The organism is Aporhodopirellula sallentina SM41, from assembly GCF_000346505.1.
Taxonomy (GTDB): Bacteria; Planctomycetota; Planctomycetia; order Pirellulales; family Pirellulaceae; genus Rhodopirellula; species Rhodopirellula sallentina.
In genome coordinates, this window is record NZ_ANOH01000113.1 from 1 (window position 1) to 81,203 (window position 81,203).

46 protein-coding genes and 3 pseudogenes are annotated in these 81,203 nt (G+C 54.0%); 33 read left to right on the forward strand and 16 right to left on the reverse strand.

Annotated features, from left to right (window positions below; all coding sequences use genetic code 11):
* Positions 1 to 115 precede the first annotated feature (115 nt).
* From RSSM_RS32325 to RSSM_RS35410, 8 genes are all read right to left on the reverse strand, one after another.
* Positions 116 to 304: a hypothetical protein gene (locus tag RSSM_RS32325; RefSeq protein ID WP_008675849.1), complete on the reverse strand. Its 189-nt coding sequence runs from the start codon at positions 302 to 304 to the stop codon at positions 116 to 118.
* 300 nt (positions 305 to 604) lie between these two features.
* A complete protein-coding gene (locus tag RSSM_RS06605) occupies positions 605 to 2,107 on the reverse strand; it encodes an AAA family ATPase (RefSeq protein ID WP_008675850.1) in 1,503 nt (500 codons plus the stop codon).
* A 52-nt stretch (positions 2,108 to 2,159) separates the two neighbouring features.
* The gene (locus RSSM_RS06610) at positions 2,160 to 2,354 is read right to left on the reverse strand and encodes a DUF2997 domain-containing protein (RefSeq protein ID WP_008675851.1); all 195 of its coding nucleotides are present in this window, start codon (positions 2,352 to 2,354) and stop codon (positions 2,160 to 2,162) included.
* Complete coding sequence (locus RSSM_RS06615) at positions 2,351 to 2,749, reverse strand: hypothetical protein (RefSeq protein ID WP_008675853.1); 399 nt, start codon at positions 2,747 to 2,749, stop codon at positions 2,351 to 2,353. Before RSSM_RS06615 ends, RSSM_RS06610 begins: the two co-directional genes overlap by 4 nt.
* 431 nt (positions 2,750 to 3,180) lie before the next feature.
* A complete protein-coding gene (locus RSSM_RS06620) occupies positions 3,181 to 5,013 on the reverse strand; it encodes a hypothetical protein (RefSeq protein ID WP_144059614.1) in 1,833 nt (610 codons plus the stop codon).
* Between the two features lie 58 nt (positions 5,014 to 5,071).
* Positions 5,072 to 5,485 (reverse strand): hypothetical protein, encoded by a 414-nt coding sequence (locus RSSM_RS06625; RefSeq protein ID WP_008675856.1) that lies wholly within the window; start codon positions 5,483 to 5,485, stop codon positions 5,072 to 5,074.
* Between the two features lie 29 nt (positions 5,486 to 5,514).
* Positions 5,515 to 5,799 carry a hypothetical protein gene (locus RSSM_RS06630; RefSeq protein ID WP_008675857.1) on the reverse strand — a complete coding sequence of 95 codons (285 nt, stop codon included), beginning with the start codon at positions 5,797 to 5,799 and terminating at the stop codon, positions 5,515 to 5,517.
* A gap of 495 nt (positions 5,800 to 6,294) precedes the next feature.
* Entirely contained in the window at positions 6,295 to 7,890 is a 1,596-nt protein-coding gene (locus tag RSSM_RS35410) for an IS110 family transposase (RefSeq protein ID WP_008675859.1), read from the reverse strand.
* Between the two features lie 314 nt (positions 7,891 to 8,204).
* Here RSSM_RS35410 and RSSM_RS35570 point away from each other — a divergent pair, with 314 nt between their 5' ends.
* A complete protein-coding gene (locus RSSM_RS35570; RefSeq protein ID WP_236620992.1) occupies positions 8,205 to 8,720 on the forward strand; it encodes a hypothetical protein in 516 nt (171 codons plus the stop codon).
* A 450-nt stretch (positions 8,721 to 9,170) separates the two neighbouring features.
* Here the strand turns inward: RSSM_RS35570 and RSSM_RS06655 are convergent, their stop codons facing one another.
* From RSSM_RS06655 to RSSM_RS06695, 8 genes are all read right to left on the reverse strand, one after another.
* Complete coding sequence (locus RSSM_RS06655) at positions 9,171 to 10,535, reverse strand: FecR protein (protein WP_008675861.1); 1,365 nt, start codon at positions 10,533 to 10,535, stop codon at positions 9,171 to 9,173.
* Positions 10,532 to 11,050 (reverse strand): RNA polymerase sigma factor, encoded by a 519-nt coding sequence (locus tag RSSM_RS06660; RefSeq protein WP_008675862.1) that lies wholly within the window; start codon positions 11,048 to 11,050, stop codon positions 10,532 to 10,534. The genes RSSM_RS06655 and RSSM_RS06660 overlap by 4 nt, the downstream gene beginning before the upstream one ends.
* Positions 11,051 to 11,219: 169 nt before the next feature.
* The gene (locus tag RSSM_RS06665; protein WP_160168095.1) at positions 11,220 to 12,569 is read right to left on the reverse strand and encodes a hypothetical protein; all 1,350 of its coding nucleotides are present in this window, start codon (positions 12,567 to 12,569) and stop codon (positions 11,220 to 11,222) included.
* A gap of 363 nt (positions 12,570 to 12,932) precedes the next feature.
* Positions 12,933 to 13,310: a hypothetical protein gene (locus tag RSSM_RS06675; protein ID WP_144059616.1), complete on the reverse strand. Its 378-nt coding sequence runs from the start codon at positions 13,308 to 13,310 to the stop codon at positions 12,933 to 12,935.
* A 71-nt stretch (positions 13,311 to 13,381) separates the two neighbouring features.
* Positions 13,382 to 16,054: a sulfatase-like hydrolase/transferase gene (locus RSSM_RS31520; protein WP_160168096.1), complete on the reverse strand. Its 2,673-nt coding sequence runs from the start codon at positions 16,052 to 16,054 to the stop codon at positions 13,382 to 13,384.
* Positions 16,055 to 16,117: 63 nt separating this feature from the next.
* Positions 16,118 to 17,566, reverse strand: a complete 1,449-nt coding sequence (locus tag RSSM_RS06685) for an arylsulfatase (RefSeq protein WP_008675867.1) — start codon at positions 17,564 to 17,566, stop codon at positions 16,118 to 16,120.
* A gap of 51 nt (positions 17,567 to 17,617) precedes the next feature.
* Entirely contained in the window at positions 17,618 to 19,003 is a 1,386-nt protein-coding gene (locus RSSM_RS06690; RefSeq protein ID WP_144059617.1) for a Gfo/Idh/MocA family protein, read from the reverse strand.
* 165 nt (positions 19,004 to 19,168) lie between these two features.
* Positions 19,169 to 20,011 carry a hydroxypyruvate isomerase family protein gene (locus RSSM_RS06695; protein WP_315850006.1) on the reverse strand — a complete coding sequence of 281 codons (843 nt, stop codon included), beginning with the start codon at positions 20,009 to 20,011 and terminating at the stop codon, positions 19,169 to 19,171.
* 627 nt (positions 20,012 to 20,638) lie between these two features.
* Here RSSM_RS06695 and RSSM_RS06700 point away from each other — a divergent pair.
* The 32 genes and pseudogenes from RSSM_RS06700 (at position 20,639) to RSSM_RS06870 (ending at position 80,901) form a co-directional block, all read left to right on the forward strand.
* Positions 20,639 to 21,925 (forward strand): DUF1559 domain-containing protein, encoded by a 1,287-nt coding sequence (locus RSSM_RS06700; RefSeq protein WP_315850004.1) that lies wholly within the window; start codon positions 20,639 to 20,641, stop codon positions 21,923 to 21,925.
* A 799-nt stretch (positions 21,926 to 22,724) separates the two neighbouring features.
* A complete protein-coding gene (locus RSSM_RS31525) occupies positions 22,725 to 24,857 on the forward strand; it encodes an endo-1,4-beta-xylanase (protein WP_160168097.1) in 2,133 nt (710 codons plus the stop codon).
* A gap of 242 nt (positions 24,858 to 25,099) precedes the next feature.
* Entirely contained in the window at positions 25,100 to 26,194 is a 1,095-nt protein-coding gene (locus tag RSSM_RS06710) for an aldose epimerase family protein (protein ID WP_044301469.1), read from the forward strand.
* Positions 26,191 to 27,816, forward strand: coding sequence for an arylsulfatase (locus RSSM_RS06715; protein ID WP_008675874.1), 1,626 nt, complete (start codon positions 26,191 to 26,193; stop codon positions 27,814 to 27,816). The genes RSSM_RS06710 and RSSM_RS06715 overlap by 4 nt, the downstream gene beginning before the upstream one ends.
* A 187-nt stretch (positions 27,817 to 28,003) precedes the next feature.
* Entirely contained in the window at positions 28,004 to 33,493 is a 5,490-nt protein-coding gene (locus tag RSSM_RS32335) for a beta-L-arabinofuranosidase domain-containing protein (protein ID WP_008675875.1), read from the forward strand.
* A 54-nt stretch (positions 33,494 to 33,547) separates the two neighbouring features.
* A complete protein-coding gene (locus RSSM_RS35320) occupies positions 33,548 to 38,158 on the forward strand; it encodes a glycoside hydrolase family 2 (RefSeq protein WP_008675877.1) in 4,611 nt (1,536 codons plus the stop codon).
* Positions 38,159 to 38,164: 6 nt separating this feature from the next.
* Positions 38,165 to 39,364, forward strand: coding sequence for an enolase C-terminal domain-like protein (locus RSSM_RS06735; RefSeq protein ID WP_052336000.1), 1,200 nt, complete (start codon positions 38,165 to 38,167; stop codon positions 39,362 to 39,364).
* Positions 39,365 to 39,518: 154 nt separating this feature from the next.
* Positions 39,519 to 41,771, forward strand: coding sequence for a glycoside hydrolase family 2 protein (locus RSSM_RS06740; RefSeq protein ID WP_008675879.1), 2,253 nt, complete (start codon positions 39,519 to 39,521; stop codon positions 41,769 to 41,771).
* A gap of 124 nt (positions 41,772 to 41,895) precedes the next feature.
* The gene (locus tag RSSM_RS06745; RefSeq protein ID WP_008675880.1) at positions 41,896 to 43,341 is read left to right on the forward strand and encodes a sulfatase family protein; all 1,446 of its coding nucleotides are present in this window, start codon (positions 41,896 to 41,898) and stop codon (positions 43,339 to 43,341) included.
* A gap of 18 nt (positions 43,342 to 43,359) precedes the next feature.
* On the forward strand, positions 43,360 to 44,517 hold the full coding sequence (locus RSSM_RS06750; protein ID WP_044301473.1) for a hypothetical protein: 1,158 nt from the start codon (positions 43,360 to 43,362) through the stop codon (positions 44,515 to 44,517).
* Between the two features lie 65 nt (positions 44,518 to 44,582).
* Entirely contained in the window at positions 44,583 to 45,956 is a 1,374-nt protein-coding gene (locus RSSM_RS06755) for a sulfatase-like hydrolase/transferase (RefSeq protein WP_008675882.1), read from the forward strand.
* 24 nt (positions 45,957 to 45,980) lie between these two features.
* Positions 45,981 to 47,402 (forward strand): arylsulfatase B, encoded by a 1,422-nt coding sequence (locus tag RSSM_RS06760; RefSeq protein ID WP_008675883.1) that lies wholly within the window; start codon positions 45,981 to 45,983, stop codon positions 47,400 to 47,402.
* Positions 47,399 to 48,829, forward strand: a pseudogene (locus RSSM_RS06770) (sulfatase family protein). The gene RSSM_RS06760 and the pseudogene RSSM_RS06770 overlap by 4 nt, the downstream one beginning before the upstream one ends.
* 193 nt (positions 48,830 to 49,022) lie before the next feature.
* Entirely contained in the window at positions 49,023 to 50,279 is a 1,257-nt protein-coding gene (locus tag RSSM_RS06775; protein WP_008675886.1) for a sulfatase family protein, read from the forward strand.
* 221 nt (positions 50,280 to 50,500) lie between these two features.
* Complete coding sequence (locus RSSM_RS06780) at positions 50,501 to 52,477, forward strand: sulfatase-like hydrolase/transferase (protein ID WP_236620994.1); 1,977 nt, start codon at positions 50,501 to 50,503, stop codon at positions 52,475 to 52,477.
* Between the two features lie 922 nt (positions 52,478 to 53,399).
* Positions 53,400 to 54,653 (forward strand): DUF1559 domain-containing protein, encoded by a 1,254-nt coding sequence (locus RSSM_RS06785; protein ID WP_008675890.1) that lies wholly within the window; start codon positions 53,400 to 53,402, stop codon positions 54,651 to 54,653.
* A 96-nt stretch (positions 54,654 to 54,749) separates the two neighbouring features.
* A complete protein-coding gene (locus RSSM_RS06790) occupies positions 54,750 to 54,929 on the forward strand; it encodes a hypothetical protein (protein ID WP_008675892.1) in 180 nt (59 codons plus the stop codon).
* Between the two features lie 661 nt (positions 54,930 to 55,590).
* Positions 55,591 to 57,000, forward strand: a complete 1,410-nt coding sequence (locus tag RSSM_RS06795; RefSeq protein WP_160168099.1) for a sulfatase-like hydrolase/transferase — start codon at positions 55,591 to 55,593, stop codon at positions 56,998 to 57,000.
* A gap of 182 nt (positions 57,001 to 57,182) precedes the next feature.
* Positions 57,183 to 61,187 carry a PVC-type heme-binding CxxCH protein gene (locus tag RSSM_RS06800; RefSeq protein WP_236620995.1) on the forward strand — a complete coding sequence of 1,335 codons (4,005 nt, stop codon included), beginning with the start codon at positions 57,183 to 57,185 and terminating at the stop codon, positions 61,185 to 61,187.
* Between the two features lie 196 nt (positions 61,188 to 61,383).
* Positions 61,384 to 62,864: pseudogene (locus RSSM_RS06805) on the forward strand (arylsulfatase).
* Complete coding sequence (locus tag RSSM_RS06810; protein WP_008675905.1) at positions 62,861 to 66,556, forward strand: family 43 glycosylhydrolase; 3,696 nt, start codon at positions 62,861 to 62,863, stop codon at positions 66,554 to 66,556. The pseudogene RSSM_RS06805 and the gene RSSM_RS06810 overlap by 4 nt, the downstream one beginning before the upstream one ends.
* 317 nt (positions 66,557 to 66,873) lie before the next feature.
* On the forward strand, positions 66,874 to 67,407 hold the full coding sequence (locus tag RSSM_RS06815; protein ID WP_044301485.1) for a sigma-70 family RNA polymerase sigma factor: 534 nt from the start codon (positions 66,874 to 66,876) through the stop codon (positions 67,405 to 67,407).
* An 11-nt stretch (positions 67,408 to 67,418) separates the two neighbouring features.
* The gene (locus tag RSSM_RS06820) at positions 67,419 to 68,936 is read left to right on the forward strand and encodes a FecR domain-containing protein (protein ID WP_160168100.1); all 1,518 of its coding nucleotides are present in this window, start codon (positions 67,419 to 67,421) and stop codon (positions 68,934 to 68,936) included.
* Positions 68,937 to 69,271: 335 nt separating this feature from the next.
* The gene (locus RSSM_RS06825) at positions 69,272 to 70,486 is read left to right on the forward strand and encodes a DUF1559 domain-containing protein (protein WP_008675909.1); all 1,215 of its coding nucleotides are present in this window, start codon (positions 69,272 to 69,274) and stop codon (positions 70,484 to 70,486) included.
* A 315-nt stretch (positions 70,487 to 70,801) separates the two neighbouring features.
* A pseudogene (locus RSSM_RS34595) lies at positions 70,802 to 71,163 on the forward strand (IS256 family transposase); the annotation flags it as partial.
* Positions 71,164 to 71,302: 139 nt separating this feature from the next.
* On the forward strand, positions 71,303 to 72,790 hold the full coding sequence (locus RSSM_RS06840; protein ID WP_144059618.1) for a sulfatase-like hydrolase/transferase: 1,488 nt from the start codon (positions 71,303 to 71,305) through the stop codon (positions 72,788 to 72,790).
* A gap of 1,043 nt (positions 72,791 to 73,833) precedes the next feature.
* Positions 73,834 to 75,003 carry a DUF1559 domain-containing protein gene (locus tag RSSM_RS06845; protein WP_008675912.1) on the forward strand — a complete coding sequence of 390 codons (1,170 nt, stop codon included), beginning with the start codon at positions 73,834 to 73,836 and terminating at the stop codon, positions 75,001 to 75,003.
* A 438-nt stretch (positions 75,004 to 75,441) separates the two neighbouring features.
* A complete protein-coding gene (locus tag RSSM_RS06850; protein WP_008675916.1) occupies positions 75,442 to 76,590 on the forward strand; it encodes an IS5 family transposase in 1,149 nt (382 codons plus the stop codon).
* A 185-nt stretch (positions 76,591 to 76,775) separates the two neighbouring features.
* Entirely contained in the window at positions 76,776 to 77,072 is a 297-nt protein-coding gene (locus RSSM_RS06855) for a transposase (RefSeq protein WP_081613712.1), read from the forward strand.
* A gap of 284 nt (positions 77,073 to 77,356) precedes the next feature.
* Positions 77,357 to 79,003 carry an arylsulfatase gene (locus RSSM_RS06860; RefSeq protein WP_008675921.1) on the forward strand — a complete coding sequence of 549 codons (1,647 nt, stop codon included), beginning with the start codon at positions 77,357 to 77,359 and terminating at the stop codon, positions 79,001 to 79,003.
* Positions 79,004 to 79,475: 472 nt separating this feature from the next.
* Positions 79,476 to 80,654: a DUF1559 domain-containing protein gene (locus RSSM_RS06865; protein ID WP_044301494.1), complete on the forward strand. Its 1,179-nt coding sequence runs from the start codon at positions 79,476 to 79,478 to the stop codon at positions 80,652 to 80,654.
* A 67-nt stretch (positions 80,655 to 80,721) separates the two neighbouring features.
* Positions 80,722 to 80,901: a hypothetical protein gene (locus RSSM_RS06870; protein ID WP_144059619.1), complete on the forward strand. Its 180-nt coding sequence runs from the start codon at positions 80,722 to 80,724 to the stop codon at positions 80,899 to 80,901.
* Positions 80,902 to 81,203 lie beyond the last annotated feature (302 nt).

Below are 81,203 nucleotides of genomic sequence, written 5' to 3' on the forward strand. Positions count from 1 at the left end.
CAGCTAGGTGTTGAGTTCCAGTAGTCCAGCGGCCTGCTTGCGGACGGTGGTCGCCGCCCGGAAAGCGGGATGGCTCGTATCGAACAGCTTCTTCGATGCTGATACCGATTTGGTGTCAGCGTCGAATGTTCCCGCAGCGATCCGAGTTTTGATCGTTGCTGAGCGTCTTGCGAACGCTCGGCCAGTGGATCTTCAAACGCACCGCAGTGGTTTCTGTCTGTAATCGTTCGCCGACACTGGCTAGCGGATTTTCGATTTCCAACGTCGGTTCGGGCTGACTTGCGTTGTTGAGTGTAGTGCTCATGGTATTCCTCGAGACAAAGAAAGAGATTCCACTAAAAAAGCCCCTCCGACTACGACGTCGGCGGGGCTTCTGTGGAGAAAGACTTGAAATTTCAAATTGAGAACACGCGGGGCCTCCGCATGTCAAGGTTTCTGAACTGAGACCTCCTGTGTTGCGTGATGTGAAAATGGTGACGAGCTGAGAGAACCACAAAGGATCTCTCGATGTTTCCGCAGAGGCATTGCGTCAAGGTTTGCCTGTGAAGCGATTGCGTCTATTGCAATTTTCGGGGATTGGTCCCGCTAGGGTGACTTGCCGGCGTCAATTGATCGAAGGCTGCGAATTGACGCTTCGTCGTTTTGGAGAAGCCGTTTCTTCATGTCGAAACACGCCAACATGATCGGACGACAAACACCGACCGTTTGCCCATCGCCGCAACCGTGCCACAGACTCCGCGGACGTTGTTGCGATCGGCACGACGTTTTCCGCCGCTTGAATCAGCGGGACGTCCAGCAACGCCGCTAGGCGACAACATGACTTGATCTCCGCACCGGTCCACTGCTCGTCAACGGGCTGGGACTCATCGTCATTGATTCCGAATGCCGCGCGATACAGTCGCCAGATCTCATCCTTCTGCTCGCGGCCGGGCAGATCGACAAAGAACACGCCGTCGAACCGTTCGGCCCGGCTGAACTCCGGCGGCAGACGCTGAACATCGTTCGCGGTACAGACGACGAAGACGTCCGACTCATGATCGTTGAGCCATGTCAGGAACGTGCCCATCATCCTTGAGGACACGCCACTGTCATTGATGCCTCCCGAAGCGGCACCGGCGAACGCCTTCTCCACTTCGTCGATCATCAACACGCAGGGAGCCATTGCGTCGATCGTCTGCAGGGCTTGCCGAGTCCGCTGTTCGGATTGACCAACCAACGAGCCCATCAAACTCCCCACGTCTAAGCTCAAGACCGGACGCCCGACCTCGTTGCCGAGGCATTTGCAGAACTCGCTCTTGCCGCACCCCGGCGGCGACAACAGCATGACGCCGCGTGCTTTGACAACACGAGCCTGCGAGGTGACCTGCCTCCGTCCTCGCATCAACGCTCGACGGGTGAACGCCTTCAGGGCCGACAGGCCACCGAGGCTGGCAAAATCGCTTCCGCCACGATGCAGTGTCAACAGCCCCGAGTCCTTGAGCGTTTGCGTCTTGAGTTCCCAGATTGCGTCGGGCTGCAGTCGCCCGTGACGCACCAGGGAAAGCGAGAATGCGTTCTCGGATTCCAAGCGTGTCAGCCCGGTCGCGGCGTCGAGCACCGCATCGAGTTTACCGCCGGCGGGTAACTCACCGTCCGCGGTCGCGACTCCCCGAGCGATCTCGGTGAGTTGCTCGCGGTCGGCGCGAGCGTGCTCCACGGTGACGAAGAGTGTTTCCAACTCCGCCGGCAACTGGACTACCGGCGCCAGCACGACGACGAACGAGCGGCTGACTTTGCCGTCAATCACACGCCGCGTCACCGCCTGGATCACCTCGGGTGATTGCAGGAATCGATGAAAGTTCGTCAGGACCAAGATGGTCGTCTCGGACGCATTGGCATGACCGTCCAGTGACGACAGTGCCGCCAGAGGATCCTGGCTATTGCCTGCCTCGGCGGCATCGTCTGCGGGAATCACCCCGCGTTCAATGTCCCAGGTCATCAAACGCCATTGCTCGTGCCCACAGAGTGCGAGTAGTTCGGCCAAAGCGTCTTGGTGTTCGTGCGATCGAATCCAGATGCCCGTGAAGCAGGCATCGATCAACTCACGCACCGATTCGGTGAGTGTCATGGTAAGACCTTTTGATGTTGGTGATATAGAAATGAAAAAAGCCCGGCGGGTCCTAGGACTGCCGGGCTTGCTGTGATTGTTGATTGGCGACCGGTTGGTAGTACTCCGGTTTGAGCCGATGGCTCTGCCGCTCGCCGAGAGCCTCTTCGAGGAACTCACTGGCTTGCTGGCACTGGGCACCGGTGAAGCCGGTTGTTTCGATGGTCGAGGAACCGTCGGCGGCGACGAGGATGGTGATCTGCTTCACGACGCACCTCCGATCTGCCCCTGACCGTTTTGCCCTTGGCCCACCTGGATCGTGAGCTGGATCGAGCCATCCTCACGAAGCCGCTCGGTCACGCCGTAACCCTTTCGCCGAGCCTCCTGGGTGGCCTTCTCGACGGCGTAGGCCTGCAAGAACTCGTCGAGACGTTCTCGCTTGCCCCAGTGGCCTTGATAGTTGTCAAACTTGGTTTCACCGGTGTCGAGATCAAAGACAACCGGGTACCGCCAATCACGAAGCTGCACTGCCAGTCCGGACACGGTCTCGCTGAACAGCCTCACCTCTCCTTCGACCGGCTCGTCGAGCCCGAGTCGACTGCACCCAGCCCGAACCGCCGTAGCGTCCCGGACTTGGGTCTCAATCTGCACCACATGCGACATGGTTGCACTTCCAAAAGGTGAATAGGTAAACGTCGGTAGCTACGCCGCCACCGTCACCTATATGTAGCGCGAAACGGAGGGATATTTAGCTTGTCGCTCTCAATGTCTGCTTACCTTCGCCCGTTAAGGAAAACTAGCTGAAGTGAACTTTGTGTTTGACGTCCTTGTAAGATCATGCTGAATCGTCTATTTGCTCGAGCTGCAGTTGCTGCTCATCTATCAGGGTGTGATTCAGGCTTCCTGATCAAGTCGATCTGATGAGCAAAGAGGTTCTGTCTGAACACCGTGTCCAGCTATGTAGCGATTTTCTACAAGCTAGTCTTAGTGGCAACGTCGGAAACCCACAGCACGTTGTGACAGCCGCAAGTCATTCGCAATGACTTTCAAGACTCACGTCTTATGCGAGGAATCGAGAGTTTTGTTTTCGGTGTTCATAGGTGTGGGACTTTGCGAAACAGGCGTTCGATAGACGCCCAGTCTTGATCGTTCTCAAGCTGCGCAATCTCCCTTTCGTACCAATCGCGGATGCCTCTGAAAGCATTGCTAGCCGTCAAGTTGTGATACTCATCTAATTCCGAACGTAGAGCTGACCGGTCATGGGATAAAATGGCGATCGCCAGTGAGCAGAAGATATGCAAAACGCGTTTGATGTTAGTTTTGTCTCGCTCCATTCCATATGAGAAAGCTCGACTTGCGTGACCAAAATATTTCAATCGGGAGTGAGCGTCGCGGCCTTCTTGCCGGGCGATTGCTTGACACGCGAAACCACGAACGTGAAAGGTTGGGGCGATTGCGATGGCTGCTTCGCATTGCTGTTCGGTCCATTTTTTTCCCGCTTGTCGAGAACATTCAGCTGATAGCCAGATCTGAAATGCATTTGCCTTGTCTATGTTCTTTTCAAGTACCGTCCTGGCCCGCTCGAATTTCTGTGCCTTCAAATATCCGTGCACGAGGAAATTTTGAGTAACTGGCAAATTGCACGGATCGCATACGGATTGGATCTGTATCGAAAGTTCAAATAGCGATTCCCAGGTAACATCTTCCACGATCACCAAGCAGCGAGCGAGTGTGTTTAGGAGCTTTGCGCGGGTCTCAGGCAAACAGATTTTGGGGTCCTGTTCAATACGTTTGTGCCAATGTTTCAAACATTCGATGGCAGTTGGAAACCGGTGGGCGTCGTATAAAGCGGCAGCGTGTCGATTGTCTGAGTCCGCCTCTCGCTCGTAGCTCGATACGAAAGGTTGTTCTGTCAATTTGACCCGCTCTTCTCGAAGTGCTATTGCAGCATCAAAGTTGCCGCGATGGCGGTGCAGATCTTCCTCGGCCGACAGTACTTCGAGGCAGATCTTGATGGGCGTTTCGTTGTCAATCCTACGTCTAACTCGGTTGAGAAAAACCTCTGCTCGATCGTACTGGGATTCGTCCGAAAGCCAGCACTCAAGTTGACTGGCTATGGCGTTGCCATGACCGCTTCTAAGCGTGGTTTTACCCAGAAACGATCGCAGTAAATCAGCTTCGGCTAGGCAATCTGCCAGATCTGACAACGTTCTTACTGGCCAGACTTGATCAAAGTGGGCGTCGAACGTGGCCGCGGCTTCGTCGTCAGCGTGCCGAACCAGTAGCGAACCTGAGCCAAACTCTCTTAAGAACGCATCCAATTTTGACGACACGGATTTAGATGCCTCCAACAGGCCGTAGTGCTCTTCATCATTCACTGGAGATACGACCGCTGCTACGGCACGCAGCAGGATGTCTTCGTGGTTCGTGCTTGCATTGAAGATGGCGAGCAGACACGCGATGTCCATCGAATCACCCTCACAACGCTCCGCTAGTGAGTCGGTGATCTTGTAGGCGAACAGCTCTGGCAAGCTGTCATCAAGATCCGATCCACTGAGAACCCGAAGCAACAAGTTCTGGATGTGAACGGGACGAAACGGAAGATCTACTGAAATGTCCCAGGTTGGATTGGGGACAACCTTTAGCTTGGTGACGTAACCTTGCCCCTGGTTGTCGACGACTAAACCGACGACGCCGATGTTGCTGCGGGTCGTTTTCAACATCGAGGAATCAACTCGAATCATTGTCGGAATTCGATGGAGAACGACGCCTTCGTCTTGCAACTGCAATAACTTCGCGAGTTGCCGCTGTTCTTGGTCTCGCCTACCTCTGCCCCGGTTGTATTCTCGGATGCTGGCCAGAACAGGGTTCGATCGAATCTGATTCTGGCTCAACCGAATCGGTGTCGCCTTTGCTTGTCCAGGCATGCTCGCTCTCCGATTTGTTTTTGCGATCCAAGTCACCCGAGGCTTCACAGCCAACGGCTCACTCGTCTCCAACTTGGATGTCGAATGCGGATCCGCCAATAATGAAACTCACGTGACCCTTTTCGCTCGACAGCGGCTGGGACCAAGTGCGAACACCGTCAGCACCCACGTCCCAGTACCCATCTTTCACTTTCAGCCCCGCTGCACTCACCAATTTCGGCGCCTGCTCGTCCGCCGAAGCTGGGTAATAGACGAGGTCGAACTCCTCACCGTCTCGCTGAAGCAAAAGTTGTCCTGGCAAGGAGCTCTTGAGCGGAAGCGATGGTGGTGCTTCTGAATCAGACGCCCCAGGGCCACTCGCATCGGCAGCAAGCCCCGTGCTGTAGTCCATCCGGTGCTCGGCAACGATCGCCAGATCGGTGTACGAGGTATCGAAGTTTGGTTTCAGCAGTACCACCAGTTCGGCTTGCAAGCGAGTCTCGATCTGATCACAAGCGACGCTCAGCAGGTCCCCGTCTTTTCGACTTGCTCGGTCAACCTTGGAAGCCGTTTCAGGATACAGACCAGGTAGGCGTCTTGTACCAAGTCATCCATCGCCCCCGACTGCTCCCAGGACTCTCCATCATAACCGAGATACTTGGGCGGCAAATTCCATTGACCGATTGCCTTGAGTCTTCGCCGCACCACAGCGTGCAGGTGTTTTAGGATTGCTTGCTCATTCTCGAACGTGCCTTCGTGAAGTTCTCGCACGTGGTCGGAAAAGACCGTCTCGTCCTTGATGCTCATTCGTCTTCTCCGAAAAGTCGAATCAACTCCGATTGCATACCGAGCAAATCCGCAGAGTCGAGTCTACCGATTAGTTGATCCTTTATTTTGACCATGTCTCTGATACGGAAATAGCGAGGCTTTAGCGCAAAGGCGGTTTTCTTTCTCAAGCCATTTGAAGGGCTTGGTTCAACGTAGAAGTTTGTTTCGTGACGATCAGCAGAGCGGATACCTGACTGCCATGGGGATTTCAAGTCCTACGCGAAAATTTTCTGTGATTGCGTACATTCCTCGTGCCACCGGTTGGTGGATTTTTGAAGGGCGCTGATTGAACTGCTCCGATCCCATTTGAGGATCCTCTCTGACGTCAATGATCACGTTCTCGCCATACAGGTGATACATAAGAGGAACGACCCCAAACTGCCATATCAGGCGGTGGTGATCCGTCAGAGCGTCATGCACCGGAAAGACAGGAATGCCACGGCCGACGAAGACGGTGTGGATCCTCACTTGGGTTCAGGGCCGATCCTCAGGTTCTAGTGAATTGGTTTTGCTTACGTCATTTGGACTTACTCCGAGCCTAGCAAGAACGGCTGTCAGAAGCTTTCCAATGCCAACGGGAGCTCGTTTGCGTTTCGCGTGTTCACGAAGCACCTTTGACACCACCGTTGCTTCGTGACCTTGGGTGTGACCTGGTAGTTGTTCCACAGCTCTTGTCAGGTCAGTCAAGACTTGCTGCATTGGTGTTTGATGTAGTCGATGAAACTCGCGAAGTTTTTCCAAAATCGAATCGGGCGAGCGAAAGGCTGGATGTTTCAACGGTTGATCCCCAGCCAAACACGCGAAGGCTAACCTGGAAATCTTCTTCGCCGTCTTTACACGACTCGCTCGAATATCAACTCCGCGTGCGAAGTCCTGTTCTGCAAGTCCACGATAGTACGCGCAATGGGCAGCGAGGTTGTCCGCGATTCGCATCAACGCGCACCGCAAGCGTCGGTTCGCCTTTCGGATGATTGGTCCGCTAGAGTCTGTTTGATCGCTTTGGTGCCGCGATGGAAACAAACCGCATCTTCCAGTGATTGCGTTGGCGTTCGCATATCCATCAATAGGACCCATCTCGGCAGCGAGATCTGCTGCTGAAACGACATTGATTCCAGGGATCGCCATCAATCGTACATACGGTGTTTGAACAAGCACGCTCGCCAGATCCCTCTCAATCGCCGTAATTTGCCGGTTCAAATGCTGATTCAATTCGTCCAAGTCTTTAAATATCGCGTGGTGCAATGCTCCATCTTGAATCGGAGCATCAGCGGATTGCGATGCCCAACTGAGAATCTTGTCAATGGCGCGCTGGTTGCATCGTATTGACTCGTTACGTAACCGCTTACAGATGCCATCGCGACCGAGCTTGAGCACCTTGGCAGGTGACTCGCAGCAACGGCCGACCGACATCGCGGTGTGATTTTCGAGCAGTCGATCAAACAAGGCGGCATACCCTGGCATCGACAAGTGCAGGTTATCACGTATTTGACACGCAAGGCTCGACGATTTCTCTACGAGGTTACGCCGATGGCGCGATCGAAGTTGCAATTCACGATAGGTGATTGGGAGCTCTCGCTCGCAGAGACCGAATCCAGCAACTGCTGCACGATGTTGCGCGTGTAAATCAGTCTCATCGGTCTTGTTGCCTGGATCAGCTGGCATCCGATACTGTTTGGTTGCAAAAGGATGCACCACGCGTGTCTCGAAACCGGCACTGGCGAAGGCACGTTTCGGTGCGAGGTGGTAGTTCCCGGTTCGTTCAACGACGACAATCGTGTCCTTGATTTGATGCTCTTGCTGAGCTTGGCGAACGAGTACGATGGCAGCCTTGAAATGTCCAGACTGATGTTCAAGCGTTTGCGGTTCGATGAGCAGCTTCCCGAAGTAATCGGCCATCATCCATTCCGAGCGATTCTTAGCTGGATCGATAGAAACGATTGCAAATCGGTCACCACCGACCTTGGTAACGCGATTCGTGATGGCACCACTTGGCTTCTGCAAATGCTGTCGGTTCTTGGCACGCGACTTTGTGTAGGAACGACGTCGACTACCGCTGAGTTTACCGGCCATGACACTCTCCAGATTGAGGAATAGAAGCGAACTCCCAATTTTCCCCAAGACAATCCAGGTTGCCTATTTTGTTCCAGGAAAGAGTTTTTTCTTTCTCTCTAGTGTCATACCTGGCCGACACCCGCAGCACCTAGCAATTCAAGATTGGGTCTTTCGACCGCGGTTGTTCGGTGCCTGTATGGGATACAGGTTTGTTAGCCCGGCAGCGTCCTGGTAGCCCCAGAGCGCGGGAGTTTCTGAGAGATGGGTCGGCAGGATTGGCTGGCCGAGGGCGCGACGAATTGCGTCAGTAGGCCGGCAACCGGGGCCGTCCCTTGGCATCTTTCCGGCACGATTTTGCCTGCTGCATCGCCGCGATTAACGCAAACTTCGCAGTCCTTCGCCAATTATTATCGCAGTTCGCAGACCGACGTTCGCTATTCTCTGTTGCGTCGTCAAGTAGCCACACAGCAAAGGGTAATCGTCATGCTGCGGGTCAGCTGCAGAGCGTATCTGGCCCAGCCCTTGGTGTAGCTTCGGCGGGTGTCGGCAAAATTAATTTTGATTTGGCGAATGGTCCGGCAGTCATGACACTGCACACGAGGCAAGGCGGCGACGACGACGGTCTGTTTCAGGCCGATCGGAGAAGCCCGAAATTCTCGTTGCTTGAACCCTCGACGGATCACGTTTCGACTGCCGCACATTGGACAGCAAACCGCCTTTTCACTTGGCTCGACATGAAATCGCGTGACACCTCCGGTAAACTCGATCCGGGTCTGCCGGTAGCCACGGATGCCAAAGAACTGATACAACTAGGTGGTGGACATGTGCGTTTTTCAAAGAAGACTTGAGAAATCTCCTTGGAAGATGGCATGTCCACACTATTACTTCCATATGCCGAACTTTCAATCGCACTCAGCCTTGCGCACCCGTCAGTCGGATGAGCCTAAAAAACTTGCAACGTGTGCTACTCGAAACGTGCCTTGACCCTGCGTTGGCGACGATGCCCGCAAGCATGATGGGTTGTCGGAAAAACAACGAGACAAAATCATTCGGGATTTTTGCGAATGCGTCGGCACACGTTGGCCAACAGTTTGTGGCACATTTCGATATCAAGGATTTCTTTCCCTCAATTCAATTGTCCGACATCGTCGAAACGCTGCAGCGGTTGAAAACGCCAATGCTTTCCCACCTTGATCCGCAGCAAGCAGGATGGACCAAGGTTCCTTGGACGCACGACACGGCCGTGTTGGTTTCGCGTTTGGCGACAAGAGCAGGTCTACTTGACTTCGCGGGGGGGCTCAAAGTTGAGGAAGCACAAAGATCCGCAGGTGATCGCGGCCAGCGCCGACATGGAAGGTGAAGTTGATCGTTCGCCCGTCCTCGCTGATGACAATCGTATCGCCAGACAGTAGACCTTCTTCTGTAGCTTTGTCCTCAAGGTGACGAAACTCGATCGCGGAGTAGTCTACATCGGGGAGTCCAAAGACTTTGTCGGTGCGTTTGAGTTGATTCCTCCAGATGGATACACCTCGAATCGGGTTTTCGAAAGTAATACTTCCGCTGCGAGAGATGCGCCGCTCGATGGTTGGATCGGTTGGTGCTAAGGGCTGATAAACTAGCAGATAGCTACTTAGGGTTTCGCCCGGTTCGATTGAACGTCGAGGCCCCTTCACTTTGGGCCAATCCAAGCCTGGCTCGAGAACGGCAAACGGAATCTCCTGCTCCACTTGGCGATCAAGTTGCTCAGCGATTAGGAACAACTTATGGTCATCCTGTAATGAGGTTATGTCAAGGCTAGCGGCAGGGGGCACGAACTCGATAAGGTCGGAGACTTCATCAACACCTGCCGCCAGCGGCCAAATCTCCTCGTATTTTGTCGCATCAAAGGGAACTTCGGAAACCCTCTTGCTCCGTCCAGAGTACTCGATGCTCATTCCTCGTTCATAAGTTATTCTTCGGCTGTCGATTTGATTGAACGGTCGGATCTCAACGCCGCCGTCCAGTGCGGTAACGTCGATGGTTCCGTTGCGGTTTGCTTCCATTCCGAATGCCTTACCCCTATCGCGAACAAGCAGGTCACCTGCTTTGACTTCAAGTGTCGACTCCTCCCTCAGCATGCGGGCGACGAGCTTGCCCGATTCAAGATCGATGGAAGAGCCATCAATAACTTGGAAGGATGCAGGGGCGGCCACCGAGACAATGCTGCCGCCGCCCATCTCTAGGCGGACTACGCCGTGCGTCAAGTCGTACGGAGTATGGTAAAGCAAGTAGTTTCCACGCGCAGGAACGTGCCCTCCGCCCCAGCTACAGCTATTGGCATAGGTCAGTGTTGCATGACCGGAGGGGCCGCTTTTCATAGTCCGGAACGGAAGCACGAAACCGGCAATCAAGCACGTCGCCATAGCTAAGAAGCCATACAGGATGCGGTGGCTAGGTCTCAGGCTCCTAGAAACAGCTCCATTCACTTGATTTGCAGTGATCGCGTCTTGGGCGAAAAGTTCCGCAATCGTGAAAGAATGCGATTGCATTTGCATGAACAGTTTTGCTTTTTCGAGATCCTCCTGCAGAGACTTCTCAAACTCATGGAAGTCGTCGGATGACATCGTTCCGTCTTGATAAGTTGCTATCTGTATCCGAAACAGTTCTCGCTGTTGCTCGTTCATGATTGTGTCAGTTCCGCTTTCCGATCGATACACTTTTGAAGTGACTTGTGGATTCGTGAAATCGATTGGTAGACAGACCCTACCTTATTTCCCATTTGACGGGCGATTTCCGCGCCGGGGACATTGTCGAAATATCGCATCTGTAGAATAGTTTTACTGCGGGGAGTGAGCTCTTCGATGCAGGCGACAAGCAAATCGAGCAAATCGCTTTTATCCGTGCTACAGTCGGTGTCCCACGTTTTTTCCAACGACTCCATGGTCTCTTCTGAAAACACCAATTGCTGGCTCTCGCGATTTCGGAGAATGTCGATCGCTCGATTCCGTGAACACAAGCGAAACCAATTCAGCAAATGCTTGGGAGTCTCGAATTCGCTGGCCCGGTCGAGCGCTTTCATGCAAATCTCTTGAAATACGTCCTCGGCGATATGATAGTGGTTGGTTACACAAAAAATATGCGTGGTTAAAGAGAGTCGCTCTCGCAAAATCGTCTCGGTCGCTTCTTTGGTTGTCAGCATTGAATCTTCCCTCCTACGCTTACGGATGAGGGCTCATTTTCTCGACATGTGTTTGTTGTGGAAAACGCGACGAAGACCGGCAAAAGCTCCAGCGTGAGATACGGTTCCATTGCGTGTAAACGCGGGGGTTTTACACCACAACAAGCTGTTTTCTTTTGGGAAAGCTTCATCATTGCAGCTGAATCATTGATGCGTCGGACTGTGGAAAACCGAGCTGTTTTGGCGTATTGACCTTGCGTCCTGCAACAGTCGCGTTGTCGAACCGTAGTGTGATGTCGCCATGCATCTCGTTCTGATGCAGTGGCGGTCCGGCAAGCCGTAGGTTTCGAAACAACGTTTTCGAGACTTTCGCATCACCTGACATGTTGAAAGCAAAGAGCCGCCAAAGTTGAGGCTCTTCGATGGTGATGTTTTCAAAGAGAAAATCGCGGTGGTGTCCGCCCTGCTTTTTGGCCGCGTTGAATACGGCACGGTTGTTTGCATCGTGATCGTATTCGATATGAACGACGTCGCAGTCGCGAACTTGCACATCACGTGGTGACATGCTGTGCCAGTTCCACTGAAATGGTGCACCATTTTTGTATTGCCAAATCGTGACGTCGTTGATCCGCACGTGATCCCAATAGAGTTTCAGTGCGTCGTCGTTGACCTTCAGGAAGCAGTCGCTCACAAGCCCGTGTTCGGAAATGGCGATGCCGTCGCAGTTGTGATACCAGCCGATTGTTTTGATGTTAGAAATCACGCTGTGTTTGCCTGCGATCATGGCAAACGATGGGAAGTCAACAATCGTGATCCCTTCGTAGGTGCAGTCATTTGCACTGCGGCCATAGATCATCTTAAAGTCGTGAAGCCTCCCCGAGCCTGGATCTCCCTTGGTAACGTACTTCCGCCACTTGCCGGCCGAAAGGACTCCACGTCCTCGGACGGTGACTTCGTCGCCAAGAACACGAAAGCTACCCCAAACATAGGCGCCGCCGGCGATGTAGACGTTTTGGTTGTGGTGCAACTCTCGCCCGATACCGATGTCGTGTTGCCCCGGACCGAAGTATAGTACGTTTGGGTCGGCTGGGTCGGGGCAATCTTCCTCTATCGGGTCTGCGAAAAGTAGCATGCTGTGCGTGATATCGTTGTCGAACTCGATCGACAGTTTTTGAGGCTTATCAATGATAAAGGTCGCCGTGTTGTCGCGAACCCTTGCCTGGATGCTTTGACGACTGGGGCGAATGACACACGACTTGGCACGACCTTTGAGTTTCGTCACTTCCACCTGAATTGGCTTGGAAAACGAAAAAGTGGTCCACGACGTGGTGCGGTCTCGTTTATCGCGATGAAAGGTTGTTGTGGACTTGTAAACAAACGCCGGGTAACGTTGGCCATCCTGAAGTACCGTCACCGAGTATTGGTCCGATGCGTCAATTCCATCGGGGCCGGGATAGGTTTCGACCTCGGCAGAGCAGTTAATATGCAAGGCAGCGACAAGCAGGAGACAGTGAACGGGACGAGCAACGTGGGTGAGCATAGCAGCCGAGTGGCGAGAAAACTTGGGGGAGAGAGGCATCAAGTAGGGGGGGAAGTGGTGTTTGTTGTCGCTATCTCGGTGGAAATGGTTGTTCGGCAGCAACTCAACATAAACAAGTCTTTCGACTGACTTGGTAAAACGCTTTTCTACTGTTGAGTTTGATTAGTGTGCCGCTGCGCCTTCGCGACAAATTGCTGTATAAAGGGGCCTTCTGGGTGACCTTGACGCAGCGACGAATTGGTCCAGTGGGCGATAAGGCGTACGTGTTCGAGCAGGTTGCTTTGCCCCGGTAATAGTCAGTGGGCAACTAAGATTGCCGGTTCCGCTAATGATCTCCAGAAAGACATGTTGATTTGCTTGCGTTCATCGAGTGCTTTCGCTTTTAATCAATAGCTGTTCGACGGTGGGATGCTTGTCCGCAGACGCGTATTCTTTCACCGGACTGAATCTTTCAACTGCCCTCTTGATACATGACTCCGTGATCGAAATACGCAGGCGTCGGTCATCGATTTCCGCTTTCAATCGCGAAGCGTCGGCGAAATAGGCATTGGCATTATATTGATTCGCCCACGCGTACGGGGCTGGGGAGTGGCGTTGTTCTGGACGATGGGTACTGGCGACCACGATACCAAGCGTTTTGAGTTCATTCGGCATCAACACATAGCTAGCCATGGCCGGAACGCCACCTGGGGAGTTAAGGCCTTGGTCGAAATATGCTCGCTGTAAACTCGGGTCGCTCATACCGCTGTAAATTCAAACCTTGTTTTCTTGAGGGCACAGACGCTTGTGCCAAAACGTATGTTCCTGGATCGCTACATCGATGCTGTGTCGTTCCGTGGGGCTGGGGAAAACGATTGAACCTCTTCAGGGCCCGGCGATGCATAGGGATCTGGAATCGCTCGTACCGAAATGTCGCCATTGTTCGTTTGCGAAACCTCCAGGGGGACAAGAGTCATTCCTTGAGCGTTGTAGGTCCATGCTTTGCCATTGTCGCAAAGGGACTGACCACGTTGGATATCTTTCTCTAGCTTGCCATTGCGAAATGCGGTCGTCCACCATTGTCCTGTTTTGTCTTGGAACGGCGTGCCGTGCCCACAAAATCGTCCGGCAAATCGACGTGGCCCATACGGCCCTGTCACACGATCGGCGGTGCAGTAGTAGAGGTTGTAAGTTCCCTGCCGTAGCTCGTCCTTGCTCCATGCAGTTCCAAACAATACGTACTTCTTGCCGATTTTGCGGATGGAACAACCCTCGTGTCCAAGCTTGCGATCCGATGGCCCTATCGTGAATTCATCGCCGTCGAATCCACTGAAGTCAGCCTCAAGTTTGACAACCTTGGCGCACGCCCAGACAAGCCAATTGCTGCCATCGTCGTCGGCAAAAAGAAACGGATCGTGTCGGTGGCCGAAGGAAACTTCCATGGGCTCGCGAAAGCCGGATTCCAATGCCTGCCCCTTAGCCTTAGACACTAGCAGGTTGGAGACTCTTCGATTGGTCGTGTGAATCGCGACCCATCGATTGCCCGTGAAATGTAACTCGGGCGCCCACAACCAAAAGTCTTTTTGGGAATCAATTACGGGAGCCAGCGTGTTGATCCAGCTCGACTCGTCAAACGTCCACGGCACCCCGAGACGTTTCCAGTTGGATAGATCGCTGCTCTTCCATACTTCGATACCTTGAACACCACCGGTCGTGTGACCTAGGCGTGTACTTGTCATGTAGTAGTGGCCGTCGGGGTGCAGGACGACGTAGGGATCACGCATCCATTCGCTACCGAGCAGGTGGATGGCTTGGCGATCGTTGTTTTCCGTTTCCGTCCTGTTGTTTTGCGAGAGAGTGTCGTCCGCAGGATGTGATGAGCGTTGCTCTTGTGGGCTTTGCTTCGGGCGGGTGGCGATAGCCTCGTTGAGTCTATTTTGCAGCTCCTGCTGTAACGCTCGTGTTTGTTCTTTGCCGGCAAGGTTCGTGACCTGAAAGGGGTCGTTTACCATGTTGTAAAGTTCAATGCTGTTGTCGTTGTATCGATTCAATTTATGGGTCGACGTGCGAAGGCTGTGATTACCTTCCATATAGGTCATCAAGAGGTGTGGGTGAACGGGCGGGGCATCGGCATTTTCAATGAGAGATGCAATATCTTTTCCTGCTTCGAGTGTCGGGGGCACACCCGTGTCGGCCATCACGCATATGGTTGGATAGAGATCATTCAGGCTGACCAATTGGCGACGGGGCTTTCCATCGCGTGAACCCGGCGAACGAGGATCATGAACGATGAACTGTACTCGGTTCGCTTCCTCCCAAAGGGCCTGTTTGGCAACATGGTATTTTGTTCCCAAGTGGTATCCGTGATCGCTCCAAAGAAATACGACGGTGTTGTCGTGATAGGGCGACCGTTCATAGCCTTCGAGCAATCGTCCCAGACAGGCATCAGCGAACGCCACACACGCAAGATATGATTGCACCATTTCTCGCCAGGCGGGAACTTCCGCTTTCACGCCACCAACTGACCGAGCGTGTTCCATCACGACTTTCATTTTCCCGCTGCCAAAATCGCTAAACCGTTGAGCGCCGCTAGGCAGGTCATCCAGATCGGCAACAATCGCGTCAAGTGATGATCGATTGAGCCCTGTCATTTCGTCCGTTGGGAACAGGTCGAAGAATTTTTGCGGGGCAAAGAAAGGCAAGTGTGGGCGAAAGAGTCCGCAACCAAGAAAGAACGGCTGGTCATTCGGCAAGGTTACCGAATCGGGGCCGACCTTACCGCGTTTCTTATCGTTTCGAATTTCCGCCGTCCCCGTTTCCAACAGTCTGGCCGCAAAGTCGGCGGTCATCCAATCGCCTGATTCCTGCGTTGTTAGACGCGAGGGGCCGAAGACCATATTGCCACCGTTAATTGGCGAGTACTTACTCGGTCGACCGCCGTTACAGCCGCTGGCGTGGTTGATCCAGCTCGACCAGGAATATCTAGCGTCGGCCCAGTCGTTTTTGATCGGTCCATTGGCGTCGCCGACCGATTTGTGGAACAGTTTTCCTAAACCGGTCGTGTAGTAACCATTCTGTTTTAAACGTTGTGGCAGCGTGACGGCGTCTTTGAGGGTTTCGTACGTTCGGAAATGGCGGGTGTGAGTGTAGTATCCCGAACGGCAAGGCGGCACGCCGGTCATCAGTGACGTGCGCGAGGGACCGCATAGAGCGCTCGGACAATACGCGCGTAGAAACGGAGCGCTTTGTTTGGCGAAGCGGTCGAGGTTGGGTGTCAAACGCTGGCAGACTTTCGCACGAACGCGTGCGTCTGGATAGATTGTCTGCAGGAAGTTGCCCGGTTCGTCCGCCATGTATCCGGAGAAATCGTTCAGGTCATCAATCGCGATGAAGAGAAAGTTTGGACGCTTTGTGTGCGTCGGCTCATCGGCGGCAGTGTCGTGGGTGAGGCAAAGAAGCAGAGTAAGCATCGCTGCAAAGCGTGTGGCGTTGAATGCGCGGATCATCGGGAGTTTCGTTGCAAAAGTCATGAGGTTGAATTTGACGGAGTTTTGTTGGACGCTCGATTGCTACTTGCTAGCTCGTCCCCGCGCCTGCCAATCGGGATGTTCGACGTGGGCTTCTTTCATCATCTTTTCGAGACGTTCGACGACTTCGGGGTTGGAGGATGCAACGTCGTGTATTTCGCCGATGTCGTTGGAGAGGTCGTACAGTTCAGTAGTGCCGGTCATCCAGGGTTGGCGAACTGCTTTCCATCTGCCTGCACGAACGGCCTGACGCCCGCCTTGCTCGTAAAATTCCCAATACAGATATTCATGCGTTTTTTGACATTCGAAATCGCCCGTCAAAGTTGGGACCAGGCTTACTGAGTCAAGGTCGGAGGGCGGATCCACGCTCGCGAGTTCAGCAAACGTCGCCATCATGTCTCCGAAGTAGCCAACGTGGTTAGTCGTTTGGCCCGCAGGGATCACGCCGGGCCAGCGAGCGATCATTGGGACGCGCACACCACCTTCGTACAACGCTCTTTTCATCCCACGTAGCGGCCCGGCCGGATCGAATGTTTCTGGATGATGCCCGCCCTCGTCGTGCGGACCATTGTCGCTGGTGAAGATGACAAGTGTTTCTTCGGCGATGTTCAGCTCATCGAGTAGGTCGAGGACTCGCCCGATGTCACCGTCCATTCGAGAAATCATCGCCGCCTGGCCCTTGTCCGGATCGCTCCAGTTTTTACCAGAGTATTGGCCGTAATCTGGAACTTCTTGGCCGTCGCCGAGTTCTTTGCCGGATTCGTTATTGGCGTGCGGAATGGTCATCGACAGATACAAAAAGAACGGGGCTTCCGCATCCGGTTTTACGTTCCGTTTGATGAACTGCAGTGCTTCGGTTGCAATTAGGTCATGGCTATAGTCGCCCCTCTTCGTCGCCCACCCACCGGTGAAACCTCCGTAAGATCGATTCGCCCGTTGAACAATATTCCGCAACGGTACTTTCGTGTCACGTTTCCATAGGAACTCAGGGTAATAGTTGTGCGCGTGAACTTGGTTCATGTAGCCATATGAAAAGTCGAATCCTTGATTCATAGGGAGGCCAGCTTCGCCGCCCAGGGCAAAATCGCCGAGCCCCCACTTGCCGACCAGGCCTGTCCGATAGCCTGCCAATTTGAGAACTTCGGCGAGTGTCACGTCTTCGTCTCGCAAAGACTGCTTCGACATGTCCGGTCCGCCCGCGTTACCGCGAACATGAACGTGTCCCATGTGCTTTCCCGTCATCAACACTGCTCTGGATGGAGCACAGACGGTGTTGCCGGCGTAGAAGTCAGTAAAACGCAAACCCTCCGATGCCATCTGATCTAGACGAGGTGTTTGGATTTGCTGCTGCCCGTAGCAGCCGAGTTCTCCGTAGCCTAGATCGTCCGACATCATGAAAATGATGTTGGGCTTCGTGCGGTCGGAGTGCGATTCGCCTGCAAAACCAGAAGAAGTGATTGAAGCGATCAGCAGGAGCAAGATCAGACGCATGGGGAAAATCAAACTGAATTAGGGGGCAGATTGTCAACGAAGCAGGGATGGCTAAGCCGGCAACTCCCAGCCCTTGCGACGTTCACGCTGAAGCATTGCGTTGCCTTCGTCGCAATTGGTGAATCGTTCGGTCTTTGGATCCCATTGCAACGGTTCGCCCACCTTGCCGACTGCACGAGCGATATTCAACAGGTAGCAAATCGTAGTGCTTCGCTGGCCGATTTCGATGCCTGCGTTGGCCTTGGCTCGGCTTTTAACGCAGTCGGCAAAGTTCTGGATGTGAGGTACGTTTTGCGAACCCTTCAGTTGTCCGGGGTTGCCAGCGTTCTGTGTGAGTTCTTTCGGATTCGAAGCAACCTTGTTACGGTTGATTTCGATCTTTCCCCGCGTTCCTTCGAAGACCGCGCCAAAAGACGGTCCTTGGTCGTTTGTCAGAGAGAAGTCAATTTCAGTGCCGTTTTCATACCGCATAATGCAATGCCCGACCGGCCCGGTGATCTCCTTAGGTTCATCCGCCAACGCGGCAGCGGGCTCGTCATCGGTCGGCCGGTGAAAGTCACTCATGCCGGTTTCGTACGTTCGAACGTTTTCCATCAACGTGATACTGGTGGGGCCGGTCTCGTCGGTGCCAAGTGCGTTTTGAATTTGGTCATACGCGTGGGCTCCCCATCCGGTGACCCCGAAACTGCGTCCACCGCCGTCATAGTCCACATAGTTGATCCAGTTATAGAATAAGTTCGCGTTGTAATCATGGAACTCAGCTTGGTTGGTCCAGGTGTCCCACCACTTGGTATCGCTCCCCGCATCCTTGGGCATGGGATGTTTGGCGGTGACATTGATCGGCACCGGTCCGACGAAGTTCATCGTTTTGACGCGTTTGATGTGTCCGATTTTGCCGTCGCGAATTAGCCCACAGGCCCAGTTCGTCATCGGGTTGGATCGCTGCTGCGTTCCGACTTGCGTAACTCGATTGTGTTTTCGAGCACAGTTGGCCATCTCGCGTCCCTCTGCGATCGTCAGAGCCATCGGTTTTTCGATATACGCATCCAAACCCGCCGCCATCGTGTGACATGCGACCCAGGCCCGTTGGTGTGTCGCCGTCTCAATCATCACCGCGTCGAGATTTTCCTTTTCGATCATCTCACGGAACTCGGTGTAACGGCTCCAGGTCGCATTCGGATTGATCGCCGCAGTGTAGGTATCCAGCCGCGAAGGCAAGCAATCGCTGACCGCGACGATGTTCATTGAGGGGACCTTCTTCAGGACATCGGCACCGACGCGGCGGCACCGCGCCCCGAGTCCTATCAGCCCAACATTGATGCGTTCACTGGGCGGAACGGCTCCGTCTTTTCCTAAAACGTGACCGGGAATATACAGTGGCGCAGCGACAGCGGCAGAACATTTCAGTACGGTTCGTCGAGAGAATTTTGAAGTCATAGGAGGTGTTAACTCGAGCTGGAAACGAAGATTCTTGTGAAAAGCATGAACGGACTAAGCGATTGAAGTGGCGGAACTCTGGCCGAGTGACTTGCGTCGCTATCAATAGAAGCCACGAGATTTCGAGGATGGGGCGTCGCGAGGCCGACTCAATGCAGTGCCGGCTCAGTTCGAAGCCGGGTCAATGGCTCGGTAGGCATCGATTACCGCTTGCTCGCCCGCCTTTCCGCGTAGCGAGTTGCCGTGTTCCATTCCGAATACAAAAGACTTTTTCTCTTTTACACATCGTTTATGAACGTGTTCTAGCACGTTGGCGTAGTGGATCTCGCCTGTGCCTGGTTCTTTACGACCTGGGGTATCCCCGGTCTGGAAGTACCCGATCTCCTCCCAGCACTGATTAATGTTTGGAATCAAGTTCCCTTCGGTAATCTGCTGGTGGTAGATGTCAAACAAAATCTTGCATGCCGGGCTATTCACCGCACGGCAGATCGCAAATGCTTGGTCGGATCGTTGAAGTAAGACGCCGCCATGGTTGGCATGCCAATTCAAAGGTTCCAGAACAATGGTCAAATTATGTGGCTCGAGTAGCGTGACACACTCTCGAAGCAGGCCGATGGTGTTTGCCAGCTGGTAACCCTGCGACAAACGCGGGCCGCCGTACTTATTCCACGTCTTGTCATGAATCGACTGCTGATCGATGGTGCCGGGGACGACGGTAAAGTGAGTTGCCCCGCAACGTTTGGCCACTTTGATGGACTGCTTGATTTGCCGAAGCACCTCTTCGCGGTACTCCGGCTTGTTAACCGCGAATGTTGGCCGTTCAAAATCGCTGTACCCGACGAACACCCCCATTTGCATATTTAACGTTTGCAGGAGTTTGCCAACCTCTTCCTGCATCCGTGGCGTTTCACCGGCCATCGGATTGTGCTCCCATGCTGTGAACCCTTGGTCGTGGGCGAATCGAATCTGATCCAGGACGTTGTCTCCCGCGAGCGATTTGAACATCATGGGATGCGGCGCAAAGGCTAGCGTGAAGTGCTCGGCCGATGGAGGCTTTGCGAACACGCGAGAGGTCAAGCTGGAACTAGCTAGCGTTGCTGCGGCGGTCGATAGAGAACGACAGAGTAAGTCACGCCGGTTAACAGGAGGGTAGGGCATTTCAAATGCTATCGGGTGGATGGCGGGTGGCGATTTCTGCGAACTGAAATGGGGGGGCGAACTGCAAACCAAGCTGAGCTTGTCGCTATTGACCTTTCGTCGTTGCAATTGCCGGGGCTTGGAGGCGGGACCGGGGAAAGCGGGCAATAGCTGCCGCCGGTGGGCCACGGCATCACCTTCGGAACGCTACCCCGAACCCGAGACAGTCCCAATACGTTTGGGCCGTTCAATTCTCGACACGGAAGCATCACGAAATGACGGGGGTGAGCAAAGAGCCGTCTCCTTTGGCGAGGGCTTGCCTCTCCCGTCTATTTAGGCATGCCGGGCAGGAAACTGGGCAATGAGGTGATGCGAAAGTGCCGTCATGAAAGCCAGGTGAAGATAGAGGCCTCAGAAAAAAGCCGTCGAGATGTAATGCAGCAGTTCGTAGTAGTTCTGTCAGCTCAAGACTGCCGCCCGTGCGCAGTGAATTGGGCTTTGCTGACGTGGTCTTTTGATCTAGTTGAGGATTATCGAATGAATAAGAATTTGGGGAGTCGCAGCGGTTTTACGTTGGTGGAGCTGCTTGTGGTAATCGCGATTATCGGTGTGCTCGTCGGCCTGTTGCTGCCAGCTGTCCAGGCGGCGCGCGAAGCAGCGCGGCGGATGAGCTGCAGCAATAATGTGAAGCAGTTGGGGCTCGCGTTGCACAATTATCACTCTGCGTACAGGCAGTTGCCGCGGCAGATGGGCGGGACTCGTACGCCCAACAACGCTTTGAATAGTGGTGTGGCTGGCGGGGGGGCAGGCTCGAGTTCGCTCCGCCTAAGCTTTCTTGTTGGTCTGACGCCTTTCTTTGAGCAGCAGGCGTTGTGGGAGCAGATTTCTAATCCAAACAACGAGAACTCGGACGGCACCACTCCGGCAGTGCCGTGGTCGGCGATGGGTCCGATCCCGTTTACGTCGCTTTACTCTCCCTGGGTGACCGAAGTTCAGACGCTGCGCTGCCCTAGTGATCCAGGCACTGGCTTACCAGCCATGGGCCGAACTAACTATGCCGCGTGCATCGGCGACGCTTTCACAAACAACAATGGTCGCTGCATCTACTACAAGAGCGGCACGAGCACTTGGATGGACGAGAGGAACTCGGATCGGGTCGAGTCAGGGCGAGCTAGCTTGCGTGGGATGTTCCGGCCGGCGTTCGTGACGCGGTTCCGGGATGTGCTGGACGGGCTTGCGAATACGATGATGGCTGGTGAGATCAGTACGGACATAGGGGATAGGGACATCACGACCATGCCGCTGAATAACCCTGGTAAATGGGTTGATTTGAATGACAACCCTAGGAACTGTGCAACATCGATTAGCAGTGATCGCCCTCGGTTCTGGGGCAGCGGAGTGGTTCAGGCATCGACTGCGGCGACAACCGACAATCAGCTGGAGTGGGCTAGTCGGGGACGGGGCTACCGCTGGGCTGATGGTTTGACCATCATGACTGGGTTTACCTCGATTCTGCCGCCCAATAGCGAGCTCTGTACAGTAAGCGGGGCTGATGCTGAAGCGGTTGCCTCGGTGAGTAGCCGTCATCAGGGCGGTGCTCACGTGTTAATGGGCGATGGTGCGGTAAAATTCATTACGGATTCCATTGAAGCTGGTGTCAGCACGTCTGGCCAAGTCTATCTTGCCGGTACCGACGATCGCGCGCCAGGCTCGCGGAGCCCCTTTGGGCTTTGGGGCTCGTTGGGGACGATGGCCGCCAAGGAAGTAATTGGCGAAGAGTTTTAGTCTTGCCACGTGCTCACTGGCGATTTCGATTCGGAACTACGGGTGAGCCTGCAGGGGTTTTCGGCGCGACTGCCAGGGCATGTCGCAGCAATTGTTCGCTGTGCTGCCGGGTGTCGCCGAGTGCGGCATCGCATTCTGTGGTGCCGCTTCGTATGTCGCCAGCGACTTGGTCGCTGGGTGGTGTTTTGCCAGTTTTCTTTTGGAAAGTTTAGGATTGAAATATGCTTGCTCGTGTTGCAATGGTCGCTTTGGTTTTTTGTCTCCTATTGACGTCGCTTCCGGGCTGCGGCAGCGGCGACGGAGCCTCTGTGATAGTTCCAGAGAATCAGGATCTTGTTCAGATGGAGATTGAAAGCGGGGACGCGCGGAGCAGTTCTGGCGAGGATCGCTGATAGGTGTCGGCCGTCCCCGACTCCCCCCTCATTTCTTCCTGCCCCAATCGCGGTTCGCACCGGAAGGTGCAAAGGCGGCGATTGTCGCCTGCATCTATTGGCGACACTTCGTGTAACGACGGCCGATGGCTGGCGTCCCTGCCAGGATGCGAGGCGTGCATCGTCGGATCAAAAGAGAGCTTGCAGGAACTCCTCTAAAGCCAAGTTTGGGCGGTTCAGGCGATCACTGGCCCGCTGGCATGCTCCGCTACTGCTAGTAGTTTTTCAGGCGGACCTCTCTGGGAGACTTGCGTGCGTATGAGGTTGCCCTCTGGGGTTGGCTAAGGATGGCTCGTCTTTTCCAAGTCCATTTTTTTACTGCCGTCCCGATGCGAAAATTGTTTACCCCATGTTTACTGGCAACTGCCTTGCTTGCTTTTTCCCCGCCGCAGACTTTGCAAGGCGAGCAGCCTCGCGAATCGCCCCAGGCCGACAAGTATCGTTCGATGCGAGTTCCAGTCCGGCTGCATGAGCTTGCGGATACGCCAGGCGCCATCGCCAAGCCGTTTTTTACCGACCCATACTACAACGGATCCTGTGACCCCGAGGCCGTTTGGAATCCCGTGTTAAACCAGTGGTTTGTCTATTACACCGCACGGCGTGCAACTCGCAAGAAGGCAACCTACGTTGGAACGGCCATCGGTGTCGTCAGCTCGCCAAACCTGTTGAAGTGGACGTTCCGGGGATACTGCGGTTTTGATGGCAAGCTAGGCAAGCCTGACAATGAGAATACTCACTGGGCGCCGGGCGTGATCGTTGCAGGTAATCGCCTGCACATGTTTGCCACTTACAAAGACTCAGCCAAGCCGCCTTGGGGTGGCGCTGGGGTCATTCGGCACTATAGCACGTCGCTGGATGACCCGGTGTCTGGGTGGAAGCTTGAGGGCGTGCCGGATTTCAGGCAGCCGGATCCGATCGACGTCTCGCTATTGCAGTACGAGGGCCGTTACCACGCCTACTATCGCGTTGGCAAAGGCGGAGGCATTCAATGGGCCACGTCGATCGACTTGGTGCATTGGGAGAATCAGGGTCCGTGTCTTGGGGATGTCAATTCCGAAACGCGTGGCTTCGGCTACCAGGAAGCGCCCTACGTGTTTAGGTTTAGCAATGCATATTGGATGTTGACCGATCCGCACGAAGGGCTGGCAGTGTTCCGTAGCGACGATGCGGTTCATTGGACGCAGGCAGGCCGGATTCTAAAGGAAGACGGCAACGGCCCGCGGGACACCAGTCGGGCGCGACACCCTTCCGTCTGCGTGACTGGTGGCAAGGCCTATATCTTCTATCACGTCGAACCAAATCGCCCGTACCCGAATCCGCCCGCTGAGAAGCGAACGGTTGACCAAAAACTTTCTTATCTTCAAATCGCCGAATTGACGGTTAGACAGGGCAGACTCGTTTGTGAGCGTGACCGCCCTGTGGTGCGTGATTCCGGTGCGATCGGTCGCTGGTCGAAAGAACGTGCAAATCGATGGTACGCTGGAATCGATTGGCCTGTGGGAGCCAACTTTGTTCCTTCTACCGCGGTTAATCAACTGGAGATGTGGCAGGCTGAATCCTATGATCCGGAAACGATCGATCGTGAACTCGGTTGGGCGGCATCGATTGGTATGAATACCATGCGCGTCTTCCTGCACGACCTGGCGTGGAATCGAGATCCAGACGGGTTCCTAAACCGGATGGACGAATACCTGGCAATCGCGGACAGGCACGGCATCCGTACCATGTTTGTATTCTTTGACGGAGTTTGGGATCCTTATCCTCAAGCAGGCCGACAAACGGCGCCGGCCCCGCGGATTCACAACTCGGGCTGGGTTCAATCACCAGGCCGCAAGATATTGGAGTCTCCTGATCAGCATGCTTCTTTGGAGGCTTACGTAACTGCGGTGGTCGAGCGATTCCGTGACGATGATCGTGTGCTGGCATGGGATCTGTTCAACGAGCCTGACAATTCAAACCAAGGTAACTATGGTGGTGATAGCCGCAAGCCTGACATTTCCCCTGGGCTCAAGAGCCAGCGTGCGCTGGAGTTGATGTCCGAGGCGTTTAGATGGGCGCGAGACGCTCGGCCATCGCAACCGCTAACGGCCGGAGTGTGGGGCAAGCCGGATTGGTTAACCGATCCGGACCTGATCGAGACATTCTCGCTTCTTCACAGCGATGTGATCACGTTTCACACCTACGATGGGCCCCTGGCAACTCGCGAGCTTATCGGGGACCTGCAGAAGTACGGCCGCCCTATTTTGTGCACAGAGTACCCGGCGAGAGCCGGCGGTTCGACGTTTGAAGCAATCCTGCCGCTTTTTCATCGTCATCGTGTGGGGGCATGCAATTGGGGTCTAGTCAATGGAAAGACCAACACAATTTATCCATGGGACTCTTGGAGAAAGAGCTATTCAGACGAGCCAGCGCTGTGGCACCACGACGTGCTTCGTCAAGACGGCACGCCCTATCGGACAACCGAAGTAGAGCTCATTAAAGAGCTTTCCCAAACGCCTTGAATTATGAACGTTTTCGATGTCGATCTCGGCAGCCTGAATACGTAACAGTTGGTGAATACTGGGTGCATCGCCACTGCATTTGCCACTATACCTTCCTCTTCTCTATGAGGCGAGGTTTTACAGGACAGCCCGTAAAGCGTTTCAGAAGGCAGCACAACTTTGACTCGCTTTGTTTGCTACAGGCGTTTCTTGTTGTTCGCCCCGACCTGCATTCGCTCGCCACACTTTTTTGACTAGTAAATATGAAGTTGCACCTTGGTCTTCTTGCTGGGCTATTCGTGGTCACGTCAGTGAACGCTCAAGTACGAGACTTCGATTCAATCAAGTTATATGAATTGAAGAATGCGTCTGGGATGACGGTTAAAGTGACAAACTACGGCGCTATCATCGCGTCGATTATTGTGCCGGATCGCGATGGAGAAATGGTCGACATCGCACTCGGATACGACAGGGTGGAAGACTATATCAATGCCGTCGACAAGCCTTATTTCGGTGCGGTTGTTGGTCGCTACGGGAACCGGATCGCAGACGGAGAGTTCACGCTGAACGGTGAAACCTATTCGCTGCTAAAGAACAACGGAGAGAATCACCTTCACGGTGGGGCAATTGGATTCGACAAGGTTGTTTGGACGGTCGACAGCTACGTCGAAGGCAAATCGCTGGCGCTGTCGTATCTCGCAAAAGACAAGGAAGAAGGTTATCCGGGCAACCTCAAGCTCAAAGTGACCTACACGCTGAAGTCGGACAATTGTCTGGTCGTGGACTACCACGCAACAACCGACAAGGCCACGCCGGTAAACGTCACGCAGCACACCTACTTCAATCTTAAGGGTGAAGGCGAAGGCACAATTCTTGGTCACGAACTAATGTTGAACGCGAAGAAGTTCACGCCCGTTGGCGAAACCCTGATTCCGACTGGCCAGATGCCATCAGTCGCCGGAACACCCTTCGATTTCACGACTGCCAAACCCATTGGTCGCGACATCGAGCAAGATCACGAACAACTCAAGTTTGGGCTAGGTTACGACCACAACTGGGTACTCGACAAAGGCGATAAGACGGGTGAGCTGACGATGGCCGCAAAGGTTTGCGAACCGACCAGCGGACGCGTGATGGAGATTTACACGACAGAACCCGGAATCCAGTTTTACTGCGGCAACTTCCTTGACGGTCGTCTAACGGGAAAGTCAGGGAAGTCCTACGTCCATCGCGGCGGATTCTGTCTGGAGACACAGCACTATCCCGATAGCCCCAACCAAACAACTTTTCCATCCACGATTTTGAATCCGGGTGAAGAGCACACGTCACAAACTATCTTCAAGTTTTCGGTGCAATGATGAAACAACTGTTGCTGCTGAAGCACCTGCTTGTCGTCCTTAATATGCTCGCATGCGCGGGCATGTGCAGTGCGGACGAACGCCCGAACATCGTGCTGATCATGGCCGATGATATGGGGTATTCCGATATCAACTGCTACGGCGGTGCGATCAACACGCCCAACATTGACAAGCTTGCTGAGGGTGGGTTGAGGTTTACGCAGTTCTACAACGCTGGGCGATGTTGCCCGACTCGTGCGTCGTTTCTGACCGGGCTTTACCCGCACGAAGCCGGTTTGGGGCACATGGTCTATGGCGACAAGGGCCCCGGCTATCATCCGTATCTGAACAAGCAGTGCGTCACGATTGCGGAAGTGCTTCGCGATGCGGGCTATCGAACCATGATGGCCGGCAAGTGGCACGTCGGTCACAAGCAGGGACAGTGGCCGACTGATCGCGGCTTCGAGCATTTTTACGGCATCCACCTTCAAGTTGACAGTTACTTCAAGGTGCTGCCGGGATGTCCGGTCTATCACAACGAAAAGATGGTGGTCCCACCGACGACTTCTCCAGAAAACACGCTGCATCCGGATCAGGAGTGGTACACAACGGCTGTGTTCGCTGATTGGTCGTTGAAGTTTCTAGACGAAGCGGCCGAAGATGAACGACCGTTCTTTCTCTACACGGCGTTTAACTCGCCTCATTGGCCGTTGGAAGCACCGGACGAAAACATTGCCAACTACGAAGGCAAGTACAACGAGGGATGGGACGTTCTGCGGGAACAGAAATTGGCACGGATGAAGGCCATGGGAATCGTATCTGCAGAGACCGAGCTTTCTCCATCCAACTGTCCCGAATGGAAATCGCTTCCTGAACCCGATCAAAAAGAACTCGCCTTTCGCCGCCAAATCTACGCCGCTCAGATTGAACGCATGGACCAAAGCATCGGTCGCATCGTCGCGAAACTTCGTGAACTCGGAACGCTAGACAACACACTGCTGCTGTTTCTGTCAGACAACGGCTGCTGTGCCGAAGGCGGGATGTTCGGCTATCAGTGGAAGAAGAACACAAAGGCGAACTTCGCAGATTGGCGGAAGCAATCCGGACGATCCAGCAGCACGGGCGAAGCATGGTCCAGCGCATCCAATACACCGTTTCGACTGCACAAACGCTGGGTTCACGAAGGCGGAATCGCGACGCCGCTAATCGCACATTGGCCCAAGGTCATCACCGAGGGTGGAAAGTTATCCCAGCAAGTCGGCCATGTGGTGGATGTCATGGCAACCTGTGTCGACGTTGCTGAGGCAGATTACCCCGAGGAGATCGATAACAGAGCGATCAAACCACTTGCCGGATCTTCGCTGTTGCCGAACCTGCGAGACCGATCGATCGAGGCCGACCGAACTCTGTTCTGGGAACACGAAAAGCACGCCGCGATTCGCGTGGGTGATTGGAAGCTGGTGACGCTGAACGGAACCGACGAGGCCAAGTGGGAACTCTACGACATGAATCATGTCCGAACGGAATCCAACAATGTGGCCGGCGAACAAGCGGAAAGAGTCAAACGATTAGCGAACCAGTGGACGACATGGGCTCAGCAAGCAAACGTACTTCCGTGGCCTCAAGATCGAACAACCAAGTAAGACGAAAATGAATTCAAATATAGAAAACTCAGCAAGCAGTAATGATGGCAGAGGTAACTTGACGCCATCAGATTTCTCGACACTTTTTGGTAAGCCGAAGCGTAAGCGTAAGCGAGGGGCCAGTTCTTCGTTGGAGGCTATTGCTCGCAAAGGCTTCAGGTTTCCGATTCGGGCTCTTGCTTTATCAATGCTCGTCTTGCTGGCCGCAGCCTTCCCTGCCTTCGCAGCCGAACGTCCAAACGTGCTGTTGATTTTGGTCGATGATCTGAAGCCTGCAATCGGAGCCTACGGCGACACATTGGCAAAGACGCCGAATATCGATCGGCTGGCAGCGAGCGGGATGCGATTTGACATGGCGTACTGCAATCAAGCCGTCTGCGCTCCCTCGCGGTTCACATTGATGCTCGGATCTCATTCAACCTCGACAGGACTGTACGGACTCGGAAGTCCATTGCGGCAGCTTGTCCCGAATGCGGTCACGATGCCGCAGTACTTTGCGAAACATGGTTATCGCACCGAGTCGCTCGGTAAAGTATTTCACATTGGCCATGGTAATCACGGTGACCCCGATTCATTCTCCGTTCCTCACTTCAAAGAAAAAGTGATTGAGTACGCTGACCCCGCTTCAACTCCCGGAGGCAAGCTGACTCGTGAAGAAGCGATGTTTCAGAACGTGGAAGCACCGAAGGGCGGGATGAATTCGTTGCCTCGAGGAGCAGCTTTTGAGAGTCCTGACGTTGCCGACGAAGCTTATGCGGATGGTCGGGTTGCGGCGGAAGCCATTCGGCGTTTGCAAGCAGCCAAAGAACGCGACCGGCCATTCTTTATCGTCGCTGGATTCGCTCGGCCTCATTTGCCGTTCTCGGCTCCGAAAAAGTACTGGGACTTGTACAATACGGACGCGTTGAAGCTGGCCGCGAATCCCGACCTTCCAATCGATTCACCCAAGGTGGCTCACAAGCGTGGCGGCGAAATTCGTAATTACTTCCCAGTTCCGGATAAAAATGACCCCGCCGCGATCGACGAAACAACTGCACGCAAACTCATCCATGGATACTACGCCAGCACAAGCTTTGTGGATGCTCAGATTGGCAAGATCCTTGACGAATTGGAGTCCTCTGGCCAGAGCGACAACACGATTGTCGTGCTTTGGGGCGACCATGGATTTCATCTCGGCGATCTGGGCATCTGGACCAAACACACAAACTACGAACAAGCCAATCGCATTCCGATTCTGATCTCAGCGCCCGGCGTCACGAAGCCCGGTTCTTCGACGAAGCAACTCACTGAAAGCGTCGACATCTTCCCAACGCTTGCGGAACTCGCAGGTCTTGACACCCCGATTGGTCCGCAACCGATCGACGGTTTGAGTCTTGTTCCGGTTTTGAAAGATCCGTCCGCTCGTGTTCGTGATCATGCTTATCATGCCTATCCAAATCAAAAACTCGGTCGCGCGATCCGGACCGAGCGATATCGAATGGTCGAGTGGCGAGCTTTTGGAGCGGCGGAAGATACAGCGGAATACGAACTCTATGACTACCAGAAAGATCCGTTAGAGCGACTGAATCTGGCCGCGACTCGGCCTGAAGTCGTCTCAAGGCTAAAAGAAATGCTGGCCAAATACCCGAATCCAGTCCCACGTGGAAAAAGAAGGAAGCCGGCAAAGAAAACGGTCGAGAAGCAGCTGACAATCCAAAAGTCGAACAACGCCCCAAACTTCGTGTTCATCCTCACTGACGATCAAGGCTGGACCGGTTTGAGCGTTCCGATGGACAAGTCGCGTACAAACTCGCAAAGCGACTACTACCAAACTCCCAACATTGCTCGACTGGCAAAGTCCGGGATGCGATTCTCGCGAGGCTATTCACCGGCACCGAATTGTTCGCCATCACGGTACGCCAACCTCACTGGCAAGACCTGTGCACGGTTGTCGTTCACCGACATCGTTGGTCGCGGGCATGTCATAGATCTTAAGGGGAAACAGAAGCTGCGTCCCGGCGGCAAAGGAACGCGGGAGATTCTGGCAGCGGACATCACCATACCGGAATTGCTGAAGACACTTCCCGTCGGTTACCGGACGGCTCATTTGGGAAAATGGCATTTGAAAGGAGGCGGGCCGGAAGCACATGGTTTCGACGTTTCTGATGGTGCAACAGGCAACAAAGAAGGCAGCAAAGGTCCCGCCGTAAAGAGCGATCCCAAACTAGCTTTCTCGATCACGTCACGAGCCAACGCGTTCATGGAGGCGTCCGTTGCCGACGGCAAACCATTCTATTGCCAAGTCTCTCACTATGCGGTGCACCAGAAGATTCAGCATCGCGCGGAGACACTGAAGAAGACTCAGGGATGGAAGTCAGGCAAAGCCCATAGCGATCCGGCTTACGCCGCGATGGTAGCCGATCTTGATGAGGCGGTCGGTCAGTTGCTGAATAAGATCGAAGACCTTGGCATCGGAGACAATACCTACATCATCTACCAAGCCGACAACGGCAGCCCCAAATTTCTTTCCGAGAGCCCACCATTACGGAGGTATAAACCCGAAATCTGGGATGGCGGCGTTCGTGTGCCGACCTTCCTGAGCGGTCCCGGTATCGCAGCCGATTCCCAGTGTGATCATCCGGTCATGGGAATCGACATCCTGCCGACGATCTGGGAACTTGCCGGCGGCGATGCCGAACAATTGCCTGAAGACATTGACGGGGGCTCCATCGTTCGGACGGTCAAAGCAATCAGTGAGAAGGCAGTTGCAAGTCCCAACATTGAGAGAACCGGTGAACTGGTTGTCCATTCGCCGCACTACGTCCTCACGAAGGACCTCGCCAAGAACCAACGCCCATCCTCGGCAATCTTCGACGGCAAGTGGAAGCTTGTGGCGTGGTACGAGACAGGTGAAGTTCAACTATTCGACCTCGATGCAGACATCTCCGAATCGACCGATGTCAGCAAACAGCATCCCGAGGTGAAACATGATCTCTGGACACGGCTTCGCGACTACTTGGCAAACACGAACGCGAGGCTACCGACGCTGGATCCGTTACACGAAAGTAATCCGGGCAAAGATGGTGACGCGGACAACGATGGTCTTCCCGATGAATGGGAGTTCCGCCAACTGCTGACGCATGTTCTCGGTCCAGAGGACGATTCAGATCAGGACGACAAGAGCAACCTTGCCGAGTTCAAAGCTAAGTCGGATCCGCTGGTGGCCAAACAACAACTGCAAACTGGATCCGCCGCATCGGCTCAAAAATCGAAGTCGTTTTCGCAACTTTCGGCTCGGTCGAGTGCAGAGATTCCTTACCCCATCCAGCTCGTCCACGAAGTGGAGTTAGCCCCCAAAGACTTCTGGCATCGACGTGTTGAGACCAATCACCAAGTGACCGTTTGGCATAACTTCCAGCAATGCGAAATCACCGGTCGGCTTAACAACTTTCGCAAAGCAGCGGGTGAGAAGCCCGGCTTCTACGAGGGGCTGCGATTCAACGACTCAGACGTTCACAAGATCGTTGAAGGGGCAGCTCGCATTCTGGCGGTGAATGACGATCCAAAGCTCGATGAGTATCTGGACAAGCTGATCGCGACGATGGCGAAGGCTCAGGAGGACAACGGCTACCTCTACACCGTGATGCAAGTTCCTCACAATCCAAATCAGAGGCCAGTCAAAGGCGTGGTCTTCGGCGAACGCTGGCTGCACGAACAGGAGAGTCATGAAACCTATGCGATGGGACACCTCATCGAGGCTGGTGCAGTTCATTACGAAGCCACCGGAAAGCGCAACCTGCTCGACATTGCTATTAAGGCAGCAGACTGTCTGGACAAAGCGTTTGGGCCCGGCAAACTGGAGTTGCCTCCCGGTCACCAGCAGATTGAAATCGGCCTGGCAAAACTCGCAGCCGTCACAGGAGAAGAACGCTACACCCGCCTTGCGAAGTTTTTTCTGGAACAACGGGGGCGGCGATCGGATGACCGCCGTCAAACTTGGGGCGTGTATTTCCAAGACCATCTTCCTGTCACCCAGCAGGCTGAAGCCGTTGGGCACTCCGTTCGCGCGGCATATCAATACATGGCGATGGCCGATCTGGCGGTACTCACGGACGATGACGACTATCGCGACGCGCTTCACGATCTCTGGGAGAACGTAGCAAAGAGGAAACTGTATTTGACAGGCGGCATTGGCGGTGGCTCAGGCGAAGGATTCTCCGGGGAGTATCAGCTTCCCAACTTTCGCGCTTACAACGAAACCTGCTCGTCCATCGCCAACATACTTTGGCACCGTCGCATGTTTCAGTTGGAAGGCGATGCGAAGTATATCGATATCCTAGAACGCTGTCTTTACAACTCGTTCCTGTCTGGAGTAGGGATGGACGGCGACACGTTCTTCTATCCCAACAAGCTCACTTCGGTCACCGGTCACCGGCGTTCTGCATGGTTCAATTGTGCCTGTTGTCCGCCGAACGTGACTCGATTTCTTCCCCAGATCCCTTCGCTTATGTACGCGAAGAGTGACGACACTCTGTTCGTCAATCTGTTTGGATCAAACAACGCTTATTTCGCACTCGCCAACCAGACAGTCAAAGTTGAGCAATATTCCAATTACCCCTGGGACGGGAACATTCAGCTCACGGTGCGACCTGCTGAACAGTCCGCGTTCAAATTGGCGTTGCGCATTCCAGGTTGGCTGAAGGTGCCATTTCCATCGGATCTTTACCGCTACGCCAATGACACCAAAACTGCTCCCCAGATTCAGGTTAATGGCGATCCGGTCGAGTTCTCAGAGAACAACGGTTATGCGGTTATCACGCGCATCTGGCAGCCCGGAGACAAGATTGAACTCTCGCTTCCGATGACGGTTCGTCGCGTACTCGCTCATCCGAACGTCGCGGCAACTCGAGATCGTGTGGCTCTGATGCGAGGTCCAATCGTGTATGCGGCAGAGGGCCCTGACAATGATGGCAAGGTTCACTCGTTGACCGTCCCCGACGAAGCGGCATTCACTGCAGAGTTCAGGGACAACCTGCTTGGTGGCGTCAATACGCTCATCGGGACGGTCAAAACTGTTGCGCGTTCTGGAAGCGAACTAAAGCAATCGGACCACCAGCTTACCGCGATCCCTTACTACGCATGGGCACATCGCGGCGCTGCTCCAATGCGAGTCTGGCTGGCCGCCGAACCAAAGTCCGCATGGCCGTGTCAATCAGAGATGGCATATAGCCGAGCCAATGTCACTTCGTCGGGCAAGAATCCTTGGACTTCAGCTTCCTCTGCCAATGACCAGATTTTTGCCCCGGTATCTGGCGACAATGAAACGCCACGGTTCCTGTGGGACAAAACCTCCACGGCGCCAATCGGTGCGGAAGAGTTGGCAGGAACCGCAAAAGCCGACAGTCAGACCGGCGGCGTCCGTTGGATTCAGTACGACTTTGACGAGCCGGTTGAGATTTCTTCAACGGCTGTCTACTGGGTGACCGGTGGAAACGGGAACTGGGCGTTGCCACAGCAGTGTCGTCTGCTCTGCAAAAGAGATGGCGAGTGGCAGCAGGTAGACGCTGAACTGCCTCAGCCTAAAGCAGACATGTTGCAAAAAGCCGAATTTACTCGCCTCACTACGACATCTGTTCGTTTAGAGGTCGTTCCTCAGATAGGCAAGACTGCCGGCATCATGGAATGGGTCGTTGACTGACCCAATCGAACCAGTAACACAACTTGAAAGACAATCAACATCCTGAGATCAAACATGCGAACATTACCTTCTATCATCGCGGCATTCGTCTGCTTAGGGCTGTCCACATCTGGCTGGACACAAGAAATCGTCGACGACTGGCGATACACTCTTCGACGTCCTGCGAACGAGTGGCGTCAAGTCAATTTTGACGACTCGGAGTGGACGAAGGGCACTGGCGGTTTTGGAACATACGGAACTCCCGGCGCGCGAGTTGGTACGACTTGGGCGACGAACAGTATCTGGCTGCGTAAATCGTTTGAATTGACTTCAATTCCTGCGAACCCCGCTCTGCTGATGCACCATGATGAAGACGCCGACATCTATATCAACGGAAAGCAGGTCGGCAATGTCGCAGGGTATACGTCAAAGTATGTCGTCATTCCGATCGACAATGAAGAGCGCGGCGTCTTGAAGACCGGCAATAACACCATGGCCGTCCACTGCAAGCAAACCACTGGCGGGCAATTCATTGATGTGCACTTGATCGACGCAGGCAGTGTGCCTGAGCTTCCCAAGCCAAAACGCAGCACGAAGCCATTTTTGTCGGAGTTGATTACCAAATGGGGAGCCGAAGTGACTCCTGAAAACGCGTGGACCGAGTACCCACGTCCCCTCATGCGGCGAGACAACTGGACGAACCTCAATGGCAACTGGGATTACGCCGTCACTCCGATCGATGTCCAAGAAAAGCCTACGGATTGGTCGGGCAAGATCCTTGTTCCTTATAGCCTTGAATCTAAACTCGGCGGTGTGCAGCGACTGCTGGATGCAAGTGAAGCGCTTTGGTACCATAGGTCGTTCCGTCTCGAAGAGAAATCGGCAGGCAGAAGTTGGTTACTGAACTTTGAGGCCGTGGACTACCGATGCGAAGTCATCGTCAACGGCAAGTCGGTTGGCACACACACCGGTGGCAATACACCCTTCTCGCTCGATATTTCCGACGCGATCAGCGAAGGCGACAATGAACTGGTCGTTCGCGTCGAAGATGCAACCGAAGCATTTCAGCTTCGCGGCAAACAGGTCATCAACGCACGTGGCATCTGGTACACTCAGGTGTCCGGTATTTGGCAGACGGTGTGGCTGGAAGAAGCCGCTGGCGATCACATCGATGATTTGAAGATCAGCACTTCAGCCAAAGAAGGTTCGATTACCGTTGAAACGAAAACGGTTTCCAACAAAACCGTCGAGGTCGTTGTCAAAGATGGTGAAACCACGGTCGCAACGGTCAAGGGTGGAACGACAACGACGCTCAAGCTAGATGGTGCCAAGCTTTGGACGCCGGCGAATCCTCATCTATATGACATCACCGTCAATTTGCTCGACGAAAGCGGACAGGTGGTTGATTCAGTCGACTCATACGCAGGCATTCGTGATGTCGGCAAAGTCAAAGATGCCGATGGTCATTGGCGATTCACACTCAACGGCGAAGTCGTCTTTCACTGGGGACCGCTCGATCAAGGCTGGTGGCCGGATGGATTGCTGACGCCGCCATCGGACGAAGCGATGCTGTTCGACATTGAATGGCTAAAGTCGGCTGGATTCAACATGATTCGCAAGCACATCAAGGTCGAGCCGCGACGGTACTACTACCACTGCGATCGCTTGGGCATGATGGTTTGGCAGGATCAGGTCAGCGGAGGAATTGGACGCAACAATGGCTGGCCGGCTTGGACACGACTGATGCCCAATCCTGTTGACGCGATGTGGCCGCCCAAGCAGCACAAACAGTTCATGGCGGAGCTGGAAGAAATGATTGGCTCGCTGGAAAGTCATCCGTCGATCGTTTGCTGGGTACCATTCAACGAAGCATGGGGTCAGCATCAGACGGTGAAAGTTGGCAAGTGGACTTCGCGGCGCGATCCCTCACGACTGGTCAACGTCGCCAGCGGAGGCAACTTCTGGCCGGCTGGCGATATCGTCGACGAACATCGTTACCCGCATCCGGGATTCCCGTTCGATCTGAACACCAACGGTCGCTTCGACGACTACATCAAGGTCATGGGCGAATTTGGTGGGCATGGCTACCCGGTGAAGGGGCATCTATGGGACGCCAACCGACGCAACTGGGGTTACGGTGGACTCCCGCAAAACGAGGAAGAATACAAAGAACGATATGCAACATCGCTCAGGATGCTGAATGAACTTCGCGGCAAAGGTATTGCAGCCGGCGTTTACACTCAGACGACCGATGTCGAAGGAGAGATTAACGGCTTGATGACCTATGACCGCAAGGTGATCAAGATTCCGGCGAAGGACTTGGCCGTGCTTCATCAGGTGCTATTTACAGAAACTCCGCAGCAAGCCGCGAAGGCTGACCAGTTTCCTAGAGAGGCCTTGCGCGAAGTTCCCACGAATCGCAAACCTGCGCCTGTGATGAGCGCGGAGACAATCCTAGCTGGCTTAGAATCACACGACAAAGCTCTGTACATCAAAGCGGGTTGGATTCGCGATCCCTACATCACGACAGGGCCAGACGATTTCTATTACCTCACTGGCACTCAGCCCAAAGAAGGCGATCCTCGCGAAGCGAAGAATCCGTACAACATTGGACTTGGCGATGCGAGCATCGTTGGCGATCAGGTTCGACTTTGGCGCAGCAAGGATTTGATCAACTGGGAATCGCTCGGTCCGATCTTCACGGTTGACGATACGATGAAGGCGAAAAGCGGAAAGAAGATTCCAAAACGATTGATCTGGGCACCGGAAGTCCACTGGCTTGCTGACAAAGGTCGGTGGGCGTTGGTGCATTGCCCGGGGATGCACTCTAGCCTCGCGTTTACTGAAGGCAAGGAATTGCGTGCACCGTGGACGCATCCCATGAACGGCGCGATGGGTAAGCGGCACGATCCCTCTATCTTTACCGACGACGATGGCAAGCGTTACCTGCTATGGGCCAATACGTCGATCGCGCCGCTTAGCGATGACCTGACCGGCTACACCGCCAAACCGGTTCGCATCGATCCTGCCGGATCGCGACCCGGCCCTGATGGAGAACCGATCAGTCGCATCGGTCACGAAGGTGCAACGATGATCAAAGTAGGCGACAAGTACGTTCATCTGGGCACAGCTTGGTCAACCGATCAAGGCCGCAAGGGTTCTTACAACCTCTACTACTGCGTGGCTGACAAAATTACCGGCCCCTATGGTCCTCGAAAGTTTGCCGGTCGCTTCCTTGGGCACGGAACGCCATTCAAAGACAAACAAGGCAAATGGTGGTGCACGGCGTTCTTCAACGGCAACGTCCCACCGGTCACGCGTGCAGGCATCCAGACAAGAGACATTGGCGATAACGCCAAAACGATCAACGAACAGGGCGTCACGATTGTCCCGCTGGATGTTCGAATGCTGGACAACGGCGAAGTCTACATCCGAGCCAAAGACCCGGACTACGCCAATCCCGGCCCGGACGAAGCTCAAAAGTTCGATGACGTAGGACAGGCTGCCAACCTGTCAACGAGCCTCAAAACACGAAAGCAGGCGGGCAGCCTGCACTACGATGACTTAGCGGTTTCCGGTCGTTGGTCCGCTGACCGAATCAATGCGTGGTACGACGCACATCCCTGGTTGGTCGGATGCAACTACTATCCCGCCACGGCGATCAACCAAATCGACATGTGGCAGGCAAGCACTTGGGACCCTAAGCAAATCGACAAAGAACTCGGTTGGGCCGAATCGATCGGCATGAACACGCTGCGAGTTTATCTGCACGACCTGGTGTGGGCCGATGACGAAGAAGGACTCTACAAACGGATGGATGAGTTCCTGGAGATCTGCGAGAATCACGGCATCCGCCCTTTCTTTGTGTTCTTTGACGACTGTCACTACCCGAAACCAAAACTCGGTGAGCAGCCCTTGCCGGTGAGAGCGTGGCATAACTCTGGTTGGCTCAATTGCCCAGCTCGCGATGTCGCTCTGCGATACGCCCACGGCACAGCAACTCAAACCGAGGTCGCTCAACTGAAGGGCTACGTGCAACGGACGATGCAGCGGTTTGCGAATGATGAGCGGGTGCTGGCTTGGGAACTCTACAACGAACCAGGACGTGGTGCTGGCAACTTGGATGGACAAGCCAAACGCGGCGCGATCGGTGATTTGTCGCGAAAGCTCGTACACGACTCTTGGGTCTGGGCCCGCGAAGTTAATCCTTCCCAGCCGATCACTTCCTGCACGGCCGGAAGCGTTGGCGAAATGAACAAAGCGATAAATTATGCAAATGCTGACATGCACTCGATCCATTGCTACTCGCCGCCGGAAGAGCTCGAGAAACTCATTGAAGAATACCAGGCCGATGGTCGTCCGATCTTGATGACAGAATGGTTGGCCCGATCCGCGGGAAGTACCGTTCAAGATTGCCTGCCGGTCCTGAAGAGACACAACGTCGCCGCGATCAATTGGGGTTTGGTTGTTGGTAAGTCGCAAACGCATTACCCATGGAGCAGTCGCAAAGGCCCGAATGGAAAGCGTTTGGACGTAAACGAAACGCGAGCGAGCGGCCACATCATACGCCCGGGAGAACCATTCCCTGAACCAAAGGTTTGGTTCCACGATTTGTTCCGCATGGACGGCACACCCTTTGATCAAGCCGAGATCGATACTTTCCGTGAACTGATAGGAATAGAATAACTCATCATGACAAGGCGAAAATTCTTGAAGCAATCGGGAGTTCTGGCGGCTACATCTGCACTTGGCTCGAATCGGATTTTGCGTGGTACGGAGCCTGCGACGGACGACCTTTCAGGTCACATCGTTGAACACGCCGAATTCAAAAATGTGCGATTCAGCTATCCACGCTCGGTTGGAAAGAACGGTCGGATAGGTCACCACGGACAGCATAAGTCAGTGCCCATTGCCAAGATACATACAAACCAGGGTGCAATGGGATGGGGGATCGCACCGGGCAACGCCCAGCAAAACCAACGACTGATCGACGCCGTTGTTGGTAAACCTCTAAACGAGTTGTTCAATGTCGGTGTCGGCATTCTGGATGGGGTTCCACAACGATTCGATTTTGCGTTGCACGATCTTGCTGGAATCAGTCTTGACCAACCGGTCTACAAGCTGCTCGGCACCAAAGGCAAGAAAGCAAATACCGTCTACAGTGGCATGATCTATCTCGACGAATTGGAGCCGGTGGATAACCCTGCCGGATTCGACAAAGTCATCGAGAATTGCCAGTGGGACATCGACTACGGATACCGGCAACTCAAGGTGAAGATCGGTCGAAGCGGCCGATGGTATCCGCACGACGAAGGCCTGCGTGCAGACATCGCCATCGTAAACCGCATTCATGAGATGTTCGCCGACCAGGGCGTTGTGATTCTGGTCGATGCGAACGATGTGTACAGCTTTCAGGACACCATCGACTTCTTACATGGAATCAAAGATGTGCCCTTGTATTGGTTGGAAGAGCCGTTCGTAGAAGAACGAAAAAAGTGCAAGCAGTTGCGGCAGTGGATGGATTCCAACGGGTTTGAAAAGACGCTTTACGCAGATGGAGAACGGGAGCCTAATCTCAAGCTTTGTTCGGAGCTCTACAAGCAGGGATCCCTCGATGTCTGCCTGCACGACATCAACAGCTATGGCTTCACCAAATGGCGAAAGCTTATGCCAAAGCTGATCGAAACCAAGACGGTGGTAAGTCCTCACGCATGGGGATCGCGATTCAAGACTCAATACTGTGCTCATCTGGCAGCTGGTCTGGGCAATTTTTGCACCATCGAAGGTGTCACATGCGAATCAGAAGACGTCGACTTCGGCGACTACTCGATCAAGGATGGAAAATTGCATGTTTCTGACAAACCCGGCTTCGGAATGAAACTGCTGGTTTAGACAATTCGGCCACATCAACATTTACGTTGGGCTCGGCGCACGACAAAATACGAAGTGAAACTGAATAATGAATGCTCTCAGAACCAGTTGTGCAATCGCCGCCACTTTCATGGCTACAGTTGCGACGGCCCAGTGGAAGCCAGCTGATGGACCAATGAAAACACGTTGGACCGATCAAGTCACACCGGAGAATGTGTTGCCGGAGCACCCGCAACCGCTTTTTCGGCGGGACGCTTGGATGTCGCTCAACGGGCTTTGGAATTTCAAACTTGAAAAGACGGAGTTCAAGGCAATTCAAGGCTTCATCGAGATGGCCAGCATGACCGAAGGAGCCTCTCCTCAGGAGTGGGACGGCGAATTGCTGGTCCCATTCACGGTGGATGCCCCGCTTTCTGGAGTGATGCATATACTGCGTCCACAAGAACGTCTGTGGTATCAGCGCGAATTCAACTTGCCAGAAGGCATGCAAGGCAAACGGATATTACTCCACATTGAAGCGAGTGATTGGGAAACCTCGGTCTACGTCAATGGCAAGAAGGTGGGGCAGCATCGCGGAGCCTACGATCCGTTCTCGTTCGAGATCACAGACGCATTGGTCTCCGGATCCAACAAGTTGTCGGTGTGCGTTTGGGACGCAACCGAGCAACAGGCTCAGCCACTTGGCAAACAGATCATGCCGGAAAACCGAATGGGATTCCGCTATCAGCCGACCGGTGGGATTTGGCAACCGGTGTGGATCGAAGCGGTATCGAAGAGCTACCTCGCATCGGCCAAATTGCGTTCGGACGTGACCGGATTGACCGTGACACCTGACGTTGTCGGTTCTGGAACAGTAAAGGTTCGTGTGCTGGACGGCGAACAGGTCGTCGGTGAAGCAGTAGGCGAGGGGGAGATTCGGGTTGACGTGCCGTCTCCGAAGCTGTGGTCGCCGGAAACGCCCAACCTCTATGCAGTCGAACTGCTGCTTGAAGAAGATGGCAAGGTGGTCGATCGTGTGTCCAGCCACACGGGTTTGCGAACCATCTCCAAAAACGACGCCGGCGAAATACTACTCAACGGCAAGCCCATCGTGATGTACGGGCCTCTAGATCAAGGCTATTGGCCCGATGGAATTCTTACCCCACCGTCCGACGAAGCGATCATCTACGACCTGCAGTACCTGAAAGACATCGGTTGTAACATGGTGCGTGTCCACATTAAGACGCATCCGGCGCGTTGGTACCATCACGCCGATCGGCTCGGTCTGCTGGTGATCCAAGACATGATTTGCATGCCAAAGTACGGACAGACGGTGACTGCTGAGGCCTCGGCCAATTGGACGCGTGAGTTTGCTGAGATGATCGCCGATTTCGGAAACCATCCATCAATCATTTCGTGGTGCGTCTTTAACGAAGCGTGGGGACAACACGAAACCATTCAACAGACAGCGTGGGCGAAAGAAACGGATCCCAGTCGATTAACGCTCAGTGCCAGCGGTTGGACCGACCGTGGCGTGGGCGACATCCTGGATGTTCATCAATACGCCACCTATCCCACGATGCCGATTGAGGACAAATCCGGTCGATGCATCACGATTGGTGAGGCGGGCGGCCACAACTTGATCGTCGACGACCACCATTGGCATGGCAAAAAAAACGCTCGACGTTCTTCGCCACCGATGTCAGTGTCCGGCAAACGAATGACCTTTGCCGGCATTGAAGATATGGATCGTAAGTACGACTTCTATTTTCGCAACCTTCGGCACTTCGTTACCCGCGGCGGATGCCGAAGCATTGTCTACACGCAAATCGCTGATGTCGAGCACGAGTGCAATGGCTACATGACCTACGACCGCGAGGTCTCCAAGTTGCCGAAGAAGCGATTTGCAGACATCCACGAGTGGCTCTTCAAGCCGGTGGAGTACTCGGTGGTGAACGGTGGTCGCTGGCAACGCATGTCTCTGGTAACTCCGAAAGGCAAGAAACCGAAACTTGATTGGGAAAAAGCGACCGGAGAATGGACCACCACGGAACTTCCCATGGAATCGGCCCAAGGGCTAGGTACCGATGAAGAACGTTCCATGCTGGCACTCAAGCAGCAATTTGAGATCAGCGAGTCACCGCAGAGAGCCGTGCTGGAGATTCGCTTCAAGAATGGTTCGTTCAACCGAGAGCCGAAGCCCGAGAGACTTGATGGCCATCAACCTCGCCCTGCAGTGACGACGCGGGTCGCAATCACGCTTGACGGCAAGCCTTTTCGCGACCACCTGATGAGCGTTCACACAGGCCACGGCCTGTCCGTGAGCTATTTGGAATTGACCAATGAAGAAGTCGCCGCCTTAAGCACCGGGGCACACGAAATCGGCTTGATGTTTCCAGCGGCGAATGAACTCTATTCGTTGGATGTTCAATTGCTGAGTTACCGGTGAGCCTACCAAACAAACGTATGGAAAGAGTTTCCATAGCCGTAGTGGATCTTGCCAACGATCCCATCGCGGCACGATTTTTAGCAAGATCCACTACCCGCATACCATAATAACAAGACCAGCTGACATGAAACTTGCCGCATTGTTTTTTTCTGTGATCGTTGCCTCGACGAACATCTGCTTCGCCGAACAACCGAACATCGTTGTCTATTTGTCCGACGACCACTCTCAATTTGACTCCAGCCTCTATGGCAACGACAACATTCCCACGCCTCAGATGGAAGCGTTGGCGGCCGATGGAATGACGTTCACTCACGCCTTTGTAGCGTCACCATCGTGTGCGCCAAGTCGTGCGGCAATGCTGACCGGGTTGATGCCAGCTCGCAATGGCGCAGAGGCCAATCACACGTTTCCCAAGCCTGGAACGCATTGTTTGATTCAGGACTTGCAAGCCGCAGGATACGAAGTGGTCTCGTTTGGCAAAGTCGCTCATGGCAGCCCCAAGCAAGTCGAACGGTACGGTTTTGACTTCGTCGGTAACGGCAAACCGATCGATCAAGTCCGAACGCAGGTTCTTCAGTTCCTCAAGCAACGAGAACGCGCAGATCGGACGGACAAACCGCTTTGCCTGTTCGTCGGCACCACCAACCCGCACGTGGCCTGGGAAAGTCCCGCGACTTTTGATCCAGCGAAGGTTGAGTTCCCACCGCATCATCTCAACACACCGGACACCCGATCGCACCGGGCGGCTTACTACCAGGAAATCAAGGAACTCGATGCGTTTCTTGGTGAGCTTCGAGGCATCGCGGACAAACAGCTTGGCGACGACACGCTTTTCATTCACACCAGCGATCACGGTTCGCAGTGGCCGTTCGGCAAATGGACGCTCTACGACTACGGGATTCGCGTTCCGTTCATTGCCGCGTGGAACGGCAAGATTGCGGCGGGATCAAAATCCGAGGCAATGATTAGTTGGGTGGACTTGCTGCCAACTTTACTGGACATCGGCGGTGCGAAGACTTCCGAGGAACTCGACGGTCGCTCTTTCGCGGGAGTATTGCGGGGTGAAACGGAGCAGCATCGCGACGTGATTTTTACGACGAACACGGGCGACGGGATTAAGAACATCTTTCCCATCCGCAGCATTCGTACCCGACAGTGGAAACTGATCCATAACCTGCATCCCGAGTTTGCATTCACCAATCACACGGACCTGGATCGCAAACCGATGGCGGGAGCGTACTGGACCGAGTGGGCCGAGCTTGCCAAGACGGATGATCGAGCAAAAGAGATTGTCGATCGCTACTACCAGCGACCTGAGTGGGAGCTATTCGACGTCAGCCAGGATGAATGGGAGCAAACCAATCTAATCGATGAACCTGCGCAATCAGAACGCATTGCCGAGATGAAAGAACAACTCGCAGCTTGGATGGAATCACAAGGCGACCAGCATATCGTCAACAGCGAACCGCGACTGCTGGAGGACAAAGAACGCTGGCATCCTGACTTCTATGAACTTCAACGACAAGTAAACGAGGCGACTCTGCAGCGTTCACGGGGGCAGGCAAAGTAGATCGGTTGCCATTGAACCATGTCTCCATTTCAACTCTATCAAAGTACGCCTCGGACCAAGTGCCCTCCGTATCGAAAGGTTGGGTGGAGTGTGCGCCGATGGCTGGGACGGTTGGTCGCGATCGTTTTCGTGGCGTTGTTGTACTTCCCGTGTTCGGCAGATACGCCGTCGGGTGATGCGGCGACCGCTGGTGCGATCTTCAAACATCATCGCAGGCTACAAGACACAGAAAATATTGTTCACTGGGCCGAGGATCTACTGCCCAATCACATTGTTTCTGCTGCCAGCGGCTGGGACGACGTCGACGATCTCGGCGAAATTCGCGATCTTCATGACTACGAACGATTCCCGTCAGTGACGTACCCGGACCGCGAAACAGAACGCGCCATTGTCTTGGGCGAGACTGGCGGATTTGGTGTTCCGATCAATGGGAATAACTGGTTGTCGATGCCCAAACCACGTGATCCAGGAACGCCAGACGGTCGAGTTCCTGAAAGAGCTCGACAAGGTGCGATGGCGCCAAGGAATGCTCGAGCGGACGAAGATTTTTTCAGTGATATCAAACGTCCTGTCTACAGCACCTCGGCGTTGGCCCAACACTACGAACACTACATCGACACGATGTGGTTGGGGCAAAGCTACGGGCTGTCTGGCGGTGTCTACACGCAGTTCACGGATATGCGCCACGAACAGAACGGCTGGCTCACGTTTGACAGGAAAGTCAGCAAGATTCCCGTCGACAAGCTGCGTCAGATTCACGAACGACTCTTCCAGCCTGTCCCCAAACGAGTGCCGCTGATCGATCGCCGATCGCACTGGAATGCCGCAAACGGAAGACCACAGAGTGCACCGTTTGACTTCTCAGACTCGCAACCGGCAACGTTCACGACGCAATTTGTTGTCGCATCGAAGGTGCGGGCGGCGACGCTCAATATCGAAATCACAACGAGCCAAGCAAACGTGCAGGCATTCGGATACCTACTGGTGTATCTGGATGGAAAACTGATCTTTGATGACAAGACGCGTCATCGAAAACCCGAGCATCGAATTTCCTGTATCCCGCTCACTGCCAACCAACTCGAGCTGCTCAAACCGGGGACGCATGAACTCAAGCTAGAAGTGAAGCCCAAGTTTCCCATCACGGCGTTGGACGTGCATCTGGATGCGGTTGAATGAGTCACAAGGTGTTTGAACGAAATGGCATTAGCAGGACTATAAAAGGACGAACCTCAATGATGAGAATGATTCTGTTTGCTGCGTTGATCGGTATGACCGCAACGTCAAATGCAGGTCAACCACCGAACGTTGTCCTGGTGTTCATCGACGACATGGGGTGGGAAGACTTTTCGTGCTTCGGCAACGACGACGCTGATACGCCGCATATCGACCGGCTGGCCAACGAAGGCATTCGCTTTGAACAGTTCTACGTGAACTCGCCAATCTGCTCGCCGTCGCGCACCGCGATTTCGACCGGCCAGTACCCGCAGCGATGGCGGATCACTTCGTTCTTAAACAACCGCAAGGACAACAGTCGCCGCGGCATGGCGCAGTGGCTTGATCCCAAAGCACCGATGCTGGCCCGATCGCTGCAACAAGCCGGCTACGCGACCGGGCATTTCGGCAAGTGGCACATGGGCGGCCAACGCGATGTCAATGAAGCGCCCGCGATCACCGAGTATGGTTTCGACGAATCGTTGACCAATTTTGAAGGCATGGGCCCCAAGCTTCTGCCGCTGACGCTGAAGCCGGGGCAAAAGAAGCCCGGCAAAATTTGGGGTAAGGCCGAAAATTTGGGCGAGGGCTATCAGTGGATGCTTCGCAGTGAGATCACGACTGGCTTTGTCGACGCAGCATTGCCGTTCATCGACAAAGCTGCGGAAGCTAGCAAGCCGTTCTACATCAATCTCTGGCCCGATGATGTTCACGCACCATTTTGGCCTCCCGTGGAAACTTGGGGTGATGGTTCAAAACGACGGCTTTACTTGTCGGTGCTGGAGTCGATGGACAAGCAGTTCGGCAAACTGTTTGATCGCATTCGAGACGACGACGCACTTCGTGAAAATACGTTGATATTGGTTTGCTCTGACAACGGTCCGGAACCAGAGGCTGGCAAAGCGGGACCGTTTCGCGGCTTCAAAACGCAGCTCTACGAAGGCGGCGTCCGTTCGCCGCTCGTGGTATGGGGGCCAGGAATAGTGAAGAAGCAAAACCATGTGGACAAGCAGTCTGTGTTCTCGGCCATCGACCTTGTCCCGACTCTATTAGAACTGACGAACACGCCGTTTCCCAAAGACGCAACATTCGATGGTGAGCCTCTGGTCAACACGCTGCTTGGCGAAGGTGGCTCACGCGACGCACCCATCTTCTTCCGCCGCCCACCCGATCGAAATTCCGTCTACGGGGTCGAAGACCTTCCTGATCTGGCGGTCCGATCCGGCAAGTGGAAGTTGCTTTGCGAGTACGACGGTAGCGAAGTCGAGCTGTACGACCTGAGCACTGACCCATCGGAGTCAATGAACCTAGCCGACCAGCATCTGGAACTTGCAAGCGAACTAACGAAGTCGCTGCTGAGTTGGCATCAGTCGATGCCGCCAGACAATGTTCCCATCCTTTAGCGAATCCATGCAAGCGAAAACCCAATGAAACTTCAACTCTTCTATTACATTTTCGTTGTCGCGGCACTGATCTGTGTCGTTCCAGCCAATGCTGATGCGCCGAACATCGTGCACATCATTGCCGACGATCTGGGCTGGAATGATGTTGGCTATCACGGTAGCGAAATTAAAACGCCGCATTTGGATGCGTTGGCTTCAGAGTCCGTGATCCTCGATCGGTTCTACGTGACTCCGATTTGTTCGCCGACGCGAGCGGGAGTGCTGACCGGTCGATACCCATTCCGATTCGGAATCTGGGGCAGCGTCTGCAACCCGCTCGCCCGCCATGGATTGCCGCCCACGGAGCAAACAACATCCGAACTGCTGAAGTTAGCCGGATATCAACACCGCGCAGTCTTCGGCAAGTGGCACTTGGGTCTCGCGTCGACCAAGTTCCATCCTTTGCGACATGGTTTCACGGATTTCTACGGTCACTACAACGGTGCGATCGACTACTTCAGCCGAAAGCGATTTGGTCAGTTGGACTGGCATCGGAACTACGAAAGCGTTCAGGAGGAAGGATACTCGACCGACTTACTCGGCGCGGCAGCCGTCAACTTCATTAGCGAGCGCAGTGCAGAGTCGCCTTTCTATCTGCTCGTCACCTTCAACGCACCCCACTCGCCCGTTCAAGCCAAGCCCGAAGACTTAAAGGCGTACGGTTTTGATCCAAACGGTGATCGCGCGCCAAACACCGATGCGGGAATCGCCCGGCGCGAGAAGTTTGCGGCTTACGGCGAAGGAGCCAAGGGGAACACCGTACGTCAGACATTCGCCGCCATGACGACGGCGATGGACCGCAACATCGGAACGATTCTCGATGCGCTGGACGAAAATGGTTTTCGCGAAAATACGCTGGTGATCTTCCACAGCGACAACGGTGGTGACCCCAAGCATGGGGGCAACAACCAACCGCTACGAGGCAAGAAGTTCACCACATGGGAAGGCGGTGTCCGTGTTCCAGCGATCATGCGTTGGCCTGCAAGGCTTAAAGGAGGAACGAAGTACGGCTCCGTCACCTCCTATATTGACATCCTGCCAACCCTGGCCGGAGCGGCTGGAATAGCAAATCCAACCGGAATTGATGGTTCCAATCTCCTACCGTATTTGGAAGGCAGACAACCTCCGCCTGAGCGAGTGTTGTTACTCAGCGAAGACACTGTAGTCACCGATCAATGGAAGCTGATAGGCGGCGAGATATTTGACTTGAAGAACAATCCAGCGGAAACCGGTCCGCTCTCGGACCCACCGGCAGATGTGTTGACGCAACTACACGGTGAGCTGGCGCGTTTTGCCGAACTTGAAGGACCGCCAACCGTTTCAACTGCGCCAAACCCCACAAACTGGCCGCCGAAGGATTGGAAGCTGCCCGAAGAAAAAGAACAACCAATGGAGCCTTCAGAATGAAAGTACATAGTTCAAACCGCCAACCTGTCAGTTGTTTTCGTGCGACGATTTGCTGGCTGGCAACCTGCACGCCGTTGTTGGTGTGGGGAGCACCTGCGGTCGCCTCACGCCCTAACATCATCGTGATCTTCACGGATGATCAAGGCTACTCGGATCTTGGCTGCCAAAATATTCGCGATGCCATCAGTACTCTGCACATTGATGGACTGGCTGAGCGGGGGGCGCGAATAACCCACGGGTTCGTTGCCTCTCCTCAGTGCATGCCTTCGCGTATCGGATTACGGACGGGATGCTACCAGCAACATTCGGGTGTAGAGACCAATGTTTCTGCAACGGAGCCGAACAGAGTCGCTGCGATGATTGCAGAAGTGGAAACGATTGCGAATCATATGAAACGGGCTAGCTGTACGACCGGAATGTCGGGCAAATAGGGCGTCGGTGGCGGTCCGTCACGTGTTGAACAGAAACGGGGAAGCTTGACTCTACGAAAGAGTGACCTTGCATTGCTGCGGTCCGCACGTGGCTTCGAGGAGTATTTTTCCGGCGTCAGCAATGTCTATACGGCATCGCACGGGCTCGATGGGACTCCGACTCCCGACGTACCACAGTTAATCAAGGAAAGTCGGTACCGAGTCGAAGTTCAAGCCGAAGCGGCCTTGAGTTTTGCTGAGCGTCTTGCCGACGATGACGAGCCTTTAATTCTCTATCACGCCCCATATTCCCCGCTCGCACCGTATGAAGCTCCACACAACTATCTCGATCAATTTGCTCACGTCGAAAACAGCGCCCGCCATATTTGCTTGGCCATGATGGCCCGTGTCGACGATTCTGTTGGCCGTCTTGTTGGGGAGCTCCGGCATCATGAGATCGAAGTACAGACGCTGATCTGGTACATCAGCGACAACGGTGCTCCGAAAAATAGTGGCGGTTTCAATCAATCGTTCGCCGGTGCCAAGGGAAGTCTGCTCGACGGCGGCGTCCTAGTGCCGTCTATCGTTTCGTGGCCTGGGCAGTTGCCTGAGGGGGGCGAGTATTTACTAATGGTCAGCTCGCTGGATGTTCTACCGACGTGTCTCGCTGTCGCTGGTGTGACCGAGATACCGCAGGATCTCACAAGGATTGATTTGATGCCTTTCCTGAAGGGTAGCCGAAACGATGCTCCTCACGAGCGCCTTTTCTTTCGTTGGACGTTCCGAGGAATCGAGCAGGCGGCCATCCGATCGGACCTGTGGAAATTACTTCGCACAGGAAAACTACAAAGTCTCTTCGATTTGGTAGCTGTCCCTGGTGAAACTCAAGACGCGACGTCCCAGAATCCAGTAGTGGCGAATGAGCAACAACAACTTGATGGTTGGATCGCGACACTTCCAGCAGTGGCCGAATCTCCGAAACACAAGCCACGGCGATTTCAAGAGCGAACATCATAGAAACCTCCGATAGCAACATCGCGATGCGCATGAGACGCTTCCGTTACACAGGTTGACAGCCTATGAAATACTTGGCTGACGCCATTGTCGACTGAGTTGGCAGAGGGAAGTTTGACTAGAATCCTATATTTAGCATCGAGTTACAACGTTGACAAACTACATAACTCACTTACTGCGACTCTTGCTACTCATCGTGTGTTTGTTTACAAGGAATAGGTTTGGCCAAACGAAGCCAAACATCGTTTTCATCATTGCGAACGATTTGGGAGTTCGCGATACCGGCTTCATGGGTAAGGCCGATGTACGGACTCCGGCATTGGACGAACTCGCATTACGCAGTGTTTTGTTCGATCGCGTTTTCGTCGCGTCGCCTAGCTGTGCTCCGTCACGCGGCGCGTTGCTGTCGGGACTCATGCCGTTTCGCAACGGTGCTGAACCTAACCACACGTTGGTTGGCGACGATGTGACCGAGCTTCCCAGCTACATGCACGACATTGGCTACGAAGTCGCAAGTATCGGAAAGATCACTCACGGCACTGACAAACGGGCTGGCTTCGATTTTGACAATCGAATACTTTCACTGGAAAATATCGACATCGTTCGTAAGTATTTAAACAATCGCGAGTACGATAAACCGCTACTTTTGATGGTGGGCATCAAAGATCCGCATGTCCCGTGGCCCAGAAAGCACTTTGGTCACTACGATCCGCTGCGGCTTTCGCTGCCCGCGCGTTTGGTCGATACGCCTGAGACTCGGATCGAGCTGGCTAGGTACTACAGTGCGGTCGAGCGAATGGATTTGCAGGTCGCTGCCACGCTGAAGGCGGTCGACCAGCATTTTGGACCCGGGACCATCATTCTCTTCACAAGTAACCACGGCGCGCAGTTACCATACGGAAAATGGAACACCTACGACGGTCGCTTGCGTGTCCCGTTGTTGGTTTCTTGGCCAACAGTCCCGACCTTGGGAACGCGAAACTCGTCGCTCCTTTCGTTTGTGGATCTGCTGCCAACCTTGATTGAAATGTCAGGTGGCGACCCACCTAGGGCTGGGTACCGTGAAAACGAAATCAACGGACGATCCTTCCTGCCTTTGTTGCGGGGAAAATCAGACCACTATCGCGATCATGTCTCCTCGACTAATTCATCAGCGGCTCATCATACTTTTCCGCTTCGCAGCGTTCGCGCTGAACAGTTTCCGTACATCAAGAATGTTTATCCGGAACTGAACTTCACCGTCCAAACGGATCACAACCCGAGAGCGGAAAGCCATGGGATGTGGAAATCTTGGGTTCGCCAAGCCGAGTCGGACGTTGACGTTGCTAAAAAGTTGAGACGCTATCACTGCCGATCACCGGACGAACTCTACGACGTCGAGAATAATCTGTACGAACAGAACAATCTCGTCAACGACCCAGACTCTATGACAACGCTCGAATCTCATCGTTAATTGGTGGGTCATTGGATCAAACAGAGCCGCGACACGCTTCAAAAGCACGGCAAGCCAATGGACTTGCTGCTGCCGATCAAGACGAGTACACGATAAGAAGATATTCATCCTATCAAATAGAAAATATGACACACCTTCAAAACAAACTCCTTTGTCTCTGCGCAACATTTTGTAGCGTGGTTTTGCTTTGTCCTGCAGCCTACTCATCACAACCGAACATCTTGTTTGTATTCACCGATGATCTGGGCTGGGGCGATTTGGGCGTCTTTTATCAGAACGAATCAAAAAACGACAAAAAGCATCGAACACCTCACCTGGATCGTTTGGCTGGTGGCGGGTTGCAGATGCGAGCCCACTATTGCCCCGCACCGGTTTGTGCCCCCAGTCGCTCGTCGCTTCTTACAGGCGTCCATCAAGGCAACGCCGTTATCCGAAATAACCAATTCGACAAGGGACTCGAGGACAACCACACGCTTGGATCAGTGCTACGTGAAGCCGGGTATCGAACCTGCATGATTGGCAAGTACGGATTGCAGGGTGGTCCGAAGGGAAAGCAACAAACCGGAACACCGTCCGATTGGCCGTCGTATCCGACCAAACGTGGGTTCGATGAGTTCTTTGGTTATGTCAGCCACTATGCGGGCCACCTGCACTATCCAAACGATCCTTGGAAATTGGCCAACAAAGGCCATCAGGGTGTGCCCAATCTGTGGCACTCAGATGAATCCGGCGACTATGAAATCAGTGAGTCGTTGTCGAAGTGCTATACGACGGATTTGTTTACCGCTCGTGCAAAACACTTCTTGAAAACGCATGTTCAATCCAACGGCGATCAACCGTTCTTTTTGATGTTGAACTACGACACGCCGCACGCGGCATTGCAAATCCCAACGATTCCTTACCCCAGCGGTGGTGGCGTGGGTGGCGGCTTGCAGTGGACGGGCGGAACAAAGCCGGATGCGATTTCGCAACCCGCAATCAACACTGCAACTGGCGAAGTCGACTCCTTCATCCACCCAGACTACGCGGCAGAGGACTGGTCGGATGTCGAAAAGCGGTTCGCCACCATGGTTCGCCGGATCGACAACGCCGTCGGTGACTTGAACGAGACACTGGAAGATCTTGGTCTGGCCGAGGACACCTTGGTTATCTTCACCAGCGACAACGGTCCCCATCACGAAGCCTATTTCAAAGGCGAATCTTGGGGGGCGTCTAGCTACAGCCCGCAAGCGTTCCAGTCCTACGGTCCTTACGATGGGACGAAACGAGATTGCTGGGAAGGCGGCATTCGCATGCCAACGCTGGCTTGGTGGAAAGGCACGGTCGCTGCGAACAGAATCGACAGCACGCCCTCTCAGTTTCATGACTGGATGGCGACGCTCTGCGATGTCGCGGGCGTGCCAGCACCCGCCCGATGCGACGGAGTTTCGCTACTACCCACGTTAACGGGTGAGGGCGAACAAGCAGAAAGCCTCGTCTACATTGAGTATCAAAACGGAAGCAAGACGGCGGACTACAAAGACTTTCTCGCTTCGAGACGAGACCGACCGCGCAAGGAGATGCAGGTCATCCGCATGGATGGTTCGGATGGCAAATCGTACAAAGGCGTTCGCTACAACATCAAGTCCGCCGATGACGATTTTGAAATCTACGATGTTGAGTCGGACGTCGATGAAGCCAGCAACCTAGCGGGAACATCGGAGGCGGTGAAGCAACTGCAGTCGCGAATGAAGGCGAAGGTCTTGCAAGTCCACAGCCCGAATGAATCGGCGATAAGACCCTACGACAAGGCCGCTATCCCGGCGTCGGAACAAGCGCCGGCGGGTTATCAGGTGCATCGCTTTGCGCTTCCGGGCAACGTTTCCTACGTTCCCACTGCGACTGGTGAATCGGATCCTGTTTCGTCAGACGTCATCGAAGACGCACAAGGAAAGCAAACGTTCACGGCACCGGGCCCCGGCATCTACGAAATTCGTGGGGCGATGGCATTGGACGAAGTCGGCACATACGCGATCCACGTCGAATCCGAATCAGCGTGTTTTATGCGTCTGCATGAGAGCCACGCGATCGACCTGCAAGAAAGTGGCCAAGCGACCAGTGCAAAACGCATTCTCGCAGCGGGCAAACATCCGATCGTGCTTACCATTCGAGTCGAGAAGCAAGGCGCCAAAACGACCTGGACTATCAACCACCCTTAGTGGACCTTGCCAAACCGCTTGAGGTGGTGCGACGCGACGGAGAGGCTGATCTTAAATTGACACCGCGATTTCGCTTCGGGCTACCCGTGACATTCACGCGAACACCAAGAATCGGACCAGCTGAGGTTTGCGTCGATGCAGGTTACGACAGCGAAACCGCACGAGATGTCTTGCGATGTTTGGGTATGAAGCGGTTTACCCGCATACGAGGTGCACCGCACGGCAGCCAGGCGTGGCGAGTCTGTGGGGGCGTCGCGCGTTCGAGCGATTAGCTCAAGGGGGATTCGTCGTTTACGACTGCGTTATGAATGTCGCGAAGCGGTGATTCACGGATGGGCAACGCTTTGAATCAGGCATAATGCCGTTCAGCTTGCCAATTGATTTCAAGGCCGAGCCATTGCAATCTGTCATCAAAACAATGGTTTTCTGTCCGGCTGTATGGGTTAGAACACATCAATTGATTGCCAACGAAAAAGCGGCAAGGATCCACTAGGGAAATATATCGTTGGGCAACAGTCAACAGAGGGCTTCTCGCAAGTAGGCGACATGATGCGCAATCAATCAGGGCCTTACCAATTGTAGCCACTTCGCATGACGAAATTTCTTGCCGATATCCTGGATTGTTTGTCGAGACTATTTCGTGTCAATCGTATATGACATGTATTGAACACATGCTTTAAGTGTGTTTGTGCGTGTGGAGGAATCGTCCTGGCGTGAAATTGCCGGCAAAGTCTCTGCTGTCAGGGTGAAGAATGAGCGTGCTCGCTGCTGTAAATGTGGTGGAGTTTTCTGTTTGTTTTTCTCCGGTCATCACGCGTGGATTATTTGCTGGCCGAAGTAGGGTGCGTCGCATTCAAGTCGGCTTGGTCTCCTTTTCGTGCCAGGTGTTGGTCTGGTTTTTGCTCTTTTTGTGGAGAAGGTTATGTCAACGAAGCGTTTTTCCCGACCAGCGTTTACGCTGGTCGAGTTGTTGGTGGTGATCGCCATCATCGGTGTTTTAGTCGGGTTGCTCTTGCCGGCGGTTCAAGCGGCTCGGGAGGCTGCACGTCGAATGAGCTGCAGTAACAACTTCAAGCAGATTGGCTTGGCGATTCACAATTACCATAGTGCGTACAAGCAACTCCCTGTGCACGGCGCGGGGACAAGGGTAGTTGGTAATCAGGGCAACGGTACTCCGGCTACATCAAACAATGGGTTGCGATTGAGTTTTCTTGTCGGGATCACTCCGTTTATCGAACAGCAGGCGATTTGGGAGCAAATCTCGAATCCACTTGACCTAGACGGGGATCCTTTAACTACAGGAGACGTCTACAATGCGATGGGGCCAACGCCTTGGACCGCACAGTACACTCCTTGGCTGACGGATCTTCCGACGTTTCGTTGCCCTAGTGATCCGGGGGTCGGGTTGCCGTCGCTCGGTCGCACCAACTACGCCGCGTGTATCGGAGACGGGATTTGGTACAACAGTATTGGTGGCTATCAATGGCGGTCGGGTGCTTGGGCCGATTGGAATAACGCAACCCATGAAGAGGAGCGAGCTCTGCACACGCGGGCAGCCTGCCGAGGCTTCTTTGTCACTCGCCAGGCGATGAAGTTCCGGGACATTTTAGATGGGCTCTCTAACACAATTGCCGCTGGGGAGATTGCAACGGACTTGGGTGACCGGTCGATAAAAACTCAGCATATGAATAATCCCGGCGGAGGCTCAGTGTTGCGTGATAACCCAACTCATTGTCGCACGGCCTCGCCGGGAATTGATCCCGCTCGCCCGCAGTTTTGGGACGGCGGTGTTGTTGAGGTAGCGTCAGGTCAGCCAGGCGCCGGTCAATTAGCCAAAACAGTTGACCGTCGTGGTTACCGTTGGGCCGACGCTCGGCCACTGTTTGGCTGCGTGACAACGATCCTTCCGCCAAACACAGAGCTTTGCCTCACATCAAACGATGGCTCGGACGGCACGCTTGCACCAAGCAGTCAACATCAAGGCGGTTGCCACGTGTTGATGGGCGATGGAGCGGTCAAGTTCGTCACTGACTCCATCGAAGCTGGGTCGTCTACTAATGGTACCGTGCATCTCAATGGTGGTGGCGGGCAGGCTCCAGGCGCCATGAGTCCGTACGGCCTGTGGGGTGCCTTGGGTACGCGAGCCGCTAAGGAAACAATTGAAGAGGATTTCTAGGAAGAGTCAGCTTTTTGATCGTTGAGGTGTCGCGGCAATTGTTTCTGGTTGTTGCGGCACGTCTTTCCAGGTGTCGACTAAAACGATAGATCATCCATGAACAACTCAAATCACAGTCAATTTCTTTTGCTGCTCTTTTGCCTTCTTCCGATAGTTGTTGCGTGCTCCTCGAATGAACCAAAGGTCGTGGAGATGACGGACGAATACGCGAAAATGTATGATGAGTACGACCAGGAGTATCAAGCCTCCGAAGGCAACCAAGAGTACGGTGAGTGAAGGAAGCTACGTCAGTGGCTCTCGCTCGCGCCTTAGTGCAGGTTGCTTGTTTCAGTTCGCAGCGCAGCTTGGGGCAGGTCGGAAGTTTGCTTGCTTCCGATGAGTGTTCTGGGCTGCGAAAAAACTTGTGTGAAGCCACAGCGATCGAGTTGCTTCATCCCTGAAATGCTGGTGAATCTGATGACGAGCTCAATGTTCATCTGTCATCGCGAGAGTCGCTCGGTCCGCTTAATTGGCCGGTGGTGTGTTCATCCCTGGCGGGCTCGCTATTGGCGCGTCAAGTAGGTGGTGGGCGCACGGTTGTTTTGGACGCCAACGTAGTGAAAGCATTAAGCGGCGGTGATCTGTCTTGTGCAGTCGGGGTTAGGCCGTCACGGTCGCCCCGCCTGGATAGCCAGTGAAGGCTATCGAGACATTCTGGCTGTCGAGTCGAAAGGGTGCGGCAAGATTCACGGTGGCGGTCGAATGCTCTCTGCGGGCATTCGTCCGTTTGCCAACCAAGTCGACAAAGAAGCCGTTTGGGCGGTGTGGTCGATTTCAGCTATTGTCTCGCTCCGCTTGCCAGCAAGTTGGATTTGGGCCAAAGCGGGAGTAAGTCCGTGCTGCGTTGCTGATTGATAGTAAGGAAAAGACATAAATGTTCGGTTTCAATCGAGATTCAATGAAGATGCATCCGTTGCTGCTTGTCGTGTTCGTCTATCTGGCGTTTGAGGAGACTGCGCAGGCGGGCGACGCGCCAGGACCAAACAAGCCAAACATCGTGTTTCTGTTTGCCGATGACCAGCGATCGGGGACGCTGAATCTCGGTGGTGAGGGCAATCCGGAAACAATTACTCCGAACCTGGATAAGCTCGCTCGACGCGGCGTGCATTTTCGAAACGCATATGTTTTTGGCGCCGATCGCGGGTCGGTTTGCTATCCATCGCGTGCTCAATTGCTGAGTGGTAAGTCGCTGTTTCAATCCGAAATGATAGACACACCCAGCAGTGGAATCGACGATCTGAATTTGCCGGCGGCCCTGCGACTCGCAGGCTATCAAACGATGCGGAGCGGAAAAGCGAACAATGTTCCTTACGGCATCAACATGGAATTTGATGTCAACGTCGAACGGGCGAATCGCGGTTCGGTCGCGGGAAACGTTGGCTATTTCCAGGACGCATCTGACTTCCTCGACCAAAAGCAACTCGATGGACTCGGCGACGTGTCGTTCACTTGGGATGGCGAGAGTCCGTTTTTCATCTATCTCGCCGTCGGTACGCCGCACGAACCGTACCCGCGAGACGAAGCCGCTGTGGAACTTTACAAAGGCAAAACGGTGACGGCTCCGAAAGACGCTTTGGTTCTGCATGACGTTTATGCCGAACTGCTGGACCAGTTTCTTGATCGCGACTCAACGCTTGAGGATGTGGCTTCGGAGACACGCAATTACTACGCGTCCATTTCTTTCATGGACCGTCTGTTCGGCGAACTGGTCGAACAGCTACGTGCCAAAGGACTGTACGAAAACACGATCTTCGTGTTTGCCGGTGACAACGGCCTGTCGATCGGCAGCCACGGATTGCATGGCAAATCCAACTTAATGGAATTCGGCGGTATGCATGTGCCTCTGATCTTTGCGGGACCGGGGGTCACGTCCGCTCGCAGCGATGCTCTGGTCTATTTGTTGGACGTTTTTCCAACGTTGTCCGACTTGGCAGGTGCCGCCAAGCCGGCTTCTCTCGACGGCAAAAGCCTCTGCAAACTGCTGCGTGGCGAGGAAAAGAAGGTTCGAGATTCGCTGCTGACAGTTTACACCAACGACGCGGAACTTCGTGCGGTACGCGATGACCGTTGGAAGCTGCACTACTTCCCATCAAAAGAACGGTATGAGCTTTACGACTTGGCGAGCGATCCACGGGAACTAAAAAACCTTGCTAGCGACCCGGCTCACGGTCAAACGCTCGCACGCATGAAGGGATTGATGGAAAGAGATCGCAAGCACTGGAAGGACCCGTACCCTAAAGCCGCAACTGTTAAGCGCGTCTTCAAGAAGTCCAAACTTCCTGAAGGCCAGATTCTTCCCGTTCTATGAAAACTTCATGGACGTTTGTTGACACGAAACCAACACGAATACTTTAGGCTTATATTTTGCTCCACAGATTGCCCCCGGTTCGATCACGACCGCATCGATCTATTCATCCCGCAATCATCCTCATTGGGTTGATCTTGGCGCTCGCATCGTCAACCGTGGCGGGCCAGCCAGAACGAGACCAAGTGGTCGTCGAAGCGCTGCTGCGTTTGCAAGACCAAGGACCAGAACTGGCACGCAGCCAAGCCAGTGTCCGGGAATCGGTCGAGCGATACCTTCTGTCGCACGCCGGACAGCAACAGTATCTCGACGCCGTGTCTTCTTTGGAACTGAAACAACATGCCGACGGCTTAACGTCGTTTCTGAAACCCGACGTCGACGCGAGCTTGCAAGTCGACTCGATTCGCTTGCTGGTCGAGTACGGCGAATTCGATCGGCTCAAAACACTACTGGAACAGAACGACGATTCGGCGGTCGTCGTCGCTAACGGGTTGGGTCTGGTCGGCGGTGACCAAGCACGCGAACTGCTCCAGGACGTCGTCACTTCCCCGACCGCGAAAGCCTCGCTAAGAATCGCTGCGACCAGCGCGTTGGGACGTGGCACGTCCGGGCAACGTTTTCTGCTGGAGCTGATTCAAGCGGGAATTCTTCCGAGTGAATGTTACTTTGCCGCGACCGATGCACTGCTGGCATCGTCGAACCAAACGCTCCGAAAGGCGGTTACGGAATACTTGAAACCCACAGGCACCAAGTCCGGTAAAATTTTTCCGCCAATCTCGCGTTTAATCAGACGACGTGGTGACGGCAAGGCGGGAAAGTTGATTTTTCGCGGCAAGGGGACGTGCTCAAAGTGCCATAAAGTTCACGGCGACGGCCAAGAAGTGGGGCCGGATTTGTCGGAAATTGGCAGCAAGCTTTCTCGTGAGGCGACGTATGTCGCGATTCTAAATCCGAACGCAGGCATCAGCCACAACTACGAACAGTACACTGCCGTGACCATTGACGGCTTCGTCCTCACGGGGCTGCTGGTCAACCAAAACGATGACGCGGTCACATTGAAGACAGCCGAAGGAGTCGTCCGAACGATCGCTCGGGACGACATCGAAGAGCTGAAACAAAACTCGACGTCGCTGATGCCCGAAAACTTGCACCAACTGATGTCGGTGCAGGAACTACTGGACTTGGTCGACTATTTGATGCTGCTGAAGAACAAGAAGCAGGCGGGCTTCCATGTGCACGGCGACAAGGGTACCGAAGCGGCCACGGCGATCAACAAACGAGATCCTGAAAACGCTGTCGAAGGCATCGACATTGCCGAAGGCTTAGCAGCGACGCTGTTTTCCGCTGAACCCGATTTGTACAGCCCCAGCAACATCGACGTCGACCATCTGGGACGCGTTTGGGTTTGTGAAGTCGTCAACTACCGGCACTTCCGCAATCCATACAACCGGGTTCGTAAAGACGGCGATCGGATTCTGGTTTTGGAAGACACCGATGGCAACGGTCGAGCTGACAAGAAAACCTTGTTCTATCAAGGTACCGACATCAACTCGCCGCACGGCGTGTGTGTGCTTGGCGACCGAGTCATTGTCTCGGCTGGTAATCGAGTTACCTCATTTCGTGATCTCAACGGCGACTTAAAGCCGGACGAAAAGACTCTGCTGTTCACGGGCATCGGCGGTGTTGAACACGACCACGGAATCCACGCGTTCACTCCCGGACCGGACGGCAAGCTGTATTTCAACTTTGGCAATGAAGGCCACCAGTTGAAGGACGCGAATGGAAACATTGTGGTGGACAAATTTGGGCGAGAAGTTCGCGACCATGGCGAGCCCTATCAACAGGGCATGGTTTTCCGCTGTGATGTCGATGGTACAAACGTGGAAACGCTGGCTTGGAACTTCCGAAACAACTGGGAAGTCTGCGTTGATTCCTTCGGTACGATGTGGCAATCCGACAATGATGATGACGGCAACCGCGCGACGCGTATCAACTACGTGATGCCGTACGGTAACTATGGCTATCGAGGCGAACTCGACAAATCGACGTGGTCGGTTCCGCGCACGGGCATGCATTCAGATGTCTCGCTGCGGCATTGGCACTTGAACGATCCGGGAGTCGTGCCCAACGTGGTCCAAACGGGCGCGGGTTCGCCGACGGGCATCATGGCTTACGAGGGCGATCTGCTGCCAAAGCGTTTTCATGGCCAGCTGATTCACTGCGATCCCGGTCCGAACTCCGTGCGATCCTACGTGCTGCAAGACGACGCTGCGGGCTATGCCGGAAAGATCAGTCCGCTGATGACCGGAAGTCGTGACCGGTGGTTTCGTCCGGTTGATGCTTGTGCGGCTCCGGATGGTTCACTATTTGTCGCCGACTGGTACGACCCCGGCGTGGGCGGTCACCGCATGGGTGACACGGAGCGAGGACGCGTTTTTCGCCTAGCGCCTGCCGATCATGCAGCATCCTACGCGATTTCAACACCGGATTTGTCAACCGTCAGTGGCGCGATTGAAGCGTTGCAGAGCCCCAATGTGTCGATGCGATTCCTTGCGGCTGAACGTCTGCGAAAGATGGGTGATGGCGTCATCCCACAGTTGATCCAATTCATCGAAGGCTCGGAATCTCCGTTGCATCGTGCAAGAGCGTTGTGGGTTTTGGGAAGCCTTTCACCGAAACAAGCGATCGAGTTGGCAAGTGAAGACGGCGACCACCGGGTTCGATGTGTGGCTCTGCGAATTGTCCGACAGTCTGCAGCCGACGCTGTCGAAGTGGCATCGAACTTCGCGAGCGATTCCTCACCGCAAGTTCGGCGTGAAGCGGCGATTCTTTTGCGTGGCGAACACTCCAATGCCGCGGCCAAAGTCTGGTCGCAACTTGCGCAGCAACACGATGGCAAGGACCGTTGGTACCTCGAAGCTTTGGGGATCGCCGCCTCGGGAAATTGGGACCAGTGTTTGGAAAAATGGTTATCGGTCGTAGGCGATGGCTGGAAGACTTCGGTGACGGGCCGGGACATTGTTTGGCGAAGTCGAAGCAAATTAACGCCCAACTTGCTCGCGGGAATACTTACAGGGCCATCATTGCCGCAAGGAGACAGCGAGTTGCGTTACTTGCGTGCTTTTGATTTTCAGGCAGCATCTCCCGAAAAGGATGCCGCGCTTGTAAACATCGCCACGAGTACCAATAGGACAACGGACTTGCGGGCGAATCAGTGGCGTCCCAAGGTTTGGATCATCACGGATATGAGCGACAAGCGAGTCAAGCGTGCCAACGATGGGCACAGCGTCAACGACCCGGACGACATCTCTGCGATGGCCGGGTATCTGTTGATGGCCAACGAATTTGAAACACTGGGCATTGTTGTCACGAGTACCCATCGTGACGTCCATCAAACGTCTTCCAACCAGGCCGCTTGGGCGAACGAATACTTCGGTGAAGCGTATCGTTCGGAGGTCTCGGCTTTGAACAAAGCGATTGGCGGCTATCCCGACGACATTCAGTTCACTCAGTCGTGCATCAAAGAGACGGCCGAGCGATACAACCCGAAACGAATCTATCGCTCCCTCGCGAAGTACGACACCATCGCGCAGTTGCTTGCCACCGCCGACACGATCGAAGAAGGCGAAACGCTGAACGTCTTGTGCTGGGGTTCGCTCACCGAACCGGCGATCCTCGTGAACCATTGCCTGGCAACTGGAAAACACGAGTCACTCAAGCGGCTTCGTTTCATTACTCATTGGACCAACTCACCGCTTCACCAGGGATCGCCAGAACATCCTGAACGGGTTGCCAATTGCCGCGAAGATGCCGCCGCATGCAGCTACATCAAACAGGTCGCTGCGGACAAGAAGATTGCCTATTACGAATGTGGGGCGATCGGACAGCACGGCATCGTCAATGGAGCCCCCAAAGGTCACGAATACTACGATCAGTTTCGCACAAGCAAGCTCGGCAACATCTTTGTTGAAGGCAAGTTCGCCCACAATGGCATCGATCATTCCGACTCGGCAACCTATTGGACGTTGCTGGGCAAATGGGGCGTGCGTCTTAAAGACATTCCCAGCGACGGAACCAACAGCGCAACCATCGAAAAGAAAAACGAAACCGCCTTCCGCCGGAACTCAAGACGCATTCACGAAGAACTGCTGAAGCGATCCCGCGCCGCCGCAGGTAATCCGAAGCAATAGCGAGGAAAAGAAATCAAGCCAGGATCCCTCGCTGACGCTTCGGAATACCTATGAACACTGAACACAACAGCTTGAATTGCTGAAATTGATACCTATGCAACACCTCCGACTGCTTACAACCGTCGCCATTCTTGGCGTCACTTCATTCGTATCCGCCGAACAGCGGCCCAACGTCATCATCATCATGGCGGACGACATGGGTTATTCCGACATCGGATGCTACGGCGGCGAGATTCAAACTCCCAACCTTGACGCACTTGCCAAGAATGGTCTGCGGTTCAGCCAATTTTACAACACTGCACGCTGTTGCCCGACGCGAGCCGCTTTGCTGACGGGGCTTCACCAGCATCAAACCGGTATCGGGCAAATGACCGAGACCCCAAAAGGCCTGCACGGTGATAAGCGACCGGCGTATCAGGGCTATCTCAATCGCAAGTGTGTGACTATTGCCGAGACCTTGAAGCCGACTGGTTACCACACTTATATGACAGGCAAGTGGCACCTGGGTTACCACGGAAAAGAAAATGGCCCCGGCAACGAGGCTTTGATCGGTTCTATGGTTCAATCGCTGGCGCAACCAGCTACTTCAAACCGCAAGGGAGCCGAGGCATAACGCTAGGGAACGAGAATCTCGATCCCCCCAAGGATCCGGATTACTACACGACCGATGCGTTCACGGACTACGCGATTCAGTTCCTCGATGAGCAGACAGACAACGCTCCGTTCTTCCTATACCTCGCCTACACCGCTCCCCACTGGCCTTTACATGCTCGCGAAGAAGACATCGCCAAGTACGTCGGAAAGTACCGTGACATCGGATGGGACAAACTACGCGAACAGCGTTTGACTCGGCAAAAGGAAATCGGGCTGTTTGATGATTCCATTCAGCTACCGGCACGCGACGAAGGAGCACGGCCGTGGTCGAAGTTGAATGAAAAGCAACGCGACGAACTCGACTACCGCATGGCTGTTTATGCCGCGATGGTCGATCGGATGGACCAAAACATTGGCCGCGTGGTGACGTGGCTGAAAGAACACGGCCAACTCGACAATACGCTGTTACTGTTCCTGAGCGACAACGGCGGATGTGCTGAGCCATACAAAGATCTCGGCGGTGGAAGATTCAAAGATATCAACAATCCGAATCTTTCCGGAGCAATCAGTTACGGGCAAGGCTGGGCCAATGCCAGCAACACACCGTTTCGCAAGTTCAAAGTATTCAGTCACGAGGGTGGCATCTCGACGCCGCTTATCGTTCATTGGCCCAAGGGCCTTAAGTCCAAGTCCGGCTCGATCACCAACACTCCGGCTCAATTGATTGACTTGATGCCAACGATACTCGATGCGACCGGAGCGACTTACCCGAAAGAGTTTGCCAAACAAATGATACAACCGCTCGAAGGCGTCAGTTTGATGCCAACGATCGCTGGTAAGCAGAGACAGCCCGCGGAATGGATGTACTGGGAACACGCCGGGCACAAAGCGGTTCGCAACGGCAACTACAAAGCTCTGTTGCCAAAAGGTACGAAGTCGTGGGAACTGTACGACCTCGCCAAAGACCGCCAAGAGACACGCGATCTGTCACAGGAACTGCCAGAGCGGGTAGAGCGGATGGCAGCCAAATGGAAAGAGTGGGCGATCAGTCACGACGTCATCACACCTGAGGTGAACAGATGATCGTTTCTCTTCGTCAATACCGCGACGCGGTTGCCGAACGTCGATCGCCGCTTCGTCATCTTTATCCTTGTTGTATGCGGCACATCGCATTGCTTTTCCTATTGCTGTTGGTTTCATCATTCGCGATGGCCTATGACTCCCCAGGCGGGACCTCACCAAACCAAGAATCGCCGCGCCCGAACTTTCTGTTCATCGCAATTGACGATCTGAATGACTTTGCTGGGTACGCGGCGGAGGAACCTGGAAATTTTTTGCAAGTCATCTACCCAGATGACGAAGTCCGCGCGGAGGTCTGCAAACGGTTGACACCCAACCTGGATCGGCTGGCTCGCACCAGTGCTCCGTTCACGCGAGCCTATTGCCCGAGTGCTCTTTGCGGGCCTTCGCGAACCTCGTTAATGACGGGTGTTTCACCAGTTCGATCAGGTTACTACAGCCACAAAACGCACTTTCGCCCGTATGACACGCTCAAAGATGCGATCACTTTACCGCAACAACTCAAGAACAACGGCTACTTCACAACCGGCCTCGGCAAGCTCTTTCATAAGCCTGTTGGAACAGTTGATGGTCCCCTGAAGGATGACTGGGCCGATGCAAAGCACTCGTGGTCGCAATGGGTCAACCATGTCAGTGGCTGCAACGCTGCTCGTCCGAGCCGGTTTTCGCCTCCCAACGGTGGCAACATGGTGTTCGGGCCTTCGCGGCTGAACCTCATGCAGTCCGGCGACTGGATGACGGCCGACTTTGCGGGCCGGTTGTTAGAACACGGGACGGCGAAAATCAAGGAAGGCGGAAAACGTGGCAAAGATGGCCCCGATTCGGCGACGTTGCCTGCGGATCAACCATTCTTTCTCGGTTGCGGCATCTTCCGTCCTCACCTTCCTTTCCACGCACCGCAAGCGTTCTTCGATCTCTTCCCGGTCCAGCAGATGACCGGGCTGAATCGTGCGTCGCTCGACGCGATCATTTCGGATCTCGACGACCTGCCCAGCGGCGCCGAGCGATTCACCGACTTCACCAGCGGAAAGATGAAGGTCGTGATGGATCACGCTCGCAAACTAGGCGGCACGGAGGCAGAGATTCCTGCATGGCGTGAGATGACGCAATCGTATCTAGCCTGTGTCGCGTACGCCGACGCTTGTCTGGGGCGAATCCTAGACGGCTATGAGAAGTCGCCGCAGCGAGACAACACGGTTCTCTTTTTGTGGAGCGACCATGGGTATCACTTGGGTGCGAAGTATCACGTCGCCAAGCAAGCGTTGTGGGAAGAAGCCAACCGAGTGCAATTCATTGTCCATGACCCACGGAAGCCGGGAAGCTGCGACGGAAAACTTCGTCGGCAAATTGTTAGCCTGAATGACCTCTATCCGACGATTTGCGACCTGGCCCATTGCGAGGTTGGGCCACAAGTCGAAGTCGGCAAGAGTATTGTTTCCATTATTAACGACGCGGCCGCGGATCCGGTTCATGACCAGTTGCTGATGACTTATATGGAGGGGAACCACAGCATTCGCACGGCGACGCACAAACTAAATCGTTTTAAGGACGGATCGCTTGCCCTTTACGACATGGTTCGCGACCCATCTCAGCTTCGCAATCTTGCTGGCGACGATTCAGTACAAGCAATCGAAGAAGACTTGGCGACTCGGTTGACCGCCGCTGTGGGACCCGCCGAAGCGGCCGCGCCAGCCAAAAAGGCAGATGCCGTTCAACGCGAAACGCAAAAGAAACGCAGAGCCAATAAACAGAGAAATGTCGACCGGGTTGATGATAAAGCGGCCAAGCAGGCTCAACGCAACCCGCTGCGAGTCGACGGCCACGACTTCTATGCGGCAGACCCGTCAGTCGTGATTGCTGACGACGGGCGTCTGTTCCTGTTCCCCACGACCGACAACCGTGACTGGGAAAAACAATTTGGATGGTCTTGTTACTCGACGACGGACTTAACCAATTGGGAAAACCATGGCGTGATCTTCAGCAACAAGGACTCCAAGTGGGGAACGCACAAGGCATGGGCTCCTGACGTCATTAAGAAAGATGGCAAATACTATTTCTTCTACTACTTCAACAACGGTGGCAAGGGCGGCGTTGGCGTGGCAGTGGCCGATCAGCCCGAAGGACCTTTTAAGGAATTGACGAAGGAGAAGCTCTGTCGAGGTCACGACCCGGCGGTCTTTACCGACGACGACGGTCGCTATTGGATGTACTTGCAGGACACGGTTTATGAGCTTGGCGACGACATGGCTTCGTTCAAGTCCGGCCCAACGAATTTGAATTTGGAATACAGACCGAAGAAGTTCGAGGCTGCATACGTCTTTAAACGCAACGGAATCTACTACTTTACGATCGCTCGCGGCTGGAACAACTTGATCTACTACACGGGTACTTCGCCAACCGGGCCGTTCAAGTTCCGTGGCGAGTTCATGAAGCCATATGGCGGAAACAACCATCACTCGATCGTCCAATACAAAGACCGTTGGATCCTGTTCTATCACGAATGGGTAAAAGACGCCCCTGTTCACCAGCGTCGGCTGCGGGCGGAGTATCTGAACTTCAACGATGACGGCACGATCCAGATCGTCGAGCCAACGGACGCCGGCGTATCGAAGATCGACCTCTCAACACTCGGACACCTGGGTAACTCGAAGCGTAAACGAGGCTCCGTCAGCACTAGTGCTTCCTCGCTTACACGTCGGATTACCAATGGCAACGTCTTTGACGTTGCCGCACACAACCGAGCCTTCCAGATCCTAGACGAAAAAGTGCGCGACCCATTCATTGAACGCGGACCCGATGGCACGTTTTACCTCACCGGCACAACGGCTGGTTCACACTGGGGTGACACCGTCGGCATTCGTTTGTGGAAATCAGCCAATCTGATCGACTGGGAGGACATGGGCTTCGTCTGGACACTTCATGAAGATGGCCGAAAACAACACAGTTGGCATTTCGAACGTCCGGCGAAGGCAGACGCAAAAAACGGGCGAGCAGTCTGGGCCCCCGAAATCCACTACCTCAACGGCACGTGGTGGATTCCTCACAGCGTTAATGTGGCCGGACACGGTTTACTTAAGAGCACGAGTGGTAAACCAGAAGGGCCGTACACCGCGTTGCCCGTAGTCGCTGAACACGGTATCGACGCACATCTTTTTCAAGAGGGCAGCCAGACCTTTTACCTTTGGGGGGCGGATAATCTTGTCCGGCTATCGGGCGATTTGGAGAGCACTGTGGGCGATGTGTCGCACCTGCATCCCGCCGGCAAGCATGAGCTTGGTTATGAGGGCATCCTGCTGAAGAAGATTGGCGGCAAGTACCTGTTGGTCGCATCGGCGCGTTATGGCTATGAATCGAGCGACACCTACGACCTCTACTATTGCGTTTCAGATTCGCTTTACGGCCCCTACGGGCCACGACGCATGGCAGTGAAAAACGCGGGTCACGGAAATATGTTTCAGGACAACCAAGGGCAATGGTGGTGCACCGCGTTTGACCACGAGTTCGTGGCAAGCGATAACCGCTGGACACCTTGGATCGTTCCCATCGACATCGTCGAATCAGACAATGGTGCCGTCGATATTCAAGTTGTAGACTCGAGGTTCCGCCCAACACGTGCGGATCAACAGGAGGTGAAGCAATTGAGTGCCAGCGGGGTTCCGACAGGCCGTCGCGGCAAAAAGCCATGGGACCGATAGATTACCAAAGTGTTTGTCGAGGAACGGATCCGCAAATAACGGCGGGGGCGTGAAGAATGAATTCCCGCATGTGTCAGTCCGCGGTCGATTTCGGAATTCCTCTCGTATAGACCGTTGGTCAACTTGTTTTGCCTGGGGGCTACAGGTGATTTTCGTCCAATTGCGCCAGCAAGGTCCTGCCAATAGAAACTGCCGCGGCGAATCTATTTCAAAATTCTTCGTGTTTTCTTCCGATTTCACCAGAATCCGGCAACTTTGAACAGAATTAATTGTCGGGAACCTTTCTAGCGATTTCCCAGTCATCAACGCAGCCAAAAATGTCATCGCACGGACTCTCCGACGAGAAGTTTATTGAAGTTTTTCTTGATTGCCAGGCAGGGATGCTGCAGTTCATCATGCGCTTGATTCCTTCCGCTGCGGATGCAGAGGAAGTGCTTCAGGAGACCGCTCTAGTGCTATGGCAAAAGCGTGATGAGTTCGACAGCACGCGTGGCAGTTTTTTTGCTTGGGGGTGCGGGGTCGCTCGCTTCAAAGCTCTGAATTTCCTAAGTCGCCGGCGTCCCTGCTACTTACTTGAGGAGGACATCGGGATGCGTCTATCGGATATCGCAATTTATCCTCCTGTGGATTCTCTGGGCAACCGCAGTCTCATTAGGCTGCTCGAAGCGTGCATCGGCGAGTTGCCTGAAAAAAATCGCGACCTGTTAGTACTGCACTACCAAAAACAGATGGCCGTTGCGGAGATCTCAGCGGGTTCCGCGTCGGGAGTCAGCACTGTCTACGAACGACTTCACAAAATACGAACGACGCTCTCGCGGTGCATTCACCGAAAACTTGCGGCAGGGTCATGAGGAATTCAGTAATGAGCAATAGTCGGCAGGCACAGAACCGTAGATTTAGTCAACTGGCCAGTAAATGGTGCTCGGCGGATATTAGCCACGGCGAGTCCGAAGAACTAAGTGCATTGGTTCGCGCACGCAATGACCTGATGGACGAGTTTGTTGCAATTTCTCAGGCCCATGCCATGATCTCGCGAATCTATCGCGATGTGCCAGGCTCTGATTCCGACCGCTCATTAGAGCAGGATCCGTCCACGCAGATTCAGTCGCGATCGCCTGCGTTAGCACTGAGGAAGGCTAGTCGCATCCTTGAAAACGAGTGCGTATTGCGGCGGTTGCTTGCACTGGCCGCCGGCTTGATTTTACTTGTAGGCGGCACGCTTTTGTATAGTGCTGTGCGTTTTGGTCGGGGCCAAAGCGAAGTGGGCCCGCTTGCTGATTTACCAGGCTCCACCATGCCCGCTGTGGAAACGGACGGCCTCCGCCAAGTGGTGGGCAATGAACCGAATGGCGAGGCGGTCGCGCATGTTGTCCAAAGAATCGATTGTGGGCTAAATGCCTCCCGTTGGGCTCGTGGCGACTCAGGTAGTTACGAGGCTGGCGATTCAATGACGATCGACGAAGGCGTTGTCGGGATTCGATTTGCCCGCGGGGCCGAAGTCACGATCGAAGGGCCGGCAGAGTTTAAGTTCTTGTCAGATAACAGCGGATTTCTCTATAGCGGGCGATTGTCCGCCAAAGTCTCACCATCAGCAAAAGGCTTTGAAATCGAGACCCCTTTCAATCGCCTGGTCGATCATGGCACGGAGTTCGGAGTCGTGATCCTTGGCAATCAAGGCGCAGAGACCCATGTTTTTAACGGTGAGGTCGAAGTGTTTTCAAGCCAGGATGGAGAATCAGAACGGCTCTACACGGACATGGCCGCCGTAGACCGAGACAATACACAACGCGAGAAATTTGTCGCGGAGCGTCGGAAGTTCATCCGCATCGAGAGCGATCAAGCAGGTGCCTACAGTGCGGCTGAAAACAAACAAAGGTTAGGGATCGATGCCCATCCGGCTATCTGGCTTGATGCAGCAACCGGGCCAGAGCAGGATGAAGAAGGCCGAGTAAGCGTTTGGCGTAATCGTGGTTATTCTTCGCAAAACTGTGACGCATGGCAGGTCAAGCCAAGCCTTCGGCCGCGTATTTCGCCCGAGGGTGCGAACGGGTTACCCGCCTTGCAGTTTCGGGGTGTTGAATTCATGAAGTCTCATCCGTTCAAACGTGGCAGCGAACTAACACTGCTTGTTGCCGTGAAATTTGCTAACAGCACCAACAGCTCGCACCAGCAGATTGTTCATTTCGACCTGCATCCAAACCTTGCGTTGGATCGCTCTGCTCTAAACCGACTGAGAGCAAGGCGGTACGAATTCTGGAGCAAGAATCGCCACACGATTATCACCAGTGAATCACCCGTCCCGTCCGGTGAACTCATGATCGTCGGATGCCGCTATAGCCAAAAAAGAAGCAAATTACGAGCTGTTCTTGAATGGAGATAGGCTCGCAGGCGGAGACGCGAACGGCGGTATTGTTGCTGAGTCCTCGATGATCATTGGATGCAATGATCGAATGCAGCGGCACTATTTCGAAGGCTGGATCGCAGAAATCATGATGTTCGACGAGTGTTTGCCGCTACCTAAGTTTAGGCAAGTGTCCAGCAATATGATGAAGCGATACTCTGTTGGGTTGGGGTCACCCTCGGTGCCATGACCGTTTTCGGCATTCTCAAGTTTTTCTTATTTTTCACCGGAGTATCTTGCCGGGACTGTGAATCAATAATAGCCCGGAGTTTTTTCCGGCGGAAAATATCAGTAATCGTAGATAAGGATCAACAATGAACATGACACAGAAACGCGTTGCATTCACGCTGGTGGAACTCCTGGTGGTTATCGCCATTATCGGGGTGTTGGTAGGGCTGTTGTTGCCAGCGGTTCAAGCCGCTAGGGAGGCCGCGCGACGGATGTCCTGCAGCAACAATTTCAAGCAGATCGGCTTGGCAATCCACAACTATCACTCTGCGTACAACCAATTGCCTCATTTCTCCGGCGGAACTTATGGTGCATCGGGCGCGAAGCCGAATCACAACAATCGAGACCTGAGTGCCTTGGTTGGACTGGCGCCGTTCTTCGAGCAGCAAGCGATCTGGGAGCAGATCAGCAATCCCTTCCGTTGTCCGAATACCGCAAACACTTACCAGGCGATGGGAGCGTGGCCGAATGCCAATCTGAATGAGCATTCGAGTAGTGGATACGGTGAATTCACTCCGTGGTTAACAAACATTCCGACTCTTCGCTGTCCTAGTGATCCGGGCGTGGGCTTGCCGTCGCAGGGCAGAACCAACTACGGCGTATGCCTCGGGGATTCCATGTTGTTGACCGCATTCGGAGCCTATTCAGGCGACGGTACCATTGCGGGGAACGTTACCTACGGTGGCACGACATACTCAAGGCCAGAGGCGGTTCGAGCCTCGTGTCGTGGTTTCTTCGTCCCACGCCAGGCAACTCAGTTTCGAGATGTGCTCGACGGGCTTTCCAACACAATCGCGATGGGAGAGCTGGTAACCGATTTGGATGACTTGGATAAACGCACGCGAGGAGCCAACGACCCTAGTGCCACTGCCTATACAAACCCGTTGGCGTGTGCCGATTGGGCCGACCCCGCTCGGCCTCAGTTTTGGAATCCGGATACTGTTACTTACAGTGGTTCAAGCGGTACGGAGCAGCGACGCGGCTATCGTTGGGCATACGGCAAACCCTACTACACTGGTGTGTTGGCGATTCGACCACCAAATAGTGAATTGTGCACAAACAACAACACGAACAGTGATTCCACCGCCCCAGTGGGCAGTCGGCATCAAGGCGGCTGCCATGTTTTGATGGGCGACGGTGCGGTCAAATTCGTCACCGATTCGATTGAGGCAGGGAATCAGTCGAGTCCGTCGGTGGGTCTCTATGATGGGCAGCTTCCTCCTGGAACCGCAAGCCCCTACGGGCTTTGGGGAAGTCTTGGCACTCGAGCCAGCAAGGAAGTTATCAGCGAAGAACTATGACTTCCATCGCTAGTAAACAAACAATGTTTCGTATGCGGTACGTGAAAAACGTATCGCATCTTTTTTAGCGTCCTTATTAAAATGAAGGTGTGTCTATGATGCGTTGCATGCATTTGACTTTTGTGTCGTGTTTGCTGGTTTTTGTTGGATGTGGAGGCCAAAGTTCAACGATGTCCGCACCCCAAGGGACCGAAATTGACCAGTTCCTCCAGGACAATCCTGAGCTGATGGAGGTGGACAATAGCTATGAAGAAGCCGAGCAGTTGACGGAAGCGTCCCAGTAATATGTGAAAGTTGCGGAAGCCAGGATCTGACCAAGGCTACGAGGCAGTAAAAGAAGTATTCGATGAGCTGAAAGAGTTCATCAAGCCGATAAACGCCAAAACGCATACAAGCCCGCAGAAAGCTTGCGAGGATCTTTTGTGGCTGCATCGCTTGAACGTTCTCAACACGTTCTGTCGTGGTTTACCAAGCACCAATGCGATCGAGAACTCATACTCACCGCGCCCCGCAAACTCGACCACAAGACACGTTTTCGAGCTGAGGCGGATCAAGCAAGTCATCGGCGTTCCTATGCGTTGCTGGACGCCGAGAAAGGTTTTCGCCTGACCACGGGATACAGGTCACCGTCACATCTGTTGGCAGCCCTGGCGAGCCCCGAACCAACACCGAGCTGAAAATGCTTTCTCACCGCCTGGAGATCGCCTAAGGCGAGCTCCAGGCGGCGAGGCTTGCTGCTCACCCAAACCCGATCACACACGTTTACGCCAGAGAGACCATCACGGGTTTCAACAACAAATGAGACATACCCTCAACATGTATCGCTGGAATTTTTTACCTAGCCTAACACTCTTCGTCTCATTCAGCTTTTTGACCTTTGGCGGTGTGACTGCCGCAGTAGGCCAAGGATCTGAGCGAGCAAACCCTTGGCAAGCCTCTGCCGTCGTCAAGCCGAATGTTCTATTGATCCTCGCCGATGACATGGGCTACGCAGACATTGGTTGCCATGGCTCAACCCAAATCCCGACGCCGAACATTGATGCGCTGGCTCAAGACGGTGTTTTGTGCACTCAGGCCTATGTCTCTGGAGCCGTCTGCTCTCCATCACGCGCCGGCATCCTTACCGGTCGGTACCAGCAACGTTTCGGCTGGGAGCATAACTTCGCGTTCAATCCACACGTCATCCCCGAATACAAAGCCGTTCCCAAGGACGAGCGGATGATCCCCCAGTACCTTAGGCCGGCAGGATATGCCACCGCCATCATTGGCAAGTGGCACCTGGGACTGCGCGATATCAAGTGGCAACACCCGTTAGGACGAGGCTTTGACTACTATTTCGGTCGTTACGGTGGGCACGGACATTTCCCGAAAGCCGAAGACCGGAATATCTTGCGAGGATTCGATCCAGTAACTGAGATCGAGGTGCCATACACTACCGACTGGTACACCAAGGAAGCGATTGATTTTATTGATCGGACTCCCGCTGACACACCCTGGTTTTTGTACTTATCCCATGACACTCCGCACACACCCCTGCAAGCCAAGCAAGATGACATCGCCCGTTTTTCCCATATCAAGGACGAGAAGCGTCGTGTTTACGCGGCCATGCAACACTGTCTGGACGAAAATATTGGTCGCTTGGTAAAGCATCTCAAGGATACGGACCAGTATGACCAGACGCTCATTGTGTTTTTCAGCGATAATGGCGGCGCCGTCACCGCGAATGCTTCATTAAACTCGCCGTTGTGGGGCATGAAAGGGATTTTGTACGAGGGCGGTATTCGAGTTCCTATGATCTTCAGTTGGCCCGATGGCTTGCCCTCGGGAGTAACATACAAGCAACCACTAATCACCTTAGACCTATTGCCCACTTTGCTATCGGCCGCCGGTATTGAGCGCACGCGTGTCGAACACACCAAACGCAAACTAGATGGCGTGAACCTTCTACCCTATCTCCGCGGTGAATTTGGTGACCGGCGTCCACATCAAACCATGTACTGGCGCATCGCGCAGAAAGGCGCGGCTGTTCGAGATGGTGACCTCAAGCTCATCCGTACTCCATTCAAGCTCCCAATGCTGTTTGATCTAGGCTCCGACGTCAGTGAGCAGTCCGATTTAGCATCCCAGCAACCAGACAAAGTTGACGAACTGATGCGAAAACTCAACGACTGGGAACTGACCCTTGACGCCACGCCGGTTATCTTGGAGAGCGTTAAGTGGCAACGGGATAGTCGTAAAAAATACGAAGCTCCCTACGAGACTGACCAACCTATCCGATCGACGGTCGAAGTATCCCAACGCTGAGTTCTGTTTTGATTCCGCGTGCTGCCATTGGCCACCGCGTCCGAACGCTACGGGAGGTGCGTTGGTTTCAAATAGCCCCAGGGAACGCATTTTTACAGGCGATGTGTCGATACGCCAGTCCCAAATGCTTGAAGTATACTGACATGGAACAAGTACGAAGGTAGTCTACGAAAGAGCCCACCGTACTTTTCGAAGACGCCAGAGATGCGTTGCGCGCTGAGGATGTCAACAAACGGCAGTGCTGGCGCTGTCAAAAATTTGCTGACAGCTTGCCTAAAAATGAAATTGCCTCGGTCAGAAAACCCTCCCTGGTTTCACTGATTTGGCAAGCAGTAACCAGGGAGGGCTTCAAACAATGTGAGACGTGGGAGGGTATCACTACAAGACAGATCGTCCTGCGTCGGCAATTTTAAGCGAAATAGCCGACCTGCAGAAAGACATCATATGCGTCGATGCAAAATCGGGTGCAAATGACTGTGCCATTCGTCCGTGGCACCGTCTTTCTGGATAATAGGATCGAATTGCGGTTTCGGTGCTGTAAGTCACCCCAGTTCGCCCATGTCCTTCTATGTGTGTTGCGTGGGGAAACCCGGCATATCACCTTGGATATGGTCCTGAATCATTGTGTTCTTGCTTTCGAGACTCCCGTCGGTCTGGCGCCGTGATCTGCGTCCGCAAGCGAATAAATTCGCAAGTGAAGATGGACGGAGGCGATGCTCAGGAATGGAAGAAAAGCTCCAACCGAGGAAATTCAAAATTCGAATGTACAGACTTCCAGAAATGAAACGTATATTCGATGGCCATTCGTTTTGCGAATGCCTCAAGCCACTCTAGTTCCGTACAGCAAGTTTGCATGAAGCGATGTTTTTTTTGGAACTTGCGAACGCCATTTTTATTGGTCGACGTGATTGTTTCTGGTCAACCGACGCCGGTTACAGATAGCGTCGTAGGTAGCCGGAGAAATCAGTGCGTCGAAGCAATCGCTATTGTTTAAGATTTCCGATCGCATACGCGATCTTTTTACTTCGACTTAGGTTTAAGAAATGATTAGAGAAAAAAAGAGGAGCCACGCGTTCACATTGGTTGAGCTGTTGGTGGTAATTGCAATTATCGGAGTTTTGATAGGACTGTTGTTGCCCGCCGTTCAAGCGGCCCGCGAGGCCGCACGTCGGATGTCATGTTCAAACAACATGAAGCAGTTCGGTCTGGCAATGCACAACTACCATAGCGCCTACCAACAACTGCCGCGGCAATGTGGTGGTTCAGACAGTGCCTCGGCAACTACTAGTAATATCCAACGGCTAAGCGTGCATGTCGGTTTGTTGCCGTTTTTCGAGCAACAAGCAGTCTGGGAAAAGATCTCTAACCCTTATGATGATGGCACCAATACATTCCAGGCAATGGGGCCGGCTCCTTGGGTGACTCTTTATGAGCCATGGAGAACACAGATTCCCGGGCTGCTGTGCCCATCGGACGTTGCGCCTCTCGGTGCAGGTGGTACGGGCAATACAAATTACGGATATAGCGTTGGCGACTCTACCTGGAACAGCAACAACGCCGTTGACGCCGCCGGTGCCCCACTCAACACTGGTCAACACCGCGGTTTCTTCCAGCATCGCACCACCACAAAGTTTCGCGACATTCTAGATGGACTAAGCAACACGATTGCAATGGGCGAGATCGGGCGTTCTCGAGGAGCGAGAGAACTGATCGGAGATGCCTTTTATGTGACGGGAAATGCGGCAGCTCAAGAGGTCGTTCGCAACAGCCCGAAACAGGAAGGATGGCTGGAAGTCATCGAACCAGCTCGGCCTCAGTTTTATGACCCAGGGGTCCTGCTATGCGTTGATAGTAGCGGTGCTAAGGATCGCTCGCGGGGAAACGTGTGGGGAGATGGACTCGGCTTGTTTACGCAAGTTTGCACTGTCTTCCCTCCCAATGCACCGAGTTTTCAGCGTGAAGGTGGGGTTGCAACTGGTAAAGGTGGGATTTTCACAATGGGTAGTCGCCATCAAGGCGGATGCCATGTCGTCATGGGCGATGGTTCCGTCAGGTTCGTGACCGACAGCATCGAATCGGGAGATCTCAGTATCGGTTTTGTTGGCACCACAGCGCCCGGGGCACCACCAGCAGGATCCGCAAGCCCCTATGGACTGTGGGGAGCTCTCGGCACCAGGGGTGGGAAAGAACCACGATCGATCGATGAGCTTTAGCCAAGCCAATCGATCTTGGTTTTCCCTTGTCGGCATCTCGATTCATGTCCGATTCCCGTTGCGAAGCGACAAAGCCATGAAGCAGCAGGTGGTTGCCATAATGCTCCCCTGCTGTTGCTTTCCGTGCTCTTGCAAATCGCCTCATATGTTACAAATTGACCATGAAAACTAATCTATTTCTAATAGCGGTCTGCCTCATAGTTAGCGTGGAGCTGGGCTGTACCCCCTCTTCTGAACCTGCGGTTTTGGACGCTCCTCAATTGACTATCGAAGATTTTGAGAAGCGTGCTGCCGAAGAACTCGCTGAACAGAAACGCATCGAAGACATGCAGTAGTGCCAAGCGGCACGGAAACTATAATTTCTAGTACTAGCAGGCTGCTGAAAAAGTCGGGTGGTTTGTTATCCTATTGGGATCACTGTTCTCAAGGAGCGATCTGATGCGTGGCCGGCCCGGTCCTCCGACTCAGTTGTTGTATTCCATCGATATTGAATCGCGAATTCGGCCCCACCATCCGCTGCGGCCTTTGAAAAAACGAGTCGATGCGATTCTTTGTTCAATGGACGAACTCTTTGAGCAGGCTTTCCACCGCGACGGCCGACCCGGTGTGCCGCCGGAGCGACTTCTTAAAGCCATGTTGCTTATGGCGCTCTACTCGGTCCGCAGTGAACGCCAATTGTGTGAAAGAATCCGCACGGACCTGCTTTTTCGGTGGATCCTCGACATGTCGCCCGAGGAAGATGCCTTCGATCCGACTGTCTTCACTCACAACCGTCCTCGCATGGATCAGTTTGGTATCACGGGGGCGTTCTTTGATGCCGTTTTGGCCCAAGCCATCGGTGCAGGCCTGTGCAGTGATGATCACTTCAGTGTCGATGGAACAATCATTGAGAGCTACGCATCAATGAAGAGCTTTCGCCCCAGGGACGAGTCGCCGGACGATTCCTCCGGTGACTCCAACTCGTTCAAGCCACGCAATCCCGATGTCGACTTCCACGGTGAGAAACGAAGCAACAAGACCCTTTCTTCGCGCACCGATCCCGAGGCCAAGCTTTACCGCAAAGGTCTCGGCAAGCCATCTCAGTTGGCGCACTTGGGTCATGTGCTTAGTGAGAATCGCAATGGTTTGATTGTGGAAACTTGTGTCACCGAAGCGAGTGGAACAGCCGAGCGAGATGCTGCGATGGAGATGGTTGCCGACTACAAACGCAAACAGGGACGCGTCCCGAAAACGGTTGGAGCCGATGCTGGCTACGATGCCGGAGAGTTCTTGATTCGTTTAGAGAAGGAGGGGATCACGCCGCATGTGGCGATGACTTCCAAGGAACCTGCCGATGCGAAAAAAGCCCGCGCCGATCGTAAGTCTTTGATCGAGGCACGCTTGCGGATGCAGGCTCGTCAACAGACGGTCGAGTATGAGGTGAGCCAACGAGTTCGTAAACGCGTCGAAGAGTGTTTTGGCTGGACCAAGGCAATTGCTGGTCTTGGGCGGAGTCGATGGGTTGGTCGCTGGAAGTTAAAGCAGTACTTCGATGTGGCGGCTTCGGCATACAACTTACTGCGACTAACCAAACTCCAACCGAGTTGATACGCCTGGAGTTGAGGAAACCGTCCAGGAGGACGGCAAACATGGACTGCACTAGCAGTCACAAGACTGATTAAGCATCCAAGCGGTCGAGCGAGGATGCTTGCCTGTACTTTCCAGAGTCGAGATTTAAAAAAATTTCGCCCTGGAGAGACCGATCACGACCATAACGTGCTTTTTTCAGCAGCCTGCTAGGCCATCGACCAAACGCCGTGGTGATCTTGGACAACGAGTCCTCTTACACCAGCGGAGTTTTAAGGGCATCGGAAGAATGTTGGGGCGAGCGAGGCTTGCCCGTCTACAACCTTCCATCCTGCAGCTCAGGACTCAACGCGATCGAACGATTGTGGAAAAGGCTCAAGCACCAACTGATGCCCGCTTATGATTGGGAACGGTTCACTACTCTGCTGAACACTCTAACATCGAAGCTCTCAGAACTCGGTGAAGTGACCTATATGCCGTCGCTTCATCGTTACGCCGAATAACTCCTGTTCGTGTGCTTACAGCTTCCTTAGGCAGCGAAATACCGGAGACGAGTGTTTGCACCGCGCAGCGACTGGCTAATGCAAATTCCTGCGAAATGTGTCGAGAATCGCGAGCCGGATTCGTTTCAAGTACAGTGCGTCCAGTTAAGAGGAAGGATTTTCCTTCGATATAGCCTGAGGTTGACTTACTCGGTTAGACCAATGTGCCTCTTTACCAAAACACGTTCGCTCTAAATAAGCAATTGCCTTCTGAGAATACTGCCCCCGCAACGAGCACAGCCTTCATGTGGAATCAACTTCGATGTCGTTTGAATATCGTGGCAACGGCTTCGTTTTTAGCAACATTTCTGGTCGCCTGTGCTGCTGAGTCTGCGGAACCGCCGAACGTATTGGTCGTGCTTTTTGATGATTTGGGCTACAGTGATCTGGGGTGCTACGGTGGCGAGATTCCGACGCCCAATATTGATGGCCTGAGTCGTGGAGGACTGCGGTTCACTCGGATGACCACCTCAGCTCGCTGTTGTCCCAGTCGTGCTGCGTTGCTCACCGGGCTTCACCCCGGGCAAGCGGGGATTCCAAATTTTGGTGGCCAGCTTGTCGACAATTGTGCGACCCTGGCCGAGGTCCTCAAAGCGAACGGTTACTCGACTTACGCGGTCGGAAAATGGCATGTGGGGCACACACCGGTCGAGCGAGGTTTCGATGAATACTACGGGTTTCCAGCGGGGCATTCGCGGGACCAGTGGAGGCCCAATGCCTACGTTCGGTTGCCTCGTGACCGCGAGCCAGAGATCAAAGTTGCCGAAAATGAGTTCTATGCTACTGACGTGTTTACGGAATATGCATTGGAGTTCCTGGATCAAGCGGAGGCCAAGCAGAAGCCTTGGTTTATGTACCTGGCGCACTCGTCCCCCCATTTCCCCTTGCAGGCGCCTATCGAGTCTACACGTTCGTTCGTATCGACTTACCGGCAGGGTTGGGACAAGCTTCGAGCGGATCGTTTTATGAAGATGAAGCAAATTGGTCTGATTCAGGACCATCGTTGGAAGTTGACTGAACGATCATTGGTTCCGGTCGAAAGTAGGAACGCGATCGCAAATGGGTATTCCGGCAAGCCCAATCCAGCGTGGGATGAATTGTCTTCTGACTTGCAGGAGGATCTCGCGCACCGCATGGCAATCTACGCCGCGATGGTGAAGCATGTCGACGTTGGCGTGGGCCGAATCATTGACAGGCTCAATGTTTCTGGTCAGCTTGAGAATACCCTTGTGCTGATCCTGTCAGACAACGGTGCGTGTTATGAATGGGGGCCACTCGGATTTGACGACGCATCACGCAAAGGTATTACCCATCTCTATCGCGGCGAACGGCTCAAGCAGATTGGTTTGGCCGGCACCTATATCTCAGTAGGGTCTGCTTGGGCCAATCTATCCAACACGCCGCACCGTTTATACAAGCACTTCACACATGAAGGTGGGATACTCTCTCCCATGGTGGTGCACTGGCCCGCTGGGATTCAAGAACCGGGCCGTTGGGTCCGCGATTCGGCGCACTTAATTGATGTGATGAGTACGGTAGTAGATGTCACGGGGGCGAGTTATCCAACCATGATTCGCAATGCCGAAGTTCAACCCATGGAAGGCGTTAGCCTTGCTTCGCTCTTTACGCCAGGCAACTCGTTGGCCGAGCGAACACTCTGCTATCAACACAGCGGCGCTCGGGCAATCCAGAGCGGCGACTGGAAACTGGTGTTGGGCAAACGGTTTCCGACGACGCCAAAATGGGAGCTTTACAACATCAAAGATGATCCATGCGAGACAGTCGATCTAGCACCTCAGAATCCCGAGCGTGTCGCGATCATGACCAAGCAGTGGGAAGCATGGGCAAAACGCACAACCGCGCTTGCCCCTGGCAACAAGCCTAAGGGCTAGATCGCATCAACCGAGTGCCATGGATTAGGCCACATCGAAGCAGGAGAATGAATCGATTGGCAACAACTAACTGCGGACTACTCGCAATTGCACGGCGGATTTGCAAGCAAGCAGGGTCCCGCCGGTTCGAGCGACTTCGTGTGGTCAAGCTTTTTGCTGAAATTCTGGATTGCGTGTCGAGGCTGCTCAATGGCAGTCGTATGTACTCACTAGTGGGCGCTTGTTGTTGCGTATGAACATGCGGGGTAATTGTCCTGGCGTGAGGCTGACAGTAAATCATCATCGGTAGTTCGAGTGCAGAAAGTGCATGCTCTATGGTGCAAGCCTGGGGGGCTTTTCCGTTCGTTTATCGCCGATCTGCACTCGCGAACCCTTCAGTGAACTACGGCGGGCATATCGTACTCCAGGTCGACGTGCCCTCTTGTCTTTAGTAGGTGTCGTTTTAGTTTCTATTCTTAGTATGGAGAGAGTTATGTCGACGAAGCGTTTTTTCCGACCTGCGTTCACGCTGGTCGAGTTGTTGGTGGTGATCGCCATCATAGGTGTCTTGGTTGGATTGCTTCTGCCGGCGGTTCAAGCTGCTCGAGAAGCAGCCCGTCGCATGCAATGTTCCAATAACCTGAAGCAGTTGGGGTTGGCGATGCACAACTACCATAGCGCGTACAATCAATTGCCGAAGCAGTGCGGTGGATCTACTGGGTCTACTGGATCTCATACCAGCAATGTCACTGGAGGCGCTACAAATAGCAGTATTGGAACCCTGAGCGCGCATGTAGGACTGCTGCCGTTTTTCGAGCAGCAAGCATTGTGGGAGCAAGTCTCGAACCCGTATGACGACGGTATCAACACCTATCCGGCAATGGGACCGGCTCCTTACGTCGGCCTCTATGAGCCGTGGCGGACTCAAGTCACGACTCTTCTTTGTCCTTCGGACCTAGCGAGAACTGCGGTAACCGATACTGGTAACACAAACTATTCGTTTTGCTTGGGCGATTCGTTTTGGAATTGCAATAACGACAACGACCTCTACATCCGCCAAAATCGTGGCGTATTCGTCTACCGAACAACGATGCGTTTTCGTGATGTTCTTGATGGTTTGAGCAACACCATCGCGATGGGAGAGAATGGGCGCAGCGCTGGAGCACGCGAGATCATTGGAGATCCCGCCTACTATTCATCGGGCGGTCAGAATCCGGTACGCAATAATCCGAAGTTGGAAGGCTGGGACAATCTCGTTGACACCACTCGGCCACAATACTACGCCCCAGGTACTAGTATTACTTCTGAGTCTGGAGACGTTGCTAGAAGCCGCGGTGCAGCATGGGCAAGTGGCCTTGCAATGCACACTGGGGTGCTAACGGTATTCCCGCCGAACGCTCCTAGTTTCCAGCGTGGCAACAGTGGTCAAGCGGCTGGTGGAGCGGGCGGGATTTTCACCATGGGCAGCCGACATCAAGGTGGTTGCCATGTCTTAATGGCAGATGGGGCAGTTAAGTTCATCACCGATAGTATCGAAAGTGGCGATCTCAACTCTGCTCCCGTAGGTGTACCACACAGTACTGCACCTCCTATTGGTGCGGAAAGCAATTATGGTCTTTGGGGAAGTCTCGGATCTCGAGCCTCCAAAGAAACGATTGACGCTGAGTTCTAGCGTTCCACTGGCTGCTCAATTTTCCGTCCTGCAAAATCCTTCATGCTATTTTCGAATTATGCTTCAAATGAAAACAATTCTGTTGATGTGTGTCTTGGCTCTTGGTTCGGTATTCGGTTGTTCTCCAAAAAGTGAAAACACTGTTTTGCCACCACCGGTGAAAACTAATGCTGACTATGAACAAATGGCAATCGAAGCTGAAGCGGCGCGATTGGAGGATTTGCGAAAATCGAAGGCTGGGGATTGAGCCCGTTGTGTTGGACGGTAACGGAAAGTTTTGAGATTCGGTCGAATGCGTGCAATTGGCGATGCTCCGTCGATTGCACGCTTGTGGCTCAAACAAATGTGAACCAAAAGTATAGGATTTGGCCGAATGCAGTCGGGACGGTAGTGCGCAGCCAAATCGGCTCAACGCCACTCGCTACTGTAGAGGAAGGCTGCCGCTGTTCGAATGATTTTGACGTTAGGCATCTTACTTTCAGCTTTTAGCGTGTTGTGCTTGACTGACATGCATTCGGCAGGACAATGGATTTAGTGTTCGGTAGGCTC

Bases quoted from the DNA above. Each gene is read 5' to 3' on its own strand.
- RSSM_RS32325 (WP_008675849.1), bottom strand. From the start codon at position 304: ATGAGCACTACACTCAACAACGCAAGTCAGCCCGAACCGACGTTGGAA.
- RSSM_RS06605 (WP_008675850.1), bottom strand. From the start codon at position 2,107: ATGACACTCACCGAATCGGTGCGTGAGTTGATCGATGCCTGCTTCACG.
- RSSM_RS06615 (WP_008675853.1), bottom strand. From the start codon at position 2,749: ATGTCGCATGTGGTGCAGATTGAGACCCAAGTCCGGGACGCTACGGCG.
- RSSM_RS06620 (WP_144059614.1), bottom strand. From the start codon at position 5,013: ATGCCTGGACAAGCAAAGGCGACACCGATTCGGTTGAGCCAGAATCAG.
- RSSM_RS06630 (WP_008675857.1), bottom strand. From the start codon at position 5,799: ATGAGCATCAAGGACGAGACGGTCTTTTCCGACCACGTGCGAGAACTT.
- RSSM_RS35410 (WP_008675859.1), bottom strand. From the start codon at position 7,890: ATGGCCGGTAAACTCAGCGGTAGTCGACGTCGTTCCTACACAAAGTCG.
- RSSM_RS06655 (WP_008675861.1), bottom strand. From the start codon at position 10,535: ATGAACGAGCAACAGCGAGAACTGTTTCGGATACAGATAGCAACTTAT.
- RSSM_RS06660 (WP_008675862.1), bottom strand. From the start codon at position 11,050: ATGCTGACAACCAAAGAAGCGACCGAGACGATTTTGCGAGAGCGACTC.
- RSSM_RS06665 (WP_160168095.1), bottom strand. From the start codon at position 12,569: ATGCTCACCCACGTTGCTCGTCCCGTTCACTGTCTCCTGCTTGTCGCT.
- RSSM_RS06675 (WP_144059616.1), bottom strand. From the start codon at position 13,310: ATGAGCGACCCGAGTTTACAGCGAGCATATTTCGACCAAGGCCTTAAC.
- RSSM_RS31520 (WP_160168096.1), bottom strand. From the start codon at position 16,054: ATGATCCGCGCATTCAACGCCACACGCTTTGCAGCGATGCTTACTCTG.
- RSSM_RS06685 (WP_008675867.1), bottom strand. From the start codon at position 17,566: ATGCGTCTGATCTTGCTCCTGCTGATCGCTTCAATCACTTCTTCTGGT.
- RSSM_RS06690 (WP_144059617.1), bottom strand. From the start codon at position 19,003: ATGACTTCAAAATTCTCTCGACGAACCGTACTGAAATGTTCTGCCGCT.
- RSSM_RS06695 (WP_315850006.1), bottom strand. From the start codon at position 20,011: ATGATGTTCAAATCGCTCGCGGGAGACAACGTCCTGGATCAGATTCGA.
- RSSM_RS06710 (WP_044301469.1), top strand. From the start codon at position 25,100: ATGAAGTTGCACCTTGGTCTTCTTGCTGGGCTATTCGTGGTCACGTCA.
- RSSM_RS06715 (WP_008675874.1), top strand. From the start codon at position 26,191: ATGATGAAACAACTGTTGCTGCTGAAGCACCTGCTTGTCGTCCTTAAT.
- RSSM_RS32335 (WP_008675875.1), top strand. From the start codon at position 28,004: ATGCTCGTCTTGCTGGCCGCAGCCTTCCCTGCCTTCGCAGCCGAACGT.
- RSSM_RS35320 (WP_008675877.1), top strand. From the start codon at position 33,548: ATGCGAACATTACCTTCTATCATCGCGGCATTCGTCTGCTTAGGGCTG.
- RSSM_RS06735 (WP_052336000.1), top strand. From the start codon at position 38,165: ATGACAAGGCGAAAATTCTTGAAGCAATCGGGAGTTCTGGCGGCTACA.
- RSSM_RS06740 (WP_008675879.1), top strand. From the start codon at position 39,519: ATGAAAACACGTTGGACCGATCAAGTCACACCGGAGAATGTGTTGCCG.
- RSSM_RS06745 (WP_008675880.1), top strand. From the start codon at position 41,896: ATGAAACTTGCCGCATTGTTTTTTTCTGTGATCGTTGCCTCGACGAAC.
- RSSM_RS06750 (WP_044301473.1), top strand. From the start codon at position 43,360: ATGTCTCCATTTCAACTCTATCAAAGTACGCCTCGGACCAAGTGCCCT.
- RSSM_RS06755 (WP_008675882.1), top strand. From the start codon at position 44,583: ATGATTCTGTTTGCTGCGTTGATCGGTATGACCGCAACGTCAAATGCA.
- RSSM_RS06760 (WP_008675883.1), top strand. From the start codon at position 45,981: ATGAAACTTCAACTCTTCTATTACATTTTCGTTGTCGCGGCACTGATC.
- RSSM_RS06785 (WP_008675890.1), top strand. From the start codon at position 53,400: ATGTCAACGAAGCGTTTTTCCCGACCAGCGTTTACGCTGGTCGAGTTG.
- RSSM_RS06790 (WP_008675892.1), top strand. From the start codon at position 54,750: ATGAACAACTCAAATCACAGTCAATTTCTTTTGCTGCTCTTTTGCCTT.
- RSSM_RS06795 (WP_160168099.1), top strand. From the start codon at position 55,591: ATGAAGATGCATCCGTTGCTGCTTGTCGTGTTCGTCTATCTGGCGTTT.
- RSSM_RS06810 (WP_008675905.1), top strand. From the start codon at position 62,861: ATGATCGTTTCTCTTCGTCAATACCGCGACGCGGTTGCCGAACGTCGA.
- RSSM_RS06815 (WP_044301485.1), top strand. From the start codon at position 66,874: ATGTCATCGCACGGACTCTCCGACGAGAAGTTTATTGAAGTTTTTCTT.
- RSSM_RS06820 (WP_160168100.1), top strand. From the start codon at position 67,419: ATGAGCAATAGTCGGCAGGCACAGAACCGTAGATTTAGTCAACTGGCC.
- RSSM_RS06825 (WP_008675909.1), top strand. From the start codon at position 69,272: ATGAACATGACACAGAAACGCGTTGCATTCACGCTGGTGGAACTCCTG.
- RSSM_RS06840 (WP_144059618.1), top strand. From the start codon at position 71,303: ATGTATCGCTGGAATTTTTTACCTAGCCTAACACTCTTCGTCTCATTC.
- RSSM_RS06845 (WP_008675912.1), top strand. From the start codon at position 73,834: ATGATTAGAGAAAAAAAGAGGAGCCACGCGTTCACATTGGTTGAGCTG.
- RSSM_RS06850 (WP_008675916.1), top strand. From the start codon at position 75,442: ATGCGTGGCCGGCCCGGTCCTCCGACTCAGTTGTTGTATTCCATCGAT.
- RSSM_RS06860 (WP_008675921.1), top strand. From the start codon at position 77,357: ATGTGGAATCAACTTCGATGTCGTTTGAATATCGTGGCAACGGCTTCG.
- RSSM_RS06865 (WP_044301494.1), top strand. From the start codon at position 79,476: ATGTCGACGAAGCGTTTTTTCCGACCTGCGTTCACGCTGGTCGAGTTG.
- RSSM_RS06870 (WP_144059619.1), top strand. From the start codon at position 80,722: ATGAAAACAATTCTGTTGATGTGTGTCTTGGCTCTTGGTTCGGTATTC.